This window comes from Streptomyces sp. NPDC000229 (assembly GCF_040300825.1).
Lineage (GTDB): Bacteria > Actinomycetota > Actinomycetes > Streptomycetales > Streptomycetaceae > Streptomyces.
This window is the reverse complement of sequence record NZ_JBEPEL010000004.1, coordinates 1-112,943: the sequence shown is the minus strand read 5'-3', so window position 1 is coordinate 112,943 and position 112,943 is coordinate 1. Positions and strand designations below refer to the sequence as shown.

Annotated in this window: 99 protein-coding genes and 12 pseudogenes (1 of these 111 running past the window's edge); 59 read left to right on the top strand and 52 right to left on the bottom strand. The window is 71.1% G+C overall.

What is annotated here, in order from left to right; genetic code table 11:
• From ABT360_RS04125 to ABT360_RS04115, 3 genes and pseudogenes are all read right to left on the bottom strand, one after another.
• Positions 1 to 122 carry the 5' portion of a xanthine dehydrogenase small subunit gene (locus tag ABT360_RS04125; RefSeq protein WP_351810561.1) on the bottom strand. 1,342 nt of this gene lie to the left of the window's left edge, so the window shows 122 of its 1,464 coding nt (coding positions 1-122); the start codon lies at positions 120 to 122; the stop codon falls past the left edge of the window.
• Between the two features lie 414 nt (positions 123 to 536).
• Positions 537 to 692, bottom strand: coding sequence for a hypothetical protein (locus ABT360_RS04120; protein WP_351810577.1), 156 nt, complete (start codon positions 690 to 692; stop codon positions 537 to 539).
• Between the two features lie 67 nt (positions 693 to 759).
• Positions 760 to 852 (bottom strand): annotated as a pseudogene (locus ABT360_RS04115) (hypothetical protein); the annotation flags it as partial.
• A gap of 527 nt (positions 853 to 1,379) precedes the next feature.
• Between ABT360_RS04115 and ABT360_RS04110 the strand changes: the two are divergent.
• The 3 genes from ABT360_RS04110 (at position 1,380) to ABT360_RS04100 (ending at position 3,518) form a co-directional block, all read left to right on the top strand.
• Complete coding sequence (locus ABT360_RS04110) at positions 1,380 to 1,808, top strand: Rrf2 family transcriptional regulator (protein WP_351810558.1); 429 nt, start codon at positions 1,380 to 1,382, stop codon at positions 1,806 to 1,808.
• An 83-nt stretch (positions 1,809 to 1,891) separates the two neighbouring features.
• The gene (locus tag ABT360_RS04105; RefSeq protein WP_351810292.1) at positions 1,892 to 2,629 is read left to right on the top strand and encodes an NIPSNAP family protein; all 738 of its coding nucleotides are present in this window, start codon (positions 1,892 to 1,894) and stop codon (positions 2,627 to 2,629) included.
• Between the two features lie 310 nt (positions 2,630 to 2,939).
• The gene (locus ABT360_RS04100) at positions 2,940 to 3,518 is read left to right on the top strand and encodes a DinB family protein (protein ID WP_351810289.1); all 579 of its coding nucleotides are present in this window, start codon (positions 2,940 to 2,942) and stop codon (positions 3,516 to 3,518) included.
• Between the two features lie 574 nt (positions 3,519 to 4,092).
• Here the strand turns inward: ABT360_RS04100 and ABT360_RS04095 are convergent.
• The 4 genes and pseudogenes from ABT360_RS04095 to ABT360_RS04080 form a co-directional block, all read right to left on the bottom strand.
• A pseudogene (locus ABT360_RS04095) lies at positions 4,093 to 4,413 on the bottom strand (hypothetical protein); the annotation flags it as partial.
• A 111-nt stretch (positions 4,414 to 4,524) separates the two neighbouring features.
• A pseudogene (locus ABT360_RS04090) lies at positions 4,525 to 4,696 on the bottom strand (transposase); the annotation flags it as partial.
• A 53-nt stretch (positions 4,697 to 4,749) separates the two neighbouring features.
• Positions 4,750 to 5,049 carry a hypothetical protein gene (locus tag ABT360_RS04085; protein ID WP_351810286.1) on the bottom strand — a complete coding sequence of 100 codons (300 nt, stop codon included), beginning with the start codon at positions 5,047 to 5,049 and terminating at the stop codon, positions 4,750 to 4,752.
• Between the two features lie 708 nt (positions 5,050 to 5,757).
• The gene (locus ABT360_RS04080) at positions 5,758 to 6,948 is read right to left on the bottom strand and encodes a cytochrome P450 (protein ID WP_351810284.1); all 1,191 of its coding nucleotides are present in this window, start codon (positions 6,946 to 6,948) and stop codon (positions 5,758 to 5,760) included.
• A gap of 786 nt (positions 6,949 to 7,734) precedes the next feature.
• On the opposite strand from ABT360_RS04080, the gene ABT360_RS04075 reads away from it, so the two are divergent.
• Positions 7,735 to 7,983, top strand: a complete 249-nt coding sequence (locus ABT360_RS04075; RefSeq protein WP_351810281.1) for a GNAT family N-acetyltransferase — start codon at positions 7,735 to 7,737, stop codon at positions 7,981 to 7,983.
• Positions 7,984 to 8,120: 137 nt separating this feature from the next.
• On the opposite strand, the gene ABT360_RS04070 is transcribed toward ABT360_RS04075, so the two are convergent.
• Positions 8,121 to 8,693: a DUF6368 family protein gene (locus tag ABT360_RS04070; protein WP_351810278.1), complete on the bottom strand. Its 573-nt coding sequence runs from the start codon at positions 8,691 to 8,693 to the stop codon at positions 8,121 to 8,123.
• A 100-nt stretch (positions 8,694 to 8,793) separates the two neighbouring features.
• Here ABT360_RS04070 and ABT360_RS04065 point away from each other — a divergent pair.
• Positions 8,794 to 9,015 (top strand): annotated as a pseudogene (locus ABT360_RS04065) (nitroreductase/quinone reductase family protein); the annotation flags it as partial.
• Positions 9,016 to 9,277: 262 nt separating this feature from the next.
• Here ABT360_RS04065 and ABT360_RS04060 read toward each other — a convergent pair.
• Entirely contained in the window at positions 9,278 to 9,694 is a 417-nt protein-coding gene (locus ABT360_RS04060) for a RidA family protein (protein WP_351810275.1), read from the bottom strand.
• 382 nt (positions 9,695 to 10,076) lie between these two features.
• On the opposite strand from ABT360_RS04060, the gene ABT360_RS04055 reads away from it, so the two are divergent.
• Complete coding sequence (locus ABT360_RS04055) at positions 10,077 to 10,397, top strand: antibiotic biosynthesis monooxygenase family protein (RefSeq protein WP_351810272.1); 321 nt, start codon at positions 10,077 to 10,079, stop codon at positions 10,395 to 10,397.
• Positions 10,398 to 10,453: 56 nt separating this feature from the next.
• On the opposite strand, the pseudogene ABT360_RS04050 reads toward ABT360_RS04055, so the two are convergent.
• Positions 10,454 to 10,755 (bottom strand): annotated as a pseudogene (locus ABT360_RS04050) (transposase family protein); the annotation flags it as partial.
• A 399-nt stretch (positions 10,756 to 11,154) separates the two neighbouring features.
• On the opposite strand from ABT360_RS04050, the gene ABT360_RS04045 reads away from it, so the two are divergent.
• Positions 11,155 to 11,952 (top strand): inositol monophosphatase family protein, encoded by a 798-nt coding sequence (locus tag ABT360_RS04045; protein WP_351810269.1) that lies wholly within the window; start codon positions 11,155 to 11,157, stop codon positions 11,950 to 11,952.
• 60 nt (positions 11,953 to 12,012) lie between these two features.
• On the opposite strand, the pseudogene ABT360_RS04040 reads toward ABT360_RS04045, so the two are convergent.
• Positions 12,013 to 12,446: pseudogene (locus ABT360_RS04040) on the bottom strand (IS630 family transposase); the annotation flags it as partial.
• Here ABT360_RS04040 and ABT360_RS04035 point away from each other — a divergent pair.
• Positions 12,384 to 12,599 carry a hypothetical protein gene (locus ABT360_RS04035; protein ID WP_351810267.1) on the top strand — a complete coding sequence of 72 codons (216 nt, stop codon included), beginning with the start codon at positions 12,384 to 12,386 and terminating at the stop codon, positions 12,597 to 12,599. The pseudogene ABT360_RS04040 and the gene ABT360_RS04035 sit on opposite strands and share 63 nt — an antisense overlap.
• A gap of 199 nt (positions 12,600 to 12,798) precedes the next feature.
• Positions 12,799 to 13,233: a hypothetical protein gene (locus tag ABT360_RS04030; RefSeq protein ID WP_351810264.1), complete on the top strand. Its 435-nt coding sequence runs from the start codon at positions 12,799 to 12,801 to the stop codon at positions 13,231 to 13,233.
• Between the two features lie 341 nt (positions 13,234 to 13,574).
• Here the strand turns inward: ABT360_RS04030 and ABT360_RS04020 are convergent, their stop codons facing one another.
• Both ABT360_RS04020 and ABT360_RS04015 read right to left on the bottom strand, forming a co-directional pair.
• The gene (locus tag ABT360_RS04020; protein ID WP_351810261.1) at positions 13,575 to 14,327 is read right to left on the bottom strand and encodes a hypothetical protein; all 753 of its coding nucleotides are present in this window, start codon (positions 14,325 to 14,327) and stop codon (positions 13,575 to 13,577) included.
• The gene (locus ABT360_RS04015; RefSeq protein ID WP_351810259.1) at positions 14,302 to 14,709 is read right to left on the bottom strand and encodes a hypothetical protein; all 408 of its coding nucleotides are present in this window, start codon (positions 14,707 to 14,709) and stop codon (positions 14,302 to 14,304) included. The genes ABT360_RS04020 and ABT360_RS04015 overlap by 26 nt, the downstream gene beginning before the upstream one ends.
• 214 nt (positions 14,710 to 14,923) lie before the next feature.
• Here ABT360_RS04015 and ABT360_RS04010 point away from each other — a divergent pair, with 214 nt between their 5' ends.
• Together ABT360_RS04010 and ABT360_RS04005 are read left to right on the top strand one after the other, a co-directional pair.
• Positions 14,924 to 15,352 (top strand): DUF6193 family natural product biosynthesis protein, encoded by a 429-nt coding sequence (locus ABT360_RS04010; RefSeq protein ID WP_351810257.1) that lies wholly within the window; start codon positions 14,924 to 14,926, stop codon positions 15,350 to 15,352.
• On the top strand, positions 15,349 to 16,368 hold the full coding sequence (locus ABT360_RS04005) for a LacI family DNA-binding transcriptional regulator (RefSeq protein WP_351810255.1): 1,020 nt from the start codon (positions 15,349 to 15,351) through the stop codon (positions 16,366 to 16,368). The genes ABT360_RS04010 and ABT360_RS04005 overlap by 4 nt, the downstream gene beginning before the upstream one ends.
• A gap of 109 nt (positions 16,369 to 16,477) precedes the next feature.
• Here ABT360_RS04005 and ABT360_RS04000 read toward each other — a convergent pair whose 3' ends face one another.
• From ABT360_RS04000 to ABT360_RS03985, 4 genes are read right to left on the bottom strand one after another with little or no spacing between them, the layout of a single operon-like run.
• On the bottom strand, positions 16,478 to 17,833 hold the full coding sequence (locus tag ABT360_RS04000) for a GH1 family beta-glucosidase (RefSeq protein WP_351810253.1): 1,356 nt from the start codon (positions 17,831 to 17,833) through the stop codon (positions 16,478 to 16,480).
• Between the two features lie 60 nt (positions 17,834 to 17,893).
• A complete protein-coding gene (locus ABT360_RS03995) occupies positions 17,894 to 18,733 on the bottom strand; it encodes a carbohydrate ABC transporter permease (RefSeq protein WP_351810555.1) in 840 nt (279 codons plus the stop codon).
• Positions 18,734 to 18,761: 28 nt separating this feature from the next.
• The gene (locus ABT360_RS03990) at positions 18,762 to 19,757 is read right to left on the bottom strand and encodes a carbohydrate ABC transporter permease (RefSeq protein WP_351810552.1); all 996 of its coding nucleotides are present in this window, start codon (positions 19,755 to 19,757) and stop codon (positions 18,762 to 18,764) included.
• A 14-nt stretch (positions 19,758 to 19,771) separates the two neighbouring features.
• Positions 19,772 to 21,088 carry an ABC transporter substrate-binding protein gene (locus ABT360_RS03985; RefSeq protein WP_351810251.1) on the bottom strand — a complete coding sequence of 439 codons (1,317 nt, stop codon included), beginning with the start codon at positions 21,086 to 21,088 and terminating at the stop codon, positions 19,772 to 19,774.
• A 195-nt stretch (positions 21,089 to 21,283) separates the two neighbouring features.
• Between ABT360_RS03985 and ABT360_RS03980 the strand changes: the two genes are divergently transcribed.
• Positions 21,284 to 22,606: an ROK family protein gene (locus tag ABT360_RS03980; protein WP_351810249.1), complete on the top strand. Its 1,323-nt coding sequence runs from the start codon at positions 21,284 to 21,286 to the stop codon at positions 22,604 to 22,606.
• Between the two features lie 6 nt (positions 22,607 to 22,612).
• On the opposite strand, the gene ABT360_RS03975 is transcribed toward ABT360_RS03980, so the two are convergent.
• The 6 genes and pseudogenes from ABT360_RS03975 to ABT360_RS03950 form a co-directional block, all read right to left on the bottom strand.
• On the bottom strand, positions 22,613 to 25,060 hold the full coding sequence (locus ABT360_RS03975) for a beta-glucosidase H (protein ID WP_351810247.1): 2,448 nt from the start codon (positions 25,058 to 25,060) through the stop codon (positions 22,613 to 22,615).
• Between the two features lie 119 nt (positions 25,061 to 25,179).
• Positions 25,180 to 26,256 (bottom strand): annotated as a pseudogene (locus ABT360_RS03970) (DUF1996 domain-containing protein).
• 88 nt (positions 26,257 to 26,344) lie between these two features.
• The gene (locus ABT360_RS03965; RefSeq protein WP_351810244.1) at positions 26,345 to 28,519 is read right to left on the bottom strand and encodes a discoidin domain-containing protein; all 2,175 of its coding nucleotides are present in this window, start codon (positions 28,517 to 28,519) and stop codon (positions 26,345 to 26,347) included.
• 259 nt (positions 28,520 to 28,778) lie between these two features.
• Positions 28,779 to 30,977: a discoidin domain-containing protein gene (locus ABT360_RS03960; RefSeq protein ID WP_351810241.1), complete on the bottom strand. Its 2,199-nt coding sequence runs from the start codon at positions 30,975 to 30,977 to the stop codon at positions 28,779 to 28,781.
• 216 nt (positions 30,978 to 31,193) lie between these two features.
• A complete protein-coding gene (locus ABT360_RS03955; RefSeq protein ID WP_351810238.1) occupies positions 31,194 to 31,514 on the bottom strand; it encodes a cupin domain-containing protein in 321 nt (106 codons plus the stop codon).
• A gap of 28 nt (positions 31,515 to 31,542) precedes the next feature.
• Complete coding sequence (locus tag ABT360_RS03950; protein ID WP_351810235.1) at positions 31,543 to 32,577, bottom strand: LysR family transcriptional regulator; 1,035 nt, start codon at positions 32,575 to 32,577, stop codon at positions 31,543 to 31,545.
• Positions 32,578 to 32,660: 83 nt separating this feature from the next.
• Here ABT360_RS03950 and ABT360_RS03945 point away from each other — a divergent pair, with 83 nt between their 5' ends.
• Entirely contained in the window at positions 32,661 to 33,605 is a 945-nt protein-coding gene (locus ABT360_RS03945) for an EamA family transporter (RefSeq protein WP_351810232.1), read from the top strand.
• Positions 33,606 to 33,719: 114 nt separating this feature from the next.
• Here the strand turns inward: ABT360_RS03945 and ABT360_RS03940 are convergent.
• Together ABT360_RS03940 and ABT360_RS03935 are read right to left on the bottom strand one after the other, a co-directional pair.
• Positions 33,720 to 35,006 (bottom strand): annotated as a pseudogene (locus ABT360_RS03940) (alpha-amylase family glycosyl hydrolase); the annotation flags it as partial.
• A gap of 189 nt (positions 35,007 to 35,195) precedes the next feature.
• Positions 35,196 to 36,023 carry a GntR family transcriptional regulator gene (locus tag ABT360_RS03935; RefSeq protein WP_351810229.1) on the bottom strand — a complete coding sequence of 276 codons (828 nt, stop codon included), beginning with the start codon at positions 36,021 to 36,023 and terminating at the stop codon, positions 35,196 to 35,198.
• Between the two features lie 192 nt (positions 36,024 to 36,215).
• Between ABT360_RS03935 and ABT360_RS03930 the strand changes: the two genes are divergently transcribed.
• From ABT360_RS03930 to ABT360_RS03910, 5 genes are read left to right on the top strand one after another with little or no spacing between them, the layout of a single operon-like run.
• The gene (locus ABT360_RS03930; RefSeq protein WP_351810226.1) at positions 36,216 to 37,472 is read left to right on the top strand and encodes an extracellular solute-binding protein; all 1,257 of its coding nucleotides are present in this window, start codon (positions 36,216 to 36,218) and stop codon (positions 37,470 to 37,472) included.
• A 25-nt stretch (positions 37,473 to 37,497) separates the two neighbouring features.
• Positions 37,498 to 38,502: a carbohydrate ABC transporter permease gene (locus ABT360_RS03925; protein ID WP_351810223.1), complete on the top strand. Its 1,005-nt coding sequence runs from the start codon at positions 37,498 to 37,500 to the stop codon at positions 38,500 to 38,502.
• Between the two features lie 26 nt (positions 38,503 to 38,528).
• Positions 38,529 to 39,350: a carbohydrate ABC transporter permease gene (locus tag ABT360_RS03920; RefSeq protein WP_351810549.1), complete on the top strand. Its 822-nt coding sequence runs from the start codon at positions 38,529 to 38,531 to the stop codon at positions 39,348 to 39,350.
• Between the two features lie 8 nt (positions 39,351 to 39,358).
• Positions 39,359 to 40,876 carry a beta-N-acetylhexosaminidase gene (locus ABT360_RS03915; protein ID WP_351810221.1) on the top strand — a complete coding sequence of 506 codons (1,518 nt, stop codon included), beginning with the start codon at positions 39,359 to 39,361 and terminating at the stop codon, positions 40,874 to 40,876.
• Positions 40,873 to 42,303 (top strand): cellulose binding domain-containing protein, encoded by a 1,431-nt coding sequence (locus tag ABT360_RS03910; protein WP_351810217.1) that lies wholly within the window; start codon positions 40,873 to 40,875, stop codon positions 42,301 to 42,303. The genes ABT360_RS03915 and ABT360_RS03910 overlap by 4 nt, the downstream gene beginning before the upstream one ends.
• 288 nt (positions 42,304 to 42,591) lie before the next feature.
• Here ABT360_RS03910 and ABT360_RS03905 read toward each other — a convergent pair whose 3' ends face one another.
• Positions 42,592 to 43,491, bottom strand: coding sequence for an NAD(P)-dependent oxidoreductase (locus tag ABT360_RS03905; protein ID WP_351810214.1), 900 nt, complete (start codon positions 43,489 to 43,491; stop codon positions 42,592 to 42,594).
• 52 nt (positions 43,492 to 43,543) lie between these two features.
• Here ABT360_RS03905 and ABT360_RS03900 point away from each other — a divergent pair, with 52 nt between their 5' ends.
• From ABT360_RS03900 to ABT360_RS03880, 5 genes are all read left to right on the top strand, one after another.
• A complete protein-coding gene (locus tag ABT360_RS03900; protein ID WP_351810211.1) occupies positions 43,544 to 43,909 on the top strand; it encodes a winged helix-turn-helix transcriptional regulator in 366 nt (121 codons plus the stop codon).
• 653 nt (positions 43,910 to 44,562) lie between these two features.
• The gene (locus ABT360_RS03895) at positions 44,563 to 44,832 is read left to right on the top strand and encodes a hypothetical protein (RefSeq protein WP_351810208.1); all 270 of its coding nucleotides are present in this window, start codon (positions 44,563 to 44,565) and stop codon (positions 44,830 to 44,832) included.
• Positions 44,833 to 45,205: 373 nt separating this feature from the next.
• Positions 45,206 to 45,601 (top strand): STAS domain-containing protein, encoded by a 396-nt coding sequence (locus tag ABT360_RS03890; RefSeq protein ID WP_351810205.1) that lies wholly within the window; start codon positions 45,206 to 45,208, stop codon positions 45,599 to 45,601.
• A 64-nt stretch (positions 45,602 to 45,665) separates the two neighbouring features.
• The gene (locus ABT360_RS03885) at positions 45,666 to 46,397 is read left to right on the top strand and encodes an ANTAR domain-containing protein (RefSeq protein ID WP_351810202.1); all 732 of its coding nucleotides are present in this window, start codon (positions 45,666 to 45,668) and stop codon (positions 46,395 to 46,397) included.
• 5 nt (positions 46,398 to 46,402) lie between these two features.
• Positions 46,403 to 47,203, top strand: coding sequence for a GAF and ANTAR domain-containing protein (locus ABT360_RS03880; protein ID WP_351810199.1), 801 nt, complete (start codon positions 46,403 to 46,405; stop codon positions 47,201 to 47,203).
• Positions 47,204 to 47,579: 376 nt separating this feature from the next.
• Here the strand turns inward: ABT360_RS03880 and ABT360_RS03875 are convergent, their stop codons facing one another.
• Entirely contained in the window at positions 47,580 to 48,308 is a 729-nt protein-coding gene (locus ABT360_RS03875; RefSeq protein ID WP_351810197.1) for a hypothetical protein, read from the bottom strand.
• Positions 48,309 to 48,496: 188 nt separating this feature from the next.
• Between ABT360_RS03875 and ABT360_RS03870 the strand changes: the two genes are divergently transcribed.
• The 9 genes and pseudogenes from ABT360_RS03870 to ABT360_RS03830 all read left to right on the top strand — a co-directional run bounded on the left by ABT360_RS03870 (position 48,497) and on the right by ABT360_RS03830 (position 58,587).
• Positions 48,497 to 49,372 carry an RCC1 domain-containing protein gene (locus ABT360_RS03870; RefSeq protein ID WP_351810194.1) on the top strand — a complete coding sequence of 292 codons (876 nt, stop codon included), beginning with the start codon at positions 48,497 to 48,499 and terminating at the stop codon, positions 49,370 to 49,372.
• A 332-nt stretch (positions 49,373 to 49,704) separates the two neighbouring features.
• Positions 49,705 to 50,475 (top strand): IclR family transcriptional regulator, encoded by a 771-nt coding sequence (locus ABT360_RS03865; protein WP_351810191.1) that lies wholly within the window; start codon positions 49,705 to 49,707, stop codon positions 50,473 to 50,475.
• A gap of 225 nt (positions 50,476 to 50,700) precedes the next feature.
• The gene (locus ABT360_RS03860) at positions 50,701 to 52,095 is read left to right on the top strand and encodes an MFS transporter (protein ID WP_351810188.1); all 1,395 of its coding nucleotides are present in this window, start codon (positions 50,701 to 50,703) and stop codon (positions 52,093 to 52,095) included.
• 24 nt (positions 52,096 to 52,119) lie between these two features.
• Complete coding sequence (locus ABT360_RS03855; protein ID WP_351810185.1) at positions 52,120 to 53,160, top strand: aromatic ring-hydroxylating dioxygenase subunit alpha; 1,041 nt, start codon at positions 52,120 to 52,122, stop codon at positions 53,158 to 53,160.
• Positions 53,157 to 53,348 carry a hypothetical protein gene (locus tag ABT360_RS03850; RefSeq protein WP_351810182.1) on the top strand — a complete coding sequence of 64 codons (192 nt, stop codon included), beginning with the start codon at positions 53,157 to 53,159 and terminating at the stop codon, positions 53,346 to 53,348. Before ABT360_RS03855 ends, ABT360_RS03850 begins: the two co-directional genes overlap by 4 nt.
• A gap of 37 nt (positions 53,349 to 53,385) precedes the next feature.
• Positions 53,386 to 54,339: a PDR/VanB family oxidoreductase gene (locus ABT360_RS03845; RefSeq protein ID WP_351810546.1), complete on the top strand. Its 954-nt coding sequence runs from the start codon at positions 53,386 to 53,388 to the stop codon at positions 54,337 to 54,339.
• Positions 54,336 to 54,875: pseudogene (locus ABT360_RS03840) on the top strand (MBL fold metallo-hydrolase); the annotation flags it as partial. The gene ABT360_RS03845 and the pseudogene ABT360_RS03840, both read left to right, overlap by 4 nt.
• Positions 54,876 to 55,013: 138 nt before the next feature.
• Entirely contained in the window at positions 55,014 to 56,627 is a 1,614-nt protein-coding gene (locus ABT360_RS03835; RefSeq protein WP_351810179.1) for a serine/threonine-protein kinase, read from the top strand.
• Between the two features lie 601 nt (positions 56,628 to 57,228).
• The gene (locus ABT360_RS03830) at positions 57,229 to 58,587 is read left to right on the top strand and encodes an MFS transporter (protein WP_351810176.1); all 1,359 of its coding nucleotides are present in this window, start codon (positions 57,229 to 57,231) and stop codon (positions 58,585 to 58,587) included.
• A gap of 43 nt (positions 58,588 to 58,630) precedes the next feature.
• On the opposite strand, the gene ABT360_RS03825 is transcribed toward ABT360_RS03830, so the two are convergent.
• The 6 genes and pseudogenes from ABT360_RS03825 to ABT360_RS03800 all read right to left on the bottom strand — a co-directional run bounded on the left by ABT360_RS03825 (position 58,631) and on the right by ABT360_RS03800 (position 65,360).
• Complete coding sequence (locus ABT360_RS03825; protein WP_351810173.1) at positions 58,631 to 60,595, bottom strand: helix-turn-helix domain-containing protein; 1,965 nt, start codon at positions 60,593 to 60,595, stop codon at positions 58,631 to 58,633.
• Between the two features lie 62 nt (positions 60,596 to 60,657).
• A complete protein-coding gene (locus ABT360_RS03820; RefSeq protein WP_351810170.1) occupies positions 60,658 to 61,443 on the bottom strand; it encodes a 3-hydroxybutyrate dehydrogenase in 786 nt (261 codons plus the stop codon).
• Positions 61,444 to 61,503: 60 nt separating this feature from the next.
• Positions 61,504 to 61,980, bottom strand: coding sequence for an NUDIX hydrolase (locus ABT360_RS03815; RefSeq protein WP_351810167.1), 477 nt, complete (start codon positions 61,978 to 61,980; stop codon positions 61,504 to 61,506).
• Positions 61,981 to 61,990: 10 nt separating this feature from the next.
• On the bottom strand, positions 61,991 to 63,607 hold the full coding sequence (lnt, locus tag ABT360_RS03810; protein ID WP_351810165.1) for an apolipoprotein N-acyltransferase: 1,617 nt from the start codon (positions 63,605 to 63,607) through the stop codon (positions 61,991 to 61,993).
• Between the two features lie 367 nt (positions 63,608 to 63,974).
• Positions 63,975 to 64,502, bottom strand: a pseudogene (locus ABT360_RS03805) (hypothetical protein); the annotation flags it as partial.
• A gap of 72 nt (positions 64,503 to 64,574) precedes the next feature.
• Complete coding sequence (locus ABT360_RS03800) at positions 64,575 to 65,360, bottom strand: glutamate racemase (RefSeq protein WP_351810162.1); 786 nt, start codon at positions 65,358 to 65,360, stop codon at positions 64,575 to 64,577.
• A gap of 58 nt (positions 65,361 to 65,418) precedes the next feature.
• Here ABT360_RS03800 and ABT360_RS03795 point away from each other — a divergent pair, with 58 nt between their 5' ends.
• The 5 genes from ABT360_RS03795 to ABT360_RS03775 all read left to right on the top strand — a co-directional run bounded on the left by ABT360_RS03795 (position 65,419) and on the right by ABT360_RS03775 (position 71,612).
• The gene (locus ABT360_RS03795; protein ID WP_351810159.1) at positions 65,419 to 66,612 is read left to right on the top strand and encodes a glycosyltransferase; all 1,194 of its coding nucleotides are present in this window, start codon (positions 65,419 to 65,421) and stop codon (positions 66,610 to 66,612) included.
• Positions 66,613 to 67,000: 388 nt separating this feature from the next.
• Positions 67,001 to 67,477, top strand: a complete 477-nt coding sequence (locus ABT360_RS03790) for a DUF6643 family protein (RefSeq protein WP_351810156.1) — start codon at positions 67,001 to 67,003, stop codon at positions 67,475 to 67,477.
• Between the two features lie 41 nt (positions 67,478 to 67,518).
• On the top strand, positions 67,519 to 68,343 hold the full coding sequence (locus tag ABT360_RS03785) for an MOSC domain-containing protein (RefSeq protein WP_351810153.1): 825 nt from the start codon (positions 67,519 to 67,521) through the stop codon (positions 68,341 to 68,343).
• A 100-nt stretch (positions 68,344 to 68,443) separates the two neighbouring features.
• Complete coding sequence (locus tag ABT360_RS03780) at positions 68,444 to 69,061, top strand: Rv1733c family protein (protein WP_351810150.1); 618 nt, start codon at positions 68,444 to 68,446, stop codon at positions 69,059 to 69,061.
• A gap of 112 nt (positions 69,062 to 69,173) precedes the next feature.
• Positions 69,174 to 71,612 carry a right-handed parallel beta-helix repeat-containing protein gene (locus tag ABT360_RS03775; RefSeq protein ID WP_351810147.1) on the top strand — a complete coding sequence of 813 codons (2,439 nt, stop codon included), beginning with the start codon at positions 69,174 to 69,176 and terminating at the stop codon, positions 71,610 to 71,612.
• On the opposite strand, the gene ABT360_RS03770 is transcribed toward ABT360_RS03775, so the two are convergent.
• A complete protein-coding gene (locus ABT360_RS03770) occupies positions 71,582 to 73,957 on the bottom strand; it encodes a hypothetical protein (RefSeq protein ID WP_444852172.1) in 2,376 nt (791 codons plus the stop codon). The two genes, ABT360_RS03775 and ABT360_RS03770, sit on opposite strands and share 31 nt — an antisense overlap.
• 242 nt (positions 73,958 to 74,199) lie before the next feature.
• On the opposite strand from ABT360_RS03770, the gene ABT360_RS03765 reads away from it, so the two are divergent.
• The 3 genes from ABT360_RS03765 (at position 74,200) to ABT360_RS03755 (ending at position 76,285) form a co-directional block, all read left to right on the top strand.
• Positions 74,200 to 75,030, top strand: coding sequence for a DeoR/GlpR family DNA-binding transcription regulator (locus ABT360_RS03765; protein WP_351810144.1), 831 nt, complete (start codon positions 74,200 to 74,202; stop codon positions 75,028 to 75,030).
• 53 nt (positions 75,031 to 75,083) lie between these two features.
• Positions 75,084 to 75,548: an SRPBCC family protein gene (locus ABT360_RS03760; protein ID WP_351810141.1), complete on the top strand. Its 465-nt coding sequence runs from the start codon at positions 75,084 to 75,086 to the stop codon at positions 75,546 to 75,548.
• 248 nt (positions 75,549 to 75,796) lie between these two features.
• On the top strand, positions 75,797 to 76,285 hold the full coding sequence (locus ABT360_RS03755) for an SRPBCC family protein (RefSeq protein WP_351810138.1): 489 nt from the start codon (positions 75,797 to 75,799) through the stop codon (positions 76,283 to 76,285).
• Positions 76,286 to 76,387: 102 nt separating this feature from the next.
• On the opposite strand, the gene ABT360_RS03750 is transcribed toward ABT360_RS03755, so the two are convergent.
• Positions 76,388 to 77,548, bottom strand: a complete 1,161-nt coding sequence (locus tag ABT360_RS03750) for a PLP-dependent cysteine synthase family protein (RefSeq protein ID WP_351810540.1) — start codon at positions 77,546 to 77,548, stop codon at positions 76,388 to 76,390.
• A gap of 283 nt (positions 77,549 to 77,831) precedes the next feature.
• Here ABT360_RS03750 and ABT360_RS03745 point away from each other — a divergent pair, with 283 nt between their 5' ends.
• The 3 genes from ABT360_RS03745 (at position 77,832) to ABT360_RS03735 (ending at position 79,583) form a co-directional block, all read left to right on the top strand.
• The gene (locus tag ABT360_RS03745; protein ID WP_351810135.1) at positions 77,832 to 78,161 is read left to right on the top strand and encodes a hypothetical protein; all 330 of its coding nucleotides are present in this window, start codon (positions 77,832 to 77,834) and stop codon (positions 78,159 to 78,161) included.
• Positions 78,162 to 78,360: 199 nt separating this feature from the next.
• A complete protein-coding gene (locus ABT360_RS03740) occupies positions 78,361 to 78,903 on the top strand; it encodes an ATP-binding protein (RefSeq protein ID WP_351810132.1) in 543 nt (180 codons plus the stop codon).
• 413 nt (positions 78,904 to 79,316) lie between these two features.
• Positions 79,317 to 79,583, top strand: a complete 267-nt coding sequence (locus tag ABT360_RS03735) for a glutaredoxin domain-containing protein (protein WP_351810129.1) — start codon at positions 79,317 to 79,319, stop codon at positions 79,581 to 79,583.
• Between the two features lie 383 nt (positions 79,584 to 79,966).
• Here the strand turns inward: ABT360_RS03735 and ABT360_RS03730 are convergent, their stop codons facing one another.
• Positions 79,967 to 81,196 (bottom strand): ROK family protein, encoded by a 1,230-nt coding sequence (locus ABT360_RS03730; RefSeq protein WP_351810126.1) that lies wholly within the window; start codon positions 81,194 to 81,196, stop codon positions 79,967 to 79,969.
• A gap of 148 nt (positions 81,197 to 81,344) precedes the next feature.
• On the opposite strand from ABT360_RS03730, the gene ABT360_RS03725 reads away from it, so the two are divergent.
• From ABT360_RS03725 to ABT360_RS03710, 4 genes are all read left to right on the top strand, one after another.
• Positions 81,345 to 82,043, top strand: a complete 699-nt coding sequence (locus ABT360_RS03725) for an endonuclease (RefSeq protein ID WP_351810123.1) — start codon at positions 81,345 to 81,347, stop codon at positions 82,041 to 82,043.
• Positions 82,040 to 82,393, top strand: coding sequence for a hypothetical protein (locus tag ABT360_RS03720; RefSeq protein ID WP_351810121.1), 354 nt, complete (start codon positions 82,040 to 82,042; stop codon positions 82,391 to 82,393). Before ABT360_RS03725 ends, ABT360_RS03720 begins: the two co-directional genes overlap by 4 nt.
• Before the next feature lie 92 nt (positions 82,394 to 82,485).
• On the top strand, positions 82,486 to 83,718 hold the full coding sequence (locus tag ABT360_RS03715) for an MFS transporter (RefSeq protein ID WP_351810118.1): 1,233 nt from the start codon (positions 82,486 to 82,488) through the stop codon (positions 83,716 to 83,718).
• Positions 83,719 to 83,766: 48 nt separating this feature from the next.
• A complete protein-coding gene (locus ABT360_RS03710; protein WP_351810115.1) occupies positions 83,767 to 84,525 on the top strand; it encodes a maleylpyruvate isomerase family mycothiol-dependent enzyme in 759 nt (252 codons plus the stop codon).
• Here ABT360_RS03710 and ABT360_RS03705 read toward each other — a convergent pair.
• A complete protein-coding gene (locus ABT360_RS03705; RefSeq protein WP_351810112.1) occupies positions 84,512 to 84,925 on the bottom strand; it encodes a MarR family winged helix-turn-helix transcriptional regulator in 414 nt (137 codons plus the stop codon). The genes ABT360_RS03710 and ABT360_RS03705 overlap by 14 nt on opposite strands.
• Positions 84,926 to 85,012: 87 nt before the next feature.
• Here ABT360_RS03705 and ABT360_RS03700 point away from each other — a divergent pair, with 87 nt between their 5' ends.
• Entirely contained in the window at positions 85,013 to 86,545 is a 1,533-nt protein-coding gene (locus tag ABT360_RS03700) for an MFS transporter (protein WP_351810109.1), read from the top strand.
• A gap of 73 nt (positions 86,546 to 86,618) precedes the next feature.
• On the top strand, positions 86,619 to 86,897 hold the full coding sequence (locus ABT360_RS03695) for a DUF6332 family protein (protein WP_351810106.1): 279 nt from the start codon (positions 86,619 to 86,621) through the stop codon (positions 86,895 to 86,897).
• Positions 86,898 to 86,951: 54 nt separating this feature from the next.
• Here ABT360_RS03695 and ABT360_RS03685 read toward each other — a convergent pair whose 3' ends face one another.
• Together ABT360_RS03685 and ABT360_RS03680 are read right to left on the bottom strand one after the other, a co-directional pair.
• Complete coding sequence (locus ABT360_RS03685) at positions 86,952 to 87,317, bottom strand: antibiotic biosynthesis monooxygenase family protein (RefSeq protein WP_351810103.1); 366 nt, start codon at positions 87,315 to 87,317, stop codon at positions 86,952 to 86,954.
• A gap of 181 nt (positions 87,318 to 87,498) precedes the next feature.
• Complete coding sequence (locus tag ABT360_RS03680; RefSeq protein ID WP_351810101.1) at positions 87,499 to 88,317, bottom strand: hypothetical protein; 819 nt, start codon at positions 88,315 to 88,317, stop codon at positions 87,499 to 87,501.
• A gap of 702 nt (positions 88,318 to 89,019) precedes the next feature.
• Between ABT360_RS03680 and ABT360_RS03675 the strand changes: the two are divergent.
• Positions 89,020 to 89,266, top strand: a pseudogene (locus ABT360_RS03675) (VOC family protein); the annotation flags it as partial.
• Positions 89,267 to 89,390: 124 nt separating this feature from the next.
• Positions 89,391 to 89,516: pseudogene (locus tag ABT360_RS03670) on the top strand (IS701 family transposase); the annotation flags it as partial.
• 62 nt (positions 89,517 to 89,578) lie between these two features.
• Here ABT360_RS03670 and ABT360_RS03665 read toward each other — a convergent pair.
• A complete protein-coding gene (locus tag ABT360_RS03665) occupies positions 89,579 to 90,796 on the bottom strand; it encodes a geranylgeranyl reductase family protein (protein WP_351810098.1) in 1,218 nt (405 codons plus the stop codon).
• Between the two features lie 189 nt (positions 90,797 to 90,985).
• Between ABT360_RS03665 and ABT360_RS03660 the strand changes: the two genes are divergently transcribed.
• On the top strand, positions 90,986 to 92,371 hold the full coding sequence (locus ABT360_RS03660) for a dipeptidase (RefSeq protein WP_351810095.1): 1,386 nt from the start codon (positions 90,986 to 90,988) through the stop codon (positions 92,369 to 92,371).
• A gap of 68 nt (positions 92,372 to 92,439) precedes the next feature.
• Positions 92,440 to 93,165 carry an MBL fold metallo-hydrolase gene (locus ABT360_RS03655; protein ID WP_351810092.1) on the top strand — a complete coding sequence of 242 codons (726 nt, stop codon included), beginning with the start codon at positions 92,440 to 92,442 and terminating at the stop codon, positions 93,163 to 93,165.
• Between the two features lie 197 nt (positions 93,166 to 93,362).
• On the opposite strand, the gene ABT360_RS03650 is transcribed toward ABT360_RS03655, so the two are convergent.
• The gene (locus ABT360_RS03650; protein WP_351810089.1) at positions 93,363 to 94,403 is read right to left on the bottom strand and encodes an NUDIX domain-containing protein; all 1,041 of its coding nucleotides are present in this window, start codon (positions 94,401 to 94,403) and stop codon (positions 93,363 to 93,365) included.
• Positions 94,404 to 94,632: 229 nt separating this feature from the next.
• On the opposite strand from ABT360_RS03650, the gene ABT360_RS03645 reads away from it, so the two are divergent.
• The gene (locus tag ABT360_RS03645) at positions 94,633 to 94,887 is read left to right on the top strand and encodes a hypothetical protein (protein ID WP_351810574.1); all 255 of its coding nucleotides are present in this window, start codon (positions 94,633 to 94,635) and stop codon (positions 94,885 to 94,887) included.
• A gap of 7 nt (positions 94,888 to 94,894) precedes the next feature.
• Here ABT360_RS03645 and ABT360_RS03640 read toward each other — a convergent pair whose 3' ends face one another.
• A complete protein-coding gene (locus tag ABT360_RS03640) occupies positions 94,895 to 95,854 on the bottom strand; it encodes an ROK family protein (RefSeq protein ID WP_351810087.1) in 960 nt (319 codons plus the stop codon).
• A gap of 294 nt (positions 95,855 to 96,148) precedes the next feature.
• Here ABT360_RS03640 and ABT360_RS03635 point away from each other — a divergent pair, with 294 nt between their 5' ends.
• Positions 96,149 to 97,126: a LacI family DNA-binding transcriptional regulator gene (locus ABT360_RS03635; RefSeq protein ID WP_351810537.1), complete on the top strand. Its 978-nt coding sequence runs from the start codon at positions 96,149 to 96,151 to the stop codon at positions 97,124 to 97,126.
• A gap of 279 nt (positions 97,127 to 97,405) precedes the next feature.
• Here the strand turns inward: ABT360_RS03635 and ABT360_RS03630 are convergent, their stop codons facing one another.
• The 6 genes from ABT360_RS03630 to ABT360_RS03605 all read right to left on the bottom strand — a co-directional run bounded on the left by ABT360_RS03630 (position 97,406) and on the right by ABT360_RS03605 (position 103,755).
• Complete coding sequence (locus ABT360_RS03630; RefSeq protein WP_351810084.1) at positions 97,406 to 99,166, bottom strand: serine/threonine-protein kinase; 1,761 nt, start codon at positions 99,164 to 99,166, stop codon at positions 97,406 to 97,408.
• Between the two features lie 85 nt (positions 99,167 to 99,251).
• Positions 99,252 to 100,541 (bottom strand): DUF6986 family protein, encoded by a 1,290-nt coding sequence (locus tag ABT360_RS03625; RefSeq protein WP_351810081.1) that lies wholly within the window; start codon positions 100,539 to 100,541, stop codon positions 99,252 to 99,254.
• A gap of 153 nt (positions 100,542 to 100,694) precedes the next feature.
• Entirely contained in the window at positions 100,695 to 101,669 is a 975-nt protein-coding gene (locus ABT360_RS03620) for an electron transfer flavoprotein subunit alpha/FixB family protein (RefSeq protein WP_351810078.1), read from the bottom strand.
• A gap of 60 nt (positions 101,670 to 101,729) precedes the next feature.
• Positions 101,730 to 102,515: an electron transfer flavoprotein subunit beta/FixA family protein gene (locus ABT360_RS03615; protein ID WP_351810075.1), complete on the bottom strand. Its 786-nt coding sequence runs from the start codon at positions 102,513 to 102,515 to the stop codon at positions 101,730 to 101,732.
• A 189-nt stretch (positions 102,516 to 102,704) separates the two neighbouring features.
• Positions 102,705 to 103,238, bottom strand: coding sequence for a flavin reductase family protein (locus ABT360_RS03610; RefSeq protein WP_351810072.1), 534 nt, complete (start codon positions 103,236 to 103,238; stop codon positions 102,705 to 102,707).
• A gap of 199 nt (positions 103,239 to 103,437) precedes the next feature.
• Complete coding sequence (locus ABT360_RS03605) at positions 103,438 to 103,755, bottom strand: TlpA family protein disulfide reductase (protein ID WP_351810069.1); 318 nt, start codon at positions 103,753 to 103,755, stop codon at positions 103,438 to 103,440.
• A 351-nt stretch (positions 103,756 to 104,106) separates the two neighbouring features.
• Between ABT360_RS03605 and ABT360_RS03600 the strand changes: the two genes are divergently transcribed.
• Complete coding sequence (locus tag ABT360_RS03600) at positions 104,107 to 104,829, top strand: lysophospholipid acyltransferase family protein (RefSeq protein ID WP_351810066.1); 723 nt, start codon at positions 104,107 to 104,109, stop codon at positions 104,827 to 104,829.
• Positions 104,830 to 104,867: 38 nt separating this feature from the next.
• On the opposite strand, the gene ABT360_RS03595 is transcribed toward ABT360_RS03600, so the two are convergent.
• The 4 genes from ABT360_RS03595 to ABT360_RS03580 form a co-directional block, all read right to left on the bottom strand.
• Positions 104,868 to 105,446 carry a transglutaminase-like domain-containing protein gene (locus tag ABT360_RS03595; RefSeq protein ID WP_351810063.1) on the bottom strand — a complete coding sequence of 193 codons (579 nt, stop codon included), beginning with the start codon at positions 105,444 to 105,446 and terminating at the stop codon, positions 104,868 to 104,870.
• A gap of 81 nt (positions 105,447 to 105,527) precedes the next feature.
• Positions 105,528 to 106,625: a threonine aldolase family protein gene (locus ABT360_RS03590; protein WP_351810060.1), complete on the bottom strand. Its 1,098-nt coding sequence runs from the start codon at positions 106,623 to 106,625 to the stop codon at positions 105,528 to 105,530.
• Positions 106,604 to 107,368: an SDR family NAD(P)-dependent oxidoreductase gene (locus tag ABT360_RS03585; protein ID WP_351810534.1), complete on the bottom strand. Its 765-nt coding sequence runs from the start codon at positions 107,366 to 107,368 to the stop codon at positions 106,604 to 106,606. The genes ABT360_RS03590 and ABT360_RS03585 overlap by 22 nt, the downstream gene beginning before the upstream one ends.
• 26 nt (positions 107,369 to 107,394) lie before the next feature.
• Positions 107,395 to 108,795 (bottom strand): DUF6421 family protein, encoded by a 1,401-nt coding sequence (locus ABT360_RS03580; RefSeq protein ID WP_351810057.1) that lies wholly within the window; start codon positions 108,793 to 108,795, stop codon positions 107,395 to 107,397.
• A gap of 300 nt (positions 108,796 to 109,095) precedes the next feature.
• On the opposite strand from ABT360_RS03580, the gene ABT360_RS03575 reads away from it, so the two are divergent.
• The 3 genes from ABT360_RS03575 to ABT360_RS03565 all read left to right on the top strand — a co-directional run bounded on the left by ABT360_RS03575 (position 109,096) and on the right by ABT360_RS03565 (position 112,855).
• Positions 109,096 to 109,221: a hypothetical protein gene (locus ABT360_RS03575; RefSeq protein WP_351810054.1), complete on the top strand. Its 126-nt coding sequence runs from the start codon at positions 109,096 to 109,098 to the stop codon at positions 109,219 to 109,221.
• A gap of 66 nt (positions 109,222 to 109,287) precedes the next feature.
• A complete protein-coding gene (locus ABT360_RS03570) occupies positions 109,288 to 109,971 on the top strand; it encodes a glycerophosphodiester phosphodiesterase (protein WP_351810531.1) in 684 nt (227 codons plus the stop codon).
• Positions 109,972 to 110,146: 175 nt separating this feature from the next.
• Complete coding sequence (locus ABT360_RS03565; RefSeq protein ID WP_351810051.1) at positions 110,147 to 112,855, top strand: AAA family ATPase; 2,709 nt, start codon at positions 110,147 to 110,149, stop codon at positions 112,853 to 112,855.
• Positions 112,856 to 112,943 lie beyond the last annotated feature (88 nt).

Sequence of the window (112,943 nt, the reverse complement as noted above, 5' to 3'; positions counted from 1 at the left end):
GCGCAACCCTCCTTGGTGCCGGTGAGGCCACGCTCGCGGAGGAAATCCAGCACTGTGGTGTGGGGCGCAGCCGGTGAAATGGGTGCTTCTTTTCCGTTGACCGTGATCCGCGCCGCTACCATGACAGGCCTTCGTTTCGGTGCGCGATGGATCGGTTCGTCATGTTGGCCAATTTCAGGCAGCTTTCTGTGTTCAGAGGCGCCGCGTGACAGGAGCGGGCGCGAAGTGGCACGCAACAGCGACGTGCCATGAGGTGGTGAAGGAAAACCAGGAATGTGCCACGGCCGGGCACATCAGAACGGCGTAGTCAGCAGCCGTGCGCGATACGACCCGGAACCCAGACCGTGCTGTGGGCGAGGCGACTCAGATCAGAGCTGATGTACATCCGCTGGTCGCCTCCTCTCGGTCGTCATGGGTCGACGTTGACCGCAAATTAGTGGCTGGCGCCACCGCGGTCAAGAGGTCGGCCTCTGCCTCTGGCGGACCGATCTGCTTCGAGGCCGGTGCGCCGCCGTGGGTTTGTTGTCTGCTGACGGTCATCGTGCAGTTCCCTTCGCGGCGCAGGTGAGGTCCGCGGTGGGAATCGTTCCGTCGCGCAGGTAGGTGTTGACGGCCCGGTCGGCGCGCGGGACCGCTGTCTTGCCCTCGGCGCCGCGCCCGTACATGCCGCGCGCCCGGATGTCCGCGGTCACCAGGCGTCGAGCCCTTGAGCTTGCGGTGCAGTGCGAGAGTGCCGTCGTACGGAACGTTGTTGTCCTGCCGGGCCTGGAGCATCAGGACCGGCAGCCCGTTGCCGATCCGGGTGACAGGCTCGCGGGGCTGGGACTTCCAGAACGCGCAGGGCGCCGTCATGTCGTTCACGAGCGGGCCGAACACAGGCTGGGTGTCCCGACTGCGGGCGATGTTCCAGTACGTCTCCGGGTCCTTGGGCCAGCCGCCCGCGGGCCGGCATCGGTCACCGCACATGAAGACGGCCCCACCCGTGCGCGACGCCGTGCGCTCCCCGACGCGCCGCGTGCACAACGATCGTAGGAAGAGGCGGTGGGAGGGACCATGGAGCCGGCGGGACCATGCACACGGGGGCAACCCCCAGTGCGGGCGGCCATGTGACGTCAGCGGCGAGGGCGCTACGAGTCCGACGGACCAGAGAGCCGACCGGAAACCCTCCGATGCAGTGGCTTGGTCGCCGCCGTGGAGGACGCGGCGACGGACGGCCTCGTCGCTGAGACTGGCCGTCCGGGCTGCCGGCACACCGGTCGTCCAGGGCGCCCGGTGGTTCGCAAGAAGAGCAGCAAGGTGGCTCATGGATGCTGTTCTCCGACCGCCCTCCCCATCCACCGCTATGCTGTAACAGCATCTGTTGCAGCGAGGAGGAAGTGATGGCGGCGAACAGCCGATTGACGATCGCGACCCATGCGCTGACCTGGCTGGCGTTGGCGCACCGCCGCGGCCAGGAGGTTCTCACTTCGGAGCAGGTCGCCGCCAGCATCAACACCAACCCCGTGATCATCCGGCGCAGCCTCGGTGACCTGCGGCGAGCCGGGCTGGTGGAGGTCCGCCATGGCGCCGGTGCGGGCTGGAGCCTGGCCCGTGGGCCGGAGGAGATCACTCTGCTCGAGGTGTACGACGCCGTCGGTGCGCAGCCTCCGTTCGGCCTGCACCACACCGAGCCCAATCAGGAGTGTCCGGTCGGCCGGGGCATCCGGCCCGCCCTGGGCGAGGTCTACGGCCGGGTCGAGCAGGTCATGCGGCAGGAGCTCGCGGACACGTCGATCGCCGATGTCCTTCGCGAGACGCTGATGAACTAGCCGACGGGGCCCTGCGTCGGGTCGTCGCCATACCGCTTGTTGTAACAAAGACTGTTCCAACGACTGAACGAGGAGTGAGACTGGTGAACGCCCTACGGTGTCCGGTCGTCGAACTGCGGCAGTACACGCTGCGCCCAGGACAGCGAGACGTACTGATCGACCTGTTCGACCGGGAACTCGTCGAGCCCCAAGAGGCGGGGGGCATGACCGTCCTGGGACAATTCCGCGACCTGGACGACCCCGACCGGTTCGTCTGGCTCCGCGGCTTCGACGACATGCCGCGCCGGGCCAAGGCGCTGGAGAGTTTCTACGGCGGGCCCGTCTGGCAGGCGCACCGCGACACGGCGAACGCGACGATGATCGACTCCGATGACGTCCTGCTGCTGCGACCGGCCTCGCCACGCGGCGGGTTCCCCGTGCCGCCCGGCACCCGGCAGGCACCCGGCGAGCCGCCGGCATGGCCACCGTCACTCGTCCTCGCCACCATCTGGTACGGCCGCCGCCCGTTCGACGCCGCCTTCGTCGAGTTCTTCGAGCAGCGGATGCTCCCCGTACTGGCCGAGACCGGCGGCGAGCCACTGGCGTACCTGCACTCGGAACACGCCCCCAACACCTTCCCGGCGCTGCCGGTCAGGACGAACGAGGAAGTCTTCGTATCGTTCGCACGTTTCACCGACGAAGACCACATCGACGACCACCTGAATCGCTTGCGGCATTCAGAGCGCTGGCGCCAGGAGGTGCTGCCGACCCTTTCGGAACGGTGTGCCAGAACCCCACAACGGCTACGGCTGGCGCCCACGGAACGCTCCACACTCCGGTGAGCCCCGTAGTGCTCAACCGCTGATCCCTGACCGAGCGCCGAAACGGAACGCGAGCGGTACATCAACCGGGCTGCGGCACCCGGGAGGTGCGGCCGGCTGGAACCGCTGCCCGGCAGCCGACGAAGCCGGCCGATCGGGGCCGGCCGCACGACTGCCCGGCGGCATGATGAACCGTGACTTCCTTGTGCACCACTGCCTGGAGAGGGCGGGGAAAAGGCTGGTGACGCGGGGCGCAGTCGGCCGGCCGCAAGCAGACGCAGACGATCGATATTCAGTGGCGGGCAGTGTTGGTGCGCACGAGGATGCCCGGATGGACTCAGGTGAGCGCATTGACGAACCGGAGGTACCCCGGTGGACTCAGTCAACCGTCTACCCCGACATGTGGGTGGATCCGGACGACGACCCTCGCGAGAGCGGTACCGAGCCCGTCGATGAACGCAGCACGCTGCTCGACGGCCTGCGTCACTACCGTCTCACCCTGGAAATGAAATGCGCCGGCCTGGACGCCGAACAGATGGCCCGGCGCTCCGTACCGCCGTCCACGATGTCCCTGCTCGGCCTGGTGCGACACATGGCCGAGGATGAACGGCACTTTCGCCGGTTGGCCGGCGAGGACTCGCCCAGGATCTACCGCACCGCCGAAGACCGCGACGGCGACTGGAACGGTGCGATTGCCGACCCGGCGGTCGTGGAGGACGCATGGCGTCAGTGGCGGGCCGAGAGGGAACTGACCGACCGGTTCATAGCCGGCTGCGCCGACCTCGGCACGCCACCCGGTGGAGAGGCGCAGCTTCGCGACATCCTGGTGATGCAGATCGCGGAGTACGCGCGACACTGCGGCCACGCCGACTTCCTGCGCGAGCGGATCGACGGCCGAGTAGGCCAATGATCAAACCCCCGCAGAGCAGCCCGGGCGGCACTCGCATGACGACCTGGGACCAGGGGCGTGCACGGCGGCGCTGCGGAACGTAGTCATGCTGCCCTGGTCAGCTGCTGGTGCCGTGTGACCCAGAACCCGGCAGCGCGGCGGGGACACCGGCGCCCCTGGTCCATCCGAACCGCCTCCACGCGCGCTCCTCCCACCTCTCCGACCTGCTGCGAGTGGCCTTCTGCAGAAGATACGGTCCAGGTGGCGGGCGTCGGCGTCCGGCAACATCGGGATGGCCGCACGGCTGACATGACCGACGGCAACGACGCCTCCGCCATTGCGGTGCGTTGCCGGCAGGACGAACTGATGGGTGTGCCGACTGCAGCCGTCCACGACCGGCAAGAGCGCCCACCACCGAAACCCGGCTCCGCTTCGTCCCGCCTCGCGATCAGCCAGCTCGGCGCGGCGGACCGCACGAGCATCCCAGCCGGCCTCCGCAAGATGTCCTACGAACCCTTCCGCCGCCCATTCACACTGCACCCTCCCCCGCTGACAGCCACCGGCGAGCAGCCCCGGCTGCCCGGCTGCCTCGACTGCTGGTCTGCCTGGTTGGCTGCCCCGGGATACTCCGGGCGGCCAACCAGTGGATGAGGTCGCTTGCGATGTTTCCGATGTCGGATTCGGTGGTGACCTCGTGTTCGCGGCGCGTGGCATCGCGGAGGACGATCTCGTAGCCGCCCTCGTCCAAGACGGCGACGGAGGCGAACCAGGCTGGGTCGTCCTCATCGGGCTGGATGACCACGAAGGTGTTGTCCGTGTCGTTGAGATCGTCGATCAGCATGAACAGCGAGTCCTCGGACGGGTCATCGATGTGCTCGCCGTTCTCGCTGTCGGCGCAGTAGTACCGACTCCCCATCGGGCGCCCCTCTCCTTGTGTCGACGTGCAGTGCCGTGGCCACAGACAGCATGGCGCGCGAGGAGTACGCCTTGTCACCCGGGACCCCGCAGTGGTCGTCTGGGGGTCGGGCCAGGACCGGTACTCAGCCGGAAGATCCCGCCACGGGGCACCGGTCCTCACCCGTCGGCGGATACCGTCGATCAGCCTCCGCCGACACGCCGGACGGCCTGCCGACCTGCGCGACAGGCAGCAGCGGTTCCAGCGCTGCCCACTGCTCATCAGGGACATCCCCACGCCCCACCCCGAAATCATCACGACACGAGACGTGGCAAGAAACCCTGTTCCGAACACGGCCTAGGCGCTCAGGCGCTCCACGGCTCGGTAGACGCGCAGCTTGCATCGAACGGTCCGGGGAGGGATGTCAGCCAGGATGAGGCGTCTGGCGCGGTTCCCGAGGCCAACGGCGTGTATGTCGACGATCCGCCGGCCGACGCCGTCGTCGAAGGGAACGATGTCGCCCACCCGCAGTTCCCATGGCATCGCCTCTGTTGCCACCATCCCTGATGGTGGCCGCGGCAAACTGGGCGCGATGTCCGGTCCGGTGCTGGTGTGTGCGTCGACCGACCCGGCCACGATGATCCACTGGTGCGTCACGAACGCAGCCTTACCCCACCGCAGACCCCGCCATTCGAGACCGGTCGCGCTGGTTGGCCTCTCCCTCGGCGCTCTCGCACCCGACTGGCGGGGTCTGCACCTCGTGGCGCTCGATCGAACCGTCCGCGAGTCGCCTGTGTGATCGCCTTGGAGGCGACAAGAGATCGGCTTCGCCCACGGAGCCCCGACCACGCCCCGCCTTCTCCGCCTCGGCGTCCCGGGGAGTCGTGGGCCGTCCGTCAGGTTGGGCGTCGTGGTGCCGGGCGGAGCACCGCTACCGCCGCCGCTGTGGCGGCGGGGCTGATCACACCCATGGGCTGCACTCGGCTGCCGTGCGGTGGTCCGGACCGAGCGGCGCTGCTGGAGGCGGCAGCGCTCTTCGCCATCGGTGTGGTGGACCGGCGGCGAGACCAGCCACGCCCTCCCCGCCCCTGCGCCGGCTCCTGGAGCCGTCGGCGAGTGAGGACTGTCCAGTGGGTCACGAGCGGAGCCATGGCCTGAGCTCTTGCCGCACCGGACCTCGACCGTCGAGCAGAGAGCCGTTTCCAGGCCAGAGCCACGGTGCTGTGCAGACGCGGTGCAATGCCTGGAGTGAGGTGGGGGGAGGCCGTCGTAGACGTGGATCTCGCCCCAGCTGTGCACGTGGGAGCTGGTGGTGATCCGGCGGCCGATCCGGTCCAGGTCGAAGCGGCGGATTCCGGGGACGGTTCAGACGTCCCAGGTGACCGGGAGTTTCTTCACCCCGAAGATGTCCGCGGCCTCGGGGCGCAGGGCAACCTCTTCGGCCGGCAGGGCCAGGCGCAGCGTGGGGAAGCGGTTGAGCAGCGCGGAGAACGCGACCCGCATTTCGATGCGGGCCAGCTGCTGGCCCAGGCACAGGTGGATACCGTGCCCGAAGGCCAGGTGCCCGCCGTCCTGCCGGTGGAGGTCGAGCACGTGCGGGTCGGTGAACCGCTCGGGGTCCCGGTTGGCGGTGCTGTAGGACAGGACAACAGTCGTGCCGGCCTCGATGGTCTGGCCGCCCACCTCGACGTCCACCAGCGCCGTCCTCATGAACGACTTGGCGACGCTCAGATACCGCAGCAGCTCCTCCACGGCCCCGTCCACGAGCGCGGGATCGGCGCGCAGTGCGGCCAGTTGCTCCGGGTTCTGCAGCAGCGCGAAGGTACCGAGGGACAGCATGTTCGCGGTGGTGTCGAACCCCGCCGCCAGCAGGATCAGGCTGATCCCCTGCAACTCCTCGTCGGTCAGGTCACTGTCGGTGAGTTCGCTGAGCACGTCGTCGGTGGGGTTCGCGCGCTTGGCGGCCACCAGCTGTGCGAGGTAGTTCTGGGTCGCGGTGTAGGCCGCTATCAGGTCCTCGTCGTTCGTCTCCCCATTCATGAACGTGTCGATCTGTTCCTGGAAGGAGTCCCGGTCCTCGTAAGGCACCCCCAGCAGCTCACAGATGACGATGGTGGGGATGGGCTTGGCGAACGCGTTCACCAGGTCCGTCGGGGGCCCGGCCTTCTCCATGGCGTCCAGGCAGTCGGTGGTGATCTGCTCGATCCGCTCGGTGAGCAGTCGCATCCGGCGTGCGGTGAACCTTCCCACCAGCGGTTTGCGGTAGCGCCCGTGCTGTGGTTCGTCCATGAGGAGGAACTCGCCGGGCGGCGCCGGAGGGATTTCGAAGTCGACGACGTTCAGGAGCTCTTTGCGCGAGCTGAACCGCGGGTCGGCCAGGACCGATCTGACCAGGTCGTAACCGGTGATCAGCCAGCCGGGTTTTCCGCCGGGGTGCGTGTAACGGCTGATGGGGCCGTGTCGGCGGGCGTCGATCAGCTCTGCCGGCGGGTCGAAGGGGCAACCCGGCCGACGCTCCGTCGGCAGTGTCGTGACGGTGTGGAGGGAGTCACTCATGGTCATTCCTCATCTCGCGACATTACGCGTTTGCTACGCATCGGAAGCTACGTTGCGTTCAGTGAGTCGTCAATCGCCCGAAGAGCGAACTACCAGGTCAGCAAAGGCTAATTGATGCAATGACGTTGAACCTGAATGCAACGCGGTGGTGCAATGGATGTCGGTGAAGGCAATATTGACGGCAGGCCGGGAGGACGGTTGGCCCAGCAGGAGCGCCTGCGCATCGCGCCCGGACCTGCCGAGCCGCACTCCTGAGCCGGGATCGCCGGGCGCCTCGACCGGCCACCGGGCGCCGATACCCACGGCGTGCACGGCAGTTGCAGCGCCAGGGCGCACCTGGCCGCGCCGGGCCCGGAGCCATCGCCTCCCGCGCCGCCGGGTCGAGGAGGTACTGCGCGAGGTCGGGCCCGCTGAGATGCCCCCCCCCCGCTGCGGCGGGCTCTCCCTCGCGACGAAGCTACGGATCGTGGGCTGTGCGCGCGCCCCTCGGGGATTCGCACGGGCCCGGCGTGGCACCAGTCCTGCGGGCGGCAGGCTTTGGCACCGAGGTGGTGCACGAATAGCTGGTCTGCACTCCCGACGCGCTGGTACTCCCCCGATCCGCCGACTCCCCACGCGTGGAGAGCCCGACCACCGACGAAGAGTACGCCGCGCTCGATGCCGCGCTCGCCGAGGCATTCGGCGGCGTCTTCGGCCCCTCCGCACCGGGTGCGACTCGACTGCGCCGCACCCAGCAGAGCGGCGGAGCGGTGCGCTTCGGCCGCGACCCGAAAGGCGGCTGCGCCGGTGGGGCGTCCTGCTCCCCTCCGGCCCGAGGACACCGCCGAGCTCTCGGGCGTCGGCACCCGTCCCGCCCACCGTGGCCGCGGCATCGCCATCGCAGTAACCGCCGCACTGACTGACGCGATGTTCGCCCAGGGAGGAGGATCGGTCCGGCTGGAGTACTCCGGAGCGGGATCCCGCCGCGTCTACGAGCGCGTCGGCTACCGGCCGCAAGGCGCCCGCCTCTACCTGTCGCTGTCCCCGGAGCAGTAGCGGCCCTGACGGCACACACCCGCTTGGGGGCAGCCGCCTGCCGCGCCAGGTCCAACCAGCAGGTGCGCTGCGAAAGCGACGGTCACGGCCACTGGTTGAGCGCCGTTACCAGCACCATGGGCTCCGCCGCGCGTCGCCTACTTGATCATGGAAAAGTCGGGATGGCTCAGCCAAGCGGCCAGGAACTCGCGGTCGCCAACGTGGCTGTACCAGCAGCCCCCGCCGTATGTGGCGTAGGGCATCTCCCACACCTGGCCCGGGAGCGCCGACACCAGATGCCGGGCTTCGGCAAGGCGCACTGCCTCCTCCTCGTCGGAGAGCTCGTGGAGGGAGCAGCGGTACCCGAGCATGCCACCGAAGTCGATCAGCGCGTCGAAGCGGTCGGCGAGGAACAGGGCAAGGTGCCCAAGGAGCAGGTGGTTCTCCCGCCCCCTGCAGTAGGCGAGCAGGGCCAGCTCCGCCGCGGGTGGACGGTCGAGCCCCGGGAACCCCATCTCCTGGTAGTCCTCCAGGGACTGCGGTCCAAGATGAAACGGCCCGGGTGATGGATGTGCGAGCCCGCGAAGGCCGATCGCCGAGGGGTTACGGACGTAGAACTCAAGCGATTCGTCGTTCTCGACCCGTACCTCACAGAAACTCTCCAACCACGACAACGCGTCGAGCGCACTTCGCTCCTCTGTCAGCCACAGCCCTGCGACAGGTCCGCCCATGGCATCCTCCTCAGTACGGCCATGCCGCTCAGCGTGACGTTGGGGAGGCGGATTCACCAGCGGTTTTCGGCTCCGAGACGGCCGTGGACGTACAGGTCGAAGCCCCTCGTCGAGCGCTGCCACCAGTGGTGCGGTTGTCCTGACGGCGTCCCACGCGGGCGCGGACCGCCACCCGGCCCGGTGCCCGAACCTGCTGGCCACTCCGGAGGTCACCCTCCAGGTCGGCGCGGGCCACCTTCCCGGCGACGGTCCCGGCCGGCCACGGCGGCCGAGTCGGCCCGCCCGCCTGTGGCCGGCGGGGGTGGACGCGATGCCCTCGTAAGCGGCCTACCGCACCGCGACCACCCCGGGAGATCCCCTTGATCCTGGAGACCCCGGCGAGGCGAGCGAGCTGACGGTCCTCCCAACGAGGTCCGCCCAGCGATACCCCGGACGCAGGAGTGCCTTCTGACCTGGATCGACACAACCCCTCGACACTACCGCTCATGATGCGGACACAGAGCCCATGTAAAACGCACAAGCCAGGAAGGCGGCCCCCGTCCCCGCAGCCACCCGCTCAGGACCGAGCGAAGGGCCGATAAGACTCAGACTTGTTTGACGAGTCCGATGGCCTCGATCTCGATCATCCACGCGGGGTCGGCAAGTGAGGAGACCTCCACGAACGACTCCGCAAGGTGCGGCTTGTCCGGGAAGTGCTCCGCGCGCAGCTTGGCATAGATGTTCTGCTGCCCGATGTCGGTGACGAACACCGTCGCCTTCACCACGTCAGCGAGGCCGGAGCCGGCATTCGTCAGTACCGTGGACAAGTTCGCGAGCGCCTGACGTGCTTGCGCCTCGAAGTCCCCAGCACCAACCGTGGACCCCTCACTGTCGATCGGCGCCTGTCCCGATGTGAAGACCAAGTTCCCGACTCGGATGCCGAGCGAGATACCGGCCGACTCATACCAGTCGGGGTCCGCGGAGACGCGTACACGCTCGGGGGCAGCCTGTGTAACGGACATACTGATGACACTCCCTCAAAAACAGATGCAGGAAGGCCAGGTGGCGCTCGTGCCACCCGACATGCTTCATGCGTCACAGCCACAGGACGTCGACGTTCATTCCCGAAGACCCGTAGAGCCGCTGCGGAACCAGATCGGTGGCGGGTGGCCGTGCGCGTCTTCCTGCCGGCGTTTCCTCTTCCGCTCTCCCGGCACCGGTCCAGCACGGCTCGCCTGGTGCACCGCAACGAGGTCAGTGAGCCGTGGGAGGCGGCGAACTCCAGGGGCGGGCTGCCACATTGCTATTGCTCGCTGATGTGCCGTGGCTGGGAAGAAATCGCGGTGACGATCGTGTTGCCGCTGTGCCAGTCACCATTCACAGGAGCTGCGAGGAGACGTGAGCATGACCGAGATCAGCACTGACGGCGACCTGGTCACGTACATCAATGTCTTCACAGTCGCTCCCGAGAATCAACAACGTCTCATCGAGCTGCTCCAGTACATGGCACGGGAGGTCATGCCGAAGCAGTCCGGCTATGTGCAGGCCAATATTCACCGGGGTCTTGATGGCACTCGAGTGGCCAACTACAACCAGTGGCGCTCGCAGGCGGATCTGGCGGCAGCGCGTGAAGATCCGGACGTGCGGGCGTGCATGGAGCAGGTACTGCGCATCGCCACGCTCGACCTCGTACCGTACGAGGTCGTGTCTGTACACCGGCGCTGAACGTTGTCCTGTAAATGATCTACGGCATGCTGGTTGACCAGCTTTGTTCCCGGTCGCCCGGCGAGGGTGCGGTTGTGCAGGCGGGCGATGCCGAGCATGGCGTGGTCTTCATGCGGGCGAAGGCATGTTCGACGTGGGCGCGGACCTTGCGGTGTGAGCGGTTGTGCTCTTCTTTCCCAGTCCACGGGAGCTCGGCCTGGCCGCGTTCACGGCGGTGCGGGATGGTCGGGCCGGTGCCCCGGTAGCCGCCGTCCGCGATCGCCGTCGTGTGGCCGACGGCGTCCTTGGCGCCGGACATTTCCCATGCCTGGCGGTCGTTGCGGTTCCCCGGGACCGGCCTGCCGACGGCGACGACGAGTACGCAACGACCAGCAACAGTCGGGCCTCCAGCGTCAGGCTCCACGACCGGCCCTTGCGCACCCGGTCCGCACCCTCGCGCGCAGCGGTGGGGGGTGGGGACACGGATACCAATCCAGTCCCGGGCTGGATGCCGGGGACCTTCCCACCCACCCCCCATGGCCGCGAGTCCCTCACGATCTCCGTCCGGCCCATCGCTTCGCACCGTATCCTGAGGCACTGACAACGCTTGCGGTCGGTGAAGGAAGGCCACGAGACCACTCGCGAAGCCAGTGCACCTGCCCGGGACAGCCTTTAGTGCTGTGGCCACAGAGGTTAACCGGGTTGATGAGCGCGGAAGCGTGGCAGCCGTCGGCCGGCTCCGCGTACGAGGGCGCGTCGTCCCGATACTCTGCACGCCGTGATCAACTCACATGCGATCCTTGACGATGCTGATGTTGCGATAGCTGCGGCGCGTGCGGGCGCAGAGGCTGTGCGCGCCAGGTACGGGCAGCGGCTCACCCGCATCGACAAGGGTGCCGGGGACTTCGCTACCGACGCCGATGTGGCAGCCGAGGAGGCGATCCTCGGCGTCATCCGTGCTGCGCGGCCTGAGGATGCGGTGCGTGGCGAGGAGGGCGGGCAGCGGGGTGTGGCTGACGCGGTGCGCCAGTGGCTGGTGGACCCCTTGTGCGGCACGCTCAACTACGCCGTCGGCAACATGCTGGTGGCCGTAAACGTGGCACTGCGCAATGGTCCGGCCGCGGTGGCCGATCCGTTCAGCGGGGAGGTCTTCTTCACTGACGGCGAGACCGCTTGGGCTCGGCGCGACGGGAGCGACACGCGGCTGGCGCCGACGGCTGCCACCCGGTTGGTGGACGTCAACCTGGATCCGCCTTTTCCGAGCGCGCCTGGATTCCGCGCTGTGGACGTGCTCGCGCACCCTGTGTTCGTCGAGCGCTTCCGGCCTCGGGTTGTGTCCACGACGCTGGCGCTGGCCTGGGTCGCGGCCGGCAAGCGCGCCGCATACGTCACCGACGGCGGCGACCTGACCGAGAGCGTGCACTTCGCCGCCGGCATCGCTCTGTGCCAGGCCGCCGGCTGCGTCGTCACCGGAATCGACGGCGCTCCGATCGGGCCGGCAGGCCGTGGGCTCGTAGTGGCCGCGGACGCCGAGACGCACGCGCTGCTGTTGTCGGTGATCCGCGGGCGAGGCTAGCGCTGTGACCTCGTAGATTGCGGCAGGTCTGATCAAACCGCGGCTCCGGGTGGTCGTCTGCCCCCGGCCGATGCCCTTCTCGCTGCGGACGCGGGCGCGTTCGCGCCGCTGGGCGGCCAGGACGTCGGGGTGCCGGGCGTTCTGGTTGCGCCCGCACAGGTAGCGGTGCAACGCGCGGGTCTGGACGGTGTGGTGGGAGTGATTCGAGTTGGCCAAGGGTGAACTGCCGCAGCGGCCGGAAGTGTGCCTCGCTCGGGTTCGCCCAGGACGCGCTCGTCGGAGTGAAGCACAGCTCGGCCGTGTTCTTGGCCGCCCAGCACCGGATCCGCACGTCGCGCGCGGCCCGGTCGGGCCGATGCCCTTGCGGCGCCGGTTGACACCCCACAGGGTGCCGTTGCCTACCGAGGAGCAGCGTGGAAGTAGTTGGTGCCGTGGGTGCGGTAGTAGGTCGCCGGCAGCCGGTCGGGGCGGCCATGCTCGGCACCGCAGGACCCCACGCGGCGGGACACCTCGTCGACCTGCACGAGGGCCTGTGGGTCACGGTCGCCGGGCGCGACGAGATCAACACCACCTGCGCTGTCGCGGGCGGGTGGTCGGCGCTCGCAGGGGCGTCGCCACCCTCCCCCTGCCTGGCTCGCAGCCCGTGAACCGCTGCCCCCGGTCGCACCGGAGTACCGCCTGACGCTGTTCGACAGCAGCACGACCACCGGACAGGTCAGTGATGGGGCATCTGCGCCTTCTGCCGGTCGGTCCGGACAGGTCAGTGATGGGGCATCTGCGCCTTCTGCCGGTCGGTTACGAGTGGTCCGACCGATCACGGTCGTGGCGGTCCGGCATGATGCTCGGGTGAGCATCATCGTCGAGTTTTTCGCGGCTCTGGATGACGCGTCAGCGGCTCTGGTTCTTGAGAACGGGCCGCGACGCTCATTCGAGTCGCTCTCGTTCGGCAACTTCGATCCCGAGGAGGCTGTGGTCGAGTGGGAGTGCCTTCTTGCCGGCGGCAGCTTCGAGGAGCTTGTTGAAGCCGGCGAGCCTCGTATCGTCGCCGACCAGGACGATGATGGGTGCGTCGTCTTCGCGATCTCGCCTCGCCTGTCCGCAGCACTCGCCGAGGCTGAGCGGTCGGAGTTGAAGGACGCCGCTGGCGCTTGGTCCTTGCAGCGCGCGGAGGACGGTGAGGTCATCGGCACGGAGGTCGCCTTCGTGATCCTGGGTGATCTGGCTGCTCTCGTCAGCAGCGCCCGACGCCAGGGCCAAGGTGTCTACTGCTGGGTCGCATAGGGGTCGTGCTCGAGCCAGATCGTGACGGATGCCGCTGTGGCGGTGCCGAGGAGGACGTAGCCGCGCTTGTCGTAGCGATCTCGCGGTTCGTGAGGCGGCGGATGCCCTGCCGCCTCACGTACTCGTGAACAAGACCGTTGCTGTACGCCTTGTCGGCCGCGAGGCCGTCCGGCTTCAGGCGTGGCCTGCCCGCGCCGGACCTCGAACTCGGATCTTCTCCAGCACGGTGATGAGCTGGGCGCAGTCCGGCACGCTGCCCTGGAGTCGCGATGAGGACAGGGGGCGGCACAGGCCGTCCTCGCTCAGGTGGCGAAAGCAGGGGCCTCTCCCCCGGACCGGTCCTAATCACCCGAGAAACCGAAGATTCCCAGGTGAGTGGGGGTGTCATCGGAGCAGAGGACGACGTAATAGCCGGTCCATCGCATCTGGCACTCGCCGAGAAGGCTCCGTTCGTGCTCCTCGTGGCTCGCAGCCTCCTTGGCAGCAGCAACAAGCTTCTTGTACTGCTCGACCGTGGGTCGGTCTGTACCGAAGTGGTGAACCACGCGGCTGAGTGCCAATGGGCGCAGGGTGCCGTAGTCAGCGGCACGGGACCGCATCGGCGGGTCATCCATGGCGACGACTTGGTCGATGTCGAGGATCGTATGGGTGCCCTCGGTCCCCATGAACTCCTCATCCTCGTACAGGTCCTCCAGGCTCCGGTACTGGGAACCGTCCCCGTACTCCTCCTGAAACACCCTGGCCTGCAAAGCCTCCAAGGCCGCCTCGACATCCCCGTCGTACGGAGTGACGTAGTCCCACCCACTGGCACCCATCGAGCAGCCCTCCTTGAAAATCGTGAACGGCCGAAACGGTAGCGGCAGGGACTGACACCGCCCATGGCTCCGCTCCGAGCCCAGGCCGACTTCCCGGATCGAGATGCCCAGCGGACGATCAGCCGAATACGAAGATCGCCCGGACAGGCCCTGGAACAGGCCGGTACGCGTGCGCTGCGTGAGGTTGTCGAGGATCTCGCCCAGCCACGTGCTCTTCCCCTTCTCCGTCAGCTGCCGCTGCCCATGGTCACCATCAGGCTGCCCGCCGCTGTGCCGCACGGGCAGCCTGTGCGGGAACCCAGGACTGGACATCGGTGGGGTGGACATAGAGCACGTGGGGATTGCGACTGTGGGGCCCGTAGCCGCTGGTGGCGTTCACCAGGAGATACGCGCCGGGAGGGACGTGCCAGTTCCAGAACCAGGCGTCCTGCCGCAGACCGGTGTCGCACCAGGTGATCACGGCTTTCGAGCCTCGTCTCGCGCGCTGGTACACCTGTGTCACCTGGAGCAGGTGGCCGTTGCCGGCGGTGCGCTGCTGTTGGAGGCTGTGCCACTGGGCGGCTAAGGCGGCGTTCCGCCGGCGCCGTGAGTACATGCGGAACGCCACGATGGCGCCGATCGTGGCGGCGGCGACGAGCAAGGCTCCGGGACTGGTGTGCATGGCACTCATCTTGCCCATTTCACCAGGGCGGGTGGCGGCCGGCCTTCTTCACGAGTAGCGGTTCCGGCTCCACTTCTGTGTGTCTCCGGCTGGGGCCAGGGGGTCGAACTCACCGGATCGACATCCGACCTGGCGGATGTCGTCAGGGCTGGTGTGATGGGGACACGGCAGGAGTCTGCGGGAGCTGTGGCGGAGCTGCCCTTGCTGCACTCCGGTGTACGCCGAAGCTCACGAGCACGGATCGGGAGCGGTGGTGGAGTTCGGCGAACTCGTGGAAGCGGCTCATGCCGAACCGCGGCTGCGACAGCTCGACGTGTCCCCCAGCCACTGGATGTTCGGCTTCAGGCCCTGCACCATCCCCGTTCCGGAATGCGGTCGCCGTCGCCCCGTCCCATGGCGGCAGCCCGTACCGCGTATTGGAACATCCTCACGCCGGCGTCGTCGGCGGAGCAGCCACGCCTGGGGAGGCCGTCGCCCCAGCGGTGAGCTGCTGCCGGACGCCCCAGGACATGTGGAGCGATCATGCGGGAAGCGGAATGATCGACGCCGGCCCGGGGCGGACGTGGCGGCCCGGCACCGTCGGTCGGCCCCGTGGCGGCTCCCTGCCGAGGGGAGGATCCCCGGCGGTAGAGTTCGGGGATGAACAGACGGGCCCCGACGTTGGAGGATGTCGCGCGGGAGGCGGGGGTGTCCCGTGCGACGGTGTCGCGGGTCGTGAACGGCGTGCGCAACGTCGATCCTGACATCCAGGATCTGGTCCGCCACGCGATCGAGCGCACCGGTTACACGCCCAACCGCGCGGCGAGGTCGCTGGTGACCCGGCGGGCGGAAACCGTGGCCCTGATCGTCTCCGGGGCCGGAGACGCCTTCGCGGCCCGGGTTTTCGCCGACCCGTTCTTCGGGCGTGTGGTGAGCGGCGTCGTGGGGTATCTCCGGGCCCGGGCGATGCACCCGGTGCTGCTGTTCGCCGAATCGGAGGCGGCCAGGAAGCAGGTGGTCGACTACGTGCGGCAGGGCAGCGCCGACGGGGTGCTGGTGGTGTCGATCCTGGCCGACGACCCCCTGCCGGAGATGCTCCTCTCCGCCGGGATACCCACGGTCCTGTTCGCCCGTCCCGGCCGGCCGGCACCGGTCAGTTACGTCGACCTGGACCACTACGCCGGGGGCGGGCTGGCCGGCGCTCATCTGCTGGCCCGCGGTTGCCGGCGCATCGCGGCGATCAGCGCCCCACCGGAGCTCCCGGCCGGCCAGGACCGTCTCGCCGGGTTCCGCGACGCTCTGGCCCGCGCCGGCCGGCACCACCTTCCGGTCGTCGAGGGCACCTTCACCCTCGACAGCGGCGCGGCGGCGATGAGCGCGCTGCTGCGGGAGCACCCCGAAGTGGACGGGGTGTTCGCGGCCAACGACCTGATGGCGCAAGGGGCTTGCCAGGTCCTTCGCGAGCAGGGCAGGCGGGTGCCGGAGGACGTCGCGGTCCTGGGCTTCGACGACTCGAGCATCGCGGTGACGTGCCGGCCGCCCCTGACCACGGTGCGCCAGCCCGTGGAGGAGATGGCCGCGACGATGGCCAGGCTCCTGAACGAGCAGGTCCAGGGTGCGCGTACCGAACCCGGGACCGTGATCTTCGAACCGGAGCTGGTCGTACGGGAGTCCGCCTGAGGCGACCGGCGGCAGGTCGCCGGTCGTCGCCGTCCGTCACTTCCGAGGAGCTTCTGCCGGCGCACGCCGGTGCGCCGGCAGGGGCCTCTCCCGCCCTGCGTGCCGCGGGTCAGGCATGGGCCTGTCGGTGGGCGCGGATGATGTCCGCGTACCGGAGGCCGCTCGACTTGATGGTGCGTGCCTGCGTCGCGTAGTCGACGTGGACGAGGCCGAAGCGCTTGTCGTAGCCGTAGGCCCATTCGAAGTTGTCGAGGAGTGACCAGGCGTAGTAGCCGGCGAGCGGGGCGCCCTTGCGCACCGCGCGGGCGCAGGCGCTCAGGTGCTGTTCCAGGTAGCGGGTCCGCTCCGGGTCGTCGACAGTTCCGTCGGGGCGGACGGTGTCCAAGAAGGCCGAGCCGTTCTCGGTGACGTACAGCCGGGCTACGCCGTAGTCGTCGGTCAGCCGCATCAGGAACGCCTCCAGGCCGTCGGCGTCGATCTGCCAGTCCATACCGGTGCGGGGCACGTCGGGCAGGCGGACCTCGCGGGCGTACGGGACGGGGCCGGCGGGGTCGTCGGCGACCGTGACCGGGAAGTAGTAGTTGAGGCCGTGCCAGTCGAGCGGGACGGCCATGGTCTCCAGGTCGCCCGGGCGCTCCGGCAGGTCGACGCCGTAGAGCTCGCGCATGTCGGCGGGGAAGCCCCGGCCGTAGACCGGATCGAGCCACCAGCGGTTGGTGTGGCCGTCCATGCGGGTGGCCGCCGCGACGTCCTCCGGCCGGGTGGAGGCGGCCGCCACGGTCGAGTGGTTGGTCACGAGCCCTACCCGGGCGCCCGGCGCCGCCGCGCGGATCGCCTGCGCGGCCAGTCCGTGGCCGAGGAGCAGGTGGTACGAAGCGTGTACGGCGGCGGTCAGGTCGGTGAGGCCGGGAGCCATCCGGCCCTCCAGGTGGCCGATCCACCCGGAGCACAGCGGTTCGTTCAACGTGGCCCACCGGGTGACCCGGTCGCCGAGCCGCTCGGCGACGACGGAGGCGTACGCGGCGAGGTGCTCGGCCGTGTCGCGGTCGGTCCAGCCGCCACGGTCCTGGAGGGCCTGCGGGAGGTCCCAGTGGTAGAGGGTGATGTTGGGTGTGATGCCGGCGTCGAGGAGTCCGTCGACGAGCCGGTCGTAGAAGTCGAGGCCGGCCGGGTTGACCGGGCCGTCGCCGGCGGGAAGCACACGGGGCCAGGCGACGGACATGCGGTACGCGTCGGTGCCGAGCCGCCGCATGAGCGAGATGTCCTCGGGCCACCGGTGGTAGTGGTCGCAGGCCTCGTCGCCGTGGTCGTCGTTGTCGACCTTTCCCGGGGTGTGGGAGAAGGTGTCCCAGATCGACGGTGCCCGGCCGTCCTCGGCGACGGCGCCCTCGATCTGGTAGGCGGATGTGGCCGTGCCCCAGACGAAGTCGGGCGGGAAGGCGGCGAGGTCTATGGAATCGGACACAGAGGGCCTCTCTGGGGTGATCGGAGGGGGTGGGGTGAGGAGGAAGGCGATGTCCGGCGGCTACTTGACGGCACCGGCGGTCAGGCCGGTGACGAGGTAGCGCTGGAGCAGCAGGAATCCTGCGACGACGGGCAGGCTCACGACCAGGGAGGCGGCCATGACCTGGTTCCAGTACACGTCGTTCTGGGTGGAGTAGCCCTGGAGGCCGACGGCGAGGGTCCGGGTGGTGTCGTTGGTCATCACGGAGGCGAACAGGACCTCGCCCCAGGCGGTCATGAAGGCGTAGACCGCGACCGCCACGATGCCCGGGATGGCCGCCGGCACGATGACCCGGAAGAGCGCGCCGAGCGGCCCGCAGCCGTCCACCTTGGCCGCCTCGTCCAGGTCCCGGGGCACCGAGTCGAAGTAGCCGATCAGCATCCAGATGGAGAAGGGCAGGGAGAAGGTGAGGTAGGTGAGGATCAGGCCGCCGCGGGAGCCGAAGAGGGCGATGCCGGTGGCGTTGCCGATGTTGACGTAGATGAGGAACAGCGGCAGCAGGAACAGGATGCCGGGGAACATCTGGGTCGAGAGCACCGTGACGGTGAAGACCCGCTTGCCGCGGAAGGAGTAGCGGCTGACCGCGTAGGCCGCGAACACGGCGATCGTGACGGAGCAGACGGTCGCCGCCCCGGCCACGACCAGGGAGTTCATGAAGTAGTCGGCCAGTGGAACGGTTTCCCAGATGTCGAAGTACGGGCGGACGGTGAGGCCGGAGGGGATCCACTGGAAGGCGCCGGACACGTCCTGAAGCGGCTTGAGCGAGCTGGAGACCATTACGTACACCGGCAGCAGCACGAAGGCGGTGAGAAGCGTCAGGAAGATCCGCCGGCTCCACAGGAACGATCGCGGGGCGGCCATTGGGGAGCGGACCGGCCGCCGGGGGTGGCTAGGCATCGGTGGCCTTCCTTCCTCGGGTGGTGAGCAGGAGGTAGGCGCCTGTCACCACGAGCAGGAACAGGAGCAGGAGGACCGACATGGCGGAGCCCGTGCCGAAGTTCCAGGTCTGGAACGAGGACTGGTAGATGTGCAGGGAGATGAGGTCCGCGGACTCGGGTGCCGCCTTGCCGAAGAGGACGAAGGGGGTGTTGAAGTCGTTGAAGGTCCACAGGAACAGCACCAGGACGAGGACCTGGTTGACCGGGCGCAGCGACGGCAGGGTGATGCGGCGGATCTGCTGCCAGATCCCGGCTCCGTCGAGGGCGGCGGCTTCGTAGATCTCCCGGGGGATGTTCTGGAGCCCCGCCATGATGATCAGGAAGGCGAAGGGCCAGCCCTTCCACACGGAGACGACGAGCAGTGTGATGAAGCTGTTGTCGCCGATCAGCCAGAACGGCGGGCTGTCGGTGAGGCCCAGTTGGTCGTGCAGGATGTGGTTGATCAGTCCGTTGTCGCGCTGGAACATGAACGCCCAGGTGATGACGGCGGCGTAGACGGGCAGCGCGTACGGGACGAGGAAGACCGTGCGCAGGAAGCCCCGGCCGCGGAAGCTCTCCTGCATGAAGATGGCGGCGGCCACCCCGAGCAGCCAGCACAGCCCGACCGAGAACAGGGTGAACAGGCAGGTGGTGAGGAACGACTTCAGCAGCGCCTCGCCCACGGGGGCGTCGAAGTCGACCGCGAGGGAGTAGTTGTCGAGCCCGGCCCAGGGAGCGGTGCCCCAGTCGCGGATGTAGAACTGGGTGAGCTCCTTGAAGCTGACGACGATGCCGATCACCATCGGCACCAGGTGGACCAGGAGTTCGAGCAGGAGGGCGGGGAGCAGCAGGAGGTACGGCAGGCCGAGGCGGCGCAGCCGCCCGGAGCGGCGCGTGCGCGGCGCCGCTCCGGGAGAGTTCTTCCGTGCCGTCCGCTCGCCCGTGCTGGAGGCAGCGGTGAGGGTCATCGAGGTGTCCGTGCTCACTTCTTGGGCATCTGATGCTGGGCCTTTTCGAGCTTGGCCCGCACCGACTCGGTGGTCACGGGCCGGCCGGCGGCGGCGTCGGCGAAGAGTTCCTTGACGGCGGTGCCGACGACGGTCTCGAACTGCGACTCCTCGGGGACCTGCGGCAGTGCGGTGGCGCTGCTCGCCAGGGTCTCGCGCAGGACGGCGAGTGCCGGGGTGTTGAAGGCGGGGTCCTGCTGGGCGGTCTTGACCGGCGGGATGGAGCCGTATGCCTTGTTGAGGATGACCTGCTCTTCGTCGCTGGTCATGAACTTGACGAACTTCTTGGCGCCGTCGATGTTCTTGGTGTTCTTGAAGACGGCCATGTTGATGCCGGCGACCATGGAGTTGGTGGCGGCGCCCGTGCCGGGCTTTCCGGACTGGACCGGGGCGGGTGCCACTCCCCACTCGTCCTCGTTCATGCCCTGGGTCTTGAAGGTGGCCGACGCGGTCTGCCACAGGACCATGGCCGTCTTGTCCTTGGCGAAGTCGCTCAGGGACTGGTTCTGGGCGTACTCGGCGTTGCCCGGCGCGATGATCTTGTCCTTGGCCATCAGGTCGACGTACTGCTTGACGGCGGCGACGGCGCCGTCGGAGGTGAAGTCGGCCTTGCCGTCGGGGGTGAAGAAGTCCGCGTTGTGCTGCTTGCCGAGGACGAACACCTGGTGGATGTTGTTGGAGAGGTTGGATCCCTCGGCGCCGAGGCCGTTCTTGCCCTTGGCGGTGAGCTTCTTACCGGCCGCGACGAGCTCGTCCCAGGTGGCCGGCGGCTTCGCTATCCCGGCCTCGGCGAACAGCTTCTTGTTGTAGTAGAGCGCGTAGGCCATGGAGTACAGCGGGACGGCCGCCGGGTCCTGGCCCTGGACACCGGTGGAGCCGAGGGCGGACTCCACGAAGCGGTCCTTGCCGCCGATCGCCTCGAAGTTCTTCGCGTCCCAGGGCAGCAGCGCGCCGCTGGACTGCAGGGAGGCGCTCCAGGTGTTGCCGATGTTGAGGACGTCGGGGCCCTGGCCGGAGGTGGTCGCGGTGAGGATCCGGTTGAGCAGGTCGGACCAGGGCACGACCTCCAGCTTCACCTTGATGCCGGTCTCCTTCTCGAACTTGTCGAGTTCGGGCTGGAGGACCTTCTTGTCCACCTCGATGTTGGCGCCCTGGTTCGAGGCCCAGTACGTGAGCGTTTTCGGCTGTTCGTTGGAGCCCTCGGAGCCGGACGAACCCCCGCCGCAGGCGGCCGCGGTGAGAACGAGCGAGAGGGTGACGGCGCCGACGGCTGCGGTTCTGATTCTGCGCATGACTCCAGGGCCCTTCCGGGGAGGTGGACGGACTTCGCCTGCGGGGAGGGGTGCGACGCGGGCAACGTCCCGCGTTCGGCTCCTGAAGCCCCCCGCTGCTTAATTTAGGATGTGAGTTAAACCTCAAGCGAAGGTCGCGTCAAGGCTTGGGTCACCTGTAAGTTGCTCGGAGGACAACGGAGATGAGGGGGCAGGGTGAAGGTGCGCAGCGGCCGTACTGTGCGTGACCTGCGGCGGGAGAACCGCACCGCGGTACTGCAACGGTTGTATTTCGACGGGCCTTTGAGCCGCTTCTCGCTCGGCCCGGTCACGGGCCTGAGTTCCGGCTCGGTCAGCAACGTGGTGTCCGAGCTTCTCGCCGAGGGCCTGGTCGAGGAGGCCGGCAGCGTCGACTCGGCCGGCGGCCGCCCCCGCACCCTCCTGCGCATCCGCGCGGACAGCGGCTACATGATCGGCGTGGACATCGGTGAGACGCGCGTGCGGATCGAGCTCTTCGACCTGACCCTCACCGAACTCGCACGGGTAGAGAAGTCACTGGAGACCGAGGGCCCGCGCCGGATCGACCGGTACGACGTCGGCGTCGTCGTCGGCCATCTGCGCGAGGGCATCCCCGAGGTGCTGCGCCAGGCCGGTATCCCGGCGGAGCGGCTGCTGGGCGTCGGCATCGGAGTGCCGGGCATCGTCGCCAGGACGCCCGAGGAGGGCGCCGTGGTGCACGGCCAGACCATCGGCTGGGACGCGGTCCCGCTGGAACGGCTCCTGCGCGAGTCGCGGCTCCTGCCCGAGACCGTGCCGTACTACATCGACAACGGCGCCAAGACGCTCGGCCAGGCGGAGATGTGGTTCGGCGCCGGGCGCGGTGCGCAGAGCGCCGTGGTCGTCCTCTTCGGTTCCGGAGTCGGGGCCTGCCTCGTCACGGAAGACATGCGCTCCGGCAGGGCCGTGGAGTGGGGACACCTGACCGTACGGGTGCGCGGCCGCCACTGCCGCTGCGGCGCCCAGGGCTGCCTGGAGGCGTACGCGGGAGCCGAAGCCCTCCTGGAACGCTGGTCCGAGGCGGGCGGGCGGCCCCCCGTCGGCGCGGACGAGGAGACCGCGCTGACCGCGATGCTCGACGCCGCCTACCCCGCCCCGGGCGCCGACGGAACGACGGCACCGGCCGACGCGACCGCTCTGGCCGTGCTGGAGGAGACCGCCGAGTACCTCGGTGCCGGTTTCTCCGACCTGATCAACCTCTTCCAGCCCGAACGCATCCTCGTCGGCGGCTGGGCGGGGCTCCAGCTCGGCCGGCGCTTCCTCGACTCCGTGCGGACCCACGCCACCTCGTACTCGCTGAAGTACCCGGCCGCGCGCGTGGAGATCGATCTGGGCACCCTCGGACCGGACGCCGTCACGGTCGGAGCCGCGATCCTGCCGCTGGCCGACTTCTTCGCCCGCGGCGGCCACCGCGCCGAGGCGGATCCCGAGGAGCAGAGCCCCGCCTGGCAGACGGCTCTGCGGGAGCGGGCGGCGCAGTGAGGAGCCTCAGCCGGTGACCTCCCGCCGCTCGACCGTCACCGTCCCTTCCCACCGCAGGTCCCCCGCCGACCTTCCCACCATGAGCCGGTACGGCCCCGGCTCCGTGGACCAGGCCCGCTCCTCCTCCGACCAGTGACGCAGGGCACGGGCGGGCACCTCCACCTCGGCGGTCACCGCCCGGCCCGCCCCCGCCCGGACCGCCGCCCAGCCGGCGAACCAGCGCACGGGCCGCTCCACGGCCGACCCCGGCCGGGCCACGTAGACCTGAACGACCTCCCGTCCGGCGCGGGCGCCCGTGTTGCGGAGCCGTACCCGAACGCTGAGGGCATCACCTGCCGCGACCTTCGTCGGCGTGTCGACGGTCTCGTACTCCCAGGTGGTGTATCCGAGTCCGTGGCCGAACCAGAAGGCCGGCGCACGGCCGGCCCGCAGCCAGGCCCGATGGCCGATGTGGAGGCCGTCCGTGTAGTCGAGCCGGCCCCCGACCGGCCGCGTGCGCGTCACGGGTGCGTCCATGAGGGACGCGCCCCAGGTCGTGGGGAGCCGGCCGCCCGGTTCCGCGAGGCCGAACAGGACGTCGGCGACCCCCGCACCGGCCTCCTGCCCCGGGAACCAGGCGAGCAGCAGCGCGCCCACCTCCTCCCTCCACGGCATCTCGACCGGGCCGCCGCTGTTGACGACCACGACCGTGCGCGGGTTGACGGCGGCCACCGCTCGTACGAGAGCGTCCTGGTGCCCGCCCAGGGACAGGCCGGCCCGGTCGTACCCCTCGGTCTCGTCGTGCTCGGTGGTACCGACGACCACGATCGCGACGTCGGCGTCCCGGGCCGCCCCCACGACGGCCGCCAGCGCGCTCGCCGCGTCGGAGTCCGGCGGCGCCGCGCTGACGATGGTGGCGCGTCCGCAGCCGGGGACCAGCTCGCGCCGCGCCACCACGTGCACCGGCCGCTTCGAGGCCAGCACCACCCGGGCCGTGTGCACGGGCGGATTGACATGGACGACCGCCGGGTCGTCCGTCTCACAGGGGAACGTGCCGTCCAGGACCGTGCGTCCGTCGACGGTGAGCGTCATCCGGCCGAAGCCCCCGACACCGAACGACCACTCCCCCGCCCGCTGCGGCCGCAGGCGCGCGCTGATCTCCACCGTGCGGGCGTCCGGGGGCAGGTCCGGCTCGAGCTGGCGGCCCGAGAAGCGGTGCTCCGCGTACAACTCCCGCCCGTCGTCGTCCAGCACGCGCAGCAGCACACCGGGAGCACCCGACCTCGGGTTGGCGCACCGGTCGGTGTCGAGCGGGGCGGGAGGGGCCCCCAGGGACGGGCCGGGCGCGTGCACCACTCGGACCCGTCCGCGCAGCCGGGCGCGGATGCCGGCGAGTGGGGTGACCACGTCGTTGGGGAACACACCCGCGCTGCCACCGCCCTGTGTACGCGGTGCCGCGGCATGCGCACCGATGACGGCGACGGTGGCGAGCTTCGCCGGATCGAGGGGAAGCACCCCGCTGTTGCTCAGCAGGACGGTTCCGGCCGCGGCCGCCCGACGCAGAAGGGCACGGGTCCCGTGCGAGCCCCGCACCGGCATGCGGTGCCGGTGGTGCGGCGCGAAGGCGCCCACCCGGTCGGCGAGCCGGAGCAGTCGCCTCACCTTGTCGTCGACGGCTTCCTCCGGTACCAGGCCGTCCTTCACCGCCCGGACCAGTGAAGCGCCCCAGGGGCTCTGCGGGCCCGGCATCGCCAGGTCGAGTGCGGCGCGAGCCGGTTCCTCGGTCGACCGCAGCGCGGCCCAGTCGGACACGACGACGCCGTCGAACCCCCACTCCCCCTTGAGGGGCTCGCCCAGGAGTGGACTGGCCGTCATCGTGGCGCCGTTGACGGCGTTGTAACCCGCCATGACGAGCCACACTCCCGCCTCGACGGCCGCCTCGAACGGCGCGAGGTAGACCTCCCGCAGGGTGCGTTCGGACGCCCGTACGTCGACGGTGAGCCGGTCGGTCTCGGAGTCGTTGGCGACGTAGTGCTTGGCCGTGGCCGCCACGCCGTGGGCCTGGATGCCCCGGATCAGCGCGGCCCCGGTGCGGCCCGCCAGTTCCGGGTCCTCCGAGAAGCACTCGAAGTGCCGGCCCCCCAGCGGGGTCCGGTGGAGGTTGAGCGTCGGGGCCAGCACCACGTCGACACCCTTGCGGACGGCCTCCGCGGCCAGCAGTCCACCGAGTTCCTCCACCAGTGCCTCGTCCCACAGAGCTCCCAGGGCCGAGGCGGAGGGGAGCAGGGCGGAGGGGCACCGCTCGTCCCACGCCTCACCACGGACACCGGCCGGTCCGTCCGACATCACCATCTCCCGCAGCCCGATGTCGGCCTGCCCGGCCGTGCGCCACGTCGTCGCGCCGGTGAGCAGACGCACCTTCTGCTCAAGGGTCAGCTTGCCCACGAGCCGGTCGAGCGTCCTGTCGTCCTTCATTCCCGCCCCTCTTTTCGCGGCTGCTCCGTCATGCCCCTGCCCGGCGGTCACCGGGCAGGGCAGAGGCCCGGCCGCCCTCGCGCGAGCGGGAACGGCCGGGCCCCGGTGAATCCGGTCGGTCAGGGCAGTCGGTAGTCCGCGTTCAGGACCGCGGCCCGCTGCGGGTGGTACAGGTCGTAGCCGCGCGCGTCGCACTGGAAGCCGCCCACGATGCAGCCGTCGACCAGCGCCTTGAGGGTGCGCTCCTCCCACGCGTTGAAGAAGTCGTAGTGGAAGGAGTAGCCGCGTCCGCTGGCCAGCCGGACCTGGCTCATGTCGCCGTTGACCGGGAAGGCCATTTTGAACTCGATCATCGGCACGGCCACCGGGTGGGAGGCCGGGCACATGTTGTCGTTGGTGCCGGGCTTGACGACCGGGTAGGCCATGTGGCTCTTGTGGTCGGGGGTGTCGAGGTACTTCCCGTCCCAGCAACTGGGGGCCTACATCCGGAGGTTCAGCTGTACGTCGGGCCGGCTCGGACAGCTCGCCGGGATGTCGACGTTGAAGAAGCTGTCACCGCATTCCCAGCCCTCGACGAAGCCGCGGTGGCGGCGGAAGTCGTCGGCGCTCTGCATCGGGTCACCCACGACGAACCGCAGCCCCTTGGGGAACGGCCGCACGCTGGTGTAGTCGGTGACACCGGCCTTGTAGTAGATGACCTGCGGGCCCACCGGGAGGATCTTCTTGTCCCCGTTGTACAGGGACGGCATCCAGTACGCGGACGCGTCGGCGGGCGCCAGGCAGGTCGTCCTGCCTCCGTAGAGGCTCGCGGTCGTGCTGGCGGCGTTCGTCGTCGTGTTGCCCATGAAGGTGTGGTCATGGGACGTGCCCGGCTGCCCCGGGTACACGATCGGGTCGTCCGGCGCGGTGTGCGTGACGGAGCAGTTGGCCTGGAACTCCTTGTGGTACCGCGGCGGCGGAGTGTGCGTGGACGGTGTGACGCCGGTGACCTGGGGGACGGCCGGTATGTAGCCGTCACCGTCGGGGTCGTCGCCGGACGCCAGGGTCGACACGGCCGTCGTGTGCCCGGCGTGGCTGCCGGCCGGGGCGGGACTTCCCGGATCGGCCGCGGTGGCGACCGTGCCGATACCGAGGACCGTTGCGACGAGGGCGCTGCCGAGCAGGAGCGCGGGGAGTCGTTTCGAACGCCATCTCATGGAGGGCCTCCAGCCCTTGGGGTGGGGGGGGATGGTGACCCGGCAGGGGGCTGAGCGCTGCCCCCTGCCGGGGGCATGGCGTGGTGCGTCAGCTGTAGACGCCGAACTCGTGGAGCGAGTAGCCCCAGCCCGTGCCGCGCGCCGTCAGGTGGAGACGGACGTGCCGCGCGGTCGCCGCGGCGTCGATGGTGTCGATGTCGCCGTTGCCGGTCGTCGTGGTGTGGACCGTGCGCCAGGTGCTTCCGTCGTCGGACACCTGGACCTCGTAGGACTTCGCGTAGGCCGGGTCCCACACCAGCTGGAGCCTGCGGATGGCGGTGGGGGCGCCGAGGTCGACGCGGATCCACTGCGGGTCGCTCCAGTCGCTGGCCCAGCGCGTGGCCGGGTTGCCGTCCGTCGCCTTGCCCGGCTCGCAGGGGCAGTCACCGTATGACTGCTGGAAGGAGGAGGCGGTGGTCGGCTTGTTCAGCGCCACGTTGGTCCCGGAGACCGGCGGGGCGACGACCTTGACCGACTTGGTCTCGATGCCGGCGTTCCCGCGGCCGTCCTCGGCCTGGATGTACACCTTCCAGACGCCCAGCTTCTCGGGCGCGGTGACGGCGAAGGTGCCGTTGCCGGTGGAGCGCCACCGGGCCTCGACGAGCCGCTTGTCGCCGCTCGCGTAGTTGCCGCTGAGGAAGATCTTGTACGTGACCGGGTCGCCGTCCGGATCGCGCACGTCGGCGCGCACGCTGAACTCACCGCCCGCCGGGGCCGAGGCGGCGGGACTGACGGCCATGTTCGTGATGACCGGAGGCGTGTTGTCGCCGCTGGTCGACCCGGTGTAGGCCTTCTTCACCGCGTAGTACGACAGCCTCTTCAGACCGTCGGGGAGCAGGTTGAACCAGACGCCGCCGAAGTCGTGCTCGAGGCCGTAGTGGAAGAGGGTGGCGCCGAGCGCGACGCCCCGGTGGCCGGTGGTGCAGTTCCACGCCTGGGTGTAGCCGTCCGCCTTCTGTACGTCGGTGGGCTCGTCGGGGACCCCGTTGGCGTCGTCCGGCACCTCCCACTCACCGGCGGGCCCGCCCTCGGTGATGATGTAGGGCTTGGTGTAGCCGCCCGCCTCCCAGTCCTCCTGCACGTTGCAGATGTCGCCGTAGGAGTTCATCGAGTACAGGTCGAGGTCGGGTGCGTTGCGCTTGTAGTAGGGCCAGGCACCGGTCCAGGCGTCGGTCGAGGTGACCGGGTGGTCCGGGTCGATCGAGTGGATCTTCTTGGCGACGTCGTTGACGAAGGAGGTGTAGGCGTTGCGTTGTGTCTCCAGCTCGGTGCCGCTGTAGCAGTTCTGGAGGCCGAGCACGGATTCGTTGCCGACGTTCCACATCAGGGTGCCGGGGTGGGACTTGTACGCCTCGACCCACTTGGCGAACTCGGCCAGCATGGTGTTCTTGTACGTCGTGTCGGTCACGTAGTTCACGCAGCCGCCGCTGCCGGGGCCGCCGCCCGGCTGGAGCCAGAAACCGTTGATCACGCGGACGCCGTGGGCAGCCGCCGTGTCGAGCAGGGGCTTGGTGGAGCCGTCCGTACCCCAGGTGCGGATGGTGTTGACGCCCATCGACTTCACATCGGGCATGTACTTCGGAGCGTCCGCAGCGGACGGGCCCCAGGTCAGACCCTTGACCGTATACGGCTGACCACCAGCGGTCAGCTGCCAGTTCCCCTGAGAGCCGGTGACCCGCACCGCTCCTGACGTGACGGGCGGAGGGGTTCCGTCGGTGTTCCCGTAGACCTGGAACTCCCACAGGGAGTAGCCGTAGCCGCTGGACCGTTCGGTCCCCAGCATCCGGACGTAGCGGCCGGAGCCGGAGACGGCGAGGTCGTCGGTGCCTCCGTCACCGCCGGTCACGGTCTTCAGCGTCCGCCAGTCGGTGCCGTTGTCGGACGCCTGGATCTGATAGCTCCTGCCGTAGGCGCCCTCCCACGTCAGGACGGCACGGCTCAGGTTCGACCGCTGCCCGAGGTCGACCTGCACCCACTGCGGGTCGCTCCACTGGCTGGCCCAGCGGGTGCCGGTGAGGTTGCCGTCGAAGGCGGCCGACGCGGCGAATCCGTCTCCCTCCTGGGACGAGGCGGTGGCGGGCTTGCCCTGCGACAGCAGGGTGTCCGCCGCCTGTGCGGGCGGGGCGACGAGGGTGAGCGTCGACGCCAGCAGCGCGCCGAGGGCCAGCAGCGGGACGCCGACGCGGCGGCGGGCCGGGGCAGGTGGTGAGGGGGCTCTGAACACATCTTCTCCTGGCGGGTTGGAGTGCCGGGCGGGGCGGGGGTGCTCTCCAGGGGATCCCCGGCGCCCGGCGGCGCATGGTCGCGACAGCGCTCCCGGATCGGGACGGCACGACCGGGTTCAGGCGGTGCGCGGTGTGAACCGTGCGGGTTCAGGCACCGGGTGGTGGCCCCTCCGGGCCGGGTCGCGGGGATGTCACCCGGACCGGAGGGGAATCGCTGCCGGTCCGCGCCGGATCGTCCGGCGGCCGGCGGACCGGGTGTCAGGGGAAGGACACGACGGTGGACGGCACGGTCGAGGTGCCGGCGGGGACGGTGGACGCTCCGGTCTCGTTGATGACGTGGTTGTAGTGGCCCATACCACCGAGGGACACCACCAGCAGGCTGTGGAACTTCACCCCTGGCTTGACCGGGGTCTTGAAGCCGTGGTCCTGGCGGATGCTCGGGTCGACGTTGTAGTTGCAGTAGCTGCCCAGGCCCCATGCCTCGTGGGTGTCCACCGAGTCGTCCACCCGGTAGGCGGCATACCCCTTCGTGGTGCCGTTCTGGATGGCGGCCTGGTTGGGCGCGTCGTACGCCTTCTCGTTCTGGTAGAAGATCGTGCGGCCCCGCTCGCCGTACCACTCGACGTCGTACTTGTTGAAGTGCTCGACGAACAGGCCGGTGGCCAACACGTCGTCACCGTTGACCCGCACGCCGTAGTCGGCCCGGTTGGTCTCCCAGCCCACACCCTCACCGTGGTCGGCGCGCCAGACCCAGGTGTGGTCGATGATCACGTCGTCGCTGTTGACCACCATGCTGGTGGTGGCCTTGCCCGCGCCGGCGCCACCGATCCGGATGTAGACGTCCTGCACCGTGGTGGGGTTGGCGGCGTGGTCGGCGGCGGCGCCCTGCGGGCCGATCTCCAGCAGGGTCGGGGAGTTGACCGGTCCGGCGTCGATCAGGAAGCCGGCGAGCTTGACGCCGTCCACGTCGGCGACCTTCATCGCCGTCACCCCGTTGTCGGGAATGATCGTGGCGAGGCCGAGGCCCAGCACGATGGTGTTCGCCCGGTTGACGTTGATGGTCCGGTCGACGTGGTAAACGCCCGGGGTGAACAGCAGGTGCAGGCCCTGCTCCAGGGCGGCGTTCATGGTGGCGGCGGTCGTTCCCGGCTTGACCACGTAGAACCGGCTCAGCGGAATCGACTCACCCTGCGGAGTGCCACTCGCCCAGGTCGTGCCGCGCGCGTCGGTGCGCTTGGCGGGCGCGAAGACCTTGTACTCGTTGCCGTCCAGGTAGAGGAACGGCTTCTCACGGGAGATCGGGGTGGTGTTCAAGGTGGTGTAGCGGGGCTCGGGGAAGCTGGTCGCGGGGGCGCCCTCGACGCCGGAGAAGACCTGGTTCCACACGGAGTTGGACCAGCCGCCGATCGCGCTGTCACGGGTGTACCACTGCTGCTGCGAGTAGTTGCCGATCTGCCCGTCGACCTTGGTGTCGGCGATGTAGCCACCGCTGGCCCAGCCGTAACCGTTCGGCGCGAGGTTGAGGCCGCCCTTGACGTGCATACGACGGAACGACGCCGCCTGGGAGACCGCCCAGCGGTTGGTCCCGCTCACCGGGTTCAGCGCCAGGTTCTCCGCGGCCCGCCAGAAGTTCTGCGTGGCGTTGCCGTTGAACCAGCCCGCGTCGACCGTCACGTCACCGTTGATGGTCGTGTCGTCGGGCCGCAGCCCGAGGCCCGCGATCTGGGTGTAGAAACCGATCTGGGCGTTGAGGCCGTTGTACGTGCCCGGCTTGAAGAAGAAGGCGTGCCGGCCACTGCCGAACTGCGCCGACTCCTGCTGCTTGAACACCTCGTCCAGCTTGGCCTGGATACCGGGCGTGGACGGGTCGAAGACGTGCACGTTCGGGCCCAGGTCCCCGCCGCCCGGCAGGGTCGGGCCGCCGTCGCCGCCCGTGGAGCCGTACACCTTGAACTCCCAGAGCGAATAGCCGTATCCGGTGGCGCGGGCGGTGCCGAGCATCCGGACGTAGCGGGCCGTCCCGGAGACGTTCAGCGTCTCGGTGCCGCCGGTGCCGGAGGTGGTGGAGTAGGCCGTCGTCCAGTCCGTTCCGTTCTGGGACGTCTCGACGCGGTACGCCTTGGCGTACGCGGCCTCCCAGCGCAGCTCGACCTGGCTGATCGTGGCCGTCGCACCGAGGTCGACACGGATCCACTGCGGGTCGGAGAAGGCGCTCGACCACCGCGTGCCGGTGTCACCGTCAACCGCCGCGCTCGCCGGAGTGCCGGAGTTCTCCTGGCTCGACGCCGTGACGGGCTTGCCCTGGGACAGCAACACGGGCGCGGCCTCGGCCTCCTGGGCGGGAGCGAAGGCGAGCAGAGCGGCGGCGAGAGCGGTGACCACCACGCCGACGACACCTCGGCGGGCGGATCTGCGTGGTGCCGGTGGCGCCACGGACGGTATGCCAACTGTGGGCATGTGGGGGCTCCTTGGTAACGAGAACGACACGGGAGAGCGCTCTCCGGAACCTTGCCCGTAACGACACGGACGGTCAAGGGCTCTGACACTACTTATCTTTTGGCTTTCATTAAGCAGCAGTTGACGGCCTCGACAACTCGGCTCATCGCCGGGATCGACGACGGCCGTCGCTTCCCCGGCCTCCGGAAGCGCCGTCGTGCCGCGGGGGTGTCGCTCTCAGGGTGCGGCAGGTGCCGATACGTGCGAAGCGGGTGCCTTGAGCTCGATTTCCACGAAGGCCAGCGGCGAGTCACCGGCGTTGACGACCTCGTGCTCGGCGCCGGCGGGCCGTACGTAGGACTCGCCCGCCCTCAGTTCTGCTGCGGTTTCGGTTCCGCCGGGTGTGAGGATCTTGATCGAACCGTCGGTGAGCGGCACCACGACGTAGTCGTGTTCGTGCACGTGCGGGCCCGTGCTGGTTCCGGGCTCGAAGTCCCAGCGTGTGACGCGTACGCATGCGTCGTCGTGCTGCACCGTGGCCCTGGCCCTGGTCGTCATCACGATTCCTTCCTGTTGGTGTGCCGTGTCACTGGTCAGGAGCGAAGGGACCTGCCGACTCGTGGGGCGCCGGGGAGTGCCTGACGGCCGCCTGGTGGACAGGCTGGTCCGGATGATCACGGCGACCGGCGGGGGCGGCGGTGGCCGGGTCGGCGTGCCGGCCGGCGTGCTGCCCGGTCGCGGACCGCTGGAGGAGGAGTTGGGTGACCAGGGCGAGGGGAGGCCAGTCCAGGCGGCCGTGCCGGGCGACGGCGTAGGCGCGCAATTGGACGTCGGGGGCGGTGAGCGGGACGAGCCGCACGGCCGGGAACGTAACGGTCCCGAGAGGAAGCAGGCCGACGCCCAGCCCTGCGGTGATCATGCCCTGCACGAGGTCGAGACTGTCGGCCTGATGGGTGATGCGCGGGGTGAATCCCGCCATGGAGGCAAGGGTGCGGATGACGGTCTCGTCCGCGGTGTTGCGGGAGTTGACGATCCAGTCGTACCGGGCGCACTGGGCGAAGACCTCCAGGGTCGTCCCCTCCCGGACCTCGGCCTCCATCGGGACGCCCAGGCCCCAGCGCGCGGTCCACAGGGCCGTGGCGCGCACCGCGGGGTCCGCGGTCGCGGGCGCCAGGTTGTAGTCGTACGTCAAAGCCAGGTCCGCCCTGTCCTCGGCCAGGAGCTGGAGCGCCTCGGCGGGTTCGTGCTCGCGGATCAGGACATGGAGGCGGGGGTGGCTGCCGGACAGGGTGGTGATGACGGGCAGCAGGTGGGTGCGGATGGCGGTGGCGAAGCCCGCGACGCGCAGCGTGCCGTTGGGCTCGCTCTCCGGGGCGAGATCATGGCGCGCCGCCTCGACGGCGGCGAGGATCGTCACCCCGTGCTCCGCGAGCCTGCGGCCCGCGGGGGTCAGCCGGACCCGGCGTCCGTGGGGCTCGGTCAGTGCGGTGCCCATCTCGTCCGCCAGGGCGGCGACCTGCTGCGAGACCGTCGAGGTGGTCGTGCCCAGCACGTCGGCCACCGCGCGCATGGACCCCAGCCGGGACAGTTCCACCAGCATCCGTAGTCGCCGTGTCTCCATTCCCCCATTGTCCAGGATTCCCGAACGGAACGTTAAGGATCAACACGTGGACGTGAACGATGCGGGTGTCCTGTACTGAGGCCATGACGCCCCTCGATCTCCGCCCACGTCTCCGCGCCGGTCGGCCCGGCCTGCCCGGCTCCGCCACCGGAGCCCTCATGGCCGTCTGCTCCATGTCCACGATCCAGCTCGGGCTGGCGCTCTCGGTGCCCCTGCTCGACCGGCTCGGCGCGCTGGGCACGACAGGCTTGCGGCTGGCATGGGCAGGGGTGCTCCTGCTGGCCCTCGTCCGGCCCCGCCTCAGGGACCACACGGGCCGGGACCTTCTGGCGTGCGCCGTCCTGGGCGCGGTCAGCGCGGGCATGATGCTGTTCTTCATGCTCGCCGTGACCCGGCTGCCACTCGGCACCGCCAGTGCGCTGGAGTTCCTCGGGCCACTCGCCGTGTCCCTCTACGGGCCGGGCCGCGGTCGTAAACGCTGGACGGCCATGGCCGCCCTCGGCGTCCTGGCACTCACCGAACCCTGGCACGGCGGCATCGACCCGGCCGGCGCGGGCTTCGCCCTGGCCGCCGCGGCCTGCTGGGCCGCCTACATCCTGTTGACCCAGCACGTGGGCGACTCGGTGACCGGCCTCAGCGGACTGGCGATCTCCATGCCCGTCGCCGGTCTCATCGGCCTCCTCGTCGCAGCCCCCTCCGACCTCCAGCACGTCACATGGACCCTGCTCGGAGCCATGCTGGGGCTCGCCGCCCTGAGCGCCGTACTGCCCTTCATCCTGGAATTCCTTGCCCTGCGCCGCCTGACCACCTCCGCCTTCGGCACCCTGATGAGCCTGGAACCGGCCGTCGCGCTCTTCGCCGGCCTGCTGGTCCTCGGCCAGATACCCGGCCTCGCCCCCGCGGCAGGCGTCGCCTTCGTCGTGATCGCCGGAATCGGAGCCACCCGCGCCGGCGCCCGCCCCACGCCGGCGACCGCCGGCCCTCAGCACGACACGCCCGATGCGGAACCCGCTCCAACAGCGTCGTGAACGGCCCGTGTCCCCGTCGCCGTACAGGACGCACCGCGTGCGGTCGACGAGACCGGCCGCACGGCGCGGTTCTGCCGGGCCGATGACGCGTGCGGTCGTGCCGGGACCGGGGCGTCAGGCCCGCAGCCAGACCGCCGTGTCCCGCGGCAGCCGGCCCTCCCCGTCGAGCGGGCCGCTGGCCAGGAGCAGTTCCCGGTGCGCCGGGAGGTCGGCAGGACCGTCCGCCAGGTTCACCACGCAGATCAGGCCGTGCGTCCGAGCGAAGGCGAGGACTCCGTCCGCCGCGGGCAGCCAGGTCATCGGACCGTCGCCGAAGCCCGGCTCGGAACGGCGCACGAGCAGTGCCTCGCGGTAGAGCCGGAGCATCGACCGCGGGTTGGCGCTCTGACGGTCGACGGCGTAGCGGGCCCAGTCGTCGGGCTGCGGCAGCCACGGTTTGTCTCCGGTGCCGAAGCCGCACCACGGCTCCTCGGCTTCCCAGGGCAGGGGGCCCGGCAGCCGTCACGCCCCGGGTCGGTGCCTTCGGATCGGAAGTGCATGGGGTCCCGGATCCGGTCGAGCGGGATGTCCGCTTCCGGCAGGCCCAGCTCCTCCCCCTGGTACAGGTAGACCGATCCGGGAAGCGCCAGGGTGAGCAGGGCCGCGGCGCGCGCCCGGCGGGTCCCGAGGGCCAGATCGGTCGGCGTGCCGAAGGCCTTGGTGGCGAAGTCGAATCCCGTGTCCGCACGGCCGTACCGGGTGACGGTCCGCGTCACGTCGTGGTTGCACAAGACCCATGTGGCGGGAGCCTTGACGGGGGCGTGCTCGGCGAGCGTGTCGTCGATGGTGCGGCGCAGCCGTCCGGCGTCCCAGGGGCAGGTGAGGAAGGTGAAGTTGAAGGCGGTGTGGAGCTCGTCGGGACGCAGGTAGCGGGCGAAGCGCTCGGCGTCGGGCAGCCAGACCTCGCCGACGAAGACGCGACCGTACTCGTCGGCGATCGCGCGCCAGGAGCGGTAGATGTCGTGGAGTTCGTCCAGGTCGATGTACGGGTGGGGGTCGACGCCCTCGACGAAGTCGCGGAGCTCGGGGTCCTTCACGAGCAGGGCGGCGGAGTCGATCCGCACGCCCGCCACGCCACGCTCGAACCAGAAGCGGAGTACCTCCTCGTGCTCGCGGCGGACGTCGGGGTGGGCCCAGTTGAGGTCGGGCTGTTCGGGGGTGAAGAGGTTGGAGGTACCACTCACCGTCGGGGACCCGGGTCCAGGTGGTGCCGGAGAACTGCGACGGCCAGTCGTTCGGGGGGAGTTCACCGGCCTCCCCGCGGCCGGGCCGGAAGTGGAAGCGCGCGCGCTCCGGGCTGCCGGGCCCGGCCTCCAGCGCGGCGCGGAACCACGCGTGCTGGTCGGAGACGTGGTTGGGGACGCGCCCCGTATTTCAGCGTCTCGCATGGCTTCGGAGTCACCGACGGATGCGCGCGTGAGTGGGCCCCATGAAGCCTCCCGCCCACGGCCGGTTCCAGACAGATCACCGCAAAGGCAGCCACAGGGCGACGCAATGGATGTCCCGAACCCGTGGGGACGCAACGGTGGGCGCCGCCGGTGGTCGGCCCGGTCAGCGCGCGTCTCCTGTCGTCGACGACGTGATGATGTCCCCGTGCGCGAAGTCGCCCGGTGGAATGCCCGGGTGGTGACTCTCGGGACGTGAGTGGGGGGCAGTGACGCCCAGGGCGAGCCGGGAGACGATGCGGTAGCGGTCGCCCCGGTAGACCGAATGGACGTACTCGACCGGGTGGCCGGCGGTGTCGGTGGTCAGGCGCTCGATGAGCAGGGCGGGTGAGAGAACCGGAACGTCGAGCACACCGGCTTCGGCCTCGTTGACGACGGTCGGCTCGATGGACTGCACCGCCTGGTCGACGTGGACCTGGTGGTGCTCGCGCAGATGGTCGTACAGGTCTCCTGCCTCCAGCTCCTGCGGACTGAGCGAGGGGACCAGGTCGGCGGGGATGTGCAGGTGCTCTATCGCGATCGGTGTTCCGTCGACCAGTCGCAGCCGGGCGATGTAGACCACCTCGGCGGCCGGGGAGATGCGCAGCTTGCGGCCGATGCGGGCGCCCGCACGGATGGTGTCCAGCCTCAGCAGCCTGCTGGACCAGGTGCCCCCGGCCCTCGGTACGGCGAAGGCGGCGTCGTCGGAGACGAGTTCCTGAGTGATCTTGGCGGGGGCGACGAACATGCCGCGACCGTGTTCGCGTACGAGCTGCCCGGTGGCGACGAGTTCGTCGACCGCGGCGCGCAGGGTCGGGCGGGAGACGCCCAGTTCGGCGCTGAGCGTGCGTTCCGAAGGGATGGCGTCGCCGGGGCGGCGTACCTCGATGAGGCCGAGGAGGAACTCCCGGACCCGCTCCCGCTTGAGTACGGCACCTGAGGAGTTGCTCTCCATGAATCCGACCTCTCTGCCTCGCCGCCCACAACTGGTCCAGTGGTAAACGGCAGTTTAGGCGCTCACCGCCTCCCGACCTACCGGAAAAGCCTTATTTCCCGGGGGGTTGACGGCCACATTGGTCTATGCCACCTTCGAGCCACATCGTTGCCCAGTTGACCAACTGGTCAACTCTCCCTTGAGGTGAATCCAGTGAAGATCCGCTTCATCCCCACAGCCGCGGCACTCGCGGCCGCTTGTGCCCTCACCGCCTGCAGTACCTCCTCGTCCGGCTCCGACCGGGCCGCCGACCGCGCCACACTGACCGTATGGATCATGAAGGACAGCGTCACCGACGCGTACCTCCAGCGATTCCAGAAGGACTTCGAGCGGCAGCACGAGGACACCGTCCTGGACATCCAGATACAGGAATGGGACGGCATCGGCGAGAAGATCACCGCCGCGCTCGCGAGCACGGACTCCCCCGACGTGATCGAGGTGGGGAACACCCAGGTCGCGCAGTACGCGCAGAGCGGCGGCGTCCTCGACCTGAGTGACAAGGTCGGGGACCTGAGGGGCGGAGACTGGCTCCCCGGCCTCGCCGAGCCGGGGAAGATCGACGGCAAGCAGTACGGCGTCCCCTGGTACGCGGCCAACCGCGTCGTGATCTACAACAAGGATCTCTTCACCAAGGCCGGGATCACCTCCCCGCCCAGGACCCGTGACGAGTGGCTGCGGATCACCGAAAAGCTGAACCGGGGCAAGACGCAGGGCATCTACCTGCCCGGTCAGAACTGGTACACCCTCGCCGGCTTCATCTGGGAGGAGGGAGGAGAACTCGCCGAGGAGAACGGTGACCGGTGGAGGGGCTCGCTCGACAGCCCGGAAGCTCTCCGGGGCATGGATTTCTACAAGCGGCTCCAGGCGCTGGGCAAGGGCCCCAAGGATTCCGACGAGGCCAGACCGCCGCAGGCGGACGTATTCGCCAAGGGGGACGTCGCCCAGATCATCGCCGTTCCCGGCGGCGCCAGGATCGTGGAACAGGCCAACCCGGCCCTCGCGGGCAAGCTCGGCTTCTTCCCGATCCCCGGCGGCACGGCGGGCAGACCCGGAGCCACCTTCACCGGCGGTTCGGATCTGATCATCCCCGCCGCCTCCGCCCGCCCGGACGCGGCCTACCAACTGGTCAAGTCGCTCACCGGGGAGAAGTGGCAGAGGGACCTGGCCAAGACCATGAGCTACGTGCCCAACCGGACGTCGCTGGCCGACGCCCTGGCGGACGACGAGGGCACCGCCGCCATGGCCGCGGCGGCCGCGCGAGGGCGCGCGACGCCCAATTCCCCGCAGTGGGCCGCTGTCGAGGCCACCAACCCGATCAAGGAGTACATGACCGCGGTGCTGACCGGGAGCGATCCGCGGAAGGCCGCGAAGGACGCCTCCGACGCCATCAGCAAGACGCTCAACTCATGAGCGGGGCCCGGCCGGGGAACACAGCATGACGCCGCCCGCCACCCGCCCCGGCACGGCAGCCGGCCCGGTCGCGACGGCGCCGGCTCCCGCCTCCGCGCCCGCCCCGGCACCAGGCTCGGCGCCGGCCGGACGCCGGCGCGCCGTTCCCGGCACCCTGTGGCCCTACCTGCTCATCGCACCCACGGTCGTGGGCATCGCCTTCCTGCTCGCCTACCCCCTCGCTCGCAATCTGCTGATCTCCCTCCAGCACTACGGTATGGCCGAACTGATCCGGGGAGGCGCGGGCTTCGCCGGTCTGGAGAACTACCGGGAGATCCTGCGCGACGGCGAGTTCTGGCAGGTCGCCCGGCGCACGCTGTGGTGGACCGGGATCAACGTCGTACTCATCATGGTGCTCGGCACGGTCGTCGCGCTGATGCTCCAGCGGCTGGGCAAGCGGATGCGGACCCTGGTCCTGGGCGGACTGGTGCTCGCCTGGGCCAGCCCCGTCATCGCCACGACCACCGTCTTCCAGTGGCTCTTCTCCTCCCGCCTGGGAGTGGTCAACTGGCTGCTGGTGCGGCTGGGGTTCGACTCCTTCCAGGACTACTCCTGGCTGGCGCACGGGCCGGCGGCCTTCACCGTCCTGGTGCTGCTCGTCGTATGGCAGTCCGTGCCGTTCGTCGCCATCACCCTGCACTCCGCACTGACCACGGTGCCCGCCGAGCTCTACGAATCGGCCCGGATGGACGGGGCCGGCGGTGGGCGCATCTTCCGCTCGATCACTCTGCCTCTCCTCAGGCCGATCTTCGGACTCCTCCTGAGCCTCGAAGTCATCTGGGTCTTCCGGTGCTTCGCCCAGATCTGGGCCGTCACCGGCGGCGGGCCCGGTGGAGCGACCACCACCCTGCCGGTCTACTCCTACCAGGTGGCCCGGTCACTGCACCGCTACGACCTCGGAGCCGCAGCGGCGACCCTCACCGTGCTCATCCTGATCACCGTGCTGATCCTCTACTTCCGTCAGATGTTCCGGCAGGAGGCCGAGCTGTGAGCCCCCTCCCCGCATCCACGTCCGGCATGCTGCGGCGGCTGCCCCTGAACGCGGGCGCGCTGGTCGTCTTCCTGCTCTGCGTCTTTCCCGTCTACTGGATGGTCCTCACCGCCTTCAAGCCCACCCCCGAGATCCAGGCCGAGACGCCCGTCTTCCTGCCCACCTCGCTGACGCTGGAGCACTTCTCCGCAGCGGTGGACGCCGACGGGTTCTGGTCGTTCTGGCGCAACAGCCTCATCGTCACGGCCGGCTCTGTGCTGCTGGCCCTCGCGGTCGCCCTCGGCTCGGCCTTCGCGGTGGCGCGGTTGCGCTGGAAGGGACGCCGCGGCTTCGTCCTGATGGTGTTCATCGCACAGGTCGCGCCCTGGGAGGCACTTCTCATCCCGATGTACGTCATCGCACGCGACACCGGCATGCTCGACCGGCTCGCCACCCTCACCCTCGTCTACTTCATGATCACCCTGCCGTTCACCATCGTCACCCTGCGAAGCTTCCTCACCGGGATACCCAAGGAACTGGAGGAGGCCGCCCAGGTGGACGGCTGCACCCGCGCGGCCGCGTTCCGCAGGGTCACTTTCCCGCTCCTCGCGCCCGGCCTGCTCGCCACCTCGCTCTTCGGCTTCATCACCGCCTGGAACGAGTTCGCCTTCGCCAACATGCTGATCATCAAGAACCAGGACGACCGCACCCTCCCGGTCTGGCTCTCCTCGTTCTCGAACGTCTTCGGCACCGACTGGGGCGCCACCATGGCCGCCTCCACGCTCTTCGCACTCCCCGTCCTCATCCTCTTCCTGGTGCTCCAGCGCCGGGTCACCACCGGCTTGGCCGGTGGCGCGGTGAAGGGATAGGAGACACCGTGTTCCCATCGACCGCAGACCCCGGGCTCGTCCCGAGCCCTTCGAAACTCAGCCGCCGGTCCGCCGGTGGTTTCACCCTCGACGACACGACGGCGATACGCGTCACCCCAGGGGCCGGGCCCGCCGCCGCCCTCCTGCGCACCCTGCTGGCCCCCGCGACCGGTCTGCCACTGCCCCTCGCCCCGGGCGGCCGGATCGTCCTCGTCCTCGATCCCGGCCTCACCGGCCTCGGCGCGGAAGGCTACGGCCTGACCGTCAGCGGCGAAGCGGTGCTGCTGCGCGCGGCGGGCGCGGCCGGGCTGCGGCACGGTGTGCAGACCATCCGGCAGCTCCTGCCGGTCGCCGCCCTCGGCGCGGAGCCGGTACGCGGGGTGCGGTGGTCCCTCCCCGGCGTCGAGATCACGGACGTGCCCCGGTACGCCTGGCGCGGCGCGATGCTCGACGTGGCCCGCCACTTCCAGCCCGTCTCCTTTTTGCGGCGCTTCACCGACCTGCTGGCCCTGCACAAACTCAACGTCCTGCACCTGCACCTGACGGACGACCAGGGCTGGCGGATGCCCATCACGGCGTACCCCAGGCTCACGGAGGTCGCAGGGGTGCCGCACGGCGGCGCGTACAGCCGCGAGGAGTTGCGCGATCTGGTGGCGTACGCCGCCGAGCGGGGCGTGACCGTCGTACCGGAGATCGAGATGCCGGGCCACGCGCGTGCCGCCCTGGCCGCCTACCCGCACCTCGGCAACTTCCCCGAGCGGCACCTGGACGTGTGGAAGAGCTGGGGAGTGTGCGACACCGTCCTCGGCGTCACCGACGACGTCCTCGACTTCTGCCGCACCGTACTGGACGAGGTCATGGAGACCTTCCCCTCGCCCTACATCCACGTCGGTGGCGACGAGTGCCCGACCACCGAATGGCACCGCTCCCCCACCGCCCTGCGGCGCGTGACCGAGGAAGGGCTGGACGGCCCCGACGCGCTCCACGGGTGGTTCATGGAGCGCATCGGGAACTTCCTGAACGGGCGTGGGAGGAGGCCGCTGGGGTGGACCGAGACCGGCCGCGACCTGCCCGAGTCCTTCGCCGTCCTGGCCTGGCGCGACGAGGAACACGGGCTGGCGGCGGCCTGCCGCGGCCAACCCGTGATCATGGCGCCGCACCGCTCCACCTACCTCGACTACCCGCAGTCCGCCCACCCCGACGAACCACCCGGCCAGCCCGGCGACGCAGTCGGCCTGCCGGCCGTGTACGCGACCGAACCCGCGCCCGCCCATTGGGAGGCGGCCGCCGCCGCTCGGGTGCTCGGCACCCAGGCGCAGCTGTGGACCGAGTACGTCGCCACCGCGGCGCACGCCGAGTACCTCGCCTTCCCCCGGCTGTGCGCACTGGCCGACACCGCCTGGTCCGGCGGCCGTGACTGGCCCGGATTCCAGGCTCGGCTGCACCACCACAGAGCCCGGCTCGACGCTCTCGGAGTGCCGAGTCGCCCCTCCGCGATCCTTCGTCCTGAGAGGACCCCCAGGTGACCAGCATCAGCACGAGCAAGAGAGCGCGTACCCCACGGATCCGCGCGGCCCTGGCCGCCGCCCTCGTGGCCGGCCTCGGCTGCGCCACCCTGTCGGCGGCGCCCGCTGCCGCCGCCGGCGAGGCACTGACGGTGCAGTACCGGCAGAGCGCCACCGGCAGCGACCAGGTCGAACCCTGGTTCAAGGCGGTCAACACCGGCACCGCCCCGGTCTCCCTCAGCCAGGTCAAGATCCGGTATTACTTCAAGGCCGACGCGGGCGCCTCGTACACCTTCGCCTGTTCCTGGGCCGTCAAGGGCTGCGCCAACATCACCGGCACCTTCGGCACCCTCGCCCGGCCCACCGCCACCGCCGACCGCTACCTGGAGATCGGATTCACCGCCGGCGCCGGCACTCTCGCGCCCGGCGCGAACACCGGCGACATTCAGCTGCGCTTCCACCGCTCCAACTGGCAGCCGCTGAACCAGAACGACGACTACTCCTTCGGGCCCACCCAGACGTCGTACGGGAACTGGTCCAAGGTCACCGCCAGTGTCGGCGGTACCCCGGTGTGGGGGACGGCGCCCGAGGGGACCGACCCGGGGCCCGGTCCGGACCCGACCGATCCGCCGGCCGGGGGCGCCACGCTCTTCGACGACTTCAACTACACGTCGCACACCGACCCGGCGATCGGCGCCCACGGCTGGAGCGTGCGGTCCAACGCGGGCGGGCCGGGGGTGCCGGGCGCGACCTGGGCGGCCCAGAACGTCACCTTCACCAAGGAGGGGACCAACTCGATCATGAACTTGGAGACCTCGACGGCCGGCACCCCGGAGTCCACGAAGCACACCGAAGTCCTCACCAAGGCGATGAAGTTCAAGAACGGTACCTACGCGGCCCGGGTGCGGTTCTCCGATGCGCCGAAGTCGGGGCCTGACGGCGACCGCGTCGTGCAGACGTTCTTCACCATCAACGACCTCAAGGCCCCGATGGCCGACGACTACGCCGAGTACGACTTCGAGTACCTGCCCAACGGTGGCTGGGGCGAGCCCGCCAACATCCTCTACACCACCTCGTGGGAAACCTACCGGCCCGACCCCTGGGAGGCCGTCAACCAGCACTCGGAGTCACGCACCAGCTACGCCGGCTGGCACGACCTCGTCGTCACCATCGACGACAGCAACATCACCTACTACGTCGACGGCCAGGAGTTCGGCCGTCACGACGCCCGCTACCTGCCCGAACGGCCGATGTCCATCAACTTCAACCAATGGCTCATCGACCTCGCGGGCCAGACCAGCACCACCCCGCGCGCCTACGACCAGAAGGTCGACTACGTGCTGCACATCAAGGACCAGGTACTGACTCCGGCCCAGGTCGCCTCGAAGATCGCCGCCTTCCGGGCGGCAGGCACGACCTTCGAGGACACGGTGCCCGGAAGTCAGTGACGGCCGGCGCGGCGGGCGGACGCCGGCTGTGCGTCCGCCCGCCGCGTCCGCGCGGCCGGGCCGCCCCGACGGACCCTTGTCCTTCAGCCGCCCGTGCTCTCGCCCAGGGCCTCGCCCCGGGCACCGCGGCGAGGGCCGGAAGTCTGCGTTTCCTGCTGGACTCCGCCTCGGCCCTCGGCCGGCCGCCGGTCGGTCCGAAGGTGACTCGGCTGTGAACAACACGCCGGGCGGGGCTGCGGTCGTGTCCACCGACGGCGCGTTGTCACCGCGGCTCAAGCTGCTGGGTGCTCAGCCGCGGCGCCCCATGAGTTCCGTGAGCCGGGTGAGTTCGTCGCCGCCGTGGCCGAGCTCGATGGCGCGGTGGGCCAGGCCTTCCACCGCGCGGATCACGCTCGCGTCGATGCCGTGGGCCTCCGAGGTGTGGACGATGTGGGTCATCGTCGATGCCGCCGAGGTGAGCGGGTTGACCGTGGCGGCGTAGGTGCCGTTGTCCACCTCCACTGCGGCCTCGTCGAAGGCGGGCGGCAGGATCTCAGCGATGCCCTTGGCGAACGGGGCCAGCTCCTGCGCGCTGATGCCCTCGGCCCGGGCGATGGCCAGGGCGTGCATATAACCGGTCATCGAGGTCCACCAGATGTCGAGCAGCGCGATGTCGTACGCAGCCGCCCGGCCGATGTCCTCGCCGAGGTGGGTGTGGGTGCCGCCGAGCACGTCGAGGACCGGCTTGTGCTCGAGGTACAGCTCCTCCGGACCGCTGTGGATGAAGACGCCGTGCGGTGTGCCGATGGTCGTGGTCGGCGTCATGATCGCGCCGTCCAGGTACCGGATGCCGTGCTCGGCCGCCCACGCCCCGGCGTCCCGGGCGCGGCCGGGGGTGTCGGCGGACAGGTTGATGACCGTACGGCCCGTGAGCGCGGTGGTGACTTCGGGACGCTGCAGTACGGAGTCCGCGGCGTCGTAGTTGACCACACAGACGACCGTCACCTCGCTCGCGGCGACGGCCTCTTCGGCCGTTCGGGCGCTGATCGCGCCGCGTGCGACCAGCTCCTGGTCTCGCCCTGGTGTGCGACTCCAGACTGTGGTGATCAGCCCGGCGTCCAGGAAGGTGCTCGCAAGGGCCCGGCCCATCGGGCCGAGACCGATCACCGTGACGGCAGACCGGGGGGTGCGCTGAGTGTGCGCAGCCATGACTCAACTCCTGTGTACGATCCTGAAGTTGTGATCGATTGGGGTGGTGGTGATGGCGCGCAGCCGGGCGCAGGACCCGAATGTGTGTGGGGTGACTGCCGCGATCGCGGTGATTGACGGCAAATGGAAGACGAGTCTGCTCTGGATGCTGGAATCCGGTCCGCGCCGACCGGGCGAACTGCGCCGGCTGTTGCCGGGCCTGAGTGAGAAGGTGCTGACTCAGGCACTCCGAGAGATGGAGGCCGACGGCCTCGTGCACCGCGAAGTGCACGATGTTCTGCCGCTGAAGACCGAGTACTCCTTGACGGAGTTCGGCCGCGACCTCTCCCAAGCCCTGGCTCCCCTTTCGGACTGGGGCCACCGCCGCTTGGACAGGCTCGCCGCGGAGCACTCCGAGCAGGAGCGACCGGCCTCCTGACGCATCGCCCCTCCCCTCCCACCCGGTTCATTCGGCCCTCTGGCCGCGCACCACCAGATTCCCCCGCCCGTCGCCCACCGCCAAGTACCCACAAAAAAGTGGCTACCGCTCAGAGGGCGCTTTCGCCCACTGCTTTATCCCGAAGTGCGCTGTTCGGCCTGGGATCTCGGGTCACGCCAGGAGATGGTGTTCTCGCCGGTGAGGCGGCGGGCCGGAGGTCGGTCATGGCCAGGTGATCACGGCTGCGGAGCGAGCGGGCGGACAGGGTCTCGTCGTCACGGGCTCTCGACGACGATCTCCCCGTCGAGCCCGGCGGCAACGCGCTGGCCGACAGCAGCGGCGGCGTGATCGCCAGAACCACCGCGCACGCATGGTGAGGCGACGATCACGCCGCGCGCAGGGCCGATCTACGACGGTGGCCTGGCGGTCGGCCCCCTTGCGCGTAGCCGGCTCACGGCCGTGGCCGCTTTCCCTGCCCGGCAACCCCGGTGCCGCGCTCAGTCGAGCCCTGCGAAACCGTCAATTATGCGATTCAGGCCGTTCCGCAAGGCCGTCGTAGGGGCGCTATCCGTAACCTCCTGGGAGGACTACGGTGTTGAGTGAGGCCCCAGTCCCCGGCAGCAATGTTCTGTTGTGCTCCGGGAAGGTTGGTCATGTCCGTCCTACTTCTCCTCCTCCTCGTGGCCCTGTTCGGCCTCGGCTTCCTCAGCCCCGTCTGGTGGCTGGCCGCAGCCGCTCTCATCTTCGGTCTCGTGCACTACAGCCGAAGTGGCTCCGACGGCTGGTCCCGCGGAGGCGATTCCGAGTACCGGGGTTACCTCGAATACCGGGCTTACAGGGACCGTCAGGACCGCTGGGACCGCCGGTACAGGCGGCAGCGCCAGAACCACTGGGACCGTCGGGACCGTGAGCATCGCAAGTGACCGATGAAGCACCGGGAAACGACGGAAGCCGGACGCCGGAGCAAGGTGCCGCGGGGCCGGTGGAAGGCTGTGGCCGAGGAACGGCTGCCGGGGGGTGGGCGCAAGGGCTATGCTGCGATGGACGTCCCAGACCCCGGCGTGGCCCCATGCTGTTGTCGTGCTGGCGCCTGCGGGGAGTGGACAGGACGTCTGGATCACCACAGGCCCACCTTCGAGGCGAACCGGTCGGGCTCACGGCCCTGCAACGGGGTTGCCGCCCGTCGCTTCTGCCTGACCCGTAAAGGCGTCCGACCACACGGAGCAGGTGCCAGGCGTAGCCGAAATTCGAGGCCCGCCCAGCGCTGCACCAGGTGGTCATAAGAACTGAGGCACCATGCCTGTTCTCTCAAGCTTGAACATCCACCGGCGCGACCGAGGAAGCCACGCGACCATCACCCTGGTAGGGGAACTCGATCTGGAGATGGCACACTCCGTGCGCGAGGTGATCGAAGACTGCCTCGGGGACGGAATCCGTACGGTCGACATCGACCTGACCCTCCTCACCTTCTGCGATGTCAGCGGCCTCAATGCCTTCCTGATCGCATCTCGGCTCACCACCACGGCCGGGGGGTGGCTGTGTTTGCGCCACCCGAGTCCGATGCTGACCCGCCTCCTGGACCTGTCCGGCACCGGCTTCCTCCTCGACGACCGGCCCTTGGCACCCGCGTCGCGTGCCGCAGCCGTCGCGGACGACCTGGCCGCCGGGGGTCCCACGTCGCTGGCCACGTGACCGGGCCGGGAAGCATGACCAAGAGCCCACTCGGCGCCGGCGGCACCGGGCGAGGTGGCGGCGGGTGATCAGTGACCGCATGGTCGCGGTTCTGCGTCTGCTGCAGTCCGGCGACGACTCCGGCCAGGTCGCCGATGTCACCGCGGCCGGGGCCGCCGCGTTGGGCGTCGACGGCCTCGCCGTCTCCCTGGTCACCGAAGCCGACGTCACCGAGCTCCTCTGGTGCTCGGACGCCGCGACGCGCCGCTTCGAGGACCTTCAGCTCACCCTCGGGGAGGGACCCGGGCCCGACACGGCCCGTACCGGCGCGATGGTGTGGGTGCCCGACCTGGTCGGCGTTCGCCTTGCGCGCTGGCCCGCGCTGGCCATGGAGGCCCCCGCCCTGCCGACCCGGGCGGTCTTCTGTTTCCCCATGGCGATCGGCGCGATCCGCACTGGCGTCTTGACCGCCGTACGTCGCGCCCCGGGCCCGCTGACCGCACAGCAGGCGGACGACGCGCTGGTCCTGGCCGACGCACTCACCGCCCGGTGCCTGGGCATCGGCGAGTCACGCGTGGCTGGGCCGACCCCGGCCGGCTCCCCGCCCACGCTGCAGCACGCCGTGATCCACCAGGCGACGGGCATGGTCAGCGTCCAACTCTCCCTGCCCCTGCCCCAAGCCCTGCTCCGCCTGCGCGCACATGCCTACAGCAGTGGGCGCTCCCTCACCGACGTCTCGCAGGACGTGGTGGACCGGCGGCTTCGTCTGGACCACCACGGCAACAGCACGCCCCCGACCGTCGAAGACAAGGACTGATCGACATGACCCGGGAACAACGGCTCACCGAGGTCTTCGTGGAAGTCGCAGACTCCCTGACCGACGACTTCGACCTCATCGACTTCCTCCAGCAGCTCTCGGTGCGCTGCATGGAACTGCTGGACGTGGCGGCGGTCGGCATCCTGCTGGCCGACGAGCACGACATCCTGCAGACCATCGCCGCCTCCGACGAACACACCCGGCTGCTGGAGCTCTTCGCCCTGCAGCACGACCAAGGCCCCTGCGTGGACTGCTACAAGAGCGGTCAGGCCCGCACCAACATCAACCTCACCGATCCGAAGACCACGGAGCGCTGGCCGCAGTTCGCCACCCGCGCTCACACGACCGGATTCGTGGGCACCAACGCACTTCCGCTGCGGCTGCGCGGCCACGTCATCGGCGCACTCGCCCTGTTCCAGACCGACTCCGAACCCCTCAGCGATCAGGACATCACCCTCGCCCAGGCACTGGCCGACATCGCTACCATCTCCATCCTCCAGCAGCGCACCCTGGACCACAGCCACGTCGAGCGTGCTCAACTTCAGTACGCCCTCACCAGCCGCATCGTCCTGGAACAGGTCAAGGGCATCCTCGCGGAACGCTGGCACATCTCACTCGACGACGCGTTCAGCGCCTTCCGCTCCTACGCCCGCGCCCACCAACGTCAGCTCGCACAGCTCGCCCGCGAGATCGCCGACGGCGCCTTCGACACCAACCTGATTCCCCACCCGGCCACTCGCCACCCGAGCGGTGCCCCGACGGCCCCGGGCACCGCCAGCCTGCATCCCGAACATCCGCTGCTGTGAGGCATCAAGGCACACCCACGAAGCCGCAGGTGGCATCCTTCTTCACCGGTGCCAGGGTCGCCACGCACTCCACGTGGTGCGTCATCGGAAACAGGTCGACCTGAACGGATACCAGAAAATCCCTGGTCAGAGCCGGTTTCTTACCTCACTGTCCTTCGTGTGGACGCCTAGAGCGTCAAACGAGCGTCAAGGCCGAGAGTCCTGTCCTGCTCTAGGCTGAGCAGACCGCGGCAACCAGCTCACCCGGGGATCCGCCCGCTTGCTCCGGACCCCGGCTCGAACATTACGCCTCGCCTTCGACAGCCGCCGCGGTGGCGTTCCCCGGATGCCCGCCTGACCAGGTGTCTGTGCCGCCCTCGCTGGGAACGTTCCTTGCTCAACGAGCCTCCCGCCGCTGCGCGTTCCGCTTCGCCTGCGGCGGCTCCTCTCCGCTCAACGCGGCGAACACAAGGTTGCGCTTTCCACGGAAACTGCGGATGACCTGTTGGCGGACGAGGTCGGTGCTCGTACCGGTCGTACCGATTTGACCGGTCTCCACCAGCCGTGCGAACAGCGTGTTGTCGAGGTAGCCCGGGACGTTCTTGTAGCCGAACCGGACGGCGCCGGTCTTCTCGCTCTTCAGCCGAGCGTCATCACGCAGCGATTCGAACTGCCGTCGGGAGAAGTACATCCCGTGGATCATCTCCGTGGTGTGCGGCAGCACGGAACGCGGATGGCAGAGCTTGATCCAGCTCGGACTCGGGTCGAGTCGCTGCTCGTCGCCCGGCCCGGCCTGCATCGCCGCGTACCGGTCCAGGCTTTTCATCCGCACCAGTTCTTTGGCGAGGTTCCGGTCGCCGTTCGGGTAATAGAACCCGCCGCGTTCGGCGTCGAGCTTCTTGTACTGCACGAGAACGAGGCTATGACGCGAGACGTTGTAGAAGATGATGTCGCAGCCCAGAAGTCGCTCCGCCGCGGTGCGGTTGGCGTTCGCGACCAGCAGCGTCCGGCCGTGTTCATGGAACTCGCGCCACGCCACGTGGTTGGTCTCCTCGCTCAGCCAGCCGAGCATCGCGCGGGTGTCGTGGGTGACGAGATGATCCTCCAGTGCCGGCCGGTCACCCACCCCAGCCGGACGGGGTGTCGGCGAACGGCGGCGTGATGATGCCGCTCGGATCGACGAGCCGGAGCCTGCCGGGGTCGACTAGCCTTCGCGGTGGAGCGGCGGTGGGCACAGGCGGGGCTGGCGGCCCCGCGGGGGATGGTGCGCTGGCGGCCTGCCCCCGCGAACTCGCGCCAGCACAAGGAGGCGGAATGCTCGCTAACCCGTCGGCGCTGGCGGCCGGAAGGCGTCATTCGGTCGGACGGCGCTGGGACGGAACCGTTCTCGCCGTGGGCAATTCCGCAGCCGCTGAATGTCGTGTCGAGCGATGGGAAGACGTCGTCGCGGTGGCAGCCGGCAACGTCCATACCGCGACGAACACGGGCAGGTCTCATACGGTGGGACTCCGGTCGGACGGTACGGTGCTGGCAACGGGGTGGAACGGCGATGGGCAATGCGACGTCGCCGGATGGCGAGGCATCACGGCCGTGGCCGCAGGCTGGCGCCGCACGCTCGGGCTACTCGCGAATGGCCGCGTGCTAGCAGTCGGCCGGAGTTCAGAAGGACAGTGCGACGTTCAGTCCTGGCGCGAGATGGTCGTCCTCTCGTGTGGTGACTGGCACTCGGTCGGCGTCCGGTCGGACGGTTCTGCACTGGCCACGGGAAACAACCGACGACGACAGTGTGCCGTTGAAGGGTGGCGTGACCTGGCCGCCATTTCGGCCGGGTCTCTCCATACCGTCGGCCTCAGAGCCGACGGGCGGGCAGTGGCGACCGGAGACCGGGCAACCGGGGCGTGCGAGGTCGATGAGTGGGAAGACGTGGTGGCGTTCGACGTGGGCAGCTACCACACCGTCGGGGTCACTGCGTCCGGACGGGTCCTTGCAGCAGGAGACAACAGCTACGGACAGTGCGAAGTCGGCGATTGGCGCGACATCGTCGCCGTGGCGGCCGGTTCAACGCACACCCTTGGCCTGCGTGCCAACGGCACAGTCGTGCCCACAGGGAACAATGCCGACAGGCAGTGTGAAGTCGACGCCTGGTCCGGAGTCAAGCTTCGACAGGCCTGCGGGCCGCGCCAACGCTAACTGGCACGGCGTCGTTCCCGAGTCGCAGAGACCTCATTCTGATTCCAGTCCGGACGCGCGGTTCGGCGTCCCCGCGGCGGTCGCCTCCTTCGCCGACCGGGTCCACCTGCCCGACGCCCGGTTCACCACGCCACCCACTCCGACCACTCGCTACGACACCGTCGCAGGCGCAGGCGACAAGCCGCAACCGTGCCACGTGCGCGGGTCTCGACGCGGCTGGTGCCGTCCTGCACACTGACCGGCACGGTGGAGCGCCGTGGAGCACGGCAGGTCGGAAAGCAACGGGAGCAACGGGAGCGCCGGTGGAACATCCTGCACCGAAGTCCGGTCCGATGACCCGCCGCCGTGGCTCGGAGTCGGGCACCGGGCCGGTGGTGGGCCGCGCGCTGCAGATTCTCGGGGCGTTCAGTGCGGAGTGCCCGGAGATGACGCTGAGCGCACTGTCGCGCCGGTCCGGGCTGCCGGTGTCGACCGTGCACCGGATGCTGGGCGAGCTCATGGCCTGGGGGGCGCTGGAACGCGGCGACGGCGGCTGCTACCGCGTCGGTCTGCGGCTGTGGGAGGTCGGCTCCCTCGCCCCGCGTGGGCAGGGACTGCGGGAGAGGGCGTTGCCGTTCCTGGAGGACCTCTCGCAGATCACCCGCGAGAACGTGCAGCTCGCGGTGCGCGAGGGCACCGAAGTCGTCTTCGTCGAGCGCATCGCCGGCTCGGGGGCGGTGCCCGTGCTCACCCGGGTCGGAGGTCGCTTCGCGCTGACGGCCACCGGCGTCGGGCTCGCCCTGCTGGCCCATGCCCCCGCCGAGGTGCAGGACCAGGTGCTCGCCGGCCCCTTCGAGCGCTACACCCCGCGCACGGTCGGCGATCCGCGCACGCTGCGGCGCATGCTGGCCGAGACACGGACCAACGGGTACGCGGTCAGCGACCGCCAGGTCACGATGGACGCCCTGTCGGTCGCCGCACCGGTGCACGGTGGCGACGGTGCGGTGATCGCCGCGGTGTCGCTGGTGGTACGCCATGGCAGCGCCTCCCCGCACGCGCTGGCACGGCTGGTCTGTACGAGCGCCCGGGCCATCTCCCGTGCCATGGTTCCGCCGCCGGTCTGAACCCTGCCGCCGTCGGTCTGAGGGGCGGCACCCGCCATGCCCCACGTACGCCCCTTTCCGTACATGTTTCCCGGCATCCGGAAAGACCCCTGGTGACTCGGTCCGGCCGGCCGCACGATGGTCCGCACCCCGGTCGACGCCGGGCCCCGGTCCGCCGGGGCCGCACCGCCTCTGGTGCGCGAAGGGTGTCGACGATCACCGTGCAGTCGACAACGGAGTGCTGCCATGGTTCTGCCACCCTCACCCTCCTCATCGCCCGCACCGGAACCGGTCAGCGGCCCGTCCCTGCGGGCCGCCCTCGACGAAGGGCCGATGAGCCGCTTCCAGTGGGGCGCGATCGCCGTGTGCGTCGTGCTCAACATGCTCGACGGCTTCGACGTCCTCGTCATGGCCTTCACCGGCAAAGCCGTCTCGGCGGACTGGGAGCTCAGCTCCTCCGAGCTGGGGCTGCTGCTCAGCGCGGGCCTCGTCGGCATGGCCCTGGGCGCCATGTTCGTCGCCCCCTGGGGCGACCGGATCGGCCGCCGCCCGGTCATCCTCGGCTGCCTGTCCGTGGCCGCCCTCGGAATGCTGCTCTCCTCGGTCAGCCAGTCGCCCGCCCAGCTCGGAGCACTGCGCGTGCTCACCGGTGTCGGCATCGGCGGTGTCCTGGCCTGCAGCAACGTCATCGCCGGCGAGTATGCATCCCGCCGCTGGCGGGGCCTCGCCGTCAGCCTGAACTCCGCCGGTTACGCGGTCGGCGCCACCGTCGGCGGACTGCTCGCCGTCTTCATGATCGGCCAGTTCGGCTGGCGTTCGGTCTTCCTGACCGGTGGCCTGGCCACCGCCGTCGCCGTCCCGCTGGCCTTCTTCTCCCTGCCCGAGTCCGTGGACTTCCTGGCCTCCCGCAGGCCCAAGCGCGCCCTGGAGAGGATCAACACCCTGGCCCGGCGCATGGGGCAACCGCCGCTGGAGACCCTGCCCGAGCCCACCGCCGTACCATCCGGAATCGGGGCCGGTTTCCGGGAGTTGCTGTCGCCGGCGCTGCGCCGCTCGACGCTGCTGCTGTGGTCGGCCTTCTTCCTCGTCATGGCCGGCTTCTACTTCATCACCAGTTGGACGCCGACCCTGCTGGTCGAGGCGGGACTGTCCGGCAGCCAGGGGCTGACCGGCGGGACGCTGCTCAACGTCGGCGGCATCTTCGGCTCGGCCGCCCTCGGGGCGCTCGCCGCCCGCTTCGCGCTCCGCTCCGTCCTCATGGCCTATTTGATCGCCACCGCTGTGCTGCTGTCGGCCTTCATCGCCTCGACCTCCTCCCTGGGCGTCGCCTTCACCCTCGGCGCGATGATCGGCCTGTTCGCCAACGGCTCCGTGGCAGGGCTGTACGCCCTGACCCCGGCCACGTACGGCACGGGTGTCCGGGCGACCGGGCTCGGCAGCGCCCTCGCGATCGGCCGCATCGGCGCGATCGTGGCCCCGACGGTCGCCGGCAGCCTCCTCGACAGCGGCTGGACGCCGGAGAACCTCTACCTGGCGGTCAGCGTGATCTACGTCGCCACCGCGGCGCTCCTCCTGCTGCTGCGCCCCGCCACGGCAGGCGACACGAAGCCCGCCGCCGCGGCCCCGGCCACCGCGCACTGAACCCACACCCCCGAAGGAAACGAAATGACCGCTTTCGTACGCGATCAGTGGTACGTCGCCGCCTACGGCCGTGAGGTCGGCCGCGAACTCCTCGGACGAACCCTGCTCGGTGAGCCGATCCTGCTGTACCGCACCGAGGACGGGCGGCCGGTGGCGCTGTCCGACCGGTGCGTGCACCGCCGCTTCCCGCTCTCCCAGGCACCCAGTCGGCTGGACGGCGACCGGGTGGTGTGCGGCTACCACGGGTTCACCTACGGCCACGACGGCGGCTGCGTCTTCGTACCCGGCCAGCAACGCATCCCGCGCACGGCCCGCCTGAGGACGTACCCCGTCATCGAGCAGGACTCCTTCGTGTGGGTGTGGATCGGCGACCGTGAACCGGGGGACGTGCTGCCACCCCGCGCCCCGTGGATGGACTCGCCCGGCTACACGGTCGTGTCCGGCATGGAGCCGATCGACGCCGACTACGGGCTGCTGGTCGACAACCTGATGGACCTGTCCCACGAGACGTACCTGCACGGCGGCTACATCGGTACGCCGGAGGTGGCCGAGACCCCGATCACCACGGAGGTCGACGACGAGGCAGGCATCGTCCACGTCAGCCGCCACATGGACGACGCCGAGTGCCCGCCGTTCTACGCCAAGTCCACCGGCATCGAGGGCCGGATCACCCGGTGGCAGGACATCGAGTACCACGCGCCCGGCCTCTACCTGCTCCACTCGCGCATCGCCCCCGTCGGTGCGCCGGCTCCGCGTCCGGACGGCAGCGACCCGGACGCCTTCCATGTGGAGGTCGTCTACGGCATCACCCCGTCGACGGCGACGACGACGTACGACTTCTGGGCCGTGGCACGCGACTTCGCCCTGGACGACCAGGAGGTCACCGACTTCCTGCATTCCAACAACCACACGGTCGTCATGCAGGACGTCGTGGCCCTCAACGTGCTCCAGAAGTCCCTGGACACCGAGGAGGCCGGCTACCAGGAGCTGAGTATCAACATCGACACCGGCGGTCTCGCCGCCCGCCGCATCCTCGCCCGCATGGCGCAGGCGACGGCCCGATGACCGTGCCGCACCCCGCCGTACTGACCGGTGAAGACGTCTTCCGTATCCACTGGGTGCTGGGCACCGACCGGCTGCTGGCCGTCTGCCACTGCACAGCGGAGCGGGAGTTCGAGGACCCGGTGGAGCTGTGGGACTGGCTGCTGGGTCATCCCGACGACCACCGCCCGGGCGCGGTCGTTCCGGTATAGAGAGGGAAGAACTGTGACCACCGTGATCCCCCCGCGCATCGCGGCAGAGGTCGAACTCGACCTGGCCCTGACACGCAAGGAGACCCTCGCGGAGGGCGTCGCCCTGCTGACGCTCACGCACCCCGCCGGCTCCCCCCTGCCGGAGTGGAGCCCCGGTGCCCACATCGACCTGGTCCTCGGGCCCGATCTGGTACGCCAGTACTCGCTGTGCTCGGACCCGGCCGACCGCTCCCGCTGGCACGTCGCGGTCCTGCGCGAACCGGAGAGCCGGGGCGGCTCGGCGTGGGTCCACGAGCGCCTGCACGAGGGAGCCACGGTACGGGTGCGCGGTCCGCGCAACCACTTCGCCCTGGAACCGTCCCCGCGCTACCTGTTCCTCGCGGGCGGCATCGGCATCACCCCGATCCTGCCGATGGTCGAGGAGGCCCAACGGCGGGGAGCCGATTGGCACTTGGCCTACGGCGGCCGAAGCCTCCGCACGATGGCCTTCCGGGAGCGGTTGGCATCGGCGTACGGGGAGCGGGTGTCCCTGCGCCCTCAGGACACGTGCGGCGCACTCGACCTGGACGTGCTGCTGGCCGCCCCGCAGCCGGGCACGCTGGTCTACTGCTGCGGCCCCGAAGGCCTGTTGAAGGCCGTGGAGCAGCGCAGTTCCGCATGGCCGGCCGGCGCCTTGCACATCGAGCGGTTCGCGCCCACGGACCCTGGCCCACATGGCCCGGACGTGGCGTTCGACGTCGAACTCGCCCGGAGCGGCGTCACGGTGACCGTCCCCCCGGACAAGACCGTCCTCCAAGCGGTCGAGGAAGCCGGCGTGCAGGTGCTGTCCTCCTGCCAGGAGGGCACCTGCGGCACGTGTGAGACCACCGTCCTCGACGGGAACGTCGACCACCGCGACTCCCTCCTCACGCCCGCCGAGCAGGCTGCGCACGACACCATGTTCATCTGCGTCTCGCGCGCCGCCTGCCCGCGTCTTCTCCTGGACCTGTGAAGACCGGCGGCGTACGTATCGAGCATGTGGTCACCTCCGGCACCTTGTCCCTCGACGGCGGCACGTCGGAGGTGGCCAAGCACGTGTGGATCATTGGCGACGACCGGGAGGCGGTGGTGATCGACGCCGCCCACGACGCGGACACCACCGCGGCCGCGATCGGCGACCGCCGGCTGACCGCATCCGGTGCACTGATGGCCACAACGTGGCCACAACGACCCTGTCGGCGCCGCGTCCCGCGCTCGCGGAGCTGACCGAGGCGCCGATCCTCATCCGTCGTGACGACCGGACGCTGTGGGAGCGGACCCCATCCGGACCGCTCGCCCGACGACTACCTCTCCCACGGGTACGTGCCGAGCGTCGCAGGCACCGCGCTGACCGCACTGCACGTCCCCGGCCACCCCCTCGGGGCAGTTTCCCTGTACGCGCCCGACCGGGGCACTGCCTGCACGGGCGACACGCTCTTCGCCGGCGGGCCGGGCGCCACCGTCGGGTCGTACCCCCACTTCCCCACCATCATCCGCTCCATCCGGGACTTTCCCGCATGCGGCCCGGTCCCGCTGCGCCATGAGCTGCCCGGCACGTGAAACAGGGCGCGTGGCCGGGTCTGCCTCCGTTACGCTCGCCGCACGCGATGATCAAGGAATGGGGGCGGGTCCGGCATGGCGGCGGACGTGACAGGTGAACGGCTGCGCGCCGAGGACCCGCGGGACATCGCGGGATACCGGCTGCTGGCCCGCATCGGCGAGGGAGGCATGGGAACCGTCTACCTCTCCCGCACCCGCGGCGGACAGCCCGTCGCGCTGAAAGTGATCCGGCGCGAGTACGGCAGCGACCCCGGCTTCCGCCGCCGCTTCGAGCAGGAGGTCCAGGCGGCCCGTCGCGTCCAGGGTTACCACGTCGTCCCGGTCGTCGACCACGACACCACCGGCGAACAGCCCTGGCTGGCTTCGGTGTTCATCCCCGGCCTACCCCTGCATGAGGCTCTCGCGGCGCACGGCCCGCTGCCGCTGCCCGCTGTCTTCCAGCTCGTCGGCTGCACCGCGCGGGCGCTGACCGCGATCCACACCGCCGGCATCGTGCACCGCGACCTCAAGCCCAGCAACATCCTGCTGAGCAACCAGGGCCCATACGTCATTGACTTCGGCATCGCGCGCGCCGCCGACGCCACCCGGCTCACCATGTCAGGCGGCGTCATCGGCACCCCGCAGTTCATGTCCCCGGAGCACGCACTCGGCGAACCGGTAGGGCCAGCCACCGACGTCTTCTCGCTCGGCCTCATCGCCGCCGTCGCCGCGACCGGCCGCCACCCCTACGGCGACGGCGGCGCCCTCACCCTCGCCGCGCAGATCGCCAACACGGCCGTACGCCCACCCCGCCTGGACCTCTACGACAACCGGCTCCGGCCGCTCCTCGAGCGCTGCCTGTCCCCCGACCCGGCCGACCGCATCGGCGCCCAGGAACTGGCCGCACTGTGCGAGCAGGCCGCAGGGCGCTCCCTGAACGACTTCACCGGCTGGTTGCCGCAGCCGCTGACCGCACAGGTGGCCGCCCGAGAGCGTGCCGCACTCACCTCGCCGCCCGAGCCGGCGGTCACCGACCCGGGGCCGCGCCCGCCGCACGGCCCGACCTTCGCCGCCGCTCCGACCGTGGCGCCGTCCCCGCCGCCGCCCACCCCCTCGGCGCCGGCCGCCCTGCGACGTCCGCGGACCGGGGTCGTCGTCGCCGGCACCGCCGTGGCCGTCCTCCTGGCGGTGGTCCTGACCTGGACCCTGGCCCGCTCCAGCGGCACCTCGGACGCCGGGCAGGGCAAGGGCGACGGCAAGCAGTCGGTGCAGCCCACCCACTCCACCGACCCTGTTCCGACGCACTCCGCCGACGACGACTCCGGGTACACCGTCGTCTTCCGGGACCGTCCACTCGCCCTGCGCTCGCCGAGCGGGGCCAACATCGTCGAGGTCGACCTCGACGTTCCCCAGGTCGTGCAGGACACACCGGGCCGGGAGCTCAAGCTCAGCGAAATTTCGGGCGGCCGCTGGGAGTTCTACACCCCGATGGGCAAGAGCACCGGCAAGACACCGCAGCAATGCCTGCAGGGCGCCCAGGCCGACGTGCTGGCCACCGAGATCGAGGCGAAGGACCTGCGCACCACCCTCCCCGTCGGGACGCTGCTGTGCACGGTCACCACCGAGGGCCGGCTGGCCATGCTGGAGGTCACCGGCATCACCACCGGCCACAGCAACCTGCCCGACTATGCCACCCGGCTCACCCTCTGGCAGAAGGGGTAGCAGCGGTTACGCGAATGGGGACGCCCCGAGCCGTGGCTATGGCTCGGGGCGCCCCGTCGTCGTACGCGAGACGACGAGCGCGCCTCCGTAACCGCGTGCGCATCGTCACCCGTTGCCAGGTCTCGGCTCGCCGCGTTCCCAAGGACAGGTCAGGGTCGAGCCCTCAGTTGGGGTGATGTCGGTGAGACGTCCGCTGGTGACGGCGACTCCGCCTGGCACGGCGTTGCGGATGAGTGCGCGGAACTGGGTCGGGTGTGCGGCCGACCACCATCCGCGATCAGAGGGCTCCCCCACTGCTGGTTGCCCACCCCCGATCCGTGAAGCATTCCGTTCCACGCAGCGCAGTCGGCACCAAGTCGGCACGGGAGTCAGTACGGGCACCACCAGAAGGTGCCCGGATGGCGCGACTCAGACAGCTGCTTCGGGGCCCCGCCGAGGCTCTCGAAGAGCTCCGGCCGTCGCGCGCAGGTGCCGCCCATGGTGGTCGCGCGCACTCCCACGCCCAGAACTATGGTGTCCCGCCACATACGCCTCTGACCTGCGCGTTCCTACGGTGTGGCGACACGCAATCGTCCCCGTCAACCGCCAGGAAGTGGTGCCGATGTCCTCCCCCGCGACCGCTCCACCAGCTCCCGCCAGCCTCAAGCGGATCGTCGCCGCGAGCCTCATCGGGACCACCATCGAGTGGTACGACTTCTTCTTGTACGGGTCGGCCGCCGCGCTCGTCTTCAACAAGCTGTTCTTCCCCGGCTCCGATCCGCTCGTGGGCACCCTGCTGTCGTTTCTGACGTACGCCGTCGGGTTCGCGGCGCGGCCGCTCGGGGCGTTGGTGTTCGGGCACTACGGGGACCGGCTCGGGCGGAAGAAACTGCTCGTGCTGAGCCTGCTGTTGATGGGTGGAGCGACTTTCGCCATCGGGTTGTTGCCGACGCACGCCACCATCGGGACGGCCGCGCCCGTGCTGCTGACCGTGTTGCGGTTGGTGCAGGGGTTTGCGCTCGGGGGTGAGTGGGGCGGGGCCGTGCTGTTGGTGTCGGAGCACGGGGACGCGAGGAGGCGTGGTTTCTGGGCGTCGTGGCCGCAGACCGGGGCACCGGCGGGGCAGTTGCTGGCAACCGGGGTGCTGTCCGCGCTCACCGCGCTGTTGTCGGACGCTGCGTTCACCTCGTGGGGCTGGCGCATCCCGTTCCTGCTGTCCGGTGTGCTGGTGATCGTCGGTCTGTGGATCCGGCTCTCCGTCGACGAATCGCCCGTCTTCAAGGCGGCGTTGGCCCGGGCGGAAGCGCGCAAGGCGGAGACGGCGCAGGTGGAGAGGATGCCGCTGGTCGCCGTGATGCGGCACCACTGGCGCGATGTGCTGATCGCGATGGGTGCGCGGATGGCCGAGAACATCAGCTACTACGTCATCACCGCGTTCATCCTGGTGTACGCGACGACGTCGACCGGGCTGAGCAAGCAGACCGCGCTCAACGCCGTACTCATCGCCTCGGCAGTGCACTTCGCGGTGATCCCCGCCTGGGGAGCGCTGTCGGACCGTATCGGACGCCGGCCGGTCTATCTGATCGGGGCGGTGGGCGTGGGGGCGTGGATGTTCCCGTTCTTCGCGCTCATCGACAGCAGGAGCTTCGGCAGTCTGCTGCTCGCGGTGACCGTCGGACTGGTGCTGCACGGGGCGATGTACGCGCCACAGGCGGCGTTCTTCTCCGAGATGTTCGCGACCCGGATGCGCTACTCGGGCGCCTCCATCGGAGCGCAGTTCTCGTCGGTGGCCGCCGGCGCCCCGGCGCCGCTGATCGCGACCGCGTTGCTCGCCGATTACGGCAGCTCGACGCCGATCTCCCTGTACGTCATCGCCGCCGCGCTGCTCACCGTGGTCGCGATCGCATGCGCCCGCGAGACCCGCAACCGGGACCTGGCCGATGTGGCCGAGGAGCGGGAGGGGGCCGTGGCGGGGCGCTGACGGTACGGAACGGCCGGTCGTCCCACCGGGGCGACCGGCCGTTTCAGCGTGCTACCGCCGCGGACATCGCGTGCAGCCGCAACGCGAGCTGGATCTCCAGGGCACGCGGCGGGGACTGCCAGTCGGGGCCGAGCAGCCGGCCGATGCGCTCCAGACGCTGCGCCACCGTGTTGACGTGAACGTGCAGTTCGTCCTTCGTCCGTACCGGGCTCATCCCGCTGGCGAAGTAGGCGTCGAGGGTGCGCACCAGGTCGGTGCCACGGCTCCGGTCGTAGGCGACGACCTCGCCGATCGTGCGCGTCACGAAGCCGGTGATGTCCCGGGGGTCGGCGAGCAGCAGACCGAGGAAGCCCAGGTCCGGGGCTGCCGCGCCCTCGCCGGAGCGGCCGAGCAGGCGCAGCGCTTCCAGGCAGCGGCGGGCCTCGGCGTACGCGGGGGCTATGTCCCCCGGGCGCGTGGCGGGGGCACCGACGGGGGACGAGGCGCCGACGGTCACCGGTTCGCGCAGGGTGCCTCCGAGGTGCTTGGCGGTCTGCCGGGCGAGCTCGGCCGCGGTGTCGCCCGGGCCCAGCGGGAGGAGCAGCACGGTGCCGCCGTCGCGGGCGGAGGCGAGGCCGCGGCGGGTGGCCGCCAGGTGCGAGGCGGCCGACCAGAGGCGCTGCCGGTCGGCCCCCTCGCGCTCGGTGTCGTGCGCATCGGCGTGGGGATCGACGTGCCGGTCGGTGTTCCGGTCGGCGTGCGATTCGGCGCGTGGATCCGGCCGGTCGATGCGGGCTGCCAGCACCACGTGCGGGGCGTCGAAGTCGCTGCCCAGGCGGGCGGCGCGTTCCTTCAGCAGCCGCCGGTCGCGCTCGGGGGCGTCGAGCAGGTCGTCCAGCAGTTCCCCTCGTACCCGCTGTTCCGCTTCCCCGGCGGAGCGGCGTGCGAGGAGCAGCAGGGAGGTGACCATCGCGGCCCGCTCCAGGGTCCGCTGGTCGACCGGGTCCAGGTCCGGCTGGCCGCGCAGCACGAGAGCCCCCAGGGTCTCGGCGCCGGCGGACACGGCCGCCACCCATTCGTCACCACGCCGTGTGGCGTGGCCGTCGACGCACTCGGCGGGCAGCGGCCCTTCGGTGAACTCCACCGATCCGTCCAGGACCTCCGACACGGCCGCCGCCACGTCGTGGACACCGCCGCCGCGCAGGACCAGCTCGGTCAGCCGGTCGTGCACCTCCGAGGCCCGTTCGATGACGCCGCTGTGGGCACGGATGATGTCGTTGGCCCGCTCCAGCTCGGCCAGCGCCGACCTGGTCTCGGCCAGCAGGTTGGCGGTGTCGATGGCGACCGCCGCGTGTGCGGCGAACGAGCCGAGCAGCGCGACCTGTTCGCGCTCGAAGACACGGGCGCGCCGGTCCGCGGCGAACAGCACACCGATCACCTGGCTGCCGAGCATGAGCGGCACGCCGAGGATGGCCACCAGCCCCTCGTCCCGTACGCCGGAGTCGATTGCCCGGGTGTGCCGGAACCGCTCGTCGTCGAAGTAGCTCTCCGTCACATACGGCCGGGCGGTCTGGGCGACGAGGCCTCCGAGCCCCTCCCCCATGCCCAGGCGAAGCTGCTGGAAGCGTGCCGACACCGAGCCCTCGGTGACCCGCATGTAGGTGTCGCCGCGGGCCGGGTCGTTCAGGCTGAGGTAGGCGACCTCGGTGCCCAGCAGGGAACGCGCGCGCTGCACGATGGCGCGCAGCACCGCGTCGAGGTCCCGCAGCCCGGCGAGGTCGTGCGCGGTCTCGAAGAGCGCGGACAGCTCGGCCTCGCGGCGCCGTCGCCCCTCCAGCTCGGCGTGGACGCGCAGCGCGAGCTGCTTGGCGTGTTCGAGCGCGGCGAGCGCGGCGGGGCCGGCGCCGCTCGCACGGGCGAGCAGCACCGGCCGGTCGTACGCCTCGACGGCCGCCCCACGCGCGAGAAGCCCCAGGTAGGCGGCCGGGTCGGCGCTGGGCTCCGGCTCGCGGAGCGGTTCTTCGGACATGGTCACAGGGATACCTGCCGTACGGGTGGTCGCACCAGCCCTGTGGAAAACCCGCAGCACGCTCAGTGCGCGGTCCAGCCGCCGTCGAGGACGAGCGAGGTACCGGTGATGAACGAGGCGTGAGGGGCGCAGAGGTAGGCGACGGCCTCGGCGACCTCTTCCGGTTCGACGAGCCGCTTGAGCGCCGAGTCCTTCAGCAGGACATCGGTCACGACCCGCTCGGGGGGAATGCCGTGGGCCTCCGCCTGGTCCGCGATCTGGGCTTCTACCAGGGGGGTGCGTACATAGCCGGGGTTGACGCAGTTGGAGATGACCCCGTGGGGTGCCCCTTCGAGGGCGGCGGTCTTGGACAGTCCTTCCAGGCCGTGTTTCGCGGCCACATACGCAGACTTGTAGGCAGAGGCGCGGAGCCCATGGACGGAGGAGAGGTTGACGATGCGGCCCCACCCTTGTGCGTACATGTGCGGCAGCGCGCCCCTGATCAGCCGGAAGGGCGCTTCCAGCATCACGGTGAGGACGGTGTGGAAGACGTCCGGGGGGAAGTCCTCGATGGGGCGGACCAGTTGGAGCCCGGCGTTGTTGACGAGGATGTCGGTGCCCGCCGCCAGTTCCTCGGCGGCGTCGAGGTCGGTCAGGTCGAGTACGTGCGGTTCGACCGCCCCGGCCGCCGCGGGCGCCGCCTCGGCCAGGGCGTCCAGGCCGGGGGCGTCCCGGTCGACGGCCCTGACCTTCGCCCCGGCGGCCGCGAGCCGCAGCGCGCAGGCGCGGCCGATGCCGCTCGCCGCGCCGGTGACGAGGGCGGTGCGGCCGCCGAGGTCGAGGGAGGTGACGGTGTGGGGTGCGGTCATGTTCCGCACCCTACGAAGCGCGCCCCACGCAGCCGATGTGGCCCACACCCATACTTCGCCCTAGTCGGTCGTGGTGGAGAACCATGTGGGGCCATCGGTGAGTGCCTGCTTGATCCGCAACAGCTCACCCTCGCGCAGCGGCGGCAGCGCGTCCAGCGCGAACCACCCCACCTCCAGCGACTCGTCGTCGTTGACGCGCGCCCGACCGCCCACAGCCCGGCAGCGGAAGCAGGTGTCCACGTACTGACACTGGTCGCCGTTGTCGTACGTGATCGTCGGCAGCGTCTCCACGAGGACCACGCGCTCGACGACGCACTCCACGGCCGTCTCCTCGTACACCTCCCGCACCGCGCTCACGGCCGGCTGCTCCCCCGGCTCCGGGATGCCGCCGACGAGCGACCACCTGCCGTTGTCGGCCCGTCTGACCAGCAGGAGTCTCTCCTCGTCGTCGAAGACGACGGCGGTGACGCCCGGGAGGAGGAGCAACTGGTTCCCGGCGGTGGCCCGGACGGCCCGGATGAAGTCAGGAGTTGCCATGGGCCCGACCCTAGGCGGTCGGGGGCTGCGGCGTGCCACGGCGACGTGCAGCCGCAAGGTACCCGGCCCAGCCGAGCCCCGCGGCGGCGAGGGCCACCAGGGCCGCCTCGGGCAGCGTGCCCATCCGGGTCGCCGGCGTCAGCGAGGAGCGCAGCGGCACCTCCGCCACCAGGGCGTCCGGGGTGAACATCCGGGACTCCCGCACGATCGTGCCGTCCGGCCGGATGATCGCGCTGACACCGCTGGTCACCGGTACGACGACGGCACGGCTGTGCTCGACGGCCCGGACCCGGGACATGGCGAGCTGCTGGTAGGTCATCTCGCTGCGCCCGAAGGTGGCGTTGTTGCTCGGTACGGAGATGAGCCGGGCGCCGTGAACGACGGTGTCCCGCACCGCCCAGTCGAAGGCCGCCTCGTAACACGTGGCGAGCCCGACCTTCGTCCCGGCGAGGTCGAAGACGCCCACCTCGGTACCGGGGCCGAAGTCGCGTCGTACCCGGTCGACGTCCTTGTCGAAGATCCGTACGAACGACCGCATCGGGATGTACTCGCCGAACGGCTGGACGTGACGCTTGTCGTACGTCGCGACAGGACCGGCCTGCGGGTCCCACTGGATCAGGGTGTTGCGGAGGGTGCCGGTCTCGGGCGTGAGGACGGCACCGACGACGGTCGGTACGCCGATGGCCTTGACCGCCTCGTCGATGACGAACCGGGCGTCGCCGTTGCGGTAGGGGTCGAGGTCGGAGGAGTTCTCCGGCCACAACACGAAGTCCGGCTCGGGCGCCTTGCCCGCCGCGACATCGTCCGCGAGCTGCTCGGTGCGGCGGGCGTGGTTGTCGAGGACGGCGCGGCGCTGCTCGTTGAAGTCCAGGCCCAGACGCGGCACGTTCCCCTGGATCGCGGCCACGGTCGCGGTGCCGTCCTCGGGTGCGTCGGAGACCAGCGGCTGGGCGGCGAGGGCCGCGGTGACCGGGACCAGGAGGGAGAGGGCGGCCGCGGCGAGGGGGCCGCGCGGGAGGGACCGGGTCGCCCGGTACGCATGGGCGACGCGCACGGTCTCGTACAGACCGAAGCCGCACAGGGCGACGGCGAAGCCGAGTACGGGAGTGCCGCCCACCGCCGCGAGCGGCAGGAACGCGCCGTCCGCCTGACCGAAGGCGATCTTGCCCCAGGGGAACCCGCCGAACGGCACGCGCGCGCGTGCCGCCTCTCCCACGATCCACGCGGCGGCGGCGAACACCGGCCATGCGGGGAGCCGCGACACGGCGGCGACGAGGAGGCAGGCGGCCGCGACGAAGAGGGACTCCACGGCGACGAGCGCCAGCCACGGCAGCGCCCCGACCGCCTCGCCCGTCCACACCAGGAGAGGCAGGAGGAAACCGAGCCCGGCGAGGTAGCCCAGGCCGAAGCCCGCCCGGAGCCGGCAGCCGTGCAGCGCCCACCCGAGCAGGGCGAACCCGGGCACGGCGAGCCACCACAGCGGGCGGGGCGGGAAGCTCAGGAACAGCAGGGCACCGGAGAGCAGCGCACCCGTCGGCCGCGCCGGCCACCACGGCAACCGGGCCCCCGGTTCCTCGCGGGCCGGGAGAGGGGGAGGGGCATCGACGGCGGTCATGGTGGTGCTCACGTGCGGAGTCTACGGCGACCACCTGTACGAACCCCAGCGCGGGCGGCCACGCCCCGGCCCTGCCCCCGGGCACGGCTCCGGTCGCGGGTCCGGGCACGGCTCCGGTCGCGGGTCAGGGCGCGGGTCCGGTCGCGGGTCAGGGCGGGCCCGTGGTACCCGGGGGGCCCGGCAAGGGAGCGCCGTCCGGGCCGGGGCCATCGGGGCGCAGGTCCTCGGCACGCAGCTCCCCGGGAGGCAGCTCTTCGCCACCCAGGTCTGCGGGCGGCAGCTCTTCGGCGCGCCGGTGCTCCGGGGCGAGGTCTCCGGGGACCGCCCGGTCCAGGTGCCCCCACTCCGTCTCGGCCGACGCGCGCTGCCGGCCGCGATGGCGGAGGCGGTGGCGGATGAAATGGACGGCGGCCTCCGCGTCGTCCACCGTGATGGTGAAGCTCCGCCCGTCACCAAGGGTGAGGACCAGGCCCTCGCCTCGGCGCACCACGACCGCCGTGCCCTTCTCCGGGAGCCAGCGGTAGCCCCAGCCACCCCATTGGCGCGGGGTGACCGACGGGGCGAATTCGGCGCCGACCACGGTGTCGAGCGGGATGCGCCGACGCGGCACGCCCATGTGGCCGCAGCGCACTTCGAGGGCGTGCCCGTCCACCGTGAGCTCGACGTACACGAAGGCGAGCGTCCCGAAGAGCACCAGCAGTCCCGCCGCGACGCAGCCGACCACCGCCATCAGCAGGGCCGCGGTACCGGAGCTCCACGGGAGTTCCACGGCCAGCTCGATACCCAGGGCCACACAGGCCGCTCCGGCGGCGGCGAGCGCCCACTGGACGCGGTTGGTGGCCCGCCCGGTCCAGACGTCGGACACCGGGTCCGTGCGCGGTCGCTCGTCGCGGGAGTGGTCCTTCATGAGTAGCAGCGTACTCACGGACCGCGATCACGGCTCTTCGCGCGGGGCCGGTCCGACGAGCCGCCCGGCGCCTCAGCGCGTCGGCGCGGCGGCCCCGAGGAGGCGGCCTTCGGCGTACGTCAGGGCCGCGTGCGGGAGCTCGGCCCGGCGGCCGCTGAGCAGCACGGTCACGTCCGTGGCGGGGGTCGCGGAGGGCTGCGGAAGGGCGCCGATGCGGCGCAGTGCCTGGGCGGCGACCGCGTCGGCCGAGCCGTACAGCTCCACCGGCGGGCGGCCGGCGGGCTGTACGGCCGTCCGGATGCGTTCGGCGACCAGCTCGTAGTGGGTGCAGCCGAGGACCACGGCCCTGACATCGGTAGGGGTGAGCGCGGCCGCCGCGGCGACGGCCCGGTCGATGGCGTCCTCGTCGGCGTGCTGGACCGCGTCGGCGAGACCGGGGCAGGGCACCTCGGTGACGTCGGCGGAGCCGGCGAAGTCACGGATGAGCCCGCGCTGGTAGGGGCTGCCCGTGGTGGCGGGGGTGGCCCAGATGGCGACGGCCCCGCCGCCGGCCGCGGCCGGCTTGATCGCCGGGACGGTGCCGATGACCGGGATCGCGGGCTCCAGCTCGGCACGGAGGGCCGGCAGGGTGTGGACGGAGGCGGTGTTGCAGGCCACGATCAGCGCGTCGGGCCGGTGCGCGGCGGCCGCGCGGGCCACGGCGAGGGCACGTGTGGTGAGGTCGTCGGGCGTACGGGGCCCCCAGGGCATGCCGTCGGGGTCCGAGGAGAGGACGAGAGCCGCGTCCGGCCGCAGCCGACGCACCGCGGCGGCCGCCGCCAGGAGGCCGATTCCGGAGTCCATGAGCGCGATCTTCACCCGGTCACCCTAGCCGACACCCCTTGCCGTCCCGTCGTTGTGGGGCAGACTGCGACGAATGAGCACCATTGCGTGGATCGCCCTGGGGTCGGTGGCCGCCTGGGTGTGGCTGCTGCTGGGGCAGGGCTTCTTCTGGCGTACGGATCAGCGCCTGCCGCGCCGCACGGACCCGCCGCGGTGGCCGTCGGTCGCCGTGGTGGTGCCGGCCAGGGACGAGGCGGAGGTGCTGCCGCTGAGCCTGCCGTCCCTCCTGGCGCAGGACTATCCGGGACCGCTGGAGATCTTCCTCGTGGACGACGGGAGCGAGGACGGTACGGGGGACGTGGCACGCGCTCTGGCCGTACGGTGCGGAGGGCCGCCGTTGACGGTGGCGTCGCCCGGGGCGCCGGAACCCGGCTGGACCGGGAAGCTGTGGGCGCTGCGGCACGGAATCGGGCTCGCACGCGCGCGTGGGGAAGGAGAAGGGGCGGGCGGTCCGGCGTACCTGCTGTTGACGGACGCGGACATCGCGCACGAGCCGGACAGCCTGCGCGAGCTGGTCGCCGCCGCCACCGCGAACGGCCTCGACCTGGTGTCGCAGATGGCACGTCTGCGGACGGCGACCGCCTGGGAGAGACTCGTCGTGCCGGCGTTCGTCTACTTCTTCGCGAAGCTGTATCCGTTCCGCCGGGTCAACAAGCCGGGGGCGCGGACGGCGGCCGCAGCGGGCGGGTGTGTACTGCTGCGTACGGAGACGGCCGAGCGGGCGGGCGTTCCGGAGTCGATTCGGCACGCCGTGATCGACGACGTGGCACTGGCCCGGGCGGTCCGGAAGGCCGGTGGCCGGATCTGGCTGGGGCTGGCCGACCGGGTGGACAGCGTCCGTCCGTATCCCCGGCTGGTGGATCTGTGGCGGATGGTGGCCCGCAGCGCGTACGCCCAGCTGTGGCACAACCCGGTCCTGCTGATCGGGACGGTGGCGGGTCTGGGGGTGGTGTACCTGGCGCCGCCCGCCGCCGTGTGCGCGGGCCTGTTCGCGGGGGACGCGAGGGCCGGGGTGCTGGGTGCGGTGGCGTGGGCGATGATGGCGGGGACGTACGTCCCGATGCTCCGCTACTACCGGCAGTCGCTGTGGCAGGCGCTTGTGCTGCCTTTCACGGCGTCCCTCTATCTGTGCATGACGGTCGATTCGGCGGTTCGGCACTACCGGGGCCGCGGTGCCGCCTGGAAGGGCCGCACCTATCCTCGTCCCGAGGCCCTGCCGGAGAGGTGACGGCTCATCAGGTCCGGAACCGGAAAGACGAAGCCCGCACCACAGCGCACTTTTCCCGGCACGTGGAGTAACGCCGACCGAATTCGATGTTGATGCGAGGGGAAGACTCCGCCCGCCCGGCGGAACATTGATCCAATTTAAGCATGGACATGCAGAAGCCCCGTCCCCGCCCACCACCCGCCGGATTTATGTATGGGGCACCTTGCGGACGCGTCTCGGCACGCACCGCGGACCTGCCGGTAACCCCCCGCCAGCCTGGCCTTTACACGGACGGTGACCGTTTTTCCCAGGTTCGCTCGTATTGGCGATCCGCCGCCACTCACGCCGCGTAAAACAACCTGCTTATCGGCCTCCCCAACCAGCACATCGTGGGCTTAACTTATGTGTCATGACCTCCCCCCGTTCCTACGGCGGCGCTTACTACGACGCGCCGTCGTTCCCGGACACCCCGATCTACGACTCTCTCGTCGCGGAACGGGGCACGCCTCAGATCGCGCCGATCCGAGTGCCCGCCGCCTACGACACCGGCAACTCCTACCTGCCGGCGCTCCCCGCGGCCCTTCCCGCCCTCCCGGCGGCTCCCTCCCAGCCCATGCCGTCCTACGGCGGCTCGTACGGTTATCCCCAGCAGGCAGCGCCGCAGCCCGCCCCGCTGCAGCACATGCCGGCGCCGTACATCCCGCAGCAGCCGACGGCCCCCCGCGGTGGCTACGGCTACCCGGGGCCACAGCCCCAGCACCAGTCCCGGCCGGTTCCGACCGGGTACGAGGCGATGCGTCCGGCGGCGCCGCGGCCCGTTCCGGCGCCCGCGCCCTCCCCGTACGACGACCCGTACAACCGCCCCTATCGGGGCGGGGGGTACTGACCGTTCCCTAGGGATGTCATGCGTGCTGGCAGGATGAGGTCATGCCGAATCCTGCCCTGCACTCCCTGTACGTCCGTCCGGTCAAGTCCCTCGGCGGGTCGTCACCCGTCGAGGCGGCGGTCGAGCCTTGGGGGCTCACCGGGGACCGCCGCTGGATGCTGATCGACGCCACGGCGAAGGTGGTCACCCAACGTCAGCACGCACGGCTGGCGTTGGCCTTCGCGGAGCAGTCGCCCGACGGGGGGATCAGGGTGTCCGCACCGGGCATGGAGCCGCTGCCGGTCGCCGTACCGGAGCCGGCGGCCATCGTTCCGGCGGACATCTTCCAGACGAAGGTGGAGACGGTACCGGCCGGGGCGGCCGCCGACGAGTGGTTCAGCACCTACCTGGGCGAGGACGTCCGGCTGGTGCACCTGGACGACCCGGCCCGCCGCCGTCCCATCAACCCGAAGTACGCGCGGCCCGGGGAGACCGTCAACTTCGCCGACGGCTACCCCGTACTCGTCACGACCGTCTCCTCGCTGGACGCCCTCAACTCCCTCATCGCCCAGGGCGACCACCCCGACGAGGGCCCGCTGCCCATGGACCGCTTCCGGCCCACCGTGGTCGTCGAGGGCACCGCCCCCTGGGCCGAGGACCACTGGACGCGTGTCGCGATCGGCGAGGTCACCTTCCGCGTCGCCAAGCCGTGCGCCCGCTGCGTGGTGACCACCACCGACCAGCGAACCGCGCAGCGCGGCAAGGAACCGCTGCGCACCCTGACCCGGCACCGCCTCATAGGCAAGAAGATGATCTTCGGCCAGCTTCTGGTCCCCGAGCACACCGGCACCCTGCGGGTGGGCGACCCCGTGGAGATCCTCGGCTAGCGGCCTCTCGGTCCGTCGCAGAGGCCGCATAGGCCGTGGCTTCATGGGAACCCGGGAGCCCCGCAGACGCGTTGACGGACACGAAAGGGGGTGCGGGCTTGTGCGTGCGGTCGTCGGACTCTGGCGCTGGCGGCACAATCCCCTGTGCCGGACCACCGATCTCGCCGAGGCCTGGGTGGCGCTCGTCGCCCTGCTGATGATCTGTGTCGCCGCTCCGGTCACCGGCCTGGTCACCGGGGCGCTGACCCACGCCTCGCTCCAGCAGTCGGCGCGGCTGGAGCAGGAGCAGCGCCATCCCGCCACCGCCCGGGTGCTCGACCACGACGAGCGGGCCGAGAACCCGCGGCCGGCGGCGCGCGACACGGAGGCGGCCACCGACCACCAGATACGCAGGTCGGTGCCGGCCCAGTGGACCGGGCCCGACGGCACGCTCCACACCGGGCCGCTGACCACCGCGCGGCACGACGCCGCCCCGGGCGACACCTTCCGCATCTGGACGGACGGCCGGGGCCGGCCGGTCGACCCGCCCATGACCGAGGAGACCGCACTCGACCACGCCGTGCTCGCGGGCATCGGCACCACGCTCCTGTCGGCCGGACTCGTCGAAGGTGTCAGGCGGGTCGTCGTATGGCAGCTGACGCAACGGCGGTACGCGCGACTGGACCGTGCCTGGGCGCAGGCAGGTCCGGACTGGGGCAGGACGGGCGCGGGCAGCTGACCTCGTCGTCACCGCGGTGGCCGACCGGTCAACTCGCCCCCGCCGCGCGCGCTACGGTGGTGCGATCGTCCGGAAAAACGCGCGGCGCACGAGGTGGGGGCAGAGCAGCACCATGGCACAGGGCACGGTCCAGGTGACGCACACCGGCACATCGCGGTGGCGGCGCCGCACGGGCGAGTACGCGTCCCTCGCCGCGGCCCTGGAGGCCGCCGGTGACGGCGATGTCCTGACCATCTCCCCCGGGACGTACCGGGAGAATCTGGTCCTCCAGCGCGCCGTCACCCTGCGGGGCACGGAAGGCGCGGTCGGTTCGGTACGCATCGCCCCCGCCGACGGGGTACCGCTGACCGTGCGGGCCTCGGCCACCGTGCAGGACCTGTACGTGGAGGGCCAGGACACCTCGGCGCCCGCGCTGCTGATCGAGGACGGCACCCCGGAGCTGCTGGACCTGCGGATCGTGACCCGCTCGGCGGCCGGGGTGGAGGTGCGGGGAGCGGCGCGTCCCACCGTACGGCGCTGCACGGTCGACAATCCGGCGGGGGTGGGCATCGGCGTTCTGGACGGTGCGGGCGGCGTGTTCGAGGAGTGCGAGGTGGTCTCGGCGGGACAGTCGGGCGTCTCGGTGCGCGGTGGCGCGCACCCCCGCCTGGAGCGCTGCCGGGTCCACCACGCCTCCGGCGCGGGGCTGTCCGTCACGGGTGAGGGCAGCGGCCTGGAGGCGATCGGCTGCGAGGTGTACGAGATCAAGGGCAGCGGCGTCCAGATCGCCTCCCGGGCCGCGGCCCACCTCACCGACTCGTCCGTGCACCGGACGACGGCCGACGGGATCACCCTCGACACGGACGCCGTGCTGACGCTCTCCGACTGCGACATCCACGACATCCCGGAGAACGCCGTCGACCTGCGGTCCCGTTCCGTGCTGACGCTGACCCGGTCGACGGTGCGGCGGTTCGGCCGCAACGGCCTGTCGGTGTGGGACCCGGGCACGCGGGTGGACGCCAACCAGTGCGAGATCCACGACAGTACGGGCGACTACCCGGCGGTCTGGGTCAGCGACGGTGCAACGGCCGTCCTGGACTCGTGCCGCGTCCACGACGTGCCGGACGCGCTGTTCGTCCTCGACCGCGGCTCGCGCGCCGACGTGGTGGACAGCGACCTCTCCCAGGTGCGGAACACGGCGGTGTCGGTCAGCGACGGTGCCACCGCGCAGCTCGACGACTGCCGTATCCGGGAGGCGTCCACCGGGGCCTGGTTCCGCGACCACGGCAGCGGCGGCACCCTCAGCGGGTGCACCATCGACTCCGTACAGACCGGTGTCATCGTCACCAAGGGCGCCGATCCGACGATCGAGCGGTGCACGGTCACCTCCCCCGCCGAGGCGGGGTTCTATGTGTCGGCGGAGGGCCGCGGCACCTTCCAGGGCTGCCGGGTGACGGGCAGCGGGGGATACGGCTTCCATGTCATGGACGGCTGTCGTACGACGCTGAGGCGGTGCCGTACGGAGCGGTGTACACGCGGTGGATACGAGTTCGGAGAGGAGGGGCCCGTCGTCGAGGACTGCACCGGCGACGAGAGCGGCGTCCTGACCGCCCGGACCGGGACGACGTCTCCGGCCGCGACCCTGTCGGTCGGCGGACTGCTCGGTACGGTGGCTTCCCGCGTCGAGCCCCGAGTGCCGCTCCAGTCCCTGCCCCCGGCACCGGCGGAAAGCCCGGCGGCGGCCGTGCCGGAGCCTCCCGCGCGCAGCTCCCAGGACGTACTGGGCGAACTCGACGCTCTGGTGGGCCTGGACAGCGTCAAGCGCGAGGTCCGCACCCTCACCAACATGATCGAGGTCGGCAGGAGACGCCAGGAGGCCGGCCTCAAGGCCGCATCCGTCCGCCGCCACCTGGTCTTCACCGGCTCCCCCGGCACCGGCAAGACGACCGTCGCCCGGCTGTACGGCGAGATCCTGGCGTCCCTGGGGGTGCTGGAGCGCGGGCACCTCGTCGAGGTGTCACGCGTGGACCTGGTGGGCGAGCACATCGGCTCGACCGCGATCCGCACCCAGGAGGCGTTCGGCCGGGCGCGCGGCGGGGTGCTGTTCATTGACGAGGCGTACGCGCTGTCCCCCGAGGACTCGGGGCGGGACTTCGGGCGTGAGGCGATCGACACGCTGGTGAAGCTGATGGAGGACCACCGGGACGAGGTCGTGGTGATCGTCGCCGGGTACACGGCCGAGATGGAGCGGTTCCTGACCGTCAACCCGGGTGTGGCGTCCCGCTTCTCACGGACGATCACCTTCAACGACTACGTCCCCGACGAGCTGCTGCGGATCGTCCGGCAGCAGGCGGAGGACCACGAGTACCGGCTCGCCGAGGGGACGGCCGAGGCGCTGCTGAAGTACTTCACGGAACTGCCGAAGGGGCCCGCGTTCGGCAACGGCCGTACCGCCCGTCAGACGTTCGAGTCGATGGTCGAACGGCACGCGGGCCGGGTCGCCGGGCTCACCGAGATGAGCACCGACGACCTGACCCTGCTCTACCCGGAGGACCTGCCCGAGCTGCCCTGAGCCTCGTCGGATGAGCCTGCTCCGCCGCGCTGCTCGGGTACCGGCGCCGGCAGCGGCAGGGCGGGCGGAAGCCGGTCGAGCAGTACGGTGCGTTCCTTGGCGAACACCGGGTCGGCCTGGTAGTCGCCGTGACCCAGGATCGGTTCGGGCAGCGGGTGCTCGTGGGTGCGGCCGTAGACCACCGGATCGCGCAGCGCCCTGTGGTCGACCTCCGGCTTGCCTCCTTCGGCGGGGAGGTTCACCGGGCCGCCTATCGGATCGGTGCGGCGCCACAGGTTGCGCCAGCAGTGCAGCTCCCGGTGGAGGGCGCCCAGGGGCCCCGGCCCGAAGTAGGCGGGGAACCACCGTCCGTACAGCCGCTCCAGGGGCGATCCGTAGGTGAGCAGCGCGACCCGGCGGCGGGTGCCGGCCGGGAGCTGCCAGACGGCCGCCGCGGCCAGCACGCTGCCCTGGGAGTGTCCGGAGATGACCAGGCGCCCGCCCGTACGGCTGGTCCAGGACGACATGCGCCAGGCCAGATCCGGCACGGCCCGCTCGGCGTAGCAGGGCGGGGCGAAGGGGTGGGCGGCGCGCGGCCAGAACGTGCCGACGTCCCAGAGGATGCCGATGGTGCGGCGGGCGGAGGCGTCCTTGTAGGCGCGGCGGCCCCAGGTGACGAACAGTATGAAACCGAAGCCGATCAGCCAGGACCCCAGCGCCTGCGCCGTCTCGGCCGCGCTCTCCACGAACGGGTGCCGTCCGGTGAAGGCCCTGCCGGGGACCGTTTCGCTCACCCACGCGCCGACGAGCGCTCCGGCGCCCAGCAGGAGGGTCGCGCCGGAGACGAGGCCGACGATGGCGGGTGCCGCGTCGGTGAGGGCGGCACGCGCGCGCGTGCCGGCGATGCGGCGGGTACGGACGGCGTCCGGCTTCTCGCCCTCGTACTCGGCCTCCACGACGGGCGCCAGGCGGCGGGCGGTGAGCGCGGTGCGGACGGCGAGGACGACCGTGGGGACGAGCAGCAGGACCAGCAGGACGGGGATGACGGAGGCCTGCCAGCTGAGCAGCACGGGCGGCCCGATGGGGTCCTCCCCGGTGCCGGGTGTGGCCGGGCCGTCGAGCCAGTCGGCGACGCGCTGCGCGACGCCGCCGCTCATGACGCCGCCGAGCGCGCAGGCGAGCATCGCGACGGCGGGGCCGCCGAGCCCGTACAGGACGGTACGGGCGTGGGGGGCGCGCCGGTGCAGCCGCAGCGCCACGACGGCGAGGGCCAGGACGAGGGCGCCCTGGGAGAGGACGATCACGCTGAACGTGGTGTCGCCGGGAAGGGTGCCGGCGGAGCGCCAGCCGGGGCGGGACGAGGCGGCGTAGAGCACCGCGAGGACGAGCAGGGCGATGGAGGTGCCGGGCAGCCAGCTGACGACGGCGCGGTCGAGTTTGTTGTCGAGCCGCTTCTCGCTGCGGCCCCGGCGGCACACGACCCAGATGACGACCAGCGCTCCGGCGAACAGGGCGGCCTCCAGGACCCAGCCGAGCGCCTCACGGGCCGCACCGGCCGTGTTCCGGTCGTACCGTGCCGCTGCCCCGCCGACCGCGGCGGCCACGGTGAGGAACCCGGCGGCGGTGTGCGCGGCACGCAGCCGGGCGACGAGGCGCCGCCCGTACCAGAAGCCGGGCCGGCCGAGCGCGGGCCGCAGCCGCCGACCGGGCGTGCCGTCGCCGTCCAGCGCGCCCCGGGGCGGGCGCTGGGCCTCGTACGCGCTCCAGGTGCGGTTGGACAGGTACCACAGGAGCCCCACCAGTGCGGTGGGGACGACGGCGGCGAGGGCCAGGCGGCGGCCGGGCTGGGACCACCAGCCGCCCTCGGCGGCCGACATGAACCCGAGCCAGGACCGTTCCTGCGTACAGCGGGCGGACCCGGCGCACTGCCAGGCCGTCAGGTCCAGGGCGACCTCGCACGCGGCGGCCGTGAGCAGCACCGTCAGGCTCAGGGCGACGAGCCGCACCAGCACGCCGTAGAGCCGGACGGAAGCGGCCTGGCGCTCGGCGGGCGGACGCATCCAGTGGGCCAGGTTGGCCACCATGAACGGCAGGAGCAGCAGCCATAAGGCACGGGAGCCGTTGCCGGACGTGAGGTTGCACCAGCAGTACGCCTCCGGGACCGGCCGTCCGTCGGCGAACCGTTCCGGTTCCTTCTCCGCGTGCTGGTCGACGGTGCGCCGGTAGATCGCCGCCGTCTTGTCGCCGGTCACCCGTACGGTACGGGGATCGTCGAGCATGAGCTCGGGCGTGGTGCCACCGACGCCGTGGACCAGCAGTTCCAGCGCGGCGCCGGGGCGCGTGGGCTCCGGGGTGGCAGGGGGCACGTGGGGGGCTCCCTCTCAGAGTGGGGTCGGAGTGCGGGGCGGGTTCGGGTGACCGGCGGTGACCGGACGTGACAAGAATCGTCGAACGCGGGGGTGGACGGCAGGGTTCTCACGGAATCTCCCCCGGTCTGGCCGGCAGCGTGCAGCGTGTGACAGGAGGCCGGTCTGTCGCCGCACGGCCCGTGGCAGGATGATGACCCTTGGCCAGCGGTGTTGACGATAGGGAAGGACCGGCCACTGCGGTGAGCGACAACCAGAACCTCCTCGCGGAGCAGCGGCGCGCCTTGATCCTGGACGAGGTGAGGCGGCGCGGCGGGGTACGGGTCAACGAGCTCACCCGCAGACTCAACGTCTCCGACATGACGATCCGCCGGGACCTTGACGCGCTGGCGCGGCAGGGCGTCATCGAGAAGGTGCACGGCGGCGCCGTGCCGCTCGTCGAGGCGAGCACTCATGAGCCGGGGTTCGAGGCGAAGTCGGCGCTGGAGCAGGGCGCCAAGGAGGACATCGCGCGGGCGGCCGCGGTGATGGCGACGCCGGGCAGCGCGATCGCCCTGTCGGGTGGTACGACGACGTACGCGCTGGCTCAGCATCTGCTGGACGTGCCGGATCTGACGGTGGTGACCAACTCGGTGCGGGTGGCCGATGTGTTCCACACCGCGCAGCGCACCGGTTCGGGCGGTGCGCCCCGGCCGGGCGCGGCGACCGTGGTGCTGACGGGCGGGGTGCGGACCCCGTCGGACTCGCTGGTCGGGCCGGTGGCCGACCAGGCGATCCGCTCGCTCCACTTCGACGTGCTGTTCCTCGGGGTGCACGGCATCTCGGTGGAGGCCGGGCTGTCCACGCCGAACCTCGCGGAGGCGGAGACCAACCGGCGCTTCATCCGCTCCGCGCGGCGGGTGGTGGTCGTGGCGGACCACACCAAGTGGGGCACGGTCGGTCTGAGTTCCTTCGCGCGGCTGGACGAGATCGACGCCCTGGTGACGGACGGCGGCTTGTCGGACGAGGCCCGCGCCGAGATGACGGAGCACCTGCCGGGGCTGGTCGTGGCGGGCGAGGAGGACGCCGCCTGACGGTCGCTCCCGGTGGGCACCGGCACGGGCCTCGGCACGCATACGATCGCGGCATGGCCCTGTTCCGGATCGTCCGTGATGCCCCGCTGTCCCCCGCCGAGGCGTGGCGGCGGCTCACCGACTGGCCGGCCCATGCGGCGCGGGTCCCGTTGACCCGTGCCACGGCGGTGACTCCGGGGCCCGTGCGGGCGGGCAGCCGGTTCACGATGCGTACCGGGATCGGGCCCGCAGGGTTCGACGACCCCATGGAGGTCGTCCGCTGCGAGCCGCCGGGGCCGGACGGTACGGCCGGGGGCGCGGGCGCGGGCATGGGCGTGTGCCGGCTGGAGAAGCGCGGCCGGGTGATCACCGGGTGGGCCGAGATCGAGGTGCGGGAGACCGCTCCGGGCTCGGTCCGGGTGACGTGGACGGAGGAGCTGCGCGTACGCGGCTTGCCCCGGGTGTGCGACGCGGTGCTCGCGTGTGCGGGCCGATGGGTCTTCGGCCGGGCCCTGTCCGGCCTCATGGGGGACAACTGACGGGCCACCAGCTATGGTGTGGGGCCCAGGTCGTGTCCGCGAAGTCCCGTCAGCCGGGCGGCGCCTGTCGACGCAGCACGTCGCGTCGTGGCTGCGGGTCGCCGACGCCCCTGCCGCGGCGGGGGCCCCGCCGCCTTGCGGTCGCACGCACCGGACGACATCGCCCGGTCCGCCTTCCGGGCGGACGCACTGCTTCGCGGGCCCTGCCTGGCGCCGCCATCCCCCTCACATGCTGGAGGTACGGTCCCATGGCACGCCGACTGCGCCCGGTGCGGCTCGACTTCCTCGAGTCCGCTCCCCTGCGTCTCGTCTTCGACACGGAACTGGCCGCGCCGCCCCCGGCGGTGTACCGGGCACTCGCCGACGAGGTCGCCGACAGTCCTTCCTGGTTCACCGCCATCGCCGCCGCCCGGCCGACCGCCGGCGGCGCCGGCCGGGAGATACGGCTGCGCGGCGGTGTGGTCTTCCAGGAACGGATCATGGTCACGGACGCGGGTGAACGCTACGCCTACCGGGTCGAGGAGACCAACGCCCCCGGCGTACGGGCGCTGATGGAGGAGTGGCTTCTGACACCGGCACCGCACGGGACCGGCACCCGCGTGCGGTGGACGATGGCGGCCGAGGGCACCGCACCGTTCCGGCTGGTGATGCGGCTGGCCCGGTCCGGCGTGGGCCGGTCGTTCCGGGACGCGATGCGCAACCTGGACCGCAGACTCGCGTCGTCACCGGCCCCGTGACATCTCACTCGTCCGGCGCGCGCGGGCGCCGGGCATCCGGGGTAGGCCGTCCGGGGGCCGGTCATCCGGGCCGGCCATCCGGCATCGGTCATGGCGGGCCGGTCATCCGGCATCGCTCATGGCGGGCCCGTCCGGCCAGACGCCGCTGCTGAGGAACTCGTCGATGGCGGCGCTGTACGGGGCGATGTCCAGGCCCTGTTCGGCGAGCCAGGTGTCGGAGTAGTACTTGTCCAGGTAGCGGTCGCCCGGATCGCAGATCAAGGTGACGACGCTGCCGGTGCGGCCCTCCGCGACCATCTCGGCGACGATCTTCAGCGCGCTCCACAGGCCGGTCCCGGTCGAGCCGCCCGCCTTGCGCCCGATGGCGTTCTCCAGGGCCCGTACGGCGGCCACGCTCGCCGCGTCGGGCACCTTCATCATCCGGTCGATGGCGCCGGGCACGAAGCTCGGCTCCATCCGGGGCCGGCCGATGCCTTCGATGCGCGAGCCGCAGTCGCTGGAGGCGTCGGCGTTTCCGGTGGTCCAGCCCTCGAAGAAGCAGGAGTTCTCGGGGTCGGGGACGCAGAGGCGGGTGTCGTACATCATGTAGTGGACGTAGCGGGCGATGGTCGCGGAGGTGCCGCCCGTTCCGGCCGTCGCGACGATCCAGGCGGGTTCCGGATAGCGCTCCAGCCTCAGCTGCTGATAAATCGACTCGGCGATGTTGTTGTTGCCGCGCCAGTCGGTGGCCCGCTCCGCGTACGTGAACTGGTCCATGTAGTGACCGCCCGTGGCGATGGCGAGGGCGGCGGACTCCTCGTACATCTTGCGCGAGTCGTCGACGAAGTGGCACTGCCCGCCGTGGAATTCGATGAGACGGATCTTCTCCGGGCTCGTGGTGCGCGGCATCACGGCGATGAACGGCACACCGATCAGGCTCGCGAAGTAGGCCTCGGAGACGGCGGTCGAGCCGCTGGACGCCTCGATGACGGGCTTCCCGGGACGGATCCAGCCGTTGCACAACCCGTAGAGGAACAGCGAACGCGCCAAGCGGTGCTTGAGGCTGCCGGTCGGGTGGGTCGACTCGTCCTTGAGGTACAGGTCGATACCCCACCGCTCGGGCAGCGGGAAGCGCAGGAGGTGCGTGTCGGCGGACCGGTTGGCGTCCGCCTGGACCTTGCGCACGGCTTCTTTCAGCCACGTCCGGTACGCCGGGTCACTGCGGTCCACGTCGATGGTCGTGGCCGGTCCGGCCGGCTGCTGCGTCTGCTCTGCTTGCCCCATGGTGCTCACGCGCCACTCCTCGTCCTTCTCTCCCCTGCTGCCCCACCCCGAACATACCTCCCTCACCTGCACAAACGATGACTTTGATGCCCCATAGGGAACGCTTGCAGAGCCGGTCGGCACGGCATGGGGGCGCACCGCCCGGTGGTACGCGGCGCAAGGGGCGCGTCATCCAGCGCGGTACACGGCGCAGGGGGCGCATCCGGCTACGCGCCCTGGCGTACCGGCGGCCACTTGTGCAGACTGACCGGCATAAACCTGCGCGAAGGGGGCTGGGCACGTCATGGCTGAGGCTGATTTCAGTGCCACAGGCGTACGGATCGAGCGGTGGCCGCGTTCGCTGACCCGGGCGGGCGAGGTCCTGATCAAGGACGGCAGGCTGGCACTCCTCACCAGCTACGGACGGGTGATCGATACGGCGCCGGTACGAGCGGTCAGGGCCGGCCGGCCCTGGTTCGCGGGGCGCGACGACGCCATGGTGGCGACGCTCAACGGCACGCGGTACCGGCTGACCATGGGACAGCGCGGCGGGGAGCCGGGAGGGGCGGCGGCGACGGCAGTGGCCGGCCGCCTGCTCGAGGCCGTCCACCGCGCGGGTGGCCGCAGGGACTGACAGAAGCAACAGCAGGGACCCACGGGTAACCGGTTGCCGCGAGTTGCGAAGCGGTCACCGCTGGTCCACGCTGGACTGACATCACTACCCAGGGTGCACCGGCGGTGACGCTGTGATCCAGCCCGCCGGACCAACAGCCAGCCAACTACTGGATCCGATCTCCGTCTTCTTCCGGACCTCATTTCGGGGAGTCGCAGCCGTGATCAGCCAGGCAAGCAGGCAGTGCACGGTAGAGCTCCAAGCCCTGCCGTCGCGGATCGGTCAGGTCCGCAGAATCGTTTCGGCGCAGTTGCGCTACTGGAATCTCGATTGTCTGATCGAGAAGGCCGCGCTCGGTGTCACCGAGCTCCTGACAAATGTCCACCAGCACGCCCAGCCCGACAAGGTGTGCACCGTCGAGATCGAGCTGCTGCTCGACCGGCTGACGGTCTCGGTCCACGACCACGACCCCCGCCTCCCCACCGTCAACATGTCCGGCCCGATGGCCACTTCGGGCCGCGGCCTGGCCCTGATAGAGGCGGTCAGCGAGAGCTGGGGTGCCAGGCCGCAGGGCGAATCCGGGAAGGTCGTGTGGTTCACCCTTCCGGCGCCGTCGTCCACACCCCTCCCGATACCGCCTCTTCCCGTGTACGGAGCGGCCACCAGCGGTCCTTTCACCGGCACCGTGCCCTTCGGGGACCTGGCCGAGGCGGCGGACGCGGTGCGCGAACGAGCCGCCGTCCGGCCGGCCGTGGCGGGCTGACGGAGGATGCCGCTGGGCGCCTCCTGGCGCACTGGGCCGGGACGAGCGGTGCGCTGCTGAAGGTGCCGCTCCCGGCGAGCATCTGCCGGGCCGGTGCCTACCGGGCCGGCGGGCGGCGACGCCGCCGTGCGTGGCCGGGGCTCACCCCTTGCCGGGGGTGGTACGTCCGAACTGCTCCTCCAGGACGGAGAGCCGTCGCCAGAAGATCACGGCGGCCCAGAGCAGCGGGAAGAAGAAGATCCAGGGGCCGGGGCCGTCGTGGGCGAGCGCTTCATCTCGGTCAGCTCCTTCTGAGTGGTCGTCTGCGGTTGCTCCCGAGACTGCCTCCGAAGGGGTGCCCCCGTCGTCGTACGGTCAGCGACAGTACGCATACGACGAGCGGAGTAAGCTCGCCCGTGACGGAGGGGGAAGTCATGAGCGAGGACCGTGAGGATGTGGTCGTCCACTGGCGACCCGGCTGCCCGTTCTGCATGAAGCTGCGTCTCCAACTGCGTTTCACGGGTCTGCGGTACACCGAGGTGAACATCTGGAAGGACCGCGAGGCAGCGGCTTTCGTCCGCTCGGTCGCCGACGGCAACGAGACCGTGCCGACGGTGAGCGTGGCGGGGACGGTGCTGGTGAACCCGTCGCTGCGGCGGTTGCTGAAGGCGGTCAAGGAGCACGCCCCGCACCTGTTGTGACCCTGACGGCCAGGCCGGTACCGGCATCGGGTACGCCATGCCGAGCACCCGGCGCGTCGGTCCGCCCGGGTGGCGTGCGCATGAACTCCCCCGGCCGCGGCCGATGTACGGCACGTCGGTCGGCCCGGTTGCGGGAACCGTTGGCCGGCGGCGGCCTTACGCGTCTGCGCGGCATGGGCGGATCGCATGACCGGGGGACTTCACGGCACGCGCAGCCACGCACGGCCGCGCAGCCGCGCGCGATACGGGCGGCCCGGCGCGAGGCGGGCGGCTCACCCGGCCCGGGCGGCCATGCGCGATGCGGAGACAGCTCCCGCGATACGGGCGGCTCCGCATGCGTCGGCGGGATACGCGGCCGGCGCCCCCGCACCGCGCGTAGCGGGTTACGCGGCCGGGCGGCCCAGGGCGGCGAGGGGGTCGTCCAGCACCGGTTGCCAGGCCAGTTCGGCCGCGCCGGCGAGGCTGTTGTGGTCCAGGGTGCAGCCCAGGATGGGTACGCCGCCGCTGCGGCCCCACAGGCTGCGGTCGGCGACCACCGCGCGGAGCCGCTCGGGGTCGGCGGCGAGGAGCTCGCGGTGCAGGCCGCCGAGGATGATGCGGTCGGGGTTGAGGATGTTGACCAGGCCGGCCAGCCCCAGGCCGAGGCGGTCGATGAGCTCCTCGGTGGCCGCCCGTACCCCCGGGTCGCCGGGGTGGTCGCGGAGCAGGTCGCGGCTCTGCTGGAGCAGGGAGACCTCGGGGCCGGGTTCGCGGCCGGCGGCCGTGAGGAAGGCGAGCGGGTCGGCCTCGACGTCCAGACAGCCGCGGCTGCCGCAATAACAGGGCCGTCCCTCGGGGTTGACGGTGAGGTGGCCGACTTCGAGGGCGAGCCCGGAACTGCCGGTGTGCAGGCGCCCGTCGAGGACGAGGGCGCCGCCGACGCCGCGGTGCCCGGTGGCGACGCACAACAGGTGCTGGGCGCCGCGGCCCGCGCCGTGCCGGTGCTCGGCCAGGGCGGCGAGGTTGACGTCGTTGCCGGTGAAGGCGGGGCCGCCGATACCGGCCGCCCGGACCAGCTCCGCGAAGATGTCGCGGACGGGCGCCCCGGCGGGCCACGCGAGGTGGAGCGGGTTGAGGGCGGTGCCCTCCGGCTCGGCCACCGCGGAGGGCACGGCGAGGCCGGCGCCCACGCAGCGGCGCCCGCTCTCGCGCAGCAGCCCGGCGCCCGCCTCGACGACGGCGGCCAGGACCTGCGCCGGGTCGGCCGAGACGGTCACGCAGCCGGGCGCCGTGGCCACGATGCGGCCGCCGAGGCCGACGAGGGCGGCCCGGAAGCCGTCGGCGTGGACCTGGGCGGCGAGCGCCACGGGCCCGTTCTCGTCGACCGTGAGCCGGTGCGAGGGCCGGCCCTGGGAACCGGCGGCGGCGCCGGGGCGGGAGTCGACGCGGATGAGGCCGAGGGCTTCCAGTTCGGCGGCGACGGCACCGGCCGTGGCGCGGGTGACACCGAGCTCGGCGGTGAGGACGGCACGGGTGGGGGCGCGTCCGGTGTGCACCAGCTCCAGCGCGGGGCCGAGCGCGCTGCGGCCTCTGTCCAGCCGGGGTGATCGGGTCGTGGTCGCCTTGCCGTTCATGGGGGCGAGTCTCCCATGATCCAGCGGGCCGTCCGGCCCGGCGGTGCTGTTTCGGCCCCTCGTGGACGGGTACTGCGGGCGGCAGGATCGCCGAGGGCGCGGAGGGTTCGTCGCGCACGGTTCGCCGCGCACGGTTCCGGGAGGTTTCATGGCACGCGCCGCACACGCCGCACGCGCCCACAGCGACAGCGGGACGACGGTCCGGGCCCTGCTCGACAAGGAGGGCCGCACATACGCGGAGGCGGCCGGGATCCGCCTCAAGGACACCCCTCAGCCGCTGTACCAGCTCCTCGTCCTGGCTCATCTGCTGAGCGCCCGGATCAGGGCCGACACCGCGGTGGCGGCGGCCCGCGCCCTGTTCGCCGCAGGGATGCGGGACGCGCGGCACATGCGTGACGCCACGTGGCAGCAGCGGGTGGACGCACTCGGCGAGGGCGGTTACCGCCGCTACGACGAGAGGACGTCGACCCAGCTGGGCAAGGCCGCGGAGCTGGTGGTCGACACCTATGGCGGCGATCTCCGGCGGTTGCGCGACAAGGCCGGCGGTGACGTGCGGGAGCTCCGCACGCTGCTCCAGGAGGTGCCGGGTATCGGCCCGGCCGGGGCGGACATCTTCGTGCGCGAGGTGCAGGGAGTGTGGCCGGAGGTGGCGCCGTACCTGGGCGAGAAGGCCCTGGAGGGAGCCAGGCGGCTGAGCCTCCCGGCGGACCCGGAGACGCTGGCCCGCCTGGTCGGGAAGGAGGAACTGCCCGCGCTGGCCGCCGCGCTGGTGCGTGCCGCGCTGGACAAGCACGTCGTCGACGAGGTCCACGAGACAGCCAACGAGACACAGGGAGGATCCGGATGACCACCGACCACGGCGGACTTCCGCTGCCCGATTACGACGAGCTGCCCGTCGGCACGCTGGAGCACCGCATCCGGTCGCTCAGCGTCCCGGAGCTCGACCAGTTGCTGCACTACGAGCATGAGCACGCCGACCGCGCCATGGTCGTGCAGGTGCTGACGGCGCGGAAGCGGCAACTGGACGCCGGAGCCCCCCTGTCCGGTGGCAACCCCGCCGCCTTCAAGCCCGAGACGGCCGGTCGCGGCCACGGTGGCTCGCCCGTGACGCCCGCCACGTCACCGGAGCCCATGAGCCCGCCGCCGCACGGTACACCGGACCAGCGGGGCAAGCCGAAGGGCAACCGCACCGGCTGACACCGTCGTTGCCCGAGAACCGCCGGGCGCCCTGGCGAACCACGCCGGCCCGGCGGTTGATGGCTGCCGCCCCGGACCCCTATCCTGAGTTTGTGCCGCTACTAAACAAACTACGGACGTCCGTTCCCGGGGGATCCGGCGGACACCCCGCCGAGCGCTCCCTGACCCGCCTCCGCACCGCCCTGACCTTGTTCTTCGCCCTCGACGGCTTCCTGTTCGCCGGCTGGGTGGTCCGTATCCCGGCCATCAAGCAGCAGACCGGAGCCTCCGCCGGCGACCTCGGGCTCGCCCTCCTCGGCGTATCGGCCGGGGCGGTCGTGACGATGACGCTCACGGGCCGGCTGTGCCGGCGCTTCGGCAGCCACCCGGTGACGGTCGCCTCGGCGGTGCTGCTCAGCCTGAGCATCGCGCTCCCTCCGCTCACCCACTCGGCGCTCGCGCTGGGCCTGGTGCTGCTGGTCTTCGGCACCGGGTACGGCGGCATCAACGTGGCCATGAACAGTGCCGCCGTCGATCTGGTGGCCGCGCTGCGCCGCCCGGTGATGCCCAGCTTCCATGCCGCGTTCAGCCTCGGCGGCATGGTCGGTGCCGGGCTCGGCGGCCTGGTCGCGGGCGGCCTCTCGCCCACCGCGCACCTCCTCGGCCTCACGGTCGCGGGCCTCGTGCTGACGGCGGTCGCCGGCCCCGTACTCCTGCGCCACCCCTCCCCCGCCACGCCGGAGGCGGTGCCCGCCGAGGGGCGGGCGCCGGGCGGCCGCCTCGACGGCCGGTCGCGCAGGCTCGTGACCGTCTTCGGGGTGATCGCGCTGTGCACGGCGTACGGAGAGGGCGCGCTGGCCGACTGGGGGGCGCTCCACCTGGAGCAGGACCTGCACACGCACCCCGGTGTGGCGGCCGCCGGTTACTCGGTGTTCGCCCTCACCATGACCGCCGGACGCCTCTCCGGCACGGCGATGCTGGAGCGGCTCGGGCAGACCCGCACCTTGGTGGCGGGCGGGGCGACCGCGGCCACCGGCATGCTGCTGGGCGCGTTGGCGCCCACGGTGTGGCTCGCGCTGCTCGGGTTCGCCGTGACGGGGCTGGGCCTGGCGAACATCTTCCCCGTCGCCGTCGCCAGGGCGGGCGCCGTGGCAGGTCCCGCCGGAGTGGCGGCCGCCTCCACGCTCGGCTACGGAGGGATGCTGCTCGGGCCGCCCACGATCGGGTTCCTCGCCGACTGGTTCTCGCTGCCGGTCGCACTGACGACCGTTGCCGTACTGGCGGGAGGCGCGGCCCTGATCGGGTACGCGGCACGCGACGCCACGGCGACGGGGCGGCGGCCGTGACCGCTTCCGGCCATACCGTTGCGGGTGCCGCACTGACAGAATCGCGACATGGAGATCACTGAGCACATCAAGTACCTGGCCATCGAGGGCCAGTTGCTCGCCGACACGGCCGAGCGGGCGGGAACCGGCGCGCCGGTCCCGACGTGTCCCGGCTGGCAGGTACGGGACCTGCTGCGGCACACGGGCATGGTGCACCGGTGGGCCACCGCTTTCGTGACGGAGGGGTACACCTCCTACCAGCCGGCGGCGGGCGAACCCGACCTCGACGGCGGGGAACTGCTCGACTGGTTCCGGGAGGGCCACGGCCGGCTGGTCACCGCACTGACCGAGGCCCCCGACACCCTGGAGTGCTGGGCGTTCCTTCCGGCGCCCTCGCCGCGGGCGTTCTGGGCGCGGCGCCAGGCGCACGAAACCGCCGTGCACCGGGTCGACGCGCAGGCGGCGCTGGGGCCGGGAGCGGCTCGGACGCCGGAGCCGGAGCCCGCGTTCGCCGCCGACGGGATCGACGAGCTGCTGTGCGGCATGCACGCCCGGGAGAAGAGCCGGGTGCGGACCCCGGAGCCGGGCGTCCTGCGCGTACGGGCGACGGACACCGGCGACGTGTGGAGCGTACGGCTGTCGGATCAGGCGCCGCGTGTGGAGCGGACGGCCGAGGGGCCCGCGGACTGCGAACTGAGTGGGCGCGCCGCGCAGTTGTACCTGACGCTGTGGAACCGGCCGCCGGCCGACGCCACGACCGTCACGGTGTCCGGGGACGAGCGGCTGGCACGGCTGTGGCGGGAGACGTCCGCCGTCACCTGGTCGTAGCGCCCGGCTCCGCGGCGAGCATGCGGCGGAGGACGGCACGCTGAAGGGGCTGCACCTCGGCGTGCCGGGCCCGGCCCGCGTCGGTCAGGGCCACGCGTACCCCGCGCCGGTCCTCACTGCACATGCCGCGGGTCACCAGCCCGTCCTTCTCCAGCCGCGCGATCAGCCGCGACAGGGCGCTCTGGCTGAGGTGGACCCGGGAGGCGAGCTCCTGGACGCGGTACGCGCAGCCGCCGTCCTCCGCCACCCCCTCGGCGAGCACGTCGAGGACCTCGAAGTCGCTGGCACCGAGCCCGTGCCGGTGCAGCGCGCGGTCCAGTTCGCACATCGTGCGGGCGTGCAGGGCGAGCACGTCACGCCACTGTTCCACGAGCGCGTGCTCGGACTTCTTCACAGCCATGGAGCCACGTTAGCAGGGAAGACGCCATTTGTTGCACAGGAATTAAATGCGCTTGCATCCAATGCATGTGCATGTACTGTGCTGTGCATGACCTCTCCGCTCAACGCCCCTTCCCCTGCCGTGGGTTCGGCCACGGAGGACCGCTGGAGCCCCCGCCTGTGGGGCACCCTGCTGGTGCTGTGCGCCGCCATGTTCCTCGACGCCCTCGACGTCTCGATGGTCGGCGTCGCCCTGCCGTCCATCGCCACCGACCTCGGCCTGTCCACCGCCACCCTGCAGTGGATCGTCAGCGGCTACATCCTCGGTTACGGCGGTCTCCTGCTGCTCGGCGGCCGCGCGGCCGACCTCCTCGGCCGCCGCCGCGTCTTCCTGATCGCACTGGCCGTCTTCGCGCTCGCCTCCCTGCTCGGTGGGCTCGTCGACTCCGGCCCGCTGCTGATCGCGAGCCGCTTCATCAAGGGCCTGAGCGCCGCGTTCACCGCGCCCGCCGGCCTCTCGATCATCACCACCACGTTCAAGGAGGGCCCGCAGCGCAACCGGGCCCTGTCGATCTACACCACCTGCGCCGCCACCGGCTTCTCCATGGGCCTGGTGCTCTCCGGACTGCTCACCGAACTGAGCTGGCGCTGGACCATGCTGCTGCCCGCGCCCATCGCACTCATCGCCCTGGTCGCCGGCCTGAAGCTGATCCCGCACAGCGCCCGCGAGGAGACGCGCGGCGGCTACGACGTGCCGGGCGCCGTCACCGGCACCGCCAGCATGCTGCTGCTGGTGTTCACCGTCGTCCAGGCGCCCGAGGCGGGCTGGGCCTCCGCCCGTACGCTGCTGTCGTTCCTCGCCACCGCCGTGCTGCTCGCCGCCTTCGTGACCATCGAGCGGCGCAGCGCGAGCCCGCTGCTGCGGCTCGGCGTGCTCCGGTCGGGGACGCAACTGCGCGCCCAGCTCGGCGCCGCCGCGTTCTTCGGTTCGTACGTCGCCTTCCAGTTCATCGTCACGCAGTACATGCAGTCGCTGCTCGGCTGGAGCGCGCTCCAGACCGCGCTCGCCTTCCTGCCGGCCGGTGTGCTGGTGGCGCTCTCCTCCACCAAGATCGGTGACGTGGTGGACCGGTTCGGTACACCGCGAGTGATCGCGACCGGGTTCACCCTTCTGGTCCTCGCGTACGCAATCTTCCTCCAGGTCGATCTGACCCCGCGTTACGCTGCCGTCATCCTCCCCGCGATGCTGCTCCTCGGCGCGGCCTGCGCCCTGACCTTCCCCTCGCTCAACATCCAGGCCACCAACGGCGTGGACGACGACGAGCAGGGCATGGTGTCCGGGCTGCTCAACACCTCCATCCAGGTGGGGGGCGCGATCTTCCTCGCCGTCGTGACCGCCGTGATCACGGCGGGCGGCCATGAAGGCGGCCCCGCCGCGTCCCCGCAGGCGGTCCTGGACAGCTTCCGGCCGGGTCTCGTCGTGGTGACCGCCATCGCGCTCGCCGGGCTGCTGATCACCCTCACCGGTCTGCGCGGCGACCGCCGTACGCGTACGGCGCAGCCGTCGGTCGTGGTCGCCAAGTCGACCGGTGCGGCCACGGTTTCGGCGGAGCAGGGCGAGCCCGTCGGCGTACGGGACTGACCTGTCGAGGCGCGGCGTGCGGCCGGTGGGCGATGTCCTTGCCCACCGGCCGCATGCTTGTGACACTCGGCCCATGGGAAATCGAACGCAGGCCCAACGGGACGCCATGACCGTCGAGATCGGGTACGCGCTGGTGACGGCGGCGTTCCTCGCGGTGGGGCTGTTCGTCCTGTGCGCCGCGCCCGTGCTCGTGCTGGACCTGGAGGGCGGCGCGGCGCGGGGCGTGGCCGTGGTGGCCGCCACCGTGGCGGGTCTGGGGTTCGTGACGCGCGTGGTGCGGGTGCTGTGGCGGTTCGGGGACGGGCCGGGTGCTCAGCCGAGCCGGCCGGGGCGTACCAGCCCCGACTCGTAGGCCGGCACGACGAGTTGGGCGCGGTCGCGGGCGCCAGGCTTCGCCGCCCTGGAGCTACCCGCGCTCCGCCGTGGCGGTGAACTGCACAGCGACGTCGTACAGGCCCGGGTTCGGTGTGATCGGGGTCCGCGCGTCCTCGCGCGCGGCTCGGGTGCGCTCCTGGAATTCGGTGTCCGCGGTGGCGGCCTCCCACGCCTCCCGGGTCTCCCAGTGGGAGACGTTGACGAGCTGGAACCTGGTCTCGGAGGAACGCGCCCGGTGCAGGCGGGAGTCGAGGAAACCGGGCTTGGCGCTCATGAGCGCGGCGCGACGCTCCCACTGGGCGACGAACGCGTCCACCTGATCGGCGGCTATCTCGAAGACGTTGATGAAGGTGACGGAGGAGCCCGGTGCGTTCTCGGGCCGGCTGTCTGTGGTCATGGAGAGCTCCAGGAATGGGGATGGCGCTGCCCGGCCGGTTCGGCACCGACCGGGCAAGCCGATGGCCAGAACCTGTCGCGCACCGCGGTGAGTCGGAGAACGGCGGACACCGGGACGAGGAACGGCTGCAGGCCGGTGGCCGGGAGCCAGGTCGTCACGCCTCCCGCAAACGCTCCAGCGTCTATGCGGCGTGCCAACGGGCTCGGACGATCCACGTCACGGCGAGCCATGGCGTCGCCGCGGCAGCGACTGCCAGCAGCCAGCCGTGGAGCGTTGACGGGTAGCCGAGCGCGGTGGGGAGTAGCAGCGCCGCGCCACAGATGAGGATCGCGAAGGCGGGCACGTGGATGATCGGCCGGAACCGTCGTAGCCATGCCACATCGTCGATGTCCAGATACCCGACCGTGCCGAAGGCGACCACGAGCGTCCAGGCCCAGATGAAGATGAGGTAGAAGCCGGTGTCGAAGAACCCGGCGGGATTGTCGCGCACGCCCAACTCCGGGCTCCTCGGGGCGTACATCACATGGGTCGTGTCACCCGGCTTCGGCTCCCCCGCCGTACGAGCGCCCTTCACCGTGACCGCACGGCGGCCTCCCGGGTAGTCGAGGGTGACGACCACGGTGGCCGCGTACTCGTCCTCGTCATTGATGTTGACGCCGGTGGTCTGCGGCTCGCTGACAACCCGATCGATGGACACGGCACGCGGACCGCCACCCGCCTTCAGCACCTCGGCGGTCCACTCAGCCGTCTCGCCGTCCGGCCCGATCGCCTGGCACAGCGCGGCACCGCTGCTCAACGCGAGAGCGAAACCGAGCACCCAGCGCAGTGCTCGCGACGGCTTCCGCTTCTCCGGCTGATGCTTCACCAGACCGACCATCGCCCGTGGACGGGTCTTCCAGGACGCGGCCACCCAGCAGCAGGAAAAGAACACGGCAGCCCCCGACGCGATCAACAGCGGCCACTTGGGCGGCAGGAACAGCCACGGAACGAGACCCAGCACGATCGCAACGTATGCACAGAGCAGCGTGAGCCACCCAGTCAGCCTCGTCATGTGCCCCCCAACAGACTCCAGCGCTGCCCCTGGTCACAGCCAGATTGCCGCAGCATAACCACCGGCCCTGCGCCGCGCGCGGCCCCGCTGCACCGGGCACTCCATGCGCCGCGGGCGTCCGGCACGCGCAACGTCTGCCCCCATGCGGGCTGACATCACCGGATCCCCGGCTGTCGCTGCGACCTGGCATGCCGCCTTCAGGAACAGGCAGATAGCGGCGGAGACCTACTTTCCGGCTGGTCTCTGGGCCAGGACCTGTCTTGCCTCCTGACAACACCCCGACACCACCGAGGTCACGTCCGAGATGGCCCGCCGCTGCCCGGTCTGCCAGACCCTCTTCACCGTCGCCACCGCCACCAGCCGCCAGTTCCTTTGCTCACCCACCTGCAAGGAGACCAACCGCCCGACCTGCCGCAAGGATGTGGAACTCAGACGCGACCAGGCTCGCGACGAAGATCGGGCCCATCGGCTTGGCGAGGCCGCAAGCCTGCCCTCACTGCCGGAGCTGCCACCACAGCCCAGGCCCGTCAGCCGACCCTCATCACGCCAACCGGACCCGTAACGGGACCCGTTGGAGCCGACCACGACCCGGAACTGTCCGCACTGCCGGCAACCGGTCACCATCGTCGCGCTGCTGGAGACCCCGGCAGCTGGGCGACGCTTCACACCGACGGGCTCGTGTCGGCCTTCCAGCGGGTGGAAGATCATCAGCCATCACGGTGGCCGGACCCCGCTGGGCCCCAGCAGTTCCACCTCGACCTGGGCGTCAAGGACCTGAACCGAGCTCAGGGGAGACGTCCTCCATCCGGGCGCCTCGCTCGACGAGGGGGACGGGAAGCGGAGTTGGCGCATCTTCGCGGATCCGGCAGGTCACCCGTTCCGTCTCGTCCGAGACTGACGCGGAGACACCGCAGGGGTGCGGCCACCGTTGATCATCGTGAGTTGTGTGGACTGACAATGAGACGGCGGCCGCAGGCCACAGCGTGGATCCCGCCCGATGGCTGGAGGCGTTCGTGGTGGCCATGAGCCGGATCGCGCAGCGGTTCACCCGGTACGAACCCCAACTACGGGCCGGGTGGTTGGTGCTCGGCCCGCTGTCGGGCCTGCCGCGCAAGAACTGCTGGACGATCGCGGAATGGGCTGGGGAGGCCGGCCTGCACGGACGCGGCGGCCCGGGCCGTACGCGGCACGGAGCGGCCCGTGCCTGCCGCTACAGCCGCCGGTCCAGGGCGTCGATGGCCCGGCGGGCGACGGACGAGCTGCGGACGAGGCCGCCCAGGGTCGTGACGCCCCGGGTGATGTCGGTGAACGCGCGCCATGCCGGGCGGAAGCCGGTGATCGTCGCGTGGAGCAGGCCCGGCCGCTTCTCGAACAGGGCGAGCATCCGGCGCCCGACCGCCATCTCCACCCCCAGCCCCGCCTTGATGGCGAACGCGTAGTTCAGCGCCTGGCGCCGCGCGTCCACGGCGTCGTTGGCCTCGGCGATCCGTACCGCCCACTCCCCCGCCAGCCGCCCGGAGCGCAGCGCGAAGGAAATGCCCTCGCGGGTCCACGGCTCCAGCAGCCCCGCTGCGTCACCGCACACCAGCACCCGGCCGCGCGACAGCGGCGAGTCGTCGCTGCGGCACCGCGTGAGGTGCCCCGACGAGATGGCCGGCTCGAACCCGGCGAGCCCGAGCCGGGCGATGAAGTCCTCCAGGTACCGCTTGGTGGCCGACCCCTCGCCCCGCGCCGAGATCACGCCCACGGTCAGCGTGTCGCCCTTGGGGAACACCCAGCCGTAGCTGCCGGGCATCGGTCCCCAGTCGATGAGCACCCGCCCCGCCCAGTCCTCCGCGACCGTCTCCGGAACCGGGATCTCCACCTCCAGGCCGAGGTCGACCTGGTCCAGCTTCACCCCGACATGCGCTCCTATCCGGCTGGCACTGCCGTCCGCGCCCACGACCGCCCGGGCGAGCACGACCTCCCCGTCGGCCAGCACGACCGCGACCGTACGCCGGTCCGGCACCGCCGTGCCGTGCTGCTCGACGCGTGACACCGTCACGCCCGTGCGCACCTCGGCGCCGGCCTTCTGCGCCTGCTCGACCAGGCCCGCGTCGAACTCGGGGCGGTTGACCAGCCCGAACAGCATCCGCTTCGAGCGGCGCGTCCGGGTGAAACGGCCGTTCAACGAGAAGGTGACCGCGTGCACCCGGTCCTGCAAGGGCAGCTCGAAGCCGGGCGGCAGGGCGTCGCGCGACGGGCCGATGATGCCACCGCCGCATGTCTTGTAGCGCGGCAGGTCCGCCTTCTCCAACAGCAGCACCCGACGGCCCGCGACGGCCGCCGCGTACGCCGCGGACGCTCCCGCCGGCCCCGCGCCGACCACGACGACATCCCACACCGGCGCGGAGTATGCGTTACCGGCGTCTGCGTTCTCGCTGCTCACGATGTGCTTCTGCTCCTGATCCCGACTGGTCCGGACTGGTCCTGACTGATCCCGACCTATTGGCCCATGCCTGTGATCGCATCCTACGGCGCGGGCCGCCCGTACCCGCTGTGGGAGGATCGGACCCGCGTTCGCCGTGCAACAACACGCAACGCCAGTCTTGACGTCGCACCCACCAGGAGCGTGCCCATGACCGCCCAGCCGACCCGGCCGGTCCCCCCGATCGCCGAGACCGTCGCCTCCCTGATGCCCCGCGCGAAGGCGGAGCTCACGGAGCTCGTGGCGTTCCGGTCGGTGGCGGACCCGGCGCAGTTCCCGCCGAGCGAGTGCCGGGCGGCGGCGGCCTGGGTGGCGGACGCGCTGCGGGCGGAGGACTTCCAGGACGTGTCGGTGTTCGACACCCCGGACGGTTCGCAGTCCGTGTACGGCTACCTGCCCGGCCCCGAGGGCGCGCCGACCGTGCTGCTCTACGCCCACTACGACGTGCAGCCCCCGCTCGACCTGGCCGGCTGGGACACCCCGCCGTTCGAGCTGACCGAGCGCGAGGACGGCCGCTGGTACGGGCGCGGCGCCGCCGACTGCAAGGGCGGCTTCATCATGCACCTGCTCGCACTGCGCGCCCTGAAGGCGAACGGCGGGATCCCGGTGGGCGTCAAGGTCATTGCCGAGGGCTCGGAGGAGCAGGGCACGGGCGGCCTGGAGCGGTACGCGGAGGCGCACCCGGAGCTGCTGGCGGCGGACGCGATCGTGATCGGCGACGCCGGGAACTTCCGGGCGGGTCTGCCGACCGTCACGGCGACGCTGCGCGGGATGACGATGGTGCGCGTCACCGTGGACACCCTCCAGGGCAACCTGCACTCGGGCCTCTTCGGCGGGGCCGCTCCGGACGCGCTCGCCGCGCTCATCCGCGCACTGGACTCGCTGCGCGCGGAGGACGGTTCGACGACGGTCGACGGGCTGGAGGCCGGGGGTGAGTGGGAGGGCCTCCAGTACCCGGAGGAGGACTTCCGCAAGGACGCCAAGGTGCTCGACGGCGTGGGCCTGATCGGCCACGGCTCGGTCGGCGACCGGCTGTGGGCCCGCCCGGCCGTGACGGTCATCGGCATCGACTGCCCGCCTGTCGTCGGCGCCACCGCGTCCGTCCACGCGACCGCACGCGCCCAGATCAGCCTGCGGGTGCCGCCGGGCCAGGACGCCGCCGAGGCGACGAAGCTGCTGGCCGCCCACCTGGAGGCGCACACCCCGTGGGGCGCCCGGGTCTCGGTGGAGCAGGTGGGGCAGGGCCAGCCGTTCCAGGCGGATGTGACGAGTCCCGCGTACACCTCGATGGCCGAGGCGCTGCGGGTGGCGTACCCGGGCCAGGAGATGCAGGTGGCGGGCATGGGCGGGTCGATCCCGCTGTGCAACACACTGGCCGCGCTCTACCCCGACGCGGAGATCCTGCTGATCGGGCTGAGCGAGCCGGAGGCGCAGATCCACGCGGTGAACGAGAGCGTGTCGCCGGACGAGCTGGAGCGCATGTCGGTCGCGGAGGCGCTGTTCCTGGTGAACTACGCGGCGGCCGGGCGGGATTGAGCCGACAGCGAATCTGCGCACAGCAGAGTGGGCGGCGGCGGGCGCGTGCCGGTGCGTACGTTCGCCGCATGACCATGAATGTGGATGTCATCGAGGTACGGCCCCGGCTGCTCATGCTGCGCTTCCCGATCGGGCAGGCGTACGTGTGGGCGGACGGGGACGACGACCTGACGCTGATCGACGCGGGCTGGCCGGGCGCGGCGCCGCAGGTCGAGGCGGCGCTACGGAGCCGGGGCCTCCGCCCGGAGAGCCTGCGCCGGATCGTGCTCACTCACTGCCACCGGGACCATGTGGGCGCGGCGGGGGAACTGGCGGAGCGGTACGGCGCCGAGGTGCTGGCGCACGTCCTGGACGCGCCGGTCGTCCGGGGCGAGGCGCCGGTCCCCGACCCGGTCCTGCTCGACTGGGAGGCTCCGCTGTACGAGCACGGGCTGACGGTTCCGGTGGCGCCGCCGACGCGGGTGGACCGGGAGGTCGCGGACGGGGACGAGCTCGCTTTCGGCGACGGGGCGCGGGTGGTGCACACGCCGGGGCACACGGACGGTTCGATCGCGGTGCATCTGCCGCGGCACGGTGTGCTGTTCACGGGGGACACGGTGGCGTCGGTGGGGCGTGTGGCGCTGGGTGTCTTCCACGTGGACCGCGAGCGGGCCAAGGCGTCCATGCGGCAGCTGGCCGGGCTGGCACCGCGGACGGTGTGCTTCGGGCACGGCGACCCGCTGACGGAGGACGCGGCGGCCGCGCTGGAGGCGGCGGCGGACCGGGACGCCGCCGCCTCCGACGTACGGACGTAGCAGGGCCGTACAGACGTGGGACCGACGGACGGCCGAGCCGACGGACGTCCGGGCCGGACGCAGCACGCGGTGGGCCGCGCGGTGGATCGGGTGTGTCGGCCGCGGCGTCGGCCGACACACCGGGCCCTCCGTCCGCACCGCACCGCACCGCGTCGCGGCAGGCGCGGCAGGCGCGGCAGGCGCGACGACCCCCACCGTCAGCCGACCGGGACACCCGCCTCCAGGTTCAGGACGGTGCCGCGTTCACGCGCACGCAGCGCCCAGCGGAGCCGTTCGAACCGGTTCGGGGGCAGCATCCCGGACGCCTCGCCCTCGGTGACGAACCGCCAGCCGCGCAGTTCGGCGCCCGGCAGCAGGACGCTCCGGGTCTGGGCGGCGGTGAGCCGGCCGCCGTCGAAGAGGAGCCGGAGGCCGCCGTAGCCGGGCGGCCGGGGAGGTTCCCAGTCGACGACCAGCAGCTTGGGTACGGTGCCCAGTTCGAGCCCTGTCTCCTCGGCCACCTCCCGCATCCCGGCGCGGGCCGGCGGCTCACCGCGTTCGACGACTCCGCCGGGGAACTCCCAGCCGGGCTTGTAGGTGGGGTCGACGAGCAGCACGCGGTCCTGCTCGTCGAAGAGGAGGACGCCGGCGGCGAGGGTCTCTCCGGTCGGTTCCGGCGTCTGGACGATCCCGCACCCTCGCGCCGCCCCGGTGCGTATCGCGTCCGCGATGGTCCGCGCGGTCTCGGCGGGGGTGAGGCGGCTGTTGTCGACGGCGTAGGCGTCGGTGGACAGCCAGCCACCGAGGGCCGTGCGGTACGGCTCGATGTGGTCGTACGCCCACTGCCGTATCCGCTCGTTGCCCTCCGGGTCGTTCTCGAACTCCTCACGAGCGGCGATACGGCTGCGCAGTATCGTTTCGTCCGGTGCCAGCAGCACATGGTGCACGGCGATGCGGCGGGCGGCGAGCCCGCCGAATATCTCGTCGCGGTACTCCTGGCGCAGCAGCGTCATGGGCACCACCAGTGCACCGCCGACCTCGGCGAGCATCGCGGCCGCGGCGTCCACGACCATCCGTCGCCACATCGGCAGGTCCTGGTAGTCGGTCACCTCGGCGAGCCGTTTCTGTGGCAGCAGGTGGCGCAGCGCCCCGCCGATGATCTCGGGGTCGTAGACGGTGCTGTTCGGGATCAGATCGATCAGTTCGCGCGCGGCACTGGTCTTGCCGGCACTGAACGCACCGTTGATCCAGACGATCACGGTTCCCCCTCCTCCGTAGCCCCCAGTGGCTTGCCCGCAACACCCTGCCACGGAAACCCGCCCGGGCACGCGGGTGTCCGGTCACGCACCGAACTGTGGCCGGGCTGTTGCGCTTCCGTCGCGTCCGACGGGGCACCGGAAACGTCTCACTGTACGAAGAGATGCCCGCACGGCCGTAACACACCGGGCCGGGGTGTCGTTGGAGCAGGTGATGGACAGGGGGTGCGCGATGGCACGCACGGTGTTGGAGAGGTTCCCGGCGGGAGGCCCGCGAGGCTCGTGGCCGGCGGAGGAGTTCGCCCAGGCCCGCCGGGACGAGGGCCTGGCGGCGGAGGTCGTCATGGACATCGAGGCGGACGCGTTCCTGGTGATCATCCCGCAGCCCCGTACGCCACAGGGTCGTACGTCACAGGTCTGTACGGCCGAGAACCGCGCACCGCGGTCCCGTACGCCCGGGACCCGCGCCCACGCCGCCGCGCGCTGACGGCGGGTCAGCCGGTGAAGGTGACCGCCGCCGTGCCGCGCTGGGCCGGGGCCGCCGCTGCCGCCGCGCCGAGGAGGCCGGCGTCGCTGCCGGTGAGCGCCGGGGCGACCGTGAGCCGCTGGACGAAGGAGAGCGTGGCGTAGTCGCGCAGGGACCGCCGAAGCGGGGCGAACAGGACGTCACCGGCGCCCGCGACTCCTCCGCCGATCACCGCGATGTCGATCTCGACGAGCGTCGCCGTGGCGGCTATCCCGGCGGCGAGCGCCCGGGCGGCGCGCTCGAAGGACGCCGCGGCGATCGGGTCCCCGACCCGGGCCGCCGCCGCCACGGCGGCGGCCGAGGTGTCACCGTCCGGCCCGGGGCGCCAGCCGTTCTCCAGGGCGCGGCGGGCGATGTTGGGGCCGCTGGCGATCCGCTCGACGCAGCCGCGCGACCCGCACGGGCACGGATCGCCGTCCAGGTCGACGCTGATGTGGCCGATGTGACCGGCGTTGCCGGTGGGGCCGGCGTGCAGGCGGCTCCCCAGTACCAGCCCGCCGCCGACTCCGGTGGAGACCACCATGCACAGCGCGTTGTCGTAACCGCGGGCGGCGCCCTGCCAGTGTTCGGCCGCCGTCATCGCCACCCCGTCGCCGACCAGCTCCACCGGCAGACCGCCGGTCGCCCGGCGCACCCGATCGACCACGGGGTAGCCGCGCCAGCCGGGTACGTTGACGGGGCTGACCGTGCCCGCCGAGGCGTCCACGGGGCCCGCGCTGCCGATACCGACGGCGCCGACGCCCCGCCACAGCGGTGACGTCGCGAGCTCGGCCAGGACCGCCTCGACGGCGCCCATCACCGTCTCGGCATCCTCCCTCGCCGGGGTCGGCCGCTGCACCCTCAGCAGCATGCGGCCGCCGCCGTCCACCAGTGCGCCGGCGATCTTGGTGCCGCCGATGTCGAGAGCGGCGACGAGGTCGGAATGCATCGGTGTCGGATCCCCCGTGAGAGCGTGAGCGTGCGTAGGCGTGCCGGAGCATCGTGGCGCAGAGCCGTACGGGCGCGGGCGCGACCTTGCGGAGCTGCGCTTTCAGACCTCGTTCAAGAGCGGTTCAAGAACGGTCCACCTCAGTCTCCCCCGCGATGACAACGTTGTCCAGGGCCTATGCTCGACGCCACAGCCTTGCACACCCACCCGCACGCCGGACGACGAACGACAGGACAGCGCCCCGTGGCCGAGACCGCCAGCCGCCCCGCCCACCGCTACGGCAACCGGCCCACCATGAAGGACGTGGCCGCCCGAGCGGGCGTGGGGCTCAAGACCGTCTCCCGCGTGGTCAACGGCGAGGCGGGCGTCACGCCCGACACCGAGCGCCGCGTCCAGGAGGCCATCGAGGCGCTCGGCTTCCGCCGCAACGACAGCGCGCGGGTGCTGCGCAAGGGCCGCACCGCCTCCATCGGCCTGGTGCTGGAGGACCTCGCCGACCCGTTCTACGGCCCGCTCAGCCGGGCCGTGGAGGAGGTCGCACGGGCCCACGGGGCGCTCCTCATCAACGGCTCCAGCGCCGAGGACCCGGACCGTGAGCAGGAACTGGCGCTGGCGCTGTGCGCGCGCCGCGTCGACGGGCTGATCGTGATCCCGGCCGGCAGCGACCACCGCTACCTCGAGCCGGAGATGAGGGCGGGCATCGCGACGGTCTTCGTGGACCGCCCCGCCGGGCGGATCGACGCGGACGTGGTGCTGTCCGACAGTTACGGCGGCGCCCACGCGGGCGTGGCGCACCTGATCGCGCACGGGCACCGCCGGATCGGGTTCATCGGCGACCAACCGCGCATCCACACCGCCGTGGAGCGGCTGCGCGGCTACCGTGCGGCGATGGAGGACGCGGACCTGGTGGTGGACGACGCGTGGGTGTCCCTGGGCTCGACGGAACCCGAGCGCGTACGGGAGGCGGCGGCCGCGATGCTCACCGGCCCGGATCCGGTCACGGCGATCTTCGCGGGCAACAACCGGGTGACGGTGACCGTCGTACGGGAACTGGCCGGGCGCGAGCGGCCGGTGGCGTTCGTCGGCTTCGACGACATCGAGCTCGCCGACCTGCTGGGCATCACGGTCATCGCCCAGGACGCCGCCGCGCTGGGGCGCACGGCGGCGGAGCGGCTGTTCCGCCGGCTGGACGGCTTCGACGACGCCCCGGCGCGGACCGTCCTGGACACGGTGCTGATCCCCCGCGGCTCGGGCGAGATCCCACCGGCGTGACGCCCTCCGCACGGGCCTGGGCAGGCCCGTGCGGGCCCCGGTCGGCCCTGGACCACGGCCGTGGCCCGGCCCCCGGCGCCCGGGCCGCCCCCGAAGTCCCCCGGGCTAACCCGGCAGGACCCGATGCGGGCGGCCCCCTGCGGCCCTGCGGGCCCCGGTCGGTCCTGGGCAGGCCCCTCTGCCGCATTGACGCGGCCCGGGACAGCACCTCCGGGAGACCCGGCGACCTTCGGGAGACCCGGCGCGCCCGGCGATTCCGCGCGCCCGCCCCGGCGGGCGTCAGCAGATCGGCAGGCCGGGCACCGGCTGGTCGTTGTCGCCGCCCTGGATGTAGACGTCGCTGACGTACACACCGGTGTTGCCGCTGTCGTCGTCCGTCCTGGCCCACCAGACGTTGGTCCACTCGCCATGGGTCTCGCGGCGGCCCAGATTCGCCTGGCAGTAGAAGTAGTTGGTGCCCGCGTTGAGAATGCCGGCCTCGCTGCCGTCGGCCCGGTAGGACTTCGCCGTGCGCCACACCTGGCAGTTGTACTTGCCACCACCTGTGGAGTGGCAGACGGGCGCGGGAGCCGGGGCTCCTCCGCCGCCGGTGGTCGCCGAGCCGCCGCCGGTGGTCGTCGTGGAGCCGCCGCCGGTGGAGCCCGAGCCGGAGCCTGTCGTCCCCGATCCTCCGCCGGTGGAACCACCGCCGTTCGTGCCGCCGTCCGTGCCATTGCCGGCGGCTGCGGAGGCGGAGGCACGTGGCTTGTCCGCCGCTTTGGAGGACTTCGTGGCCGTGGGCTCCTTGGCGGACGGCTGGGCGCCGGGCTTGTCGTCGGCCGCGGAGGGGCTGCCGCCGGAATCGAGCGGGCGGCCGGGGTTGGGGGCGCCGCTGGGGTCCGCCTGTCCGCCGGCCAGCTCCTGGCTCGCCGCCGGCTTCTCGTTGTCCATGAAGGCGTACGTCCCCCCTCCCCCGGCCAGGAGCACGGCGACCGCCGCCAACGCGACGAGGGCCTTGCCACGGCTCTTGCGCTCCGCGGGAGCCGCGCGGGTCGCCGGAGCCACCTGGGCCACGGGGGACGCCGGAGCCGGGGGCACGGGGCCCTGCGGCACGGCCGGCGTGACCGGCGTGACCGGCGCGGGGCCGAAGCCCTGCGGCTGGTGCGGCAGGACGGTCCGCTCGGTCGGGACGTACGCCGGAGCCTCGCCCGCGGGCCCGGGCTCACGCCCCTCCGCAACCGCCGCCAGCAGCCGCGCCGCGGTCGCCGCGTCCGGCCGCCGCGCCGGGTCCTTGTCCATCAGCTGCCGCAGTACGGGACCGAGGGCACCGGCCCGCTGCGGTTCGGGCAGCGGCTCGACGACGATCGCGGTGAGCGTCGACCACGTCGACGTGCGCCGGAAGGGCGAGGCGCCCTCGACCGCGGCGTACAGCGTGGCGCCGAGCGCCCAGATGTCCGAGGCCGGGCCCGGTTCCTGGCCCTGCGCCCGCTCGGGGGCCAGGTAGTCGAGCGAGCCGACGATCTCGCCGCTGCGCGTCAGGTGGGTGGTGGAGCCGTCACCGGGGTCTTCCATGGCGGCGATGCCGAAGTCGGTGAGGACGACCCGGCCCCCGCGGTCCAGCAGGACGTTGCCCGGCTTGACGTCACGGTGCAGTACGCCGACGGCGTGCGCGGCGTCGAGCGCCTCCAGCACCTTGGCGCCGATCGCGGCGGCCTCGCGCGGGTCCATGACGCCGCGCTCGCCCAGGACGTCGTCGAGGGACGGCCCGTCGATGAACTCCATCACGATGACCGGGCGGCCCTGGTGTTCGGCGACGTCATGGACGGAGATGACCCCGGGGTGGCGCACCCGCGCGGCGGCCCGTGCCTCGCGCTGCATCCGCAGCCGCAGGTCGGCCAGCTCGTGACCGGAGGAGTCCGTGTACGTACGGAGCTCCTTGACGGCCACCTCGCGGCCCAGGACCTCGTCGACGGCCCGCCAGACGACGCCCATGCCGCCGCGCCCGAGCTGCCGGATGACCCGGTATCGCCCGGCGATCAGTTCATGCTCCCCCGAAGACACCGCTGCCCCGTTCCCTGTGTCGTGTTCCCGTCCGAACGCGTACAGAGTACGGGGCAGCTGTGACAGCGCCGACAGGCGCTGGGCTTTACTGGGCGGTGGCCGTCAGGTCACCGCGGCGCGGGGCGGCGAAGCCGTCGAGGTCCGCGCGGGTCAGTCCGGTGAGGCGGGCCACCTCGTCGGTGTCCAGGGCGCCGCAGTCGATGCCGCGCAGCAGGTAGGAGCTGAGGGCCTTGGCGGTGGCGGGCTCGTCCATGACGTCGCCGCCGGCCTGGTTGGCGTACGCGGACAGACGCGCGGCGGCCTGCTCGAAGCCCTCGCGGTAGAAGGCGAAGACGGCGGCGTACCGGGTCGGCAGGTGGCCGGGGTGCATGTCCCAGCCCTGGTAGTAGGCGCGGGCCAGGGCGCGGCGGGTGAGGCCGTAGTGCAGCCGCCAGGCGTCGTGGACCTTCTCGGTGGTGCCGACGGGGAGGACGTTGGTCGAGCCGTCGGAGACGCGTACGCCGGTGCCGGCGGCGGCGACCTGCATGATCGCCTTGGCGTGGTCGGCGGCCGGGTGGTCGCTGGCCTGGTGGGCGGCGGAGACACCGAGGCAGGCGCTGTAGTCGAAGGTGCCGTAGTGCAGGCCGGTGGCGCGGCCCTCGGCGGCATCGATCATGCGGGCGACGGTGGCGGTGCCGTCGGCGGCGAGGACGGCCTGGCTGGTCTCGATCTGGATCTCGAAGCCGAGGCGGCCCGCGTCGAGGCCGTGGGCCTTCTCGAAGGCCTCCAGGAGCCGTACGAAAGCGCTGACCTGCTCGGCGTAGGTGACCTTGGGGAGGGTGAGGACGAGGCCCTCCGGGAGGCCCCCCTGCTCCATGAGGCCGGTGAGGAAGACGTCGGTGGTGCGGATGCCGCGGTCGCGTACGGCGGCCTCCATGCACTTCATGCGGATGCCCATGTACGGGGCGGCCGTGCCCTTCGCGTACGCCTCGGAGACCAGGCGGGCGGCGCGGGCCGCGTGGGTGTCCTCGTCGTTGCCGCCGTATCCGTCCTCGAAGTCGATGCGGAGGTCCTCGATGGGCTCGCGCTCCAGCTTGGCCCGCACGCGCGCGTGGACGTCGTCGGCGAGCTCCTGCGGAAGGCCGAGGACGGCGGCGAGGGAGGCGGCGTCGGGGGCGTGCTCGTCGAGCATGGCGAGGGCCTGGTCGCCCCAGGAACGGATGGTTCCGGCCTCGAACGCGTCGCCGGGCACGTACACCGTGTGGACCGGCTGGCGGGTGCCGGGGTCGCCCGGGTAGCGGCGCGCGAGCTCCTCGTCGACCGAGACGAGGGAGGCGCTGATGCCCTCGCTGACCGCCCCGGTGAGGCTCGTTGCCACCTTCTCCTGCTGACCCATTCCCACACCCTCCAAGTTTCCACTACACGGAATCAACAATCCGTATGGTGAAGTTAATGGGTGGCGATGACATGCGTCAATGGTCGCCCCAACGGCGCGGGGCCGCGCGGTGGAGTCCACCGCGCGGCCCCGGAGCCGTTCAGATGCCGCAGGTCAGCCCTTGCGGGACTTGATCTCCTCGGTCAGCTGCGGGACGACCTGGAAGAGGTCGCCGACCACGCCGTAGTCGACCAGGTCGAAGATCGGGGCCTCGGCGTCCTTGTTGATGGCCACGATGGTCTTCGAGGTCTGCATGCCCGCGCGGTGCTGGATCGCGCCGGAGATGCCGGAGGCGATGTACAGCTGCGGGGAGACCGACTTGCCGGTCTGGCCGACCTGGTTGGAGTGCGGGTACCAACCGGCGTCGACGGCGGCGCGGGAGGCGCCGACGGCGGCACCGAGGGAGTCGGCGAGCTCCTCGATGATCGAGAAGTTCTCGGCGCCGTTGACGCCGCGGCCGCCGGAGACCACGATCGCGGCCTCGGTCAGCTCGGGGCGGCCGGTCGACTCGCGCGGGGTGCGGGAGACGACCTTGGTGCCGGTGGCCTTCTCGGAGAACGAGACGGACAGGGCCTCGACGGCGCCCGCGGCCGGGGCGGCCTCCACGGGGGCCGAGTTCGGCTTGACCGTGATGACCGGGGTGCCCTTGGAGACGCGGGACTTGGTGGTGAAGGAGGCGGCGAACGCGGACTGCGTGGCCACCGGGCCCTCGTCGCCGGCCTCGAGGTCGACGGCGTCGGTGATGATGCCGGAGCCGATGCGGACCGCGAGGCGGGCCGCGATCTCCTTGCCCTCGGCGGAGGACGGGACGAGCACGGCGGCCAGGGAGCCGCCGGCGGACGCTGCCTCGTACGCGGCCTGGAGCGCGTCCACCTTCGGTACGACGAGGTACTCGGCGAACTCGGGGGCGTCGGCGGTCAGGACCTTCACCGCGCCGTGCTCGGCGAGCGTGGCGGCGGTGGCCTCGGCGCCGGAGCCGAGGGCGACGGCGACCGGCTCGCCGACACGGCGGGCGAGGGTCAGCAGCTCCAGGGTGGGCTTGCGGACGGCGCCGTCCACGTGGTCGACGTAGACGAGAACTTCAGCCATGGGACTTCAATCTCCTGCGATGCGAAGAGTCTGGGGGCGGTGAGTGGCTCGCGCGAGCCCTTAGATGAACTTCTGGCTCGCGAGGAACTCGGCCAGCTGCTTGCCGCCCTCGCCCTCGTCCTTGACGATCGTGCCGGCCGTGCGGGCCGGACGCTCCGCCGCCGAGTCGACCTTGGTCCAGGAGCCCTCGAGGCCGACCTCGTCGGCGTCGATCTCCAGGTCCTCCAGGTCCAGGGACTCCACCGGCTTCTTCTTGGCCGCCATGATGCCCTTGAAGGACGGGTAGCGGGCCTCGCCGGACTGGTCCGTCACGGACACGACGGCCGGAAGGGACGCCTCCAGCTGCTCGGACGCGGTGTCGCCGTCGCGGCGGCCCTTGACGGTGCCGTCCTCCACCGAGACCTCGGAGAGCAGGGTGACCTGCGGGACGCCCAGGCGCTCGGCGAGGATCGCCGGCAGGACGCCCATGGTGCCGTCGGTGGACGCCATACCGCAGATGACCAGGTCGTAACCGGTCTTTTCGATGGCCTTGGCGAGCACCAGCGACGTGGCCATGACGTCGGAGCCGTGCAGGTCGTCGTCCTCGACGTGGACGGCCTTGTGGGCGCCCATGGACAGCGCCTTGCGCAGCGCGTCCTTGGCGTCCTCGGGGCCGACGGTCAGCACGGTGATCTCCGCGTCGTCCGCGTCCTCGGCGATCTGCAGCGCCTGCTCGACCGCGTACTCATCCAGCTCCGACAGCAGGCCGTCGACGTCGTCGCGGTCGACGGTCAGGTCATCGGCGAAGTGCCGGTCGCCGGTGGCGTCGGGCACGTACTTCACACAGACAACGATCCTCAAGCTCACGCCGGCTCTCCTACACATCGTCATAACTGGGCTGCCTTGTTGCACGCAGCATAGGCGCCTGATGGGACGGTTTCCGCTCGGGGCGGCGGGCGCCCCTACTGGAATATTACTCGTCAGTACATCTATTGGTTTCCCGGTAAGCAAGCGCTTTGAACTGTGACCTTGCCAACGCTCCGTAACCGGGAACTCTCAGTCCCGAAGAGCGTTGAAGCGCCCCTCGTGGTACAGCAGCGGACGACCCGTGCCGTCCGGATCACCGGCGACCACCTCGGCCACCACGAGGCGGTGGTCCCCGGCCGGAACCCGGGCGACCACCCGGCACACCAGCCAGGCCAGCACGCCGTCGAGCACCGGTACGCCTTCGGGTCCCGAGTGCCAGCGGGTCGGCGCGCCGAAACGGTCGGCACCGCTGCGCGCGAAGGTGGCCGCCAGCTCCCGCTGGTGCTCGCCCAGAACGTGGACGCCGATGTGCCCGGCCTCCGCGAGGACGGGCCAGCTGGAGGACGAGGTCCCTACGCCGAACGAGATCATCGGGGGGTCGGCGGAGACCGAGGTGAGCGAGGTGGCGGTGAAGCCGACGGGCCGCTCCCCCTGGGCAGTGATCACCGCGACGCCCGCCGCGTGCCGCCGGAAGACGGAGCGGAGCAGGTCGGGTGTGGCGCGCCGGGGCGCGGCCTGCCGGGAGGTCGGGGACGGGGCGGCGAGGTCGGACGAGACCGTCATGGAGGGGTCCTTCGGCGGATGGCGCGGGGAGGGGGTCCGTGGCTGCTCAGACACCCGGACAGCGCGCGCTCGCGTTGCGGGCCAGGTCGACATCGGCCCGCCCGTGGAGAAGGAGTTCCTGGGGCACGGCGTCAGCCTGACGATGGATGGCATGCACAGTCAAGGGCGTCCCGGGATGTGCGACGTGCGTCACGGCAGGTCACAGAACCTGCCCGAGCGCGGCGATGACGTCGGCCCTGCGGGGCTGCCCCGCCGCCTTGCGCACGATCCGGCCCTCACGGTCGAGCACCAGCACGGTGGGGGTCCTGGCGATGTCCAGCTCGCGCACGAGGGCGAGGTGCCGCTCGGCGTCGATCTCGACGTGGGCGACGCCGTCGACCATCCTCGCCACCTCGGCCAGCGTGCGCCGGGTCGCGCGGCACGGCTGGCAGAAGGCGCTGGAGAACTGTACGAGCGTCGCCCGCGCCCCCAGCTCCGCTCCCAGGTCCCCCGCACCCAGTCTCCCGTGCACCCGCACCCGGCCTCCTGCCTCTCGTGTGACTGCTTCCCGTGTGACTGCTTCCCGTGTGACTGCTTCGTATGACCGCTTGTCCGGCAGCGGCTTCTTCCGTGGCAGCCCTTTGGGCGGCGGCCTTTCCCGTACCGACGCCCTCCAAGGCAGCGCGGCGGGGTCCCGGAGGATTCCCGAATGCGTGCATGAAATCCTCACGAGCGGACATGACGTGACGAGAATCTCGCTGTACGGAGTCGTCAGGACTGGCCTGCACGGCGCACATGGTGCACGATCGGCCCAGTGCCGGATACCTACGGCTGCGTAACTTCCGCCGGGAGAATCCTCCCCAGGCACTGAAGAAGGGGTCTTCTCCAGATGGCAGAACTCGTCTATCGGCCGGTCATCGGCGCCGCTCTCACGATGTTCAAGGCGCTCGACCTGAAGATCGACACTCAGGGTTCGGAGAACATCCCCCGCACCGGCGGGGCCGTGCTGGTCAGCAACCACATCAGCTATCTGGACTTCATCTTCTCCGGCCTGGCGGCGCTGCCGCAGAAGCGTCTGGTGCGGTTCATGGCCAAGGACTCGGTGTTCCGGCACAAGATCTCCGGTCCGCTGATGCGCGGGATGAAGCACATCCCGGTCGACCGCACGCAGGGCGAGGCGGCCTACCACCACGCCCTGGAGTCGCTGCGCGCGGGCGAGATCATCGGGGTCTTCCCCGAGGCGACCATCTCCCAGTCGTTCACGCTCAAGAGCTTCAAGTCGGGTGCGGCCCGCCTGGCCCAGGAGGCCGGCGTACCGCTGATCCCGATGGCCCTGTGGGGCACCCAGCGGCTGTGGACCAAGGGGCGGCCGCGCAACTTCAAGCGCAGCCACATCCCGGTGACCATCCGGGTGGGCGAGCCGGTGGAGGCGCCGGCCGACCAGTACGCGGGCGCGATCACCCGTCGGCTGCGCGAGCGGGTGCAGGAACTGCTCGAAGCCGCGCAGCGCTCCTACCCGGTGCGCCCCAAGGACGCGGGCGACACCTGGTGGGTGCCCGCGCACCTCGGGGGCACGGCTCCGACGCCGGCCCAGGTCCGCGAGGCGGGCTGAGACGACCACCGGGGGCCAGGGCGCCGGGCCCCGCGGACTCACAGGTCCGTGGGGAGCGTCCTGTCCAGGTGGGGCCGGTCCCGGGCGGCCTTCAGCGCGTCCAGGACGGCCGGGGGCGGCGCGGCGTACAGCACCGGGTGGTCCGTTTCACCCGCTTCAGGCCGTACGGTGAAAGCCAATTGCTCTCGGTCGACGCGGAACTGGGCGTCCACGCCCGGCTTGTTCCCGCGCGGATCCTGTCGCACCCACCCCGGCCGGCCGGGCAGCTTCACCGCCACCAGCCCGTGCAGGACCTCGAACCGCTGGTAGCACAGCGCCGCGGGGATGGACCGGGCGCGCAACAGCGCCACCAGCGCATGGGCCTTGGCATAACAGATCCCGGTGCGCTGCTCCAGTACGTCGGAGGCGCGCCAGGTGACGCGCGGATCGCCGGCGTCCATCGAATGCGGAATGGTGTCGCGGATGAACTCGAACGCGGCCTTCGCGTATGAGTATGCGTCGCCATGCTCGGCGGCAAGACGGTTCACGACCTCACGCACCCGTGCGTGCCGATGGTCGATGACCTCATCAGCGGCGAGGTAGGCACGTAGTTGCGGGACCTGCTGAGTCAGCTCCATGCACGATGACCATAGGGAAGCGGCCGACCGGGGTCAATCAATTTCCGGTCGGCCGCATACCTATTCAGACTCTCCGCAGGCTCAGCCTTGCGCCATCTCTTCCTTCAGCGCCAGGACGAACGCGTCGACATCGTCCTCGGTGGTGTCGAACGAGCACATCCAGCGGACATCGCCGGCCGCCTCGTCCCAGAAGTAGAAGCGGAAGCGCTCCTGCAGCCGCCGGGTCACGTCGTGCGGGAGCCGCGCGAACACCGCGTTCGCCTGCACGGGATAGAGGATCTCCACCCCGTCCACCGCCCGCACGCCCTCCGCGAGGCGCTGCGCCATCGCGTTGGCGTGCCGGGCGTTGCGCAGCCACAGGTCCTTGGCGAGCAGCGCCTCGAACTGCACCGATACGAAACGCATCTTGGACGCGAGCTGCATCGACATCTTGCGCAGGTGCTTCATATGGCTGACCGCGTCCGGGTTGAGCACGACCACGCACTCCCCCGCGAGCATGCCGTTCTTCGTCCCGCCGAACGAGAGGACGTCCACGCCGACCGCGTTGGTGAACGCCCGCATCGGTACGTTCAGCGAGGCGGCGGCGTTGGCTATCCGGGCCCCGTCGAGGTGCACCTTCATGCCCAGGCCGTGGGCGTGCTCGACGATGGCACGGATCTCGTCGACCGTGTAGACGGTGCCCAGCTCGGTGTTCTGGGTGATCGAGACGACCTGCGGCATGGCGCGGTGCTCGTCGTCCCAGCCGAACGCCTGCCGGTCGATGAGCTCGGGCGTCAGCTTGCCGTCCGGGGTTGGGACGGTCAGCAGCTTCAGCCCGGCCATGCGCTCCGGCGCGCCGCCCTCGTCCACGTTGATGTGCGCGGTCTCGGCGCAGATGACCGCGCCCCAGCGGTCGGTGAGCGCCTGGAGGGCGGTGACATTGGCCCCGGTGCCGTTGAACACCGGGAATGCCTCGGCGGTCGGGCCGAAGTGGCTGTGCATCACCCGCTGGAGGTGCTCGGTGTACACGTCCTCGCCGTAGGAGACCTGGTGGCCGCCGTTGGCGAGGGCGATGGCAGCGAGGATCTCGGGGTGGACGCCGGCGTAATTGTCGCTGGCGAAACCCCGTACGGTCGGGTCGTGACGCCGCCGGGCGTCGGTCCTGGCGGTGTTGGGGGTCACGGCTTGGGGGTCAGCCACAGGCGCTGTCCATTCACTTCCCGGGCGGGCTTGTCCCAGACGGCGGCGATCTCGTCGGCCAGATCCTTGACGTCCGTGAAGCCCGCGAACTTCGCGTTCGGGCGCTCGGCGCGCATGGCGTCGTGCACCAGAGCCTTCACGATCAAGATCGTAGCCGCGGCCTTCGGGCCGTCCTCACCGCCCGCCTTGCGGAAGGCGTCGCCGAGGGCGAGGGTCCACGCCTCGGCCGCGGCCTTGGAGGCGGCGTACGCGGCGTTGCCGGCGGTCGGCGTGCTGGCGCCGGCGGCGCTCACCAGTACGTAGCGCCCACGGTCGCTGCGCAGCAGCCCGTCATGGAAGGCGAGGGAGGTGTGCTGGACCGTGCGGATCAGCAGCTTCTCCAGCAGGGTCCAGTCGGCGAGGTCCGTCCCGGCGAAGGTGGCGCTGCCGCGCCAGCCGCCGACCAGGTGGACCAGGCCGTCGATCCGGCCGAACTCCTTCTCGGTCTTGTCGGCCCACTCGCGGGCCGCGCCCAGGTCGAGCAGGTCGACGGTGTCACCGATGACGGTCGCCCCGCCGTGTGCGTACCGGGCGGCGTCGACCGCCTCGGCGAGCCGCTCCGGGTCCGCGTCGGAGGCGACCACGGTCGCACCGGCCTCCGCGAGCCGCAGCAGGGCCGCACGGCCGGCCGCGCCCGCCGCTCCGGCCACCGCGACGACCGCGCCCTCGAGCGGGCCGCCGTTTCCGTTGCCCTTGCCGTTCATCGTCGTCGTCTCCTCCGTACGAGAGCTCACGCGGCGACCTTCTCGGTGGCCTTCTCGGCGGTGATGCCCTTGGTGGAGGCAATCACGTTCTTCAGCTTCTTGGAGAGGGCCTCATAGAACATGCTCAGCGGAAACTCGTCCGGAAGCACGTCGTCGACGAGCTTGCGCGGCGGCAGGCTCAGGTCGAGGGCGTCGGGGCCCTTGGCCCAGCGGGAGCCGGGGTGCGGGGCGAGGTAGGTGGAGACCAGCTCGTAGGCGGCGAGCCAGTGGACCAGCTTCGGGCGGTCGATGCCGTCCCGGTACAGCTGCTCGATCTCGCCGCACAGCTGGTTGGTGACCTCCGGGGCACGCTGCCAGTCGATCTTCAGCGTGTTGTCGGTCCAGCGCAGCACGTCGTGCTTGTGCAGGTACGCGAAGAGCAGCTGGCCGCCGAGGCCGTCGTAGTTGCGGTTGCGGTCGCCGGTGACCGGGAAGCGGAACATCCGGTCGAACAGCACCGCGTACTGGACGTCACGGCCGTGCGGGTTGCCCTCGGCCTCCAGCTTCACGGCCTCCTTGAAGGCGGTGAGGTCGCAGCGCAGCTCCTCCAGGCCGTACATCCAGAACGGCTGGCGCTGCTTGATCATGAAGGGGTCGAACGGCAGGTCGCCGTGGCTGTGGGTGCGGTCGTGGACCATGTCCCAGAGCACGAAGGCCTTCTCGCAGCGCTTCTGGTCGCCGAGCATCTCGCGGATGTCATCGGGCAGGTCGAGGCCGAGTATGTCGACGGCCGCCTCGGTGACGCGGCGGAAGCGGGCGGCCTCGCGGTCGCAGAAGATGCCGCCCCAGCTGAAGCGCTCGGGGGCCTCGCGCACGGCGATGGTCTCCGGGAAGAGGACGGCCGAGTTGGTGTCGTAGCCGGAGGTGAAGTCCTCGAAGGTGATGCCGCAGAAGAGCGGGTTGTCGTAGCGGGTGGCCTCCAGCTCGGCGAGCCACTCCGGCCAGACCATACGCAGGACGACGGCTTCCAGATTGCGGTCCGGGTTGCCGTTCTGCGTGTACATCGGGAACAGCACCAGGTGCTGGAGGCCGTCGATCCGGTTCGCGGCGGGCTGGAAGGCCAGCAGCGAGTCCAGGAAATCCGGCACGGCGAAGCCGCCGTCGGCCCACTTGCGCAGGTCGGCGACGAGTGCCTGGTGGTACGCGGCATCGTGCGGGAGCAGCGGGGAGAGCTGCTCGACCGCGGCGACGACCCGGTCGAGGGTGGTCTCGACGATCGCGCGGGAGGGCGCGCCCTCGGCCTGGAAGTCGATGGACCCGTCCGCCGACTGCCAGGGGCGGATCTCTTCCACGGCATTCTTGAGCTCGGGCCACGCCGGGTGCTCGATCACCCTGGCGTCGGCGGTCACGTCCCCGCCGGCAACATCCTGCACAAGAATTTCCGTCATCACACTTCCTCCACGGGAGAACCTCGCGTCAAGGCACCGTATCCATGGGTGGTTCTCCGCCACAAGGGGAGCAGGAAGAAAATATCCTGCCGACCCCCCGCCACGACCGCTGTTTTTCCTGTCCGGAGTGAGTGATGCAGCGGCATCCACGGAGAAACGTCGTCGGTCGGGAGCCGGCGCGTGCGGCTGCGTCCTGCCCCCAACGACGCGCCCACGCAAGGGTGAAGAGGATCGCGGCACGCCGGGCGGGACCGGTAGGACGGACGGGACCCCTGTTCCCCGTTCCGGGAGCCGTACGCCATGAGCATCCGAGCCGTTCTGCTCGCCGCCCTCCTGACCGGTTTCCTCCTGGGCGTCGCCGCGCCCGGGGCGGAACACTCCGCTTCCCCGCGCGGGACGGCTTCCCTCCCGGGCTCGGATCGTTAGGCTGCGACGGTGCCGCGTGTGGCACGGCACCGCGCGGCAACCGCCGTCGACGGAAGCGAGAAGATCTTGAGTTTCCTCACCATCGGTCATCGCGGAGTCATGGGTGTCGAACCGGAGAACACCCTGCGGTCCTTCGTCCGCGCGGAGCACGCGGGCATGGACGTCATCGAACTGGACCTGCACCTGAGCAAGGACGGCGCGCTCGTCGTCATGCACGACGCCGAGGTGGACCGGACGACCGACGGCACCGGAGCCATCGCCGACAAGACCCTCGCGGAGCTGCGGGAGCTCGACGCCGGGCTGGGCGAGCGGATTCCGGTGTTCGAAGAGGTCCTGGACGCTGTGCGGACACCGCTCCAGGCCGAGATCAAGGACGTGGCGGCCGCCCGGGCACTGGCCGAGGTGATGCACCGGCGCGATCTGGCCGGCCGGGTGGAGGTCTCCTCGTTCCACGACGAGGCGGTCGCCGAGATCGCCCGGCTGGTGCCGGGAGTGCGCACGGTGCTCATCGCCAACCACTGGGGCGACGACATCGTGGCCCGGGCGCGGGCCGTGGGCGCCGCCACGCTGGCGCTGAACATCCGCCGCCTCACCCTGGAGACCACGGAGCGGGCGCGGGCGGCGGGTCTGCGGGTCATCGGCTGGGTGGTCAACACGCCGCAGCACCTGCGGCTCGTCCGCGCCCTGGAACTGGACGGCGCGACCACCGACCACCCCGAGATCCGGCTCACGGGCCGCTTCACGGCCTGACGACCGGCCCGGCCCCTCTCGGACTCCGGCTCGGACGTGAGCGCCGAGCCGGGGCCCGGGCGTCCCGTCCGTCACAGGTGTAACCGGAATGCGCTCGGGAACCCGCGACCTGGATCCAGTCAGGTCTTCTCGTACAGCGTGTCCCGGCCATTACCGGACACCGGAACGGACGCATATGAGCAGCGGTTACATGGGTCCGGAGGGTTACGGCTCCGACCCGTTCAGCGAGTTTCTGGCCCGCTTCTTCGGGGGCGGGGCCGGATCGTCACCCGCGAGTGGGCGGCCCATCCCCCGGTACATCGACATAGGGCGCCTGATGAGCGAGCCCGCGCGCCGCATGGTCGGCGACGCCGCCTCCTACGCGGCCGAACACGGCAGCACCGACCTGGAGACCGAGCACCTGTTGCGGGCGGCCCTCGCCACCGAGCCCACCCGGGACCTGATCGCCCGAGCGGGCGCCGATCCGGACGCCCTGGCCGAGGAGATCGACCGGACGGCCGGCGAGGGCCCGCCGCAGTCCCGGATCGCCGTCACGCCCGCCGTCAAGCGGGCGCTGCTCGACGCCCACGACCTGGCGCGGCACACGGGCGCCTCGTACATCGGTCCCGAGCACGTCCTCGCGGCACTCGCCTCGAACCCGGATTCGGCGGCGGGACGGATCCTGAACGCGGCCAAGTTCGACCCCGGCTCCGTGCAGGGCTCCGGCACCGGTCGCGGCGGACAGGGCCCGTGGGTGGGCGACGTCGATCAGCGGCCGGCACCGCAGCGCGGCACGCCGACCCTGGACAAGTACGGGCGGGACCTCACCGACATGGCCAAGGCCGGCCGGATCGACCCGGTGATCGGCCGAGAGCTGGAGATCGAGCAGACCGTGGAGGTGCTGTCCCGGCGCGGCAAGAACAACCCCGTGCTGATCGGCGACGCCGGTGTCGGCAAGACGGCCATCGTCGAGGGGCTGGCCCAGCGCATCGCCGAGCACGACGTACCGGACACGCTGCGCGACCGCAGGGTCGTCGCGCTGGACCTTTCCGGTGTCGTCGCCGGCACCCGTTACCGGGGCGACTTCGAGGAGCGGCTGAACAACATCATCGAGGAGATCCGCTCCCACTCCGGAGAGCTGATCGTCTTCATCGACGAGCTGCACACGGTCGTCGGCGCCGGCGCGGGCAGCGGGGGCGGCGACAGCGGCTCCATGGACGCGGGAAACATGCTCAAGCCCGCGCTCGCCCGCGGCGAGCTGCACGTCATCGGCGCGACGACGATGGAGGAGTACCGCCGCTACATCGAGAAGGACGCGGCGCTCGCCCGCCGGTTCCAGCCGATCCTGGTGCCGGAGCCGAGCCCCGAGGACGCGGTGGAGATCCTGCGCGGCCTCCAGGACCGCTACGAGGCCCACCACCAGGTCCGCTACACCGACGGGGCGCTGCTCGCCGCCGTCGAGCTGTCCGACCGGTACCTCACCGAACGGTTCCTCCCCGACAAGGCCATCGACCTGATCGACCAGGCGGGCGCCCGGGTGCGGCTGCGCACGCACACCAACACCGACGTACGGGCGCTGGAACGGCAGGCGGAGCAGCTGACCCGCGACAAGGACCAGGCCGTGGCCGCCGAGCAGTACGAGAAGGCGATGGAGCTGCGCGACCGCATCCAGGAGATCACCGAGCGGATCAGGGCGGGGCGCGTCGCGCAGCCGGCCGGTGACGGGCCGGCGGTCGAGGTGACCGCGGAGGACATCGCCGAGGTGGTCAGCCGGCAGACCGGTATCCCCGTCAGCAGTCTCACCCAGGAGGAGAAGGAGCGGCTGCTGGGGCTGGAGGAGCACCTGCGCCAGCGGGTCATCGGGCAGGACGAGGCCGTCAAGGCGGTCTCCGAGGCGGTACTGCGGTCCCGCGCGGGCCTCGCCGACCCGAGGCGCCCGATCGGCAGTTTCCTGTTCCTCGGCCCCACCGGGGTGGGCAAGACGGAGCTCGCCCGGGCGCTGGCGGGCGCGCTGTTCGGCAGCGACGAGCGGATGGTGCGCCTGGACATGAGCGAGTTCCAGGAGCGGCACACCGTCAGCCGGCTGGTCGGCGCCCCGCCCGGGTACGTGGGCCACGAGGAGGCCGGGCAGCTCACCGAGGCGGTGCGCCGCCACCCGTACTCGCTGCTCCTGCTCGACGAGGTGGAGAAGGCCCACCCGGACGTCTTCAACATCCTGCTCCAGGTGCTGGACGACGGGCGGCTGACCGACTCGCAGGGCCGCACGGTGGACTTCAAGAACACGGTCATCGTGATGACCAGCAACCTCGGCTCCGAGGCGATCGGCACCGGCCGCGGCGTGCTCGGCTTCGGCGCCACGGACAGCGGGGCGGAGGACGAGGCGATGCGGGAGCGGGCGCTGCGGCCCCTGCGCGAGCACTTCCGCCCCGAGTTCCTCAACCGGATCGACGAGATCGTCCTCTTCCGGCGCCTCGACGAGGACCAGCTGCGCCGGATCACCGATCTGCTGCTGGAGGACACCCGGCGCCGGATGCGCGCGCAGGACATCACGGTCGAGTTCGCCCCGGAGGCCGTCGACTGGATCGCCCAGCGTGGCCACCAGCCCGAGTACGGGGCACGCCCGCTGCGGCGCACGATCCAGCGCGAGGTGGACAACCGGATGTCCCGGCTCCTGCTGGACGGGCGGCTTCCGGCGGGCGCGCGGGTGCGCGTGACGGTCGGAAACGGGCAGTTGGCGTTCCACACGGAGGAGCCGGGCGAGCCGGGCGAGTCCGGAGCGCCGCGGGAGCAGCCCGGTGGGACGGGCTCGTTGGGCAAGCCGGGGGCCATGGACCGGCCGCCGGGCACGCGGGGTGAGCCGGGCTCGTCCCTGGGCGACGCGGGCGGACCGGCGCCCGCCGCCTAGGGTCTTTCGTTTGGATCAGGCTGGATCAGGGAGTGGCGTCTGGTGCCGTGCATCGCAAGGCGGAGGTGGGGGTCCCCCCGCCGAAGGC

Excerpts from the sequence above, each read along its gene's own strand:
- ABT360_RS03645 (WP_351810574.1), top strand. The coding sequence starts at position 94,633 with ATGGCACGCACGGTGTTGGAGAGGTTCCCGGCGGGAGGCCCGCGAGGC.
- ABT360_RS04055 (WP_351810272.1), top strand. The coding sequence starts at position 10,077 with ATGACCGAGATCAGCACTGACGGCGACCTGGTCACGTACATCAATGTC.
- ABT360_RS03870 (WP_351810194.1), top strand. The coding sequence starts at position 48,497 with ATGCTCGCTAACCCGTCGGCGCTGGCGGCCGGAAGGCGTCATTCGGTC.
- ABT360_RS03865 (WP_351810191.1), top strand. The coding sequence starts at position 49,705 with ATGACCCGCCGCCGTGGCTCGGAGTCGGGCACCGGGCCGGTGGTGGGC.
- ABT360_RS04005 (WP_351810255.1), top strand. The coding sequence starts at position 15,349 with ATGAACAGACGGGCCCCGACGTTGGAGGATGTCGCGCGGGAGGCGGGG.
- ABT360_RS03990 (WP_351810552.1), bottom strand. The coding sequence starts at position 19,757 with ATGACCCTCACCGCTGCCTCCAGCACGGGCGAGCGGACGGCACGGAAG.
- ABT360_RS03880 (WP_351810199.1), top strand. The coding sequence starts at position 46,403 with ATGACCCGGGAACAACGGCTCACCGAGGTCTTCGTGGAAGTCGCAGAC.
- ABT360_RS03900 (WP_351810211.1), top strand. The coding sequence starts at position 43,544 with ATGGCGCGCAGCCGGGCGCAGGACCCGAATGTGTGTGGGGTGACTGCC.
- ABT360_RS03920 (WP_351810549.1), top strand. The coding sequence starts at position 38,529 with ATGCTGCGGCGGCTGCCCCTGAACGCGGGCGCGCTGGTCGTCTTCCTG.
- ABT360_RS03795 (WP_351810159.1), top strand. The coding sequence starts at position 65,419 with ATGAGCACCATTGCGTGGATCGCCCTGGGGTCGGTGGCCGCCTGGGTG.
- ABT360_RS03790 (WP_351810156.1), top strand. The coding sequence starts at position 67,001 with ATGACCTCCCCCCGTTCCTACGGCGGCGCTTACTACGACGCGCCGTCG.
- ABT360_RS03950 (WP_351810235.1), bottom strand. The coding sequence starts at position 32,577 with ATGGAGACACGGCGACTACGGATGCTGGTGGAACTGTCCCGGCTGGGG.
- ABT360_RS03730 (WP_351810126.1), bottom strand. The coding sequence starts at position 81,196 with ATGAACGGCAAGGCGACCACGACCCGATCACCCCGGCTGGACAGAGGC.
- ABT360_RS04100 (WP_351810289.1), top strand. The coding sequence starts at position 2,940 with ATGGACTCAGGTGAGCGCATTGACGAACCGGAGGTACCCCGGTGGACT.
- ABT360_RS03565 (WP_351810051.1), top strand. The coding sequence starts at position 110,147 with ATGAGCAGCGGTTACATGGGTCCGGAGGGTTACGGCTCCGACCCGTTC.
- ABT360_RS03815 (WP_351810167.1), bottom strand. The coding sequence starts at position 61,980 with ATGGCAACTCCTGACTTCATCCGGGCCGTCCGGGCCACCGCCGGGAAC.
- ABT360_RS03850 (WP_351810182.1), top strand. The coding sequence starts at position 53,157 with ATGACCGTGCCGCACCCCGCCGTACTGACCGGTGAAGACGTCTTCCGT.
- ABT360_RS03945 (WP_351810232.1), top strand. The coding sequence starts at position 32,661 with ATGACGCCCCTCGATCTCCGCCCACGTCTCCGCGCCGGTCGGCCCGGC.
- ABT360_RS03575 (WP_351810054.1), top strand. The coding sequence starts at position 109,096 with ATGAGCATCCGAGCCGTTCTGCTCGCCGCCCTCCTGACCGGTTTCCTC.
- ABT360_RS03660 (WP_351810095.1), top strand. The coding sequence starts at position 90,986 with ATGACCGCCCAGCCGACCCGGCCGGTCCCCCCGATCGCCGAGACCGTC.
- ABT360_RS03655 (WP_351810092.1), top strand. The coding sequence starts at position 92,440 with ATGACCATGAATGTGGATGTCATCGAGGTACGGCCCCGGCTGCTCATG.
- ABT360_RS03860 (WP_351810188.1), top strand. The coding sequence starts at position 50,701 with ATGGTTCTGCCACCCTCACCCTCCTCATCGCCCGCACCGGAACCGGTC.
- ABT360_RS03995 (WP_351810555.1), bottom strand. The coding sequence starts at position 18,733 with ATGGCCGCCCCGCGATCGTTCCTGTGGAGCCGGCGGATCTTCCTGACG.
- ABT360_RS03985 (WP_351810251.1), bottom strand. The coding sequence starts at position 21,088 with ATGCGCAGAATCAGAACCGCAGCCGTCGGCGCCGTCACCCTCTCGCTC.
- ABT360_RS03735 (WP_351810129.1), top strand. The coding sequence starts at position 79,317 with ATGAGCGAGGACCGTGAGGATGTGGTCGTCCACTGGCGACCCGGCTGC.
- ABT360_RS03750 (WP_351810540.1), bottom strand. The coding sequence starts at position 77,548 with ATGGGGCAAGCAGAGCAGACGCAGCAGCCGGCCGGACCGGCCACGACC.
- ABT360_RS04060 (WP_351810275.1), bottom strand. The coding sequence starts at position 9,694 with ATGTCCGTTACACAGGCTGCCCCCGAGCGTGTACGCGTCTCCGCGGAC.
- ABT360_RS03635 (WP_351810537.1), top strand. The coding sequence starts at position 96,149 with ATGAAGGACGTGGCCGCCCGAGCGGGCGTGGGGCTCAAGACCGTCTCC.
- ABT360_RS03725 (WP_351810123.1), top strand. The coding sequence starts at position 81,345 with ATGGCACGCGCCGCACACGCCGCACGCGCCCACAGCGACAGCGGGACG.
- ABT360_RS03760 (WP_351810141.1), top strand. The coding sequence starts at position 75,084 with ATGGCCCTGTTCCGGATCGTCCGTGATGCCCCGCTGTCCCCCGCCGAG.
- ABT360_RS03775 (WP_351810147.1), top strand. The coding sequence starts at position 69,174 with ATGGCACAGGGCACGGTCCAGGTGACGCACACCGGCACATCGCGGTGG.
- ABT360_RS03890 (WP_351810205.1), top strand. The coding sequence starts at position 45,206 with ATGCCTGTTCTCTCAAGCTTGAACATCCACCGGCGCGACCGAGGAAGC.
- ABT360_RS03925 (WP_351810223.1), top strand. The coding sequence starts at position 37,498 with ATGACGCCGCCCGCCACCCGCCCCGGCACGGCAGCCGGCCCGGTCGCG.
- ABT360_RS03755 (WP_351810138.1), top strand. The coding sequence starts at position 75,797 with ATGGCACGCCGACTGCGCCCGGTGCGGCTCGACTTCCTCGAGTCCGCT.
- ABT360_RS03695 (WP_351810106.1), top strand. The coding sequence starts at position 86,619 with ATGGGAAATCGAACGCAGGCCCAACGGGACGCCATGACCGTCGAGATC.
- ABT360_RS03975 (WP_351810247.1), bottom strand. The coding sequence starts at position 25,060 with ATGAAGGACGACAGGACGCTCGACCGGCTCGTGGGCAAGCTGACCCTT.
- ABT360_RS03935 (WP_351810229.1), bottom strand. The coding sequence starts at position 36,023 with ATGGAGAGCAACTCCTCAGGTGCCGTACTCAAGCGGGAGCGGGTCCGG.
- ABT360_RS03620 (WP_351810078.1), bottom strand. The coding sequence starts at position 101,669 with ATGGCTGAAGTTCTCGTCTACGTCGACCACGTGGACGGCGCCGTCCGC.
- ABT360_RS03600 (WP_351810066.1), top strand. The coding sequence starts at position 104,107 with ATGGCAGAACTCGTCTATCGGCCGGTCATCGGCGCCGCTCTCACGATG.
- ABT360_RS03710 (WP_351810115.1), top strand. The coding sequence starts at position 83,767 with ATGGAGATCACTGAGCACATCAAGTACCTGGCCATCGAGGGCCAGTTG.
- ABT360_RS04080 (WP_351810284.1), bottom strand. The coding sequence starts at position 6,948 with ATGAGTGACTCCCTCCACACCGTCACGACACTGCCGACGGAGCGTCGG.
- ABT360_RS03625 (WP_351810081.1), bottom strand. The coding sequence starts at position 100,541 with ATGGGTCAGCAGGAGAAGGTGGCAACGAGCCTCACCGGGGCGGTCAGC.
- ABT360_RS03820 (WP_351810170.1), bottom strand. The coding sequence starts at position 61,443 with ATGACCGCACCCCACACCGTCACCTCCCTCGACCTCGGCGGCCGCACC.
- ABT360_RS03585 (WP_351810534.1), bottom strand. The coding sequence starts at position 107,368 with ATGAACGGCAAGGGCAACGGAAACGGCGGCCCGCTCGAGGGCGCGGTC.
- ABT360_RS04015 (WP_351810259.1), bottom strand. The coding sequence starts at position 14,709 with ATGCACACCAGTCCCGGAGCCTTGCTCGTCGCCGCCGCCACGATCGGC.
- ABT360_RS03610 (WP_351810072.1), bottom strand. The coding sequence starts at position 103,238 with ATGACGGTCTCGTCCGACCTCGCCGCCCCGTCCCCGACCTCCCGGCAG.
- ABT360_RS04110 (WP_351810558.1), top strand. The coding sequence starts at position 1,380 with ATGGCGGCGAACAGCCGATTGACGATCGCGACCCATGCGCTGACCTGG.
- ABT360_RS03640 (WP_351810087.1), bottom strand. The coding sequence starts at position 95,854 with ATGCATTCCGACCTCGTCGCCGCTCTCGACATCGGCGGCACCAAGATC.
- ABT360_RS03595 (WP_351810063.1), bottom strand. The coding sequence starts at position 105,446 with ATGGAGCTGACTCAGCAGGTCCCGCAACTACGTGCCTACCTCGCCGCT.
- ABT360_RS03825 (WP_351810173.1), bottom strand. The coding sequence starts at position 60,595 with ATGTCCGAAGAACCGCTCCGCGAGCCGGAGCCCAGCGCCGACCCGGCC.
- ABT360_RS03955 (WP_351810238.1), bottom strand. The coding sequence starts at position 31,514 with ATGACGACCAGGGCCAGGGCCACGGTGCAGCACGACGACGCATGCGTA.
- ABT360_RS03700 (WP_351810109.1), top strand. The coding sequence starts at position 85,013 with ATGACCTCTCCGCTCAACGCCCCTTCCCCTGCCGTGGGTTCGGCCACG.
- ABT360_RS03785 (WP_351810153.1), top strand. The coding sequence starts at position 67,519 with ATGCCGAATCCTGCCCTGCACTCCCTGTACGTCCGTCCGGTCAAGTCC.
- ABT360_RS03895 (WP_351810208.1), top strand. The coding sequence starts at position 44,563 with ATGTCCGTCCTACTTCTCCTCCTCCTCGTGGCCCTGTTCGGCCTCGGC.
- ABT360_RS03720 (WP_351810121.1), top strand. The coding sequence starts at position 82,040 with ATGACCACCGACCACGGCGGACTTCCGCTGCCCGATTACGACGAGCTG.
- ABT360_RS03905 (WP_351810214.1), bottom strand. The coding sequence starts at position 43,491 with ATGGCTGCGCACACTCAGCGCACCCCCCGGTCTGCCGTCACGGTGATC.
- ABT360_RS03830 (WP_351810176.1), top strand. The coding sequence starts at position 57,229 with ATGTCCTCCCCCGCGACCGCTCCACCAGCTCCCGCCAGCCTCAAGCGG.
- ABT360_RS03745 (WP_351810135.1), top strand. The coding sequence starts at position 77,832 with ATGGCTGAGGCTGATTTCAGTGCCACAGGCGTACGGATCGAGCGGTGG.
- ABT360_RS03855 (WP_351810185.1), top strand. The coding sequence starts at position 52,120 with ATGACCGCTTTCGTACGCGATCAGTGGTACGTCGCCGCCTACGGCCGT.
- ABT360_RS03705 (WP_351810112.1), bottom strand. The coding sequence starts at position 84,925 with ATGGCTGTGAAGAAGTCCGAGCACGCGCTCGTGGAACAGTGGCGTGAC.
- ABT360_RS03580 (WP_351810057.1), bottom strand. The coding sequence starts at position 108,795 with ATGACGGAAATTCTTGTGCAGGATGTTGCCGGCGGGGACGTGACCGCC.
- ABT360_RS04070 (WP_351810278.1), bottom strand. The coding sequence starts at position 8,693 with ATGGGCGGACCTGTCGCAGGGCTGTGGCTGACAGAGGAGCGAAGTGCG.
- ABT360_RS03685 (WP_351810103.1), bottom strand. The coding sequence starts at position 87,317 with ATGACCACAGACAGCCGGCCCGAGAACGCACCGGGCTCCTCCGTCACC.
- ABT360_RS03960 (WP_351810241.1), bottom strand. The coding sequence starts at position 30,977 with ATGCCCACAGTTGGCATACCGTCCGTGGCGCCACCGGCACCACGCAGA.